This window comes from Amycolatopsis sp. NPDC043887, from assembly GCF_056435665.1.
The window spans coordinates 198188-311473 of sequence record NZ_JBWKEB010000009.1 but is presented as its reverse complement, the minus strand read 5'-3'; the positions used below and the strand labels follow the sequence as shown (position 1 = coordinate 311473).

Below are 113286 nucleotides of genomic sequence, written 5' to 3'. Positions count from 1 at the left end.
AGGCCGGTTGGGCAGCCGGGAAGGAAGGTCGGATGCCGGACACGAACGGCAGGCCCGGGAGCGCCGCACAGGCGCCGGCGGGCAAGGGAGGCGCCGTTACGGAGGCTCGTACCGACGAGCGACGGTTCCGCGTCTACACCTTCGCGGTACTCACCATGGGCATCGCCGCCGCGGCCGCGGTCAGCCTCTGGCTGGACTTCGAGGCTTCGGACGACCTGTTGTGGATCGGGCCGATCCTCGCGCTCGCGTTCCTCCTCGCCGAACAGCTCGGCATCAACGTCGACGTCCGCAGCGGTATCTCGTGGACGATCTCGTTCACCGAGATCCCGCTGGTCATCGGCTTCTTCGTCGCTCCCTTCGAAGTCGTGCTCGCCGCCCACCTCGCGGCGGGCATCGGGACATTGCTGGCCCGCAAGGTCGCGGGCCGCGTGCTCTACAACGCCGGCGCCTTCCTGCTGGAGATCACCGGCGCGTTCGCCGTGGCAGGGCTGGTGAAACAGGCCTCCGGCGCCCACGACATGACCTGGATCGCCGCGCTGGCGGGCACTCTGACCGCGCCGCTGGTCAGCACGCTGCTCGCGCTCGCCGCCGTCCGCGTGCTGCGCCGCCGCATGCGGGTCAGCACCGCGATCCGCTTGACCGGCCGCATCCTCGTCGTCGGCTTCGTCAACGCTTCGGTCGGCCTTTCCGGATATTTGGTCATTTCCGGGACGCCGAAGGCCTGGCCGCTCGTGCTGGCGGTGTTCCTCGGGCTCACCGCTTTGTACTGGGCGTACTCCGACCTGCTCCGCGAGCAGCGCGACATGGAAGCGCTGTCCGACGTCAGCCTGATGGTCGCGCGATCCGGTCAACAGGCCGCCGCGCGGCCCGCCGGGCGAGCCGACGAACTCGTCGGCGGTGTCGACGTCCGCGAATGGGCGACCATCGCCGAACGCATCAAGGACCAGCTCGCCGCCGGCCGGGTCGTGCTCAGGCTCCGGCTGGAACCGAAGGACACCATGCGGATGGTCGTCGCGGGCGACGAACTGCCGCCCGTCGACCCGGCCGCCGACGACCCGCTGCTGCGCCTGCCCGGCGCGCACGTCCGGCACTTCCGGATCACCGAAGCCAATCCCGACGTCCGCTCCGCGTTGCTCGACCGTGGCGCGCAGGAGGCGCTGGTCGTCCCGTTGCGCAGCGCGAACCAGCTCCTCGGCGTCGTCGAAGCGCACGACAGGCTGTCCCGCTGGCGCGGGTTCGGCAAGTACGACGTCCAGCTGCTCGGCACGATGGCCAGCCACCTCGCGACGTCGCTGGACAACCGGCGCCTGCTCGCGACCCTGCGCCACGACGCCTACCACGATCCGCTGACCGGCTTGCTCAACCGGCCGGGCTTCCGCCAGGTCGCCAAGGAACCGTTGCGGGAACAGGCCAACGCGGTCGTGCTCCGGATCGACCTCGACGTCTTCTCCACCGTCAGCGACGCCCTCGGCTACGTCTGGGCCGACCGGATGGTCATCGCCGCGGGCCGCCGGATCCGCGACGCGCTCGGCCCCGACGTCCCGCTCGCCAGGCTCGAAGGCGCGTCCTTCGCGGCGCTCCTTGTCGGCTGCGCGCCGGAACGCGCCCAGGCCTCCGCGGAACTGCTGCGCGCGGAACTCGTCGCCCCGTATCCGGTGGACCGGCTTTCCGTCGAAGCCAACGCGATGATCGGCTACGCCACTTCGTCGGCGGAAGACGACGAACAGGTCGACGTCGACGGGCTCCTGCAACGCGCCGACGTCGCCGTCCGCGCGACCAAGGGCGGCGAAGAGGTCCGTGGCTACATGGCCAGCATGGGCCAGATCTTCATGCGCCGGTTCCAAATGGTCACGCAGTTCCGGCAGTCGCTGGAAGAAGGCCAGCTGAGCGTCCACTACCAGCCGAAGATCACCTTGCCGAACCGGCAGATCCAAGGCGTCGAGGCGCTCGTGCGCTGGGTGCATCCGGAGTTCGGCAGGCTCGGCCCCGACGAGTTCGTCCCGGCGATCGAAGCGGCCGGCCTCATCGGCGTCCTGACGTCGTTCGTGCTCGAAGAGTCGTTGAAGCGCGTGCGCAAGTGGCTCGACGAAGGTCTGCGCATCTCCGCCGCGGTGAACCTGTCGGTCCGGAACCTGGCCGACGAGGACTTCCCGACGAAGGTCGCGCGCGAACTCGACCGTTTCGGCATCCCGCCCGAGCTGCTCACCTTCGAGCTGACCGAGTCCGGTGTGATGTCCGACCCGCAGAAGGCACTGCCGATCCTGCGGGAGCTGCACTCCCTGGGCATCGTGCTCGCCGTCGACGACTTCGGCACCGGCTACTCGTCCCTGGCGTACCTGCGGCAGCTCCCGGTCGACCAGGTCAAGATCGACAAGAGCTTCGTCCTCGGCATGGGCACCGACCTCGGCGACCTCGCCGTCGTGCGCTCCATCGTCGAACTGGGCCATTCGCTCGGCCTCACGGTCGTGGCGGAGGGTGTCGAGGAAGACGTCGCGCGGGATCAGCTCGAGGCGATGGGGTGTGACGTGGCGCAGGGCTACCTCATCTCGCGGCCGCTGCCGGAGGACCGCCTGGAGGCGTGGCTGCAGGCCCGCACGGCACGCTCGCCGGGGCGGCACTCCGAGACCGTCCTGACCCTGCTGACCTGAGGTTTTGCGGTAAGGGGACCCCCCTGAAATCGGGGTCCTCCGAAGTTGGTAATCTTTCCAAGTCCTCGCGAGAGGCAAGGCCCCTTTAGCTCAGTCGGCAGAGCGTCTCCATGGTAAGGAGAAGGTCTACGGTTCGATTCCGTAAAGGGGCTCGCGACCTCAGCCGCGTCACGTAAGCGTGTCGCGGCCAGGTTCATGTAAGGCGGTGTAGCTCAGCTGGCAGAGCAAGCGGCTCATAATCGCTGTGTCGCCGGTTCAAGTCCGGCCACCGCTACGCGGTAATCCTGGGTATCCCAGGCCTAGTAGAGAAGGAAATGCTGTGGCTGCCACTGACGTGCGACCGAAGATCACGCTCGCGTGTGAGGAGTGCAAGCACCGCAACTACATCACCAAGAAGAACCGGCGCAACAACCCGGATCGCCTGGAGATGAAGAAGTTCTGCCCGAACTGCGGTACGCACCGGACTCACAAAGAGACCCGCTGAGCGTCTAGCGGTTCTACCTGTCTTACCCGAAGCCGTCCTGGTCACCAGGGCGGCTTCGGGTATTTTTCGGGTTCGGTAGCCTGCTCGGGTGGCCTTGGACCAGTCGTTCACCGGGCGGGTGTACCCGCCGACCAGTACCTATGAAGTGAGTCGCGAGAAGATCCGGGAGTTCGCCGACGCGCTCGGCGACGCGAACCCGCTCTACCGCGACACCGAAGCGGCGAAGGCGGCCGGCTACCCCGACGTCATCGCCCCGCCGACGTTCCTGACGATCATCAACCTCGCCTCGATCAACGCGATCGTCTCGGACCCCGAGCTGGGGCTCGACTATTCGCGAATGGTCCACGGCGACCAGCGGTTCACCTACACGCGGCCGGTGCACGCGGGCGACGTCCTGTCGCTCACCACGTACATCGACAACATCATGACCCGCGCCGGGAACGACTTCATCAACCTGCGCGCCGAGATCTCCGGCGCCGACGGTGGCCCGATCGCCACCACGAACGCCCAGCTCGTGGTCCGGGGGGAGGACGCGTGAGCACGTTCACCGTCGGGGAAGAACTGACACCGCTGACGATCGACGTCACCCGGGAGCAGCTGGTGCGCTACGCCGGCGCGTCGCTGGACTTCAACCCCATCCACTGGAACGAGGCCTTCGCCAAGGAGGTCGGCCTGCCCGACGTCATCGCGCACGGGATGCTCACCATGGCGCTCGGGGCGCGGCTCGTCACCGACTGGCTCGGCGACCCCGGCCGCCTCGTCGACTACTTCGCGCGCTTCACGCGGCCCGTGGTCGTGCCGAACGACGGCGCGGCGACGATCGAGTTCACCGGGAAGGTCGCCGTGGTCAACGACGACGGCACCGCCCGCGTCGACATCACCGCCAAGTTCGAGGGCAAGGCCGTTCTGGGCAAGGCCCAAGCGGTCGTCCGCGCCTGACCTCAAGTGGAGCAAGGGACCTTTGCTATCACTCGCTTAGCGTGCCTAAGTAAGTGATAGCAAAGGTCCCTTGCTCTCTTTCCGCAGGTCAGCGAGTCGGAGTCGGCCGCGTAGGAGCTTCGCGAGCCTACGAAAGGTCGCTTCGCAGCTTAAGCCGCGGAAGGGCGCATGACCGGACCAATGAGGTCCACTGTGTGGATTTTGGGACGTTGGATGACCCGAAATCCACACAGTCCCGCATGAAAGGTCCGGTCATACAGCTCGGCATCCCGAGGCCTCGCCAGTCCGGAGAAACCCCTACGCGAGCTTGAGCAGCTTCTCGATGACCTCCGCCATCCCTTCCGCGCCCCGCGCGTTCGGGTGCAGCGGCGCCGCGGGCACGGAGGGAGCAGGGCCTTCGACCCAGCGCCGGTTCGCGGCGCTGCACATGTCCCGCCCCTTGCTTGCTGTCGACATGTCGGCGAAGCCCGCTTCGTGCTCCTTCGCGGTCTCCTGCAGCGCCGTGTTCAGTCGTTTCAGCGAGTCGCGGAAGTAGGCGACGTCCCCCGCGCCGACGGGCAGGACCGGCCAGCAACCGGCGTCGTCGTCCGGAAGCACCGTCGGATACCCCACGACCACGATGCGCGCCGAAGGGGCTTTCGCGCGGATCTGGTCCAGGATTCCGCCGAGCCGCCCCGCCGCTGCGGCGATCCGCTCGGCCAGCTGGTCACGTCCACCCGCGGTCAGCTGGGCCCTACAAGGCGAAGCGGTCTGCACCTGCGTCGTGCACTGGCTCGCGAAGCCGACGAAGCCGACGTCGTTGCCGCCGATCCCGATGGTCACCAGGGTCGTGTCGCCGTCGATGGCGTCGAGTTGCGGAGCGTTCGTGCCGTCCCGGGTCTTCTGCTCACCGGTGAGGTGTTCGGTCGTGGCGCCACCGCAGCTGGCGTCGACGAACTCGGCCGGGCGCAGCTTCGCGGCGAGCAGGCTCGGGTAGTTGTTGTCCGAGCGGTCGCAGCCCGGGGGCGCACCCACAGGTCGACCGGTGCCCGGCGACGCCGTGTACGAATCGCCCAGCGCCACGTACTGGCCCGCGCCGTCCGAAACGGTGACTCCCGCAGGTGTCACCGACGTCCCACGCTCCCACAGGTGGTAAGCGATCCCCAGGACGGACAGCACGATCACCAGGAAGAGGCAGCCTCCGCCCGTTCTCCGCTGCGTCACCCGTTCGTTGTACGCGACCTGGGTCACATTTGTCATCGGTCCGCTCGTCGGTGGACGACGCGTGAACGGGTGATCTCCGGTTGCCTGAGACATGGATCACGTTCAGGGTGATGCCGTACCTGCCCCGAGGAAAGGCGAAAACCGTGAGCCTGAACTTGACCAAGCTGGTCGACAAGGCATGGGAGGACAAAGGGATCAGCGAGTTGCTGGACGCGCCCCCCGTCCGCTCTCGAAGGCCTGACCAAGAAGCACGACGAACTCCTCGCCGAGCTCAAGATCAAGACCATCCGCGACCTCGGCAACTGGAAGTACGCCGCGAAGGCACACGCGCTCGTTCAGCTCGCCGACGGCGAATCCTGAGCCGCTGAAGGCCCTTCCCGGCGAACGGGGAGGGCCTTCAGTCGCGGGGGACGAGGTCGCGCAGCTCGGCGGCGAGATCGAGGGCGTGGCCGACGTCCCGCGCGAGGTAGTGCGGGTCGACGAAGGCTTCGGCGATCCCGGTTTCGGCAGCCACCTTCAGCTGCGAGGCGACGTCTTGGAGATCGGTTCCGGGCTTCGGGTTGATCCGCAGGACCCGCCGCAGCGTGCCGGGATCGCGACCCGCCTTCTCGGCCGCGCTCACCACGGTCTCCCAGAGCTTCGCCAGATACGGCGCGGGTAGTCCCGCGGGAAGCCAGCCGTCCGCGCGGCGGCCGACGCGATCCAGCGCCACCGGCGACAGCCCGCCCAGCAACACCGGCGGATGCGGGCTCTGCGCGGGTCGCAAGCCGACCTTCGACGCCGGGATCCGCCAGCGTTCGCCTTCGTGCTCGACAGGGTCTCCGGTCCAGAACTTCCCGAGGACGTCGAGAAGCTCCTCCAGTTGCCCGCCACGGCCCTTCCAGGGCGTGCCCGTCGCCGTGTACTCGTCGCGAAGCCAGCCGATGCCCAAGCCGACGTCCAGGCGGCCGCCGCTCACCTGATCCAGTGAAGTGAGCATCCGGGCGAGCACGACGGCCGGATACACCGTTCCGGTGAGTGTGCTGGTGCCCAGCCGGACCTTGTTCGTGACGCTCGCGGCGACGGTCAGCAGGATGAGCGGATCGGCGAAGGTGACGAACTCGGGCGGGTACGGCCGTTCCGGCGTGCCGCCGGGGTAGAAGTCCGACGGCGACACCGGGGCCAGCACACGATCCCCGACCCACAAGGACTCGTACCCGAGCTCCTCGGCGGCCGCGGCGAAACCGGTGACGGCGTCCATCGACGCGAGGGGACCGTATTGCGGAAGGGCGATTCCCAGGCGCATCACGGTCACCGTGCTTCCGCGAGCAGGCGGCCCATCCTGGAGATCCCTTCGGCGAGATCACTTTCGTTCAGCGCATAGGAAATCCGGAAGTAGCCAGGGGTCCCGAACGCCTCGCCGGGCACCACGGCGACCTCGGCCTCGCGCAGGATCAGATCGGCCAGTGCCACCGTGTCGGCCGGGCGCGCGCCGCGAATTTCCTTACCCAGCAAGGCTTTCACCGACGGGTACACGTAGAAGGCGCCGAGCGGCACCGGAGTCTCGACGCCAGGGATCTCGGACAGCAGGGAAAGTGCCTTCTGGCGCCGGGAGTCGAAGGCTTCGCGCATCGCGAAAACGGCGTCGAGCGGGCCGCTCACCGCGGCCAGCGCGGCTCGTTGCGCCACGTTCGAAACGTTGCCGCACAAGTGCGACTGGTACGCCGTCGCCGCCTTGACCACGTCTTGCGGACCGAGCAGCCAGCCCACCCGCCAGCCGGTCATCGAGTACGTCTTCGCGACACCGTTGAGGACGATCGTCCGGTCGGCGAGCTCCGGGACCAGGACGGGCATCGAGGGCGCTTCGGCGCCGTCGTAGACCAGGTGCTCGTAGATCTCGTCGGTGATGACCCAGAGGCCGTTTTCGTACGCCCAGCGCCCGATCGCCTCGACCTGTTCGCGCGGGTACACCGCGCCGGTCGGGTTCGACGGCGACACGAAAAGCAGCACCTTCGTGCGCGGAGTCCTGGCGGCTTCGAGCTGCTCGACGGTGACGAGATAGCCCGTCGTCTCGTCCGCGGTGACCTGCACTCCGACGCCGCCGGCGAGGGCGATCGACTCCGGGTAGGTCGTCCAGTAAGGCGCGGGCAGCAGCACCTCGTCGCCGGGGTCGAGCAGCGTCGCGAACGCCGAGTAGACCGCCTGCTTGCCGCCGTTGGTCACCAGGACGCGGCCGGGGTCGACCTCGAACCCGGAGTCGCGGACGGTCTTCGCCGCGATCGCCTCGCGCAGCTCCGGCAACCCGCCCGCGGCCGTGTAGCCGTGATTGACCTTGTCCCGGACGGCCGCTTCGGCGGCTTCGAGCACGTTGGCCGGGGTGGGGAAGTCCGGCTGCCCGGCGCCGAACCCGATCACCGGGCGACCCTGTGCCTTGAGCTCCCGGGCCTTCGCGTCGACGGCCAGCGTGGCCGAGGGCGTGATGCCGCCGATGCGGGCCGAGACGCGGGTTGCCGTCGAAGGCGAGGGTGCGGGAGCGCTCATGGCGACATCGTGGCACGATCATGGGGTCGGCCGTGGGGGAGTTTTCCCGCGGAAGGCTGCTCCGCGCCGCTTTGAGGGGCGCGGTTGCGAAGCTGTTCGGGGGTTGCCGTAGACTTCTGGTCTTGGAACGCACTACGGTCATCCCCGCCACGGCGGTGGGGACGATGGAATGCGTCCTCGGGAGCTCCGGAGCATCGGGGCTCCAAAGGGGTGTAGCTCAATTGGCAGAGCAGCGGTCTCCAAAACCGCAGGTTGCAGGTTCAAGTCCTGTCACCCCTGCGTTAGCGAACTGGTGAAGGCGGAGGAGTGGTCGTGAGCGACAGCGACGCCAGCGGTGAGAAGGCGCAGGACGGCGCCGGGCAGAAGCCCGACGAGCAGTCCCGCCCGGTGACCGCCGCTGCCCGGCGTGAGCGCCGTGCGTCCGCGCGCCCGTCCGGTAAGGCCGACGCCAAGTCGGACGACAAGACCCGCCCCGCCGGCAAGGCGAAGGCCGGGGACAAGACCGAGAAGTCCAAGGACGCCAAAGGCACGGCGACCCCGAAGCGCGACCGCAAGCCGAAGCAGGCGTCGATCTTCGCCCGGCTCATGCGCTTCATCCGTGAGGTCTGGGCCGAGCTGCGCAAGGTCATCTGGCCGAACCGCAAGCAGATGGTCACCTACACCGCGGTGGTGCTGGTCTTCGTGGTGTTCATGGTGGCGCTGGTGAGCGGCCTCGACCTGGCCTTCAAAGAGGTCGTCGGTGCCGTCTTCGGCAGCTGAGGCAGCCGGCCGCGGTGCCTGAGGGCGCCGCACGGTGGCCTGCGCCACGGCAACCGATCAACTGAGAGGACGGAACGTGACCTCCGACAACGGCACAGCAGCCGGTCATGAGCTGACCGAGCTTTCCGACGAGCAGGTGCACGCGGCACTCGGCGACGAGCAGTCCGAGCACCTGGACTCCGTCGAGGTGCCCGCCGCAGGCGACGAGGTCGACGAAGCCGGAGATGTCGCGGATGCCGAAGAGGCGCCCGTCGAGACCGACGACACCGCCGCCGAGTCCGGCGAGGACGTCGACCCGGTCGCCAAGCTGCGCGCGGAACTCAACGCCGCTCCCGGTGAGTGGTACGTCGTCCACTCGTACGCGGGTTACGAGAACAAGGTGAAGACCAACCTCGAGACCCGCACCCAGACGCTGGACGTCGAGGACTACATCTTCCAGATCGAGGTCCCGACCGAAGAGGTCACCGAGATCAAGAACGGCCAGCGCAAGCAGGTGCAGCGCAAGGTGCTGCCCGGCTACATCCTGGTCCGCATGGACCTGAACGACGCCTCGTGGAGCGCGGTGCGCAACACGCCGGGTGTCACCGGGTTCGTCGGTGCCACGTCGCGTCCGTCGCCGCTGACCGTGGACGAGGTGCTCAAGTTCCTCGCGCCCAAGGTCGAGACGGCCGCCCCCGCCAAGCCCGGCAAGGGCGAGGCCGCTTCCGCCGAGTCGCAGCTGGGTGCCCCCGCGGTCGAGGTGGACTTCGAGGTCGGCGAGTCGGTCACCGTCATGGACGGCCCGTTCGCGACGCTGCCCGCGACGATCTCCGAGGTCAACGTGGACGGACAGAAGCTGAAGGTCCTGGTGTCGATCTTCGGCCGGGAGACCCCGGTCGAGCTGTCGTTCAACCAGGTCTCCAAGATCTGACGGCCGCCAGACGGCCGGCAGTCCCCGCGTACTGGCAGGTGTGCGGGGGACTCAAGTCAGTAAGAAGGAACAAACGAAATGCCACCCAAGAAGAAGAAGCTTGCGGCGATCATCAAGCTGCAGATCAAGGCGGGTGCGGCCAACCCCGCGCCGCCGGTCGGCCCCGCGCTGGGTCAGCACGGCGTCAACATCATGGAGTTCTGCAAGGCCTACAACGCCGCGACCGAGTCGCAGCGCGGGGACGTCGTCCCGGTCGAGATCTCCGTGTACGAAGACCGCACGTTCGACTTCAAGCTCAAGACGCCGCCGGCCGCGAAGCTGCTGCTGAAGGCCGCGGGCGTGGAGAAGGGTTCCGGCGAGCCGCACAAGACCAAGGTCGCCAAGGTCACCTGGGACCAGGTCCGCGACATCGCGAAGACCAAGGAATCCGACCTGAACGCGCACGACATCGACCAGGCCGCGAAGATCATCGCCGGCACCGCCCGCTCGATGGGCATCACGGTCGTCGACTGAGCTCCACCCAGCACCACCGTGGGAGAGCCAAGTGCTGGCTCCAACACCACACTGATCCGTTGAAGAGTTAAGGACAGAAGCAATGCCCAAGCACAGCAAGGCCTACCGCAAGGCTCTTGAGCTGGTGGACCGCGAGCGGCTCTACGCCCCGCTCGAGGCCGCGAAGCTGGCCAAGGAGACTTCCTCCGCGAAGATGGACGCCACCGTCGAGGTCGCCATGCGCCTCGGTGTCGACCCTCGCAAGGCCGACCAGATGGTCCGCGGCACCGTGAACCTGCCGCACGGCACCGGTAAGACCGCCCGCGTCATTGTCTTCGCCGTTGGTGACAAGGCCGCCGAGGCCGAGGCCGCCGGCGCGGACGTGGTCGGCACCGACGAACTGATCGAGCGCATCCAGGGTGGCTGGCTCGAGTTCGACGCCGCGATCGCGACGCCGGACCAGATGGCGAAGGTCGGCCGTATCGCCCGCATCCTCGGCCCGCGTGGCCTGATGCCGAACCCGAAGACCGGCACCGTGACCCCCGCGGTCGCGAAGGCCGTGACGGACATCAAGGGCGGTAAGATCAACTTCCGCGTGGACAAGCAGGCCAACCTGCACTTCGTCATCGGCAAGGCCTCGTTCGACACCGAGAAGCTGGTGGAGAACTACGCGGCCGCGCTGGACGAGATTCTCCGCGCCAAGCCGTCGTCGGCGAAGGGGCGCTACCTGAAGAAGGTCACGATCTCCACGACGATGGGCCCGGGTGTCCCGGTCGACCCGGCCCGGACCCGCAACCTCCTCTCCGAGGACGCGTGAGTCTGAGTTAGACATCACTGAGAAGGGGGCGGTCCCGCTACGGCGGGGCCGCCCCTTTTTCGTGTTTGCTTGAGGGCATGCCTACCTTCGCGTCGTTCGACGGGCTTCAGCTGAGCTACACCGTTTGGGAAGGCCGAGGGCGTCCGGTACTGCTGCAACACGGTTTCGCCGCCGACACGAACGCCAACTGGATCGCGCCGGGCGTCGTCGACACCCTCCAGGACGCGGGGCTGACCGTGATCAGCCTGGACGCGCGCGGCCACGGGCGGTCGGCGAAACCGCACGACGAGGCGAGCTACGGCGACGACGCGATGGTCCGCGACGTGTCGGCGCTGCTCGACACGCTGAACCTCGACGAGGTGTCGATGGTCGGCTACTCGATGGGCGCGATGATCGCGCTCGGCGCCGTGGCCGCCGACCCGCGGATCCGGTGTCTCGCGATCGGCGGGGTCGGTTCGGGGATCGTCGACTTCGGCGGCGTGGACACCCGCGTCGTCACGCCGGAGGCGATCAGCGATGCTCTCCTGGCGGAGGACCCTTCGACGCTTCCGCCGTCTTCGGCGCCGTTTCGTATGCTGGCCGACGCTCTGCGGGCGGACCGGATCGCGCTGGCGGCCGTCGCGCGCGGGACGGCGAACCCGAAACTGGACCTGACGGCGATCGCGGTGCCGACCCTGATCCTGGCCGGGGACACCGACCCGCTGGCCGCGGAACCCGAACGCCTGGCCGCCGCCATCGCCGGCGCCCGCCTGGTCCGCGTGCCCGGCGATCACATGGCCGCCGTCATGCACCCCGCCTTCGGCTCCGCGCTGACCGGCTTCCTGACTTCGCACGACCTCTGACCTGCGTTTAGCCCCCTAATCGCGATCCGGCGCGCACCTGCGTTTAGCCCCCTAATCGCGATCTGGGGTGGAAACGCCCAGGTCAGTTGCCCGTGGGCGGGGCGGGGCAGGGGTTGGGGGAGTTCGCGTGCCCGGTGATCAGCCATTGGCCCATCTCGACTTCCTGCAGGGTGAAGCTGCCCAGCAGGGGGCCACCGCGGATGGTGTACCAGCACGAGTGGATCGTCAGGTTCTGCCGTGGGACCACACTCGACATCGGGCGCACCGCGTAAATGTAGGGCGTGATGTCGGTGACCTTCGCGTTCAGGGCCGGGACGGCGGTCGCGCAGTCCGGGTAGCCGAGGTCGCGGGCGAACTGGGCCTGCGCCTGCTCGCTCATCGACAGGCAGACCTTTTCGACGCGGGTGGCAGGCGGGTACGGCTTGCCGATCGTGTCGTAGATGGCCCGCACCGCCTCCCACGGGTTGGTCGAAAGCACCTGGTTGGTGCGGTGCTTGCCCCCGCCGCCCTGGACGAACGTCGCCGTGTCCTCCCCCGCGTCGCTGGGGAAGATCTGCCGGTAGGCGATGGTCGCGCCGATGCAGATCAGCAGGATCACGATCACCCAGGCGAGGAGCTTCCCGCCCAGACGGCGCAGCCAGCGCGGCGCACGCGGCCGAGGGGCCTTGACGAGTTCACCGGGAGGAGGCCCCGGAGGTACCGGGGGCTGTCCTCCGTAGTGCTGGGTCATGGGCTGCGCGGGCTGCGACGGCACGAGGCCCTGCTGCTGCGCCTCGGTAAACTTCAGATAGTCCTGGAACTGCTGAAACTGCTGGAACTGGCGCAGTTGTTCCTCGTCCAGCCGGGGCGCGGGCTGACCTCCCGCCTTGGGCTCGATGTCCGTGCCGGGCTCGTTGTCCGGCTTTCCGTCATCACGCTGCTCCGCCACGTCACCATGATGCCTCGCGAGCCCTCCCGCGCACTCCGCCGGTCGCGTTTAGCGGGCTAAACGCGATTTGGCAGGGGGTGCCGCCGGGGACGAAACAGGGTCACGTATTCTTGTCAAGGTTCTACCGAAGACCGCTGGTCTTCTCCCGGTCATCTGGCCTGGAGAACGAAGGCCCCGCTAGGGCGGGCGACCCGCGCAGGAGGAACGAGGCTCGTCCATGACGCATGTCGTCGTGTGCTCTGACGCCCCGCGCCTGTCTGCGCTGGGGCGTTTCGTCGTTTCAGGGCTCTCAAGGCCAGTGGACCACTAGCCAAGAGAGGAGGCGACCATGGCGAAGCCCGACAAGGAGGCGGCCGTCGCCGAGATCGCGGAGAGCTTCCGCAGCAGCTCGGCCACAGTCGTTACCCAGTACACCGGCCTCTCCGTGTCCCAGCTGTCCCAGCTGCGCCGCGCTCTCGGCACCAATGCCAAGTACCGGGTCGCGAAGAACACCCTCGTCAAGCGTGCCGCCACGGACGCCGGAATCGAGGGTCTCGAGGACCTGTTCGTCGGCCCGACCGCGATCGCCTTCGTCGAAGGTGAAGCTGTTGACGCCGCGAAGGCGCTTCGCGACTTCGCGAAGGACAACAACGCGCTTGTGATCAAGGGCGGCTACATGGACGGCAAGACGCTGTCCGTGGACGAGATCACCAAGATCGCCGATCTCGACAGCCGTGAGGTCCTGCTCGCCAAGGCGGCGGGCGCGTTCAAGGCGAAGCTGTCCCAGGCCGCCGCGCTGTTCCAGGCGCCGGCGTCCCAGGTCGCCCGCCTGGCTGCCGCGCTGGAGGAGAAGCAGCGCAACGCCGGTACCGAAGCAGCCGAAGCACCCGCCGAGAGCTGAACACCCCCACCCCCGAACTTTTAGTTCGTTTCAGAGAGGAAAGCCACCATGGCGAAGCTGAGCACCGCCGAGCTGATCGACGCCTTCAAGGAGCTCACCCTTCTTGAGCTGTCCGAGTTCGTGAAGGAATTCGAGACCACCTTCGACGTGACCGCGGCCGCCCCGGCTGCCGTCGTCGCCGCCGCCCCGGGTGCCGCCCCCGCCGCGGCCGCCGAGGAGCAGGACGAGTTCGACGTCGTCCTCGAGTCCGCCGGTGACAAGAAGATCCAGGTCATCAAGGTCGTCCGTGAGGTCGTCTCCGGTCTGGGCCTGAAGGAGGCCAAGGAGCTGGTCGAGGCCGCTCCCAAGGCCCTCCTGGAGAAGGTCGACAAGGAGGCCGCCGAGGCCGCCAAGGAGAAGCTCGAGGCCGCGGGCGCCAAGATCACCATCAAGTGATCCCGGGCGCGTCAGCGCCTAACGCAGCACCGCCGAAGGGGCGGGCATCCACACGGATGCCCGCCCCTTCGCTGTCTCCGGCTCCTCCCGCCCCGACCTGCGTTTAGCCCCCTGATCGCGACGCGTAGCCACGCTAAGCATCTGGGCGCGCCCAGGGCATCGGATCGCGTTTAGCCCGCTAAACGCGATCCGCGCGGCGCGGAGGACGGCAGGGGCCCTGACCTGCGTTTAGCCCCCTAATCGCGATCCGGCCTGGGCAGTGCCGCTGTGGATCTGCGCGCGGGAGTGACGTGCACTACGGTGCTGCAAGCGGTGCACGGGCAGGCGGCGGGCTGCGCGAAAAGTTACCCGCGGGTCTGGCCAGAAAAGAAAACTGGTGAGTAACCTGTTCGCACTCAGCTCGTTGCACCTGGTTGACGCGGGTATCGCTGCGCGAACGCATGCGTCCTCCCGGGCCAGTGGCACGGGAAGGCAGTGCGCGACGACGCGGAACAGCTCCTGGAGGTGCGATGGGTGCCGAGGTGGTCATCGAAGGTCTTTCCAAGTCCTTCGGTAAGCAGGCCATCTGGCGGGACGTCACGCTGACCCTGCCTCCGGGCGAGGTTTCGGCGATGCTCGGTCCGTCCGGAACCGGTAAGTCCGTCTTCTTGAAGTCGATGATCGGTCTGCTCAAGCCGGACCGTGGCCGTTGCATGATCAACGGCGTCGACATCGTGACGTGCTCCGAACACCAGCTCTACGAGGTGCGCAAGCTCTTCGGCGTCCTTTTCCAGGACGGCGCGCTCTTCGGCTCGATGAACCTCTACGACAACGTGGCGTTCCCCCTGCGCGAGCACACGAAGAAGTCGGAGACCGAGGTCCGCCGGATCGTGCTCGAGAAGCTCGAGATGACCGGTCTCAACGGCGCCGACAAGAAGCTGCCCGGCGAGATCTCCGGCGGTATGCGCAAGCGCGCCGGGCTCGCCCGCGCCCTGGTGCTCGACCCGCAGATCATCCTGGTCGACGAGCCGGACTCCGGTCTCGACCCGGTCCGCACCACCTACATCTCCCAGCTCTTCCTCGACGTCAACGCGCAGATCGACGCGACGTTCCTGATCGTCACGCACAACATCAACCTCGCCCGCACCGTCCCGGACAACCTGGGCATGCTCTTCCGCAAGGAACTGGTCATGTTCGGCCCGCGCGAGGTGCTGCTGACCAGCGAGGAGCCGGTAGTCAAGCAGTTCCTCAACGGCAAGATGGACGGCCCCATCGGCATGAGCGAGGAGAAGGACTCGGCCCAGCTCGCCGCGGAGCGCGCGATGTTCGAGGCCGGTCACCACGCGGGCGGTGTCGAGGACGTCAGCGGGGTGCCGCCGCAGATGCAGCCGACGCCCGGCGTGCCGACCCGGATGGGCGCGGTCCGCCGCAAGGACCGCGTCATGCAGATCCTGCACGGCCTGCCGCCCGAGGCGCAGCAGAGCATCATCGAGTCGCTTTCCCCGGAGGAGCAGCAGCGCTACGGTGTCCGCCCGCAGCGCCTCGCGACCGCCGGCCACCGGTCGTCGCCCGCCGAGACCTCGATCCCGAACCACCACCAGGGCCAGCTGCCCGACGACCAGGTCGCCCACATCCCGCATCCCGGGAGAGCGGGCAACCACCGCTTGCGGCCACAAGATCCGGGGTCAGGTGGCGCGTGAGCTCTTCCGCTTCATCGGCGAAGATCCCCGGGATCGGCATGGTGCGCGAGACCGGGAACCTGTTCGCTCTCGGCCTCGACATCGTTCGTGGCATTTTCCAGCGCCCGTTCCAGCTGCGGGAGTTCATCCAGCAGGCCTGGTTCATCGCGAGCGTCACGATTCTGCCGACGGCGCTCGTCGCGATCCCGTTCGGCGCGGTCATCTCGCTGCAGTTCGGTTCGCTCGCCCGCCAGCTCGGCGCCCAGTCCTACACGGGCGCCGGGTCGGTGCTCGCCACCGTGCAGCAGGCCAGTCCGCTGGTCACGGCGCTGCTGGTCGCGGGCGCCGGCGGTAGCGCGGTCTGCGCGGACATCGGCGCGCGGACGATCCGCGAAGAGATCGACGCCATGGAGGTGCTCGGCGTCTCCGCGGTGCAGCGCCTGATCGTGCCGCGTGTGCTCGCGATGATGCTGGTGGCGCTCCTGCTGAACGGCATGGTCAGCGTCATCGGCGTGCTCGGCGGGTACTTCTTCAACGTCGTCCTCCAGGGCGGGACGCCGGGCGCGTACCTGGCGAGCTTCTCCGCGCTGGCCCAGCTGCCGGACCTCTGGGTCGGCGAGCTGAAGGCGCTGATCTTCGGCTTCATCGCCGCGGTCGTCGCCTCCTACCGGGGACTGAACCCGTCCGGCGGCCCGAAGGGCGTCGGTGACGCGGTGAACCAGTCGGTCGTCATCACGTTCCTCATGCTGTTCGTGGTGAACTTCGTGATCACGCTGATCTACCTGCAGATCGTGCCCGGAAAGCTGGACTGACGCATGACCTTCCTCCAGGGCGCCAAGCGGGTCGCCAACCGTCCTTTGCAGACTCTGGACAACCTCGGTGACCAGATGTCGTTCTACGGCCGCGCGTTGCTGTGGACGCCGAGGACGCTTCGCCGCTACATGAAAGAAGTTCTACGGCTGCTCGCCGAGGTGAGCTTCGGTTCCGGCTCGCTCGCGGTCATCGGCGGCACGGTCGGCGTGATGGTCGGCCTGACCCTGTTCACCGGTGTCCTCGTCGGTCTTCAGGGTTACTCGGCGCTGAACTCGATCGGCACCTCGGCCTTCACCGGCTTCCTGACCGCCTTCTTCAACACCCGCGAGATCGCCCCGCTGGTCGCCGGGCTCGCGCTTTCGGCGACGGTCGGCGCCGGGTTCACCGCCCAGCTGGGCGCGATGCGTATCTCGGAGGAGATCGACGCGCTCGAGGTCATGGGCGTGCCGAGCCTGCCGTACCTGGTGACCACGCGGATCATCGCCGGTTTCGTCGCGGTCATCCCGCTGTACGTCATCGGCCTGCTGAGTTCGTATCTCGCGTCGCGGTTGGTCGTTATCTACATCTACAACCAGTCAGCGGGTACCTACGACCATTACTTCGACCTGTTCCTACCGCCACAGGATGTGTTGTATTCCTTCATCAAGGTGCTGTTGTTCAGCGTCTTGATCATCCTGTCCCATTGCTATTTCGGATACCGGGCCTCCGGTGGCCCCGCCGGTGTCGGCGTGGCCGTCGGTAAAGCGGTCCGGCTGAGCATCGTCACGGTGTCCATCATGAACTTCTTCATCGGTTTCGCGATCTGGGGAACCGACGTCACGGTGAGGATCGCAGGATGATCGCGACAATCCGGCGCAGGCTGCTGGGCCTGCTTCTGGTCGCCGTGCTCATCGGCGGAGTGGCGCTGAGCATCGCGCTGTACCAAAGGGCGTTCACGCCCGTCGTCAGCGTGAAGCTCCAGTCGGGCAACATCGGGAACCAGTTGCTGAAGCAGTCCGACGTGAAGGTCCGCGGTCTGATCGTCGGTTCGGTGAAGGACATCGCCGCGACGCCGGACGGCGCCGAACTCACGCTCGCGCTGAATCCGGAGTCGGCGAAACTGATCCCCCAGAACGTTTCGGCGCGATTCCTGCCGAAGACCTTGTTCGGTGAGCGCTTCGTTTCCCTCGAAATCCCGGACGTGCCTTCGGAGAAGACGATCGCCGAGGGCGACGTGATCACCCAGGACCGTACGTCCGGCGCGGTCGAGCTGGAGCAGGCCTTCGCCCACCTGATGCCGGTCTTGCAGGCCGTCCAGCCGCAGAAGCTGTCGAGCACGCTTTCGGCGATCTCGACCGCGCTCAACGGCCGCGGCGACCAACTCGGCGACACCCTCGCGCAGCTCGGCAATTACGTCGGCGAACTGAACCCGCACGAGCCCAAGCTCCAGCAGAACCTCAAGGAGCTCGCGAAGTTCTCGGACAACCTCGACGCCGTCGCCCCGGATCTGGTGCAGACCCTGGACAACCTGAGCGCCACCACCCGCACCGTGGTTGACCAGAAGATGAACCTGGCGAACCTCTACGGCAGCGTCACCCAGGCTTCGGTCGATCTGCAGACGTTCCTGCGGAACAACGCGGACAACCTGATCCGGCTCGCCGACACCGCCCGCCCGACGGCGGAGCTGCTGGCGAAGTACTCGCCGGAGTACCCGTGCGTGATCGGGCAGATGGCGGCCAACCTGCCGAAGATCGACAAGGCCCTCGGCAAGGGCACCGACCGGCCCGGTCTGCACGCGACCATCGAGGTCACCGTCAACCGCGGGCCGTACCTGCCGGGCAAGGACGAGCCGAGGTTCGAGGACAAACGCGGTCCGCGCTGCTACGACCTGAAGCAGTTCCCGGACCCGTTCCCGCAGTACCCGCCGGACGGCCCGATCAAGGACGGCAGCACGGTCAAACCCCCGGCACGCTCGGCGAACGACGGTCTCTCGCCTTCGAACGGCTTCGCGAACTACGGCGGCTACAACGGCGGGGGAGCGCCCGGCGGTAGCCCGTCCTACAGCGCGTCCGAATCGGACTTCCTCGCGCAGCTGGTCGCCCCGCAAGTCGGCATGGCCGCGTCGGACGTGCCCGGCTGGGGCTCGCTGCTCGTCGGCCCGCTCTATCGAGGAGCGGAGGTGCACGTCAAATGAGGGGTCTGCTCGCTCCGCTGATCAAACTCGGCGCCTTCATCGTCGTCACCGTGCTGTTCACGACCATCCTCGGGATCAGCATCGCCAACGTGAACACCACCAGCACCAACGCCTACAAGGCGCGGTTCAGCGACGCGACCCTCGTGCTGCCCAACGACGACGTCCGCATCGCCGGTGTCCGGGTCGGGCAGGTCAAGGAGGTCCGCATCGTCGACCGGCGTCAGGCCGAGATCGAGTTCGAAGTGGACGCCGGCCGCAAACTGCCCGCCGGGGTGACCGCGCAGATCAAGTTCCGGAACCTGGTCGGCCAGCGCTACCTCTCGCTCGGGCAGGGCACCGACACCTCCGGCAAGACACTGGAGCCCGGCGGGAACATCCCGCTGGAGCGGACCACGCCCGCGCTCGACCTGACGCAGTTGTTCAACGGGTTCAAGCCGCTGTTCACCGCGCTCAACCCGGACGACATCAACAAGCTGTCCTACGAGGTCATCCAGGTCCTTCAGGGCGAGGGCGGCACGGTCGAAAGCCTGTTGAAGCACACCGCGTCGCTGGCCACCACGATCGCCGACAAGGACAAGGTGATCGGCGAGGTCATCGACAACCTGAACTCGGTGCTCGACACGGTCAACGCGCATACGCCGCAGCTGAACGACCTGATCGTCAAGCTGCAGCAGCTGGTCTCCGGGCTGGCCGCGGACCGCGAGCCGATCGGCGACGCCATCGACTCGCTCGGCACCCTCGCCCAGACGACCTCCGGTCTCCTCGGCGAGGCCCGCGAGCCGCTCAAGCAGGACATCGCCGCGCTCGGCACGCTGTCGAAGAACCTCAACGACAGCCAGCCGATCGTCGAGCACTTCATCCAGTTCCTGCCGCAGAAGGTGACGGCGCTGACCCGCACCGCCGACTACGGCTCCTGGTTCAACTTCTTCGCCTGTGAGATGACGGGAGCCGTCGCCCTGCCTCCGCTGATCAACGAGCCGATCAACCTGCCGCTGCTGCCGGTGAACCGGGCGAGGTGCACGGCATGAAGTCGTTCCAGAAACGCAATCCGATCCCGATCGCGCTCGTCGGCATCTCGGTGCTGCTGCTCGGTTTCCTCGCCGCGCTCAACTCGGAGGACCTGCCGGTCATCGGCGGCGGGACGACGTACTCCGCGGACTTCAGCGAGGCTTCGGGCCTGCAGGAGGACAACGACGTCCGGGTCGCCGGCGTGAAGGTCGGCAAGGTCTCCGAGATCAAGCTCGACGGCGACAAGGTCCGGATCTCCTTCAAGGTCAAGGATGCCTGGCTGGGTGACAAGACCAGCGCGGCCATCAAGATCAAGACCGTGCTCGGTCAGAAGTACCTGGCGCTCGACCCGCAGGGGCAGCGCACGCTCGACCCGAGCGCGACGATCCCGCGTGAGCGCACGATGTCGCCGTTCGACGTCCTCGACGCCTTCCGCGGGCTTTCGCAGACCGTCGACGACATCGACACGACGCAGCTGGCGAAGAGCTTCGACGTCATCACGGACACGTTCGCGGACACCCCGGCCGACGTGAAGGGCGCCCTGAACGGCCTTTCCCGGCTTTCGGACACCATCGCCAAGCGTGACTCGCAGCTGTCGAGCCTGCTCGCGAACACGCGGCAGGTCTCGCAGACGCTCGTCGACCGCGACGCCGAGTTCCAGAAGCTGCTCGCCGACGGCAACAAGCTGCTCGGCGAGGTGTCCCGCCGCAAGGACGCGATCTCCGCGCTGCTGGACGGCTCGCGCAACCTCGCCACCCAGCTCAAGGGCCTGGTCGACGACAACGACGCGCAGCTCGACCCGGTGCTCACCCAGCTCGACCAGCTGACCTCGATGCTCCAGCGCAACCAGGACGCCCTCGGCCAGGGCATCGCGCGGTTCGCGCCGTTCATCCGGGTGTTCACGAACACGATCGGCAACGGCCGCTGGTTCGACAACTACATCTGCGGACTGGTCCTGCCGTCGTTCGGGCCGATCAACGAGAAGGGGTGCTACGAGAAATGAGTACCCGTCTCGGAGCCGGACTGGCTCGCGGCTTCACCATCGCGATCGTGCTCGCGCTGGTCGTCGCCGGCGCGCTGTGGTGGACGCTCAAGGACGCCGGCCGCAACCACGTGACCGCGTACTTCGCCGGCACCGTCGGCCTCTACGAGGGCAACAGTGTCCGCATGCTCGGCGTCGACATGGGCACGGTCACCAAGATCCAGCCGATGGGCAACCAGGTCCGCGTCGAACTCGAGTACGACCGTTCGGTGGCCGTGCCCGCGGACGCGAAGGCGATCATCGTGTCGCCGTCCCTGGTCAGCGACCGCTATGTGCAGCTCGCCCCGGCCTACAAGGGCGGTCCGCGGATCGCCGACGGCGCGGTCATCGGGCTCGACCGCACCGAGGTGCCCCTGGAAGTCGACGAACTCGCCGCCAGCCTCTCCCGGGTCAGCAAGTCGCTCGGGCCCAACGGCGCCAACAAGAACGGTTCGCTGTCGAACCTGCTCGACACCGCCGCGAAGAACTTCGACGGCAACGGGCAGGCGCTGCACGACACGATCACGAAACTCGGCCAGGCGGCGGGCACGTTGTCCGGGAACAAGGACGATCTGTTCAAGACCGTCGAGAACCTCGGCTCCTTCTCGCAGACGCTGGTGAACAGCGACAAGCAGGTCCGCGACTTCGAGCGGCAGCTCGCCGACGTCAGCGGATTCCTCGCGGGGGAGCGGGAGAACCTCTCGGCCACGGTGAAGCAGCTGTCCGACACGCTCACCGCGGTGCAGGCGTTCATCGAGAAGAACCGCGACCGGCTCAAGTCCAATGTGGACAAGCTGGCCAGTGTGACCAAGGTGCTCGTGGATCAGCGCGGCGCGCTCGCCGAGATCCTCGACGTCGCCCCGGTCGGCCTCGGGAACCTGGTCAACACCTACAACGCCTCGTCGGGCACGCTCGACGCGCGGGCCAACCTCAACGAGCTCACCCAGCCGCCGCTGGTGATGGTGTGCAACCTGCTCAAGCAGACCCCGGACGCGCTCGACGCGCTGGGCGACGCGTGCAAGGGGGTCGCCGGACTGGTCGACGGGCTGGTGCCGCTGCCGTCGATCGCGCAGGTGATCCAGTCTTCGCAGGCGGGCCAGTTGCCGCCGCTTCCGCTCCCGATCGCCGGTGAGCTCTACGGTTCGGGGGCGAAGTGATGAAGAAGATCGCTCTTATCGCCTCCGGGACGGTCGCGGCGCTGACGTTGAGCGGCTGCGGGTTCAGCGGGATCTACGACGTCCCGCTGCCCGGTGGCGCCGAACTCGGCGACCACCCGTACACGGTCAAGGTGCAGTTCCGGGACGTGCTCGACCTGACCCCGCAGGCCGGGGTGAAGGTCAACGAGGTCGCCATCGGCCGTGTCGAAGCGATCGGGCTGACCCAGGACGGCTGGAACGCCGAGGTCACCCTCCGGGTCAACGGCGACGTGAAGCTGCCGGCGAACGCGCTCGCCAACGTCAAGCAGTCCAGCCTCCTCGGTGAGAAGTACGTCGAGCTGGCGGCGCCCGCCGACGGGCAGGGCAAGCTCGCCGACAACGCCGTGATCCCGCTGGCCCGCACGAACCGCAGCGTCGAGGTCGAAGAACTGCTCGGCGCGCTTTCGCTGCTGCTCAACGGTGGCGGGGTCGAACAGCTCAACACCATCACCAAGGAACTCAACAACGCCACCACCGGCCGCTCGCCGGAGCTCAAGGCGCTGCTGAACAACACCAACGAGCTGGTCACGAACCTGGACAAGCAGTCCGCGAACATCACGCGGGCGCTCGACGGGCTGAACCGGCTCTCGCTCACCCTGAACGGCCAGAAGGACAAGCTGGTCGGCGCGGTCGACAACCTCGGCCCCGGTCTCGGCGTGCTGGAGCAGCAGCGCGGTCAGCTGGTGACCATGCTGAACGCGCTCAACCACCTCTCCGGGGTCGCCGTCGACACGGTGAACAAGAGCAAGGAAGACCTCGTCGCCGACCTCAAGGCGCTGCAGCCGACGCTGCAGAAGCTCGGCGAGGCGGGCTCGGATCTGCCGAAGGCGCTGGAGATCCTGCTGACCTTCCCGTTCAGCGACGCCGCCTACGACGGCGTCAAGGGCGACTACTTCAACCTGTTCGCGAAGATCGACCTGAACCTGAACGAGATCCTCAAGAACCTCGGCCGCAGCCGGGAGAACCCGCTCAAGGACGCCATCCCGGTCCCGGGGCTGACCGGCGGCACCGAAGGGCCGGGCGCGAACCCGCCGCTGCCGATCCCGGACAGCGTCGGCGGTGTCGCCGGCGGCCAGGCGAGCGCGCCGCAGGGCGGCGGACAGCCGCAACAGACCGGACCCGCCGGTATCTTCGGCGTGCTGTCGGGAGGTGCCGGCTGATGCTGGTCCGTAGGACGAAGATCCAGCTGGTCGCGTTCGCGATCATCTCCGTGGTCGCCATCGTGTACGCGCTGATCCGGTTCGCCGGGCTCGGCCAGGTCTTCGGCGACGAGGGCTACACGGTGAAACTGCAGCTCAAGCAGTCGGGCGGCATCTTCCAGAACGCCGAGGTCACGTACCGGGGCTTCAACATCGGCCGGGTCGGCGAACTGCGCCTGACCAAGACCGGGCTGGAGGCGGACCTCAACATCTCGCCGGACGCCCCGCGGGTGCCCGCCGATCTCGATGCCGTCGTCGCGAACCGGTCGGCGGTCGGTGAACAGTTCGTCGACCTGCGGCCGAAGAGCGAGAACGGGCCGTTCCTGAACTCGGGTTCGGTCATCCCGGCCGACAAGGTCAAGACGCCCGTGCCCACCGAGCAGCTCATCGGTGACCTCGACAGCCTCGCGGCCTCGGTACCGACCGACTCGCTGCGCAAGGTCGTCGACGAGTCGTACAACGCCTTCAACGGCACCGGCCCGGACCTGCAGCGGCTGCTCGACACCGCGCGGAGCTTCACCGCGACCGCGCAGGAGTATCTGCCGCAGACCGTCCAGCTGCTGGAAAAGGGCGGGCAGGTCCTCGAAACGCAGAACGACATGGCGAGCTCGATGAAGTCGTTCAGCGCGGACCTCAACAAGCTCTCCGGCACACTGAAGAACTCCGACGCCGACATCCGGAAGCTGATCGGCATCACCCCGCAGGTGGCGAACCAGATCAGCGAGGTGCTCGCCGAATCCGGACCGGGGCTGGGCGCGCTGACGGCGAACCTGCTCACGACGTCGAACCTGCTGGTGACCCGGCTCGACGGGCTCGAGCAGGGCCTGGTGACGTACCCGATGCTGGCCGCGGGCGCGAACAGCGTCGCCAACGACGGCACCGCGCACCTGGGCCTCGCGCTCAACCTGTTCAACCCGCCTTCGTGTACCAAGGGTTACATCGGCCTCGACAAGTACCGCGAAGGCACCGACACGACGCCTCGCGCGCCGAAGGACGACGCGTACTGCGCCGAGCCGAAGGGCAGCCCGATCAACGTGCGCGGTTCGCAGAACGTGCCGTACAACGGGGTCCCGCAGATCCCGTCGGAAGGCGACGTCGCGGCGAACGCCGGCCGCTCGGCCGAGGAACTGGCCAGCCTGCGCGCGGCACAGGGCATGCCGAGCGTCCTGCAGAGCCCCGGGGTCAGCCTGCCCACCCTCGGCACGCTGCTGGGCCTGCCCGGCTGAGGCCGAGACCGTATATCTAACCTGGAGTGTCATGAGTTCTTCTCGATCGCGGACCCTGGTCCTCGGGGCGGCGGCGTTCGCGCTCGCCGCCTTCGTCGCCGCGGCGATCTTCGGTGTCATGTGGGCCGTGGCCGCGTCGGACGACAACGCCGACCTGGCGCGCTCGCGGGACGAAGTGGTCAGGGCGGGCGGCACCGCGATCAAGGCGTACACCGAGGTCGACTTCGAGAAACTCGACGAGTTCTTCGCCAAGCAGAAGGCCGTCTCCGACGACAAGATGAGCCAGCAACTGGCCCAGCTGGAGCCGACCTACCGCAAGGCGCTCGGCGATGCGAAGACCAAGGTCGTGACCACCATCCAGGACATCGCGGTCGAGGAGCTCGACGACCACGAGGGCAAGGCGAGCTTCCTCGCCGCCATCTCCACCCAGGTCACCCAGGGCGACAAGGCGAGCTCGAAGGCGCTGCGCCTGGAGGTCTCGATGACCAGGGTCGGCGATGAGTGGAAGCTGTCCGGGATCGACAACGTGCCCCTCGTCGCGGCCGGTCAGTAAGAGCGTCACCTAGAACGGAGCCACGTAGTGCCCCCCTCCCGTCGCCAGCCCCCTCGCAGCACTCCGCCGGTGCGCCGCCCCCGGGTGGCCGGCCTGCGACGGCCCGGTGCGTCTCCTGCTCCCGCCTCTCCCGAAGTCCCAGCTTCAGAGGTCGAGGTCGACGAAACGCCGGCGCCGGTTCGCCGCCCGTCGCCGCGACCGGCTCCGCGTCCTGCCCCTGAACCCGAGCCTGAGGCCGTTGAGACGGCTGAGCCCGTTGAGGCTGAGGCTGAGCCTGAGGTGGCCGCTGTCGAGGTCCCCGAAGAGCCCTCCGAAGACGAGGTTGTCGCGAAGCCGAGCCCGCGTGCGAAGGTCCGCGCGGCTGCCGAAGAGAAGCCGGACGACCTCGAAGAAGCCGAAGCCGAGGTCGCTTCCGATGAGGATTCAGACTCTTCGGAGACCAAGAAGCCGGGTTCCAGGCAGCTGATCCTGGCGGGTGCGCTGGTCGTCGTCGGACTGCTGCTGGCCGCGACCGCGGTGCTCTTCAAGATCCAGGCCGACGAGGTGTCCAGCTCGACGGACAACACCGCGCTGCTGGACGTCGCGAAGACCGCGCAGGTCAAGGACCAGGTCGCGAAGGCGACCGAGGCGCTGTTCTCGTACGACTACAACAACATCGCGAAGACCGAGACCGCGGCGGGTGACCTGCTGGTCAACGACGAGGTGCGGGCGAAGTACAACCTGCTGATGGGCGAGGTCAAGCGGCTGGCCCCGCAGCAGAAGATGGTCGTGACCTGCAAGGTCACCCGCAGCGCCGTCATCCGGCTGGAAGGCGACCGGGCCGACGTGATGGTGTTCGTCGACCAGAGCTCGACGCGGGCCGACACGAACAAGACCACCGCCGGGAGCGCGCAGCTGCACTTGAACGCGGAGCTGCAGGGCGACAAGTGGAAGATCACGGCGATGAACACCTACGCCGCTCCGCCCAACCCGGCCGCTTCCTCGGCCCCCGCCGCACCCCCGGCCCCCTCGAAGTGACCCCGCCCGGACCGCGTTTAGCCCGCTGAACGCGATCCGCCATGGTGAGCCGCCCAAGACGTCAACGGTCCACAAGGGACACTAGCTCTCGTCAGGGCGCTTGCGCGGGTCGTGAGTGGGGTTTCGGGTTCTAACCCGAAACCCCACTCACGACCACCTGCGCCGACCATGCCACGTTTGCCTTACCCCTCAATAACCGTCCTTATCACTCACGACAGACATGAACCGGACGCTCAACTGGTGCGGCATGTCACTTGTGGACACTTCCTGGGAGGTCGGCTCGGTTCAGAAACCGCGCAGATAGGTGTCAATCAGACGTTTCACCGTCAAAGAGGGATCCCTCGCGGACAGCTACGGCCGGTTCTGTCGTCTTGGGCTCGCCCCGCCCGAATGCCCAACGGCATCATCAGACGTCGCGCGCTGTGGCATTCGCGACACACACCGAGACCATGGACCTCGCTCAGCGCCACGTCGGAGCGCAGCGAAGGGGCCCTTCCCCGTATTCGAGGAGGCCTTCGCGATACCCCGGGTACTGACCGCCGTGCATCGCCGATCACGCCAGCCTCACGATTCACGTGCCGACCCGAACCGTCACTCACGCCCCCGGCACCCGCTGACGTTCCGGCCGGATCGCGTTTAGCGGGCTAAACGCGATCCGGCCCTGAGCAGAGTGCTTCAGCGGCGCAGCGCGTACCGCGCCTCCTTGGCCTGTTTCGCGATCTTCCGGTCTGGGTGGTCCTCGGCGATCACGTCGAGCAGTTCCAGCCTGGCCGGGTGGGCGGCCGACGCGAGAACCTCGATGACACTCGCCTGGTCATCCATTGAGCGCAGCTCATCGAGGAAGCCGCCCAACTCGTGCAACGCCGCGAAATGGTCGGCGAACCCGAGGGCCATTTCCTCAGGGGCGATCGTCTCCGGGGTGACCGCGCCTCGCTCGACCAACCAGACCGCCGCCGCCGCTCCGGCGACTCCGCCCTCGGATCGGACGCGGGCGCCGGCGGTCAAACCAGGGTCTCCGGCTTCGGTCAGGGTCAGGAAGGCGAGGAGTCGCTCGGATGGGCTTTCGGTCCGGCGAAGGAACTCCGCGGCCTCATGAGCGGCGTCGCCCGGAGAACGGTGGTTCACCCATGCCCTGATCTCGGCTTCCATCACCTCGGGTGAGGACAGCGAGAGACGGGCGAAAATCTCGTCGAGACCCACACCGGCCAGCTCGCCCACTACCGGCGCGTCGATCCCCGACTCACGGAGCATCCGATTGGTCGCCCACAGCCCGATCGGCGTCAGTCCGACGAGCGTCGGGTCGGGGGCCGCCTTGCCGGTCAGTTCGGCCAGCTTGGCCAGCTCCGCCGGGTCGGTCGTCGTGCTCCGTTCGACCGCGCCGAGCCGTTCCATCAGATCCAGCGTGAGCATGAGGCCGTGCCGCCACTCGGGATCGGGTTCGACGCCAAGGTCGAGTCCGGCGAGCAGCGACGGCATTTCATCGGCGAGTTCATAGACGAGTTCAAGGGGGATCAGGCTGTCGGCCGCCGAATACAGCGTCATCCGGAGCGCGGCCAGGAACTGGGGGAATACGAGGCCGAAGGAAAACGGTACCGGGTGTTCCTCGGCGACGAAGCCGTAACCGGCTTCCTCCATCGCCCGGTAGGCCCGCTCCCAGAGCTCTAGCGGTTGTTTGAGCAACTTCGCGTTTTTCTTCATCGGCACGTGGGCGCCCTTGTGGATCCGGACCAGGCCGCACGCTTCAGCCCAGCGAGGAATCACGGTCATTCTCGGCTCGCCTGTGCCGCTCAGTTCCGCGACGTAGCGTCGTAGCTCCCGCAAAGCGGCGCTGCGTTCCGCCGCATCCAGAAGTTCGGCCGCGGAAGGCAGTAACACGGGCGCCTCGGCTGGCATCTCATCGTCTTCCAAGTCCAGATCAAGCTCGCACGCTCGGCACATCACCCCAGTTTCCCAATCCGCGTCCAGCATCCGCTCTTGGCCCCCGGATCGCGTTTAGGGGGCTAAACGCGATCCGGGGCCTCTTTCCTGTGCGTCGCACCAGCCGGCTCACCGGTCACAGCCGCCACACGCCCCGGAGCGCCCCGAGGACCTGCCAGGGCACCCCGCCTTAGGCCCGGTGAACTCTCCGAGTCGACCTCCACGGGATCGCGTTTAGCCCGCTAAACGCAGGTCGGCGCCCCAACGCCGTCACCTGCGGGTACCGGGCGGTAACCAGGATGATCGTCCTGTGAAGCACGCCGGGCGGAGCTTCTTCGACGCTGCGCCAACCGGCGGGACCACCGCGCGGCATCTTGACTCAGAGCCCCTGTGGGGTCACGCTTACTGGCAACGGTGAGAACCGGCGGTGCCCTTGCGGGAGGGTCGGTCCGGGGAGGCCGAGGAGAGGCATACCTGAAGACGTTGCGATGCAGGCTGGGCCCCATCGGGAGCGCCCCCTGGACAGACCGCGACGTTCGGGCTAGACTGCTTCTTTGCGCTGCCCTCTTTCAGGCTGCCCGGAGCCGGTAGTTAGGATAGTGGGCACACGGCACCCTTGACAGATCGCATCAGCTGTTGCTGACGCGGCTGCTCACCGCTCATTGTCCCCGGAAGGACGCATCTTGGCAGTCTCTCCCGCGAACCAGGCCACTGCTGCGACCACCTCGGCTGTATCTCGCTCGGAGTCCACGGGAATCCCGGGAGCCCCCAAGCGGGTCTCCTTCGCAAAGATTCGCGAGCCGCTCAGCACCCCGAACCTGCTCGACGTGCAGATCAGGTCCTTTGAATGGTTCACCGGCGACGAGGCGTGGTTCGAACGCCGCGTCGAAGAAGGTGAAGAAAACCCGGTCGGCGGCCTGGAAGAGGTCCTCAACGAGATCTCGCCGATCGAAGACTTCTCCGGATCCATGTCGCTGTCCTTCTCCGACCCGCGCTTCGACGAGGTCAAGGCCTCCGTCGAGGAGTGCAAGGACAAGGACATGACGTACGCGGCCCCGCTGTTCGTGACCGCCGAGTTCGTGAACAACAACACCGGCGAGATCAAGAGCCAGACGGTCTTCATGGGCGACTTCCCGGTGATGACCGACAAGGGCACCTTCGTCATCAACGGCACCGAGCGTGTCGTCGTGTCCCAGCTGGTCCGTTCGCCGGGTGTGTACTTCGACACCAGCGTCGACAAGACCACCGACAAGGACGTCTTCAACGTCCGCGTCATCCCGAGCCGGGGTGCCTGGCTCGAGTTCGACGTCGACAAGCGCGACACCGTCGGCGTCCGCATCGACCGCAAGCGCCGCCAGCCGGTCACCGTGCTGCTGAAGGCGCTCGGCTGGACCACCGAGGCGATCCGCGAGCGCTTCTCCTTCTCCGAGACGCTGCTCGCCACCCTCGAGAAGGACCACACCGCCGGCACCGACGAGGCGCTGCTCGACATCTACCGCAAGCTGCGCCCGGGCGAACCGCCCACGAAGGAGAGCGCGCAGACGCTGCTGGAGAACCTGTTCTTCAAGCCGAAGCGCTACGACCTGGCCAAGGTCGGCCGGTACAAGCTGAACAAGAAGCTCGGCCTGACCACGCCGTACGACACCGGGACGCTGACCGAAGAGGACATCGTCTCGACGATCGAGTACCTGGTCCGCCTGCACGCGGGCGAGGACAAGGCGACCGTCGGCGACCAGACCATCCCGGTCGAGACCGACGACATCGACCACTTCGGCAACCGTCGTCTCCGCACCGTCGGCGAGCTCATCCAGAACCAGATCCGCGTGGGTCTGTCCCGGATGGAGCGCGTCGTCCGCGAGCGGATGACCACCCAGGACGTCGAGGCGATCACGCCGCAGACCCTGATCAACATCCGTCCCGTCGTGGCGGCGATCAAGGAGTTCTTCGGTACTTCGCAGCTGTCGCAGTTCATGGACCAGAACAACCCGCTGTCGGGGCTGACGCACAAGCGTCGTCTGTCCGCCCTCGGCCCGGGTGGTCTGTCGCGTGAGCGCGCCGGCATGGAGGTCCGGGACGTCCACCCTTCGCACTACGGCCGCATGTGCCCGATCGAGACGCCGGAAGGCCCGAACATCGGCCTGATCGGTTCGCTCTGCTCGTACGCGCGGGTCAACCCGTTCGGTTTCATCGAGACCCCGTACCGCAAGGTCGTCGAGGGCCGCGTCACCGACCAGGTCGACTACCTCACCGCGGACGAGGAAGACCGATACGTGAAGGCGCAGGCCAACGCGCCGATCTCGGACGATGGCACCTTCGTCGAAGACCGCGTCCTGGTCCGTAAGAAGGGCGGCGAGGTCGAGCTGATCAACCCGCTGGACGTGGACTACATGGACGTCTCGCCGCGGCAGATGGTCTCGGTCGCGACGGCGATGATCCCGTTCCTCGAGCACGACGACGCGAACCGCGCCCTGATGGGTGCGAACATGCAGCGCCAGGCCGTGCCGCTGCTCCGCAACCAGGCGCCGTACGTCGGCACCGGGGTGGAGCTGCGTGCCGCGGTCGACGCCGGTGACGTGCTCGTCGCCGAGCAGTCCGGTGTCGTCGAGGAGCTCTCGGCCGACCTGATCACGATCATGCACGACGACGGCACCCGGAAGAGCTACGGACTGTACAAGTTCCGTCGCTCGAACCACGGCACCTGCTTCAACCACCGCCCGATCGTCAACGAGGGCGACCGGGTCGAGCAGGGGCAGGTCATCGCCGACGGCCCGTCCACCGAGAACGGTGAGATGGCGCTCGGCAAGAACCTGCTCGTCGCGGTCATGCCGTGGGAGGGCCACAACTACGAGGACGCGATCATCCTCTCCGAGCGCCTGGTGCAGGACGACGTGCTCACGTCGATCCACATCGAGGAGCACGAGATCGACGCCCGCGACACCAAGCTGGGCGCCGAGGAGATCACCCGGGACATCCCGAACGTCTCCGAGGAGGTCCTGGCCGACCTCGACGAGCGCGGCATCATCCGCATCGGTGCCGAGGTCCGCGACGGCGACATCCTGGTCGGCAAGGTCACGCCCAAGGGTGAGACCGAGCTGACCCCGGAGGAGCGCCTGCTCCGCGCGATCTTCGGCGAGAAGGCCCGTGAGGTCCGCGACACCTCGCTGAAGGTGCCGCACGGTGAGACCGGCAAGGTCATCGGCATCCGCGTGTTCTCGCGCGAGGACGACGACGAGCTGCCCCCGGGCGTCAACGAACTGGTCCGCGTCTACGTGGCCCAGAAGCGGAAGATCCAGCCGGGCGACAAGCTCGCCGGCCGCCACGGGAACAAGGGTGTCATCGGCAAGATCCTCCCCGCCGAGGACATGCCGTTCATGGAGGACGGCACGCCCGTCGACATCATCCTGAACACCCACGGTGTCCCGCGGCGTATGAACATCGGCCAGGTCCTGGAGCTTCACCTGGGCTGGCTGGCGTCGCAGGGGTGGAAGATCGAGGGCAACCCGGACTGGGCGAAGAACCTCAACGAGGAGCTCTACGACGTCGACCCCGGCACGAACACCGCGACCCCGGTGTTCGACGGCGCGAAGGAAGAGGAGCTCACCGGGCTGCTCGGCGCGACCAAGCCGAACCGCGACGGCGAGCGCATGGTCAAGCAGAACGGCAAGGCCACGCTGCTGGACGGCCGCTCCGGCGAGCCGTTCCCGTACCCGGTCTCGGTCGGCTACATGTACATCCTGAAGCTGCACCACCTGGTCGACGACAAGATCCACGCCCGGTCCACCGGTCCGTACTCGATGATCACGCAGCAGCCGCTGGGTGGTAAGGCGCAGTTCGGTGGCCAGCGGTTCGGCGAGATGGAGTGCTGGGCGATGCAGGCGTACGGCGCCGCATACACCCTGCAGGAGCTCCTGACGATCAAGTCGGACGACGTGGTCGGCCGCGTCAAGGTGTACGAGGCCATCGTCAAGGGGGAGAACATCCCCGAGCCGGGTATCCCGGAGTCGTTCAAGGTGCTCCTGAAGGAGCTCCAGTCGCTCTGCCTCAACGTCGAGGTGCTGTCCAGCGACGGCGCCGCGATCGAGATGCGCGACTCCGACGACGAGGACCTCGAGCGTGCCGCGGCCAACCTCGGCATCAACCTGTCCCGCAACGAGTCGCCCTCGGTGGACGACGTCGTGCACTGACCCGCGATGAGGCGGGAGTCCCTCGGGCTCCCGCCTCCGCTCGCCAACTCCTCTAGTCGCATCAACCCCAAGGGGATGTAAAGACGTGCTGGACGTCAACTTCTTCGATGAGCTCCGCATCGGCCTCGCCACCGCCGACGACATTCGTCAGTGGTCCTTCGGCGAGGTGAAGAAGCCGGAGACCATCAACTACCGGACGCTCAAGCCCGAGAAGGACGGCCTCTTCTGCGAGAAGATCTTCGGCCCGACCCGGGACTGGGAGTGCTACTGCGGTAAGTACAAGCGGGTCCGCTTCAAGGGCATCATCTGCGAGCGCTGTGGCGTCGAGGTCACCCGCGCCAAGGTGCGTCGTGAGCGGATGGGCCACATCGAGCTGGCAGCTCCCGTCACCCATATCTGGTACTTCAAGGGTGTTCCCTCCCGCCTGGGCTACTTGCTCGACCTGGCGCCGAAGGACCTCGAGAAGATCATCTACTTCGCGGCCTACGTGATCACCGGTGTGAACACCGAGCTGCGGCATAACGACCTGCCGACCCTCGAGAACGAGATCGGTGTCGAGCGCAAGAACCTCGAGACCAAGCGCGACGCGGACATCGAGGCACGGGCGCAGAAGCTGGAAGCCGACCTGGCCGAGCTGGAGGCGGAGGGCGCCAAGTCCGACGTCCGCCGCAAGGTCAAGGAAGGCGGCGAGCGCGAGATGCGTCAGCTGCGTGACCGCGCCGGTCGCGAGCTGGACCGTCTCGAGGAGGTCTGGACGACCTTCACGAAGCTCGACACCCGTCAGCTGATCGCCGACGAGCTGCTCTACCGCGAGCTCGTCGACCGCTACGGCGAGTACTTCACCGGCGGCATGGGCGCGGAGGCCATCCAGAAGCTGGCCACCGAGTTCGACGTCGCCGCGGAGGCCGAGAGCCTGCGCGACACCATCCGCAACGGCAAGGGGCAGAAGAAGCTCCGCGCGCTGAAGCGGCTCAAGGTCGTCGCGGCCTTCCAGGCCACCGGCAACGATCCGCGCGGCATGGTGCTCGACGCCGTCCCGGTGATCCCGCCGGACCTGCGCCCGATGGTCCAGCTCGACGGTGGCCGGTTCGCCACCTCCGACCTGAACGACCTCTACCGCCGGGTCATCAACCGGAACAACCGGTTGAAGCGGCTGATCGACCTCGGCGCGCCCGAGATCATCGTCAACAACGAGAAGCGGATGCTGCAGGAGGCCGTCGACGCGCTGTTCGACAACGGCCGCCGCGGCCGCCCGGTCACCGGTCCTGGTAACCGCCCGCTGAAGTCGCTGTCCGACCTGCTCAAGGGCAAGCAGGGCCGGTTCCGCCAGAACCTGCTCGGCAAGCGTGTCGACTACTCGGGCCGTTCGGTCATCATCGTCGGTCCGCAGCTGAAGCTGCACCAGTGCGGTCTGCCGAAGGACATGGCGCTCGAGCTGTTCAAGCCGTTCGTCATGAAGCGGCTGGTCGACCTGAACCACGCGCAGAACATCAAGTCCGCCAAGCGGATGGTGGAGCGGTCGCGTCCGCAGGTGTGGGACGTGCTCGAAGAGGTCATCACCGGCCACCCGGTGATGCTGAACCGTGCGCCGACCCTGCACCGCCTCGGTATCCAGGCCTTCGAGCCGCAGCTGGTCGAAGGCAAGGCCATCCAGCTGCACCCGCTGGTCTGTGAAGCGTTCAACGCGGACTTCGACGGTGACCAGATGGCCGTGCACCTCCCGCTGTCCGCGGAGGCGCAGGCCGAGGCCCGCATCCTGATGCTGTCGGCGAACAACATCCTTTCGCCGGCGTCGGGTCGTCCGCTCGCCATGCCGCGTCTGGACATGGTGACCGGTCTGTTCCACCTGACCCGCCTGAACGAGAACGCCGACGGCGCGGGCAACGCGTACTCGTCGCCCGCCGAGGCGATCATGGCGTTCGACCGCAAGGCGCTGAGCCTGCACGCCCCGATCAAGATCCGCATCACCGACCGTCAGCCCGCCAAGGCGGACGAAGCGGCGCTGGCGGAGAAGGGCTGGGAGCCGGGCAAGGCGTGGCTGGCCGAGACCACCCTGGGCCGTGTGCTGTTCAACGAGCTGCTGCCGGCGGACTACCCGTTCATCAACGAGCCGATGCCGAAGAAGCGTCAGGCCGCGATCGTGAACGACCTCGCCGAGCGCTACTCGATGACCCAGGTCGCGCAGACCCTGGACCGCCTGAAGGACGCCGGTTTCTACTGGGCGACCCGTTCGGGTGTCACGGTCGCGATCTCCGACGTGCTCGTCCCGGCAGGCAAGAAGGCCATTCTGGACGAGTACGAAGGCAAGGCCGACCAGGTCGAGAAGCGGTACCAGCGTGGTCAGCTGTCGCACGCCGAGCGCAACAACGAGCTCGTCAAGGTGTGGACGCAGGCCACCGAAGAGGTCCACAAGATCATGGAGACGGCGCTGCCGGACGACAACCCGATCGCGATGATCGTGAAGTCGGGCGCGGCGGGCAACATGACGCAGGTCCGGTCGCTGGCCGGTATGCGTGGTCTGGTGTCGAACCCGAAGGGTGAGTACATCCCGCGTCCGATCAAGGCCAACTTCCGTGAAGGCCTGTCGGTGGCGGAGTACTTCATCGCGACGCACGGTGCCCGTAAGGGTCTGGCGGACACGGCGCTCCGTACCGCCGACTCGGGTTACCTGACCCGTCGTTTGGTGGACGTGTCGCAGGACGTCATCGTCCGCGAGATCGACTGTGGCACCACCCGCGGCATCAACATGCCGATCGGTGAGGACATCGGCGACGGCAAGGTCCTGCGCGACCAGCACGTCGAGACCAGCGTGTACGCGCGGAACCTGGCGACCGACGCGGTCGACGCCAAGGGCAACGTCGTGCTCAACGCCGGTGACGACATCGGTGACCCGGCGATCGACAAGCTCATCTCGAGCGGGATCTCCAAGGTCAAGGTGCGCTCGGTGCTGACCTGCGAGTCGGCCGTCGGTATCTGCGCCACCTGCTACGGCCGGTCCATGGCGACCGGTCAGCTCGTCGACGTCGGCGAGGCCGTGGGTATCGTCGCGGCCCAGTCGATCGGTGAGCCGGGTACGCAGCTGACGATGCGTACGTTCCACCAGGGTGGTGTCGCCGGTGACGACATCACGACCGGTCTGCCCCGTGTCCAGGAGCTGTTCGAGGCCCGGGTCCCGAAGGGCAAGGCGCCGATCGCCGACGTCGATGGCCGTGTGCGCATCGAGGAGAGCGAGCGGTTCTGGAAGATCACGCTGATCCCGGACGACGGCAGCGAAGAGATCGTCTTCGACAAGCTGTCCAAGCGTCAGCGGCTCGCGAACACCCCGAACGGCCCGCTGGGCGACGGTGACCGCGTCAACGTCGGTCAGCAGCTGCTCGAAGGCACGCCGGACCCGCACGAGGTCCTGCGCGTCATGGGACCGCGCGAGGCGCAGATGCACCTGGTGGACGAGGTCCAGAAGGTGTACCGGGCGCAGGGTGTGTCGATCCACGACAAGCACATCGAGGTCATCGTCCGGCAGATGCTGCGCCGGGTGACGATCATCGACTCCGGTGCCACGGACTTCCTGCCGGGCGAGCTGCCCGAGCGGACCAAGTTCGAGGCGAAGAACCGGGCGTCGGTCGCCGAGGGCGGCGAGCCCGCCTCGGGTCGTCCGGTGCTGATGGGGATCACGAAGGCCTCGCTGACCACGGACTCGTGGCTGTCGGCGGCCTCGTTCCAGGAGACCACGCGTGTCCTGACCGACGCGGCCATCAACGGCCGCTCGGACAAGCTCGTGGGCCTCAAGGAGAACGTGATCATCGGTAAGCTGATCCCGGCCGGTACCGGGATCAACAAGTACCGCAACATCCAGGTGCAGCCGACCGAGGAGGCGCGGGTCGCCGCTTACGCGATCCCGTCCTACGACGACGGCTACTACACCCCGGATGTGTTCGGCTCCACGCCGGGCGCCGCGGTGCCGCTGGACGACTACGACTTCGGCCGCGACTTCCGCTGACCGAAGCGAAATCCACGAGAAGGGCCCCCGCCGATCCGGCGGGGGCCCTTCCCGTTTCCCGGAATGTTCCATTTTGAGTCCACCTCACCCGAAACGGGTACGAACCCTTCACCAAACTCGCTAGGGTGATCGGGTTCTACGCGGTTCGGGGGCTTTGCGCATTTCCAACGGGTATTCAGGGGTGACTCTGCGTGAACAAATCACCTGGGGTGAGATCCATCGTGCGTACCGCGGGGGTCTATCTCGCGACGATCGCCGCCGGCGCGGCCCTGACCGGTGTGTTCGCCGCGCCCGCCCTGGCGGATCCGGAGCCTTCGGCCCCGCCCTCCAGCGCGCCGACGACGTCCGAAGCGCCGAGTAGCACTCCGGCCCCGACGCCCAGCGCGCCACCGGCCGAGAGTTCTTCACCCGCGGCGCCGAAGCCGCAGGCCGAGCGAGCGAAGGTCGAAGCTTCGGTCACGTTCGAAAAACCGTCGTACAAGGTCGGCGAAGACGTCCGTTTCACCTTCAAGGTCAAGAACGTCGGCGAAACCCGCGCGGTCGGACTTCAGGTCCACCAATTCTTCAGTGAGCCGGGAGCCCTGTCGATTCCCTACGAGCCGGGCTGGGGAGAGTGGGGACGTGCACCGGGGGTGAGCCTCGAGCCCGACGAGACCAAAGAGCTGACCGTCACCGGGCAGATCGGGGACCTCGACAAGGACATCGCGGTCGTCCGGGGCTTTGTCGCCGACGAGACCGGGTTCAGCGCCGGTGAGTTCAACGGCACTGTCTCCGTCGAGAAGGTCACCGGCCGCGTGGCGGGTGTCGTGTTCGGCGACAAGAACGGCAACGGCAAGCTCGATGACGGCGAACAGCTGGCCGATATCCCGCTCACCTTGCGGTACACCATCGGTTCCAAGGAGTACAAGGCCACGAGCGACGCCGACGGGAAAATCGATTTCGGGGACGTCCCGGCCGTCGAATATCTTCTCAGCGGCGGCAGCGACTCGATCAAGGGCTGGTTGTTCCCCCTCAAGGTCATTCGGGCCGGCGCGGACACCACGGACTTGCCCATCCGTGGGGTGCAGCCGTTGAACGGTGCACTCAAAGCGTCGGTGTCCTTCACCAAGGACACCTACAAAGTCGGCGAGCTCGCCCACGTCACCGTGACACTGACGAACTCGGGAACCATTCCGCTCGTCGGCATCGTGGCCGGGTGCAATCGCGCCGGAGCGGACTTCGCGCTGAAGAGCAATGGTCCAGGTTGGGGAGAGCTTTCCTACCTCGCGGGTGGGGCGACCATCGCTCCCGGCCAGACCCGCACCTTCGACGTGACCGAGAAGGTCCCGGACGCCGCGCTGCACCATGGCCGCGTCGCGGTGGGTTGTGACTTCGGCTATGCCGACGTCGGTATCGACGGCAACCCGGTCGCGAACGACGAAGCCTCGGTGCCGGGTGGGATCGCCTCCCTCGCGGGTCAGGTGGTCCACAACACGGACCCGGGCAAACTCGAGGCGGGGCTCGCCGGGGTCAAGGTCGTACTCGCCTCCGACGGTGACTGCCCGACCATCGTCGAGACGACGACCGACGCGGAGGGGCACTTCAAGATCGCCAACTTGGTGCCGGGGCCGAAGTACCGCCTGTTCTTCGCCCCGCCGCAGGGTTGGCGGATCATGCATGACAACCCGAAGTCGATCTACGTCGTCGGTCCGGCGGACAACCCTGCCCGGCTTCGCGTCGAAGCCACGAAGGGCGAGGAACCGCCGCTCACCTTGCCCACCCGGCGTCCTGGCTGTGACGCGTCCGGAACCACCACACCCGCCCCCGGCGCGCCAGGTAACCAGGCTTCCGGCGGCGGAACGGGTCTGGCCCGCACCGGTGCCGACGTCCTCGGCCTCGGCGCTCTCGCCCTGGCCACCCTGGTACTCGGTGCGGGTCTGGTCTTCACCTCGCGCCGCCGTCACCGCCAGGCTGACTGACCTGCGTTTAGCCCCCTAATCGCGATCTGCCACCTGCCCGCGCCCGATGCCACCGGATCGCGTTTAGCCCGCTAAACGCGATCCGGTGGCACTTGCGTTTAGCGGGCTAATCGCGATCTGCCCACACGCCGCCCGACGCCTCGCCCGACCTGCGTTTAGCCCCCTAATCGCGATCCGGCGGGCGGGGCCGCAGGTCAGTAGGTGTTCGGAAGGGTGCCACCATGCCTCGGCGAGTTCCGGGTTTCGGCCGCCGCGAGTCTCGCACGCCGGGGCCGGCGGGTCGGTGTGCGAGAGCGTGTCCAAGCAGTCGTGCCCGGTGCCCATGTCGACCGTGTTGTCCGGGCCGTCCGGTATCGGATCGCCTGCGCCGAGAGGGAGATTTTCGACGTGTGCCGCCTCGTGGGTCCGCGAAGTGGCAGAGTTCCCGGAAAGCATAACGAAACCATAACGGCCGCGGTCGTGCCGGACGCGGGTTACTGGTCCGTTGTGACCTGCGGCAGTGTCGCCAGGTGGCCTAATTCCCAATGCCCGGAAAACCGCTACCTGTTCGGCACAATGACCCCATCCGCATCGTGGGAAATTCACCTGCCGTGGCATGTCCCATTCTTTGATCGCGAGATTGACACTCCAGCGGCTTCGCACGAGTATTTCGCCCATGCAATCCCCCGTCGCCTTGGTGTGGCGCCGGCACGTTGACTTGCGGCAGCAGGCAAGCGCGCTGTGTACGGATTCCTGACCTATTCCGGGCTGGTCGCGTCGTAGGCGAATCCGCGTATCCGAAACGGATGCGCCTGATCTTTGCGTGCTGACGCTTTCCGCTGTGCCGCAACGGTTCCCCGCTGGAACCGGCGGTTGATTGCTTTCCCTTTGATCCGTGCCGGTGACGCCTGTGCGAAAAGGGAGAGGCGTGCCAATTGTCTGGCGCTTCGGTAGCGAAAACAGCGAGAAAGAATGCTATCCAACTCGCCAAAGTGGCGAAAAGTGGTGATCGGCGCCTTGGCGGCGGCGCTCGCCGTGGGCACGGTGACCTATACCGGCTCCACGACGAGCGCCTACGCCGACGTCCAGGTCGTCAAGGACGCGAAGAAGGCGGCCGACGGCAAGGAGTGCTGGGTCCAGAACCACCTGGTGTCCAAGGATGTCGCGGCGTCCCGGAGCGCGGACGGCAAGCGCCAGAAGTGGCTGCTGGTCTGGGCCGGTGACGAGAACATCGCCGACACCCTGGTCAAGGACATCAAGAACCTGCCGGGTTCGCTCGGTGGCGGCCTGAACAAGATCAAAAACGCGTTGCCCGGTCCGGACTTCCTCGCCGTGATCGACGCGACGCAGGGTTCCCCGACGTACGGCAAGGTCGTCAACACCGCCACCGTCGGGCCGCTCGTCGAGAACGAGCCGCACCACATGCAGTACGTGTGGCACAAGGGAGACACGATCTACGTCGGCGCGCTGTTCGCCGCCGCGACGTACGCCTTCGACGTCTCCGCGTTGCCGCAACTGAAGCTCAAGGGCGTCAGTCTCCCGACGCAGACCCTCGGCGGCTCAGTCCCGGACGCGTACTGGGTGCTCAAGGACGGCACTGCCTACGGCACCTACATGGGCGGCCCGGTCGTGCCCGGCCCGCACACCTACGCCAACGGTTCCACCGTGGTGGGCAACGGTTTCGCCGGTAGCCCCGGCGAGGTCGTCCGCTTCGACCAGAACGCGCAGGTGCTGTCGGAGTCCCCGGCGGCCACGCCGCAGGGTGACAACAAGAAGCTGTGCGACAACTTCCCGCAACTGGACAAGCCGACCTGCGCCAACCCGCACGGCATCCAGGCCCGTGAGGACCTCAACACCCTGGTCACCAGTGACTACGCCGAGCCGCGCAACATCATCCTCGACCCGGTGAAGCAGCCGTCGCCGTATCTGCGGCGGCCGACCGTCCGCATGTGGGACATCTCCGACCGCAACAAGCCGAAGCTCAAGGCGGTCTCGTACCTGCCGGACGGCCCTCGCGCCGATCCCGCGGACCCGCTGCACGCGGAAAGCCGCGCGGTCATGGAGACCACGGTGACCAACCTGCCCGGCCACAAGGGCGCCTTCGCCCAGACCATGCAGGGCGGCGCGGTGTTCTACACACCGGACATCACCGCCGAGGAACCGCACTGGATCCAGGTGTTCGACGACGGCGCCGCCAACAAGGCGATCCACCCGGACAACGACTCCAACGGCGGTGGCTCCAACGGCGGCTGGATCCAGACCAGCCCCGACGACAAGTACCTCTACCGCGCGATCACCGGACGCTCCAAGGGCGCGCTCGGCCCGCACGACCCCGGCACCACCGGCGGCGTGTACGTCCTCGACATCCAGAAGCTGGTCGCCGCGGGCGACAAGGTCGAGAACATCAAAGGCCGGATCGACACGAAGGAGAAGTCCCAGCAGGGCGGTGGCGGCGATCTGCCGACCGTCGTCGGCGCGGCGCCGATCAACCCGGGCACGCCCGGCGGCGGCCCGCACTGGGGCACGTACGACAACTTCGTGCTCGGCGACGACGGCTACTACCACGAAACCGACAAGCCGCAGCACCTCGCGGTGTCGAACTACTTCGTCGCACGGTCCGGTTTGGACGGTGACCACAAGGTCAACCTGCTGAACCTCGGCGAGGACGGGAAGGTCGCGGTCGACCAGAACTTCCGGGACGAGTTCACCGGACAGGTCGGGATCAACTTCAACCGGAAGACCTGGCCGCACGGGTCCTTCGGCAACGCCAAGCCGCACTCCGAACTGTTCGTCGTGGCGGACGCGGATCTCAAGTAACCCTGCTCGGCGCGGAAGGTCATGGGTGGCGGGCGCGCCCCGCCACCCACGGCTCCGCCGATCTGTTCGGAGAAGGTCCCATGGATCACCACGCCATCCCGGCGAGTTCGGGTTCGGCCGGAGTCGGCATCGCCCTCGTCCTGCTCCGGCTCGGACTTCTGCTGGCGACCGCTTTCCTTGCCGGCACGGGGATCCTGCGCCCGCTGGCGGGTGAGCTGCCCCGACGGCTTCGGCTCGCCATCGCCGTACTCGGCGGGCTTTCCGCCGCGCTCGCCGCGGTTTCCGCCTTCGCGACCGACGTCAACGTCATCGCGCTGATCGTGCATCTCGTGCTCGCGCTGGCCATTCCCGTCCTGATCCGCCGTCCGCCGGCGGGCCGCTGGGCGGCCCTCGTGCTCGCCGCATTGGTGGTGCTCGAAACCTCGCTCGGGCGGACAGGCGTCGAATTCGCCATAGACACCGTCTACGTCGCGGCCGCGGCCTTGTGGTTCGGCGTCACCGTTCTTTCCGTCTGGGTGCCCGCGGAGCAATGGCGCCAGACGAACTTCCGGCTCGGCCCGCTTTCCCTGACACTGGGCGGACTTCTCGTCGTCGCGGGCGCTGTCCAGCTGTTCTCCTCCGGCTTGGGATTCGACCGCAGAATCTACGGCACGCTCTTCGGTGTCACGGTGCTGGTGATCGCCTTGCTGCCGGTCATCGCCACGGTGGTCGCGGGATTCTTCTTCACTGGTACCGAATCCACGCGTGCTTATCGGTTCGGCGCGGTCGCCGTGGCTGCCGGTGCTCGCCGACGCCGCGCTTGGTGAACAGCGCTTCCCCGTGCTGGTGAGCCCGCAGCGGCCCGGCAAGAACCTCGTCCATTTCCCCGCGAGCGCGGGAGGAGACCTGTCCGCCGGAATCGAAGGCGGCCTGATCGGCAAGGCCATCGTGCGGCCCGGCGCCGAGGGCACCTGGGCCGAGGTCGACCTGCCGAAGGGGCGCAGCGACCTGGTCATCAGCCGCGGTGAGGAGAAGACGAAGATCGAGGTCGACGCGGGGGAGGAGCCAGGCTTCGTCATCGAGGACGTGGACGCGCCCGAGTGTGCTTCGGCGGCGCTGGGCGGTCTGATCGCCGACCGCCGTGACGTCCTCGCCTCATGCCCGGCGGACGCGCTTTCGGGTGAGGGCAGCGGTTCTCTCGTCAAACTCGTCGAATTCCTCGCCGGGCGCAAGCCTTCCGCGCTCACTCTTGTCGAGGACACCTTGCCGCGCAGTGTGGCCGCCGCGAAGCTGGTCCGCGAGACCGCCGCGCGTTCCGGTCTTCCGGTGCAGACCGAAGCGGGTCCGAACACCGCGCTGGTCGTCGTGTCCGGCTGGGCGGGCGGCTACACGGCGATGACCCGCGCGGCCGAGTCCCAGCGGCTCAAGCCGACCCATCAATACGGCCTGTACCTGGCGCCCTGGCTGCTGAACGGGCCGATCGTCAACGCCGTCGCGAGTTCTTCGGTGCCGCTGAGGTTCGACCCGCGCGAGCAGGTCGCCGTGAGTTTCGCCGTCGCGACGGGCAACGCCTTCGGCGGCGAAAGTCCCACGCTCGGCGGTTTCCGGAGCTGGCTGGGCGACCAGTGGAGGTCGATCAACGGCGACGTCCAGATCTTCGCGGCGGCCCAGGTCAACGCGATGCCGATGTACCCGGGCGAACCGCACGCCGTCGGGATGATCGCCGACCGGAACTACGCGGGGCAATGGATCCCTGACGGAACGATCGTGCCGGTCAGCTCGGTACTGCGGTGAAGGATTCCGCTCGATTCCAGCAGCGGTAAGGAAAAAGGGAGAAGAGATGAAGCGAATCGCGGCCCGTGTGCTGCTGCCGCTCGCCGTCGCGGGCGCGCTGCCCGGACTCGCCGGCGGGGTCGCCTCGGCCGACCCGCTGCCGGGTCTGCCCACCGGCGGCGGCGACCCCGCGGTCTGGCTGATCCCCGGCCTCGACCTCGGCGGACTGCTCGGACCGGCCGTCCCCGTGCCCACCGACCTCCTCGCCCCGATCTACGGGATCATCACGCCGATTTCGTAAAACCGTTACCAGCAAAGGAGAATCTCATGAAGAAGACCTTCGTCCGCGCGGTCACCGGCGCCGCGCTCGCCGGTCTCGTCGTGCTCGGCTCGGCGGCTCCCGCGCTCGCCGCGCAGGACGCCCCGAACGATGTCGTGGTCGTCGACGAACCCGACACGAGTGACCTCCACAACATCTGGACGTTCGCGCCGCTCGGCGTCCCGGTGCTGGGCCTCGTCCAGTCCCTCAACGGCGTCCCCGGCCGGCTACTGCCGTCCTGACTTCCGCGGCGGCGCGGCTCCCGGGGCCGCGCCGCCGCTTTCGGTGAGGAGACCGATGACCGACAGACACCTGATCGGGCGCATCGCCATCGCGGGGATCGTGGTGGCCGCGCTCGCGACGTGTGTGGTGCTGCTCAACGGCGGTGAGGAACCGCAGGCCGAGACCGTGGCCGTGGTCGGCGAGCCGACCGAGGCCGAACCGTCGCGGGGGCCGGATCGCACGATCACGCGGACGCCCAGTCAGGCGCAGCCGGTGTCGAACGACTGGCGGGTCGCGTACGAGCTGGCCGGGACGGGGACCGCGACCGTGGTCCACGACTCGAACGGGCTGGGGCTCGTGCACCAGGAGCTGCAGGTGTCGCCGCCGTGGCGCAAGGAGCTCACGTGGAAGAACACCGGCACGCCGCCGACCGTCCAGCTGATGGGGCAGGGCGAGGGCGCCGTCGAATGCCGGGTGGCCGTGGGCGGCACCGTCGTCACCTCGGAGAAGTCGGCCCCCGGAGAGGTCGCCACCTGCGCCGGCCGCCTCGCCCCGCCTGACCTGCGTTTAGCCCCCTAATCGCGATCCGGCGCGCAGCGAAAACCGGTGGCCACGATGGGCAGAATGTAGCCATGACCTGGAGCTTCGAAGTCACCCCCGTCGATCACCCGGACGCCGCCCAGCTGCTGCGCGAGTACTTGGACGAGATCGCGTCGCGCTACTACGAGCGCCAGGTCACCGAAGAGGAGCTCGACGTCTTGCTCGAGGAGAACCACAGCCGCGACATGGTCCCGCCGACGGGTGCCTTCCTCCTCGCGCGACGGGACGGGGTGCTGGCCGGCTGTGCCGGTCTCCGGGTCGTCGCGCCCGACACCACCGAACTCAAACGCGTCTTCCTGCGGAGGTCCGAGCGCGGCAAGGGCGGCGCGGCGCTGCTCGTGGCCGCCGCCGAGGACGTCGCCCGCGGCCTCGGGGCCACGCTGATCCGCCTCGACACCCGAGACGACCTCGTCGAGGCGAGGGCTCTGTACGCACGCCTCGGCTACGAGACGGTCGAGCCTTTCAACGACGACCCCTACGCGCACCACTACTTCGCGAAGTCCCTGGCCCCGGCGGTGCCGGATCGCGTTTAGCCCGCTAAACGCGACGCGGGCGCGGGGCGAAGGTCGCCTTGGCGAGGAGGGCACCGGCGAGGACGGGCGCCAGCCCGATCAGCAGCAGGAAGACGCCGGTGTCCTTGCCCTCGATCAGCGGATGCCACCACAGCGGCGTCACGGCGATGTCGACGACGTCACCCCGCTCCGGGAACGTTCCGAAGGACATCCACCGCAGGTCCTTCACCTCGTGCGTCTCGCCGTCGAGTTCGTAGGTGCCGTCCACCAGGTTGCCGTTGCCGCAGCTGGTGCAGCTCGAAGTGCTCGCCTCCGCCCGCAGCGTCGCGGTCACGGTGAGCCGCGCCTCGGGGGCGAGCCCGGTCAGCGCGGTCAGCGCGTTCACCGCGAGCGCCAGCCCAGGCAGCACCAGGGCGAGCGCGACGACCGTGCGCGCCACCAGCGACAGCGTCGACAGCGGCTGTCGTCCGGCCGTTTCCCGGCGCCGGTTGAGCGGACCGCGGAGTCCGGCGAGCGGGCCTCGCCGTCCGCCGAGCCAGCCGGCGTCGCTGGTGTCGGACGCGGCCGCCACCGAACGAAAGTCCGCGTCTTCCCAGTCCACTTCGGACGCCAGGACGGCCAGACGGCGCGAGTCGGCGAACATCATCTCTTCGGTCAGCGTCCCGGCTTCGGAGGTCCACAGTGAACCGCCGTGGAAGGCGACTTCGCGGACCCGGAACCATGGATCGCCTTCGAACAGCGCGCGGACGCCGGGGGAGAGAAGAGCCTCGGCGAACTCCGGATCGGACGTCGTCACGGTGAACCGGCGGTCGAACTCCGTGCCGGTCTCGAACCGCTGCAGCAGGGCATCCGGCTTCGGCGCCCCGACGGTGTTCCGCGTGATGCGGGCGTCCTCCAGCGGCGTGAACCGCTCCGGCTCGAAAGCACCCGTCGCGGGGGTGATGACGACCGACGGCACGACCGGCGTCCGAAGCTGGATCAGGGCGTACGTCCCATCGGTCAGGTCAGCTGTCCTGGCCAGCTCCGGGAAGTCCGCCGAGCCGCCGAGCCGGTACTCGACTCCGAGCAGGCGGTGCCCGTTGTGGTCGAACTCGACCGCGGTCGCCACCGACTCGGGCGACGCGTGGGTGACGGCGATCCCCCGCGAGGGGAGTACGCCGAAGCTAGGCTCACCGGATCCGTCGAGCCTGCCGATCCACGTCTTCTGCCGATACCCCCGCCAGGCCGCCAGAGCCGCGATGACCAGGGGGAACGCGAACCACAGCCAGCCGGGCACCGCGCTGCCGGACCCCGTCGAGAGCCAGTACAGCGACGTCTCGGAGACGAGGATCCCGCAGAGCGCGTAGCTGACGGCGGCCGCGGTGGGCCGCCGTCCGTCGAATCGCCCGCCGAACAGCAACAGCGCCAGGGCCAGGGTGTATCCACCGGCGATGAGCCACGGCCCGGCCAGCTGATCGTCCATCGGGCGACCCTACTGGTCCATGTCGAGGTTCTCGCGCGTCTCCTCTTCGCTGTGGCGACCGCCGGTCCGGCCGTACTCCTGCCCGGCGGTGACGTTCTTCGTGTTGTCGATGACCTTGTTCGCGACGTCGAAGGCCGCCTTGCCCTGGTACGCCGAACCCTTCGACAGATCGCTGGGGTTGACCCCGACCACCTGCTTGATCGCCTGGTTCGGCACACCCTTGAGGACGTCCTTCGCGGCGTCGCCGAAGGTGCCCAGCTGAGTCCCGGAGCCCTTCGCGAACGCGCCGACGATCGCCTTCTCCTGGCCGGGGGTCATCCCGACCTTGCCGGCCTTCGTCAGCTTCGAACCCTGTTTCACCAGGTCGTCGGTCCACTTGAGCATGAAGCCCATGAACTTGTCGAGCAGCTTGCCGAGTTTGCCGAGGTGCTTGGTGATCTTGCCCATCGCGCTCGCGGCCTTGGCGATCGTCGCGGTCATCGCGGCGGCCACCGACGAGCCGAGGCTCACCACCGAAGCGGCCAGCGCGGGCAGCCAGATGTAGATGGCCCAGGTGACCAGCTCGGAGATGATCGATTTGACGACCTCTTCGATGACGGTCATCACCATCGACCACATCTGCAGCGTCTCGGCCACCGTCCCGGCGCTGTTGCCGATGCCCTTGATGCCGACGGCGAAGTCGCCGAGCGCGTTCCTGGCGGCGTCGCCCGCGTCGCCCACCCAGTCCTTCAGGGACTCGTCGCCGGTCTTGACGAAGTCGTCGGCCAGCGTGACGAAGCCCTTGGCGATGTTGCCGAAGTTGCCCGCCGCGGTCTTGAGCGCCGGGCCGTCACCCGTGACGAAGTGCAGCGCGTCCTGCAGTGGCTGGATCAGCTCGATCAGGATGTTGAGGCCGTTGCTGACCAGCCAGCCGACCGGGTCGAGCACGAAGCTCGCGAGATCCGCGCCGGCCCCCGCGATGAACCCGGCGCCGTCCTGTACCAGCTGCCCCCCGGCGGCCACCAGGTCGCCGGGGCCCTGCGCGGTGCTGAACTTCTCGTAGGCGTTGGCGACGGTGGTGACGCCCTTGCCCGCGATCGGCACCTTCTTCGCCGCGTCGAGCGCGTTCTTGCCGAAGCTGTCGTCACCCGTGATCTTGACGCCGGCGGCGATGCTCGCCTTCTCGTCGGTCATTCCGTCCCCCAGCTCACTTCGGTCCGTCGATCTTGGCTTCGTACTTCCCCAGGGTGATCGTCGCGTCGTTTTCGAAGCCGTTGTAGATCGACGCCGCCTGGGTCATCTTCCCGGAGAACGAGTCGACCCCGGTCTTCATCAGCTCGAGCAGCTCACGCAGGTCGGCGAGTTTGCCGGTGTAGGTCTGCTTCACCGCGAGCCCGATCAGGCCCCACGACTTGTCCGTGACGTCCGCCTGGTCGACGAGATCGCCGAATTTGCCGGCCTCGTCCTTGTAATAGCCGAGCTTGTTGGCGTAGTCGGTCAAGGCCTGCGTCTTGACCGCGTGCCCGCCTGGTCCGGTCATCGGTGATCCTCCTCGTCGAACAGGTTCTTGAGGAACTGGTCACCGGCCGAGTTCCCGCCGGACGGCGCCGGCCCGGGAGTCGGTTCGTCCGACCGCCGGAGCACCGTCTCCTCGCTGAAGTCGTCTTCGTTCCGAGGGCGGCGCGCGGTGTTCTGTGGTGGCTCCTCCGACATCTGAGACCGCAGATCGTCCGCCGTGGTTCCCAGCGCTTCCGCTTGGGCTTCGAGGACCTGTTCTTCGACGTTCAGATGGAAGGCTCCGCCGAACTGCGCGTCGACGATCCCCGCCTGCTTCCGTGCCGCGTCGGCCACCGCGGTGTGCAAAGTGGACAGAATGGCGGCGGCGAGCTGTTGTGGCTGCTGCCGAAGGGCTTCCGGGCTGAGACGAATGTCCTTCACGGACCCGCCGGGCCCCGCGACGACGGTGACCGAGCGGTCCGGCGACGTCGCCACCGACTCCAGTTCCGCCAGTTCGCCCTGCATCTCGCCGACCTTCGCGAACTGCGTCTCGGCCTGTTTGATCTTGGATTGGAATTTCTCGAACTCGGCGACCAGCTGTTCGAACTCGGCCGACATGGAGCCTCCCCGTGCAAGTGCGTGTGACCGCTATCACCGCGGCCATCGTGACCTATTCACGGGTCTGACGCGATGGCGTGCTTTCCGGATCCATCCGGCTCACCCGATAGGGGAATAGGTAGCGTGGTCCGCCGAGCAGGGCGGTATCAGTACGGACGAGGGGAGGCGTCGTGGACGCCGAGCAGAAGGAAAGCAGCGAAGAACCCAGGCGGGGGAGTCACGCGGCGCCGGAGGGGGCACCCGTGCATCCGTTGATCGATCTCTCCCGGGACCCGCATCCGGGCCGGGCGGACCACGCCAAGCCCGACGAGGAATGAAGGCCGGGCGCGCAGCGCGTCCGGTGAGGGCGATGGCGGGGCCGGGATGGAGAACCGGCCCGAAACGCCGTTCCATCAGGGTCGCCGCGGCATGACGCCCGGCACGATATAGTTATCGACCCCCCGATTTGGCCGGTCCGGAAGTGGCCGGGTATCTTTGGAGACCGTGCCCGGCAGGCGTCGGGCCGTCCCGTGTGCCGTGCGGCATGGACGGGGTGCTCAGGCATCCGGTCCAAAGGCTTCGCCCACGCGGGATCCGACGGAAAATCCCTACGGGAAGTTACCGGTCGCGAGACCGTGACGCGGGCCGACACGCCCGACCGCGGGGGCCGGAGACAACACGTAGTAGCAAGATCGCGAACAGAAAGCTGGTCCATTGCCCACGATCCAGCAGCTGGTCCGTAAGGGCCGCCAGGACAAGGCTGCCAAGCAGAAGACCGCGGCCCTCAAGGGGAGCCCGCAGCGGCGTGGCGTGTGCACTCGCGTGTACACCACAACCCCCAAGAAGCCGAACTCGGCGCTTCGCAAGGTCGCTCGTGTGAAGCTGACCAGCGGCATCGAGGTCACCGCCTACATTCCCGGTGAAGGCCACAACCTGCAGGAGCACTCGATGGTGCTCGTGCGCGGTGGTCGTGTGAAGGACCTGCCGGGTGTCCGTTACAAGATCATCCGCGGTTCGCTCGACACCCAGGGTGTCAAGAACCGTAAGCAGGCGCGCAGCCGGTATGGCGCGAAGAAGGAGAAGAGCTAATGCCCCGCAAGGGTCCGGCCCCGAAGCGGCCGCTGATCTCTGACCCCGTCTACGCATCCCCGCTGGTCACCCAGCTGGTGAACAAGGTGCTGAAGGACGGCAAGCGGTCCCTGGCCGAGCGCATCGTCTACGGCGCCCTCGAAGGTGCTCGCGAGAAGACCGGCACCGACCCGGTCGTCACGCTGAAGCGCGCCCTCGACAACGTGAAGCCCACCATCGAGGTGAAGAGCCGCCGCGTCGGTGGTGCCACCTACCAGGTGCCGATCGAGGTCAAGCCGGGCCGCTCGACGACCCTCGCGCTTCGCTGGCTGGTCTCCTTCTCGCAGGCCCGTCGCGAGAAGACCATGATCGAGCGTCTGCAGAACGAACTCCTCGACGCGAGCAACGGCCTCGGCGCCAGCGTGAAGCGGCGCGAGGACACGCACAAGATGGCCGAGTCCAACAAGGCCTTCGCGCACTACCGCTGGTGATGACCGCCCGGCTGCCGATCCAAGCCTTGCCGGGCCCCAATTTTGAGACAGGGGAACACTCTCGTGGCACGTGAAGTGCTGACCGACCTGAACAAGGTCCGCAACATCGGCATCATGGCCCACATCGACGCCGGTAAGACCACCACCACCGAGCGGATCCTGTTCTACACCGGGGTCAACTACAAGATCGGTGAAGTCCACGATGGCGCCGCCACCATGGACTGGATGGAGGAGGAGCAGAAGCGGGGTATCACCATCACCTCGGCTGCCACCACCACTTTCTGGGCCGATCACCAGATCAACATCATCGACACCCCGGGCCACGTCGACTTCACCGTCGAGGTGGAGCGTTCGCTCCGCGTGCTCGATGGTGCCGTCGCCGTCTTCGACGGCAAGGAGGGTGTCGAGCCGCAGTCCGAGCAGGTCTGGCGTCAGGCGGACAAGTACGAGGTTCCTCGTATCTGCTTCGTCAACAAGATGGACAAGCTCGGCGCGGACTTCTACTTCACCGTCCGCACCATCGAGGAGCGCCTCGGCGCCCGCCCGCTGGTCATCCAGCTGCCGATCGGCGCCGAGAACGAGTTCGAAGGCGTCGTCGACCTGGTCCGCATGAAGGCGCTGACCTGGCGCGGCGAGGTCCAGAAGGGCGAGGACTACGCCGTCGAGGAGATCCCGGCCGAGCTCGCCGACAAGGCGGCCGAGTACCGGGAGAAGCTGGTCGAGGCCATCGCCGAGACCGACGACTCCCTGATGGAGAAGTTCCTCGAGGGCGAGGAGCTGACCGAGGCCGAGATCAAGGCCGGTATCCGGAAGCTCACCGTGAACCGCGAGGCGTACCCGGTGCTCACCGGTTCCGCGTTCAAGAACAAGGGCGTCCAGCCCATGCTCGACGCGGTCATCGACTACCTTCCGTCGCCGCTGGACGTGCCGGCCGTCGAGGGCACGCTGCCCGACGGCGAGACCGTCGTGTCGCGCAAGCCGTCGACCGAGGAGCCCTTCTCCGCTCTGGCGTTCAAGATCGCCGCGCACCCGTTCTTCGGCAAGCTGACCTACATCCGGGTGTACTCGGGCAAGGTCGCCTCCGGCGCGCAGCTGATCAACGCCACCAAGGAGCGCAAGGAGCGCATCGGGAAGCTCTTCCAGATGCACTCCAACAAGGAGAACCCGGTGGACGAGGCCCAGGCGGGCCACATCTACGCGGTCATCGGCCTGAAGGACACCACCACCGGTGACACCCTCGCCGACCCGCAGAACCCGGTCGTCCTCGAGTCGATGACGTTCCCGGCGCCGGTCATCCGCGTCGCGATCGAGCCGAAGACCAAGGCCGACCAGGAGAAGCTGTCCCTGGCGATCCAGAAGCTGGCCGAAGAGGACCCGACGTTCCAGGTCAACCTGGACGAGGACACCGGCCAGACGATCATCGCAGGTATGGGCGAGCTGCACCTCGAGGTGCTGGTCAACCGCATGAAGTCCGACTACAAGGTCGAGGCGAACATCGGTAAGCCGCAGGTCGCCTACCGCGAGACGGTGCGCAAGACGGTCGAGAAGCTCGACTACGTGCACAAGAAGCAGACCGGTGGTTCCGGTCAGTTCGCGAAGGTCATCGTCAAGCTCGAGCCGCTCGAGTCCACCGACGGTGCCCTCTACGAGTTCGACAACAAGGTCACCGGTGGCCGCGTGCCGCGGGAGTACATCCCGTCGGTCGACGCGGGCGCACAGGACGCCATGCAGTACGGCGTACTGGCCGGCTACCCGCTCGTCGGGTTGAAGTTCACCTTGTTGGACGGCGCGTACCACGAGGTCGACTCTTCGGAAATGGCCTTCAAGATCGCCGGCTCCATGGCGATGAAGGAAGCCGCGAAGAAGGCCGGTCCGGTCATCCTCGAGCCGCTGATGGCCGTCGAGGTCACCACGCCCGAGGACTACATGGGCGATGTGATCGGCGACCTCAACTCCCGCCGTGGCCAGATCCAGGCCATGGAGGAGCGCGCCGGTACCCGTGTCGTCAAGGCACTGGTCCCGCTGTCGGAGATGTTCGGTTACGTCGGCGACCTGCGTTCGCGTACGCAGGGACGTGCCAACTACTCCATGGTGTTCGACTCCTACGCCGAGGTTCCCGCGAACGTCGCGAAGGAAATCATCGCGAAGGCGACGGGGGAGTAGTTCCCGTCCGCTCGCGGGCATAAGGAACACTCCTGAACGTCCGCAGCATCCGTCAAGAAACGAATCCCCGTCCGACAGCCACGTTGGCCGGTGAGTAAGCAAAACAGTCCAGGAGGACATTCCAGTGGCGAAGGCGAAATTCGAGCGGACCAAGCCGCACGTCAACATCGGGACCATCGGTCACGTCGACCACGGTAAGACCACTCTGACCGCGGCGATCACCAAGGTTCTGCACGACAAGTACCCCGAGCTGAACACCGCTTCGGCGTTCGACCAGATCGACAACGCGCCGGAAGAGAAGCAGCGCGGTATCACGATCAACATCTCGCACGTCGAGTACCAGACCGAGAAGCGTCACTACGCCCACGTGGACGCCCCCGGTCACGCGGACTACATCAAGAACATGATCACCGGTGCGGCGCAGATGGACGGCGCGATCCTCGTGGTCGCGGCGACCGACGGCCCGATGCCGCAGACCCGTGAGCACGTGCTGCTCGCGAAGCAGGTCGGCGTGCCCTACATCGTGGTCGCGCTGAACAAGGCCGACATGGTCGACGACGAGGAGATCCTGGAGCTCGTCGAGCTCGAGGTCCGCGAGCTGCTGTCCTCCCAGGACTTCCCGGGTGACGACGCTCCGGTCATCAAGGTCTCCGGCCTGAAGGCCCTCGAGGGCGACGCCAAGTGGGGCGAGAGCGTTCTCGAGCTGATGGAAGCCGTCGACGAGAACGTGCCGGACCCGGTGCGCGAGCTCGACAAGCCGTTCCTGATGCCGATCGAAGACGTCTTCACGATCACCGGCCGTGGCACGGTCGTGACCGGCCGTATCGAGCGTGGCCGCGTCAACGTGAACGAAGAGGTCGAGATCGTCGGCATCAAGGAGAAGTCGACCAAGACCACCGTCACCGGTGTCGAGATGTTCCGCAAGCTGCTCGACCAGGGTGAGGCCGGCGACAACGTCGGTCTGCTGGTCCGCGGTATCAAGCGCGAGGACGTCGAGCGCGGCCAGGTCGTCGTGAAGCCGGGCACCACCACCCCGCACACGGAGTTCGAGGGCTCGGTCTACATCCTGTCGAAGGACGAGGGTGGCCGTCACACCCCGTTCTTCAACAACTACCGCCCGCAGTTCTACTTCCGTACCACGGACGTGACCGGCGTCGTCACCCTCAAGGAAGGTGTCGAGATGGTCATGCCGGGCGACAACACGGACATCAGCGTTGTGCTGATCCAGCCGGTCGCCATGGACGAGGGTCTGCGTTTCGCCATCCGTGAGGGTGGACGGACCGTGGGCGCCGGCCAGGTCACCAAGATCATCAAGTGATTTAACGCCGACCCGGGGGTCTGATACACCCCCGGGTTCAAGGCGTCAAATCACGTGTGCGACACTATTCAGGTTGCTCGTCCTGGGGCGGCCGAACTCGTACTTCTTCGGAAAACGGGTTCCGGCCGCCCTGGTATGAGCGGCCACGGTCCGCGGAGCACTTCCTTCGGGTGAGGCTAGCGGGCAAGGGCGTTTGAGACGGCGATCAAGCATTTCCGCCGGCTCGATGCCTCCTCACGTTGAGGAAGACCAGGCAAGACGAAGATCCCGCGGGATCCGTCTGTGCGTCGGGCTCGACACGCCCGACCGCGTGGACCGGGGACAGGGCCGTTGAACTGGGAAAACCTCAGTCAGACTGAGGTTTGAAAAGACAAAAGCGGCACGAGACGACAAGGAACGAGCAGCCACCATGGCGGGACAGAAGATCCGCATCCGGCTCAAGGCCTACGACCACGAGGCGATCGACACCTCGGCGCGCAAGATCGTCGAGACGGTCACGCGCACCGGCGCCCGTGTTGTCGGGCCGGTGCCGCTGCCCACCGAGAAGAACGTTTACTGCGTCATCCGCTCGCCGCACAAGTACAAGGACTCGCGCGAGCACTTCGAGATGCGCACGCACAAGCGTCTGATCGACATCCTCGACCCGACGCCGAAGACGGTCGACGCGCTCATGCGCATCGACCTGCCGGCGAGCGTCGACGTCAACATCCAGTAGCAGCGGCTGGCGAGCGGCGGAGAGTAAGAGACTCATGTCTGACAGGCAAGTGAAGGGCATCCTGGGCACCAAGCTCGGCATGACCCAGGTCTTCGACGAGAACAACCGGGTCGTCCCGGTGACCGTCGTCCAGGCCGGGCCGAACGTGGTCACCCAGGTTCGGACCCAGGAGAACGACGGCTACAGGGCCGTGCAGCTGGCTTTCGGCGCGGTCGACCCGCGCCGGGTGAACAAGCCGCGCACCGGCCACTTCGACAAGGCGAGCGTGACCCCGCGTCGTTACCTTGCGGAGCTGCGTACCACCGACGCCGAGACCTACGAGGTCGGCCAGGAGATCACCGCCGAGGTGTTCGAGGCCGGTATCGAGGTCGACGTGACCGGTACCAGCAAGGGCAAGGGCTACGCCGGTGTCATGAAGCGTCACGGCTTCAAGGGCCAGGGCGCGAGCCACGGTGCCCAGGCCGTGCACCGCAAGCCCGGCTCGATCGGTGGCTGCGCCACCCCGGGCCGTGTCTTCAAGGGCCTGCGCATGGCGGGCCGGATGGGCAACGACCGGGTCACCACGCAGAACCTGACCGTGCACGCGGTGCGTGCCGAGGACGGCCTGCTGCTGATCAAGGGCGCCGTGCCCGGTCCCAAGGGCGGCCTGCTGTTCGTTCGCAGCGCCGCGAAGGGTGGTAACTGAACATGACCAGCGTCGAGCTGAAGACCCCGGCCGGTAAAGCCGACGGCACGGTCGAGCTCCCCTCGGAGATCTTCGACGTGCAGGCCAACGTGCCCCTCATGCACCAGGTCGTGGTGGCCCAGCTGGCCGCCGCCCGCCAGGGCACGCATGACACCAAGACCCGCGGTGAAGTCCGCGGTGGTGGCAAGAAGCCGTACCGCCAGAAGGGCACCGGCCGCGCCCGCCAGGGTTCGACCCGTGCGCCGCAGTTCGTCGGCGGTGGTGTCGTCCACGGCCCCACGCCGCGCGACTACACCCAGCGGACCCCGAAGAAGATGAAGGCCGCCGCTCTGCGTGGCGCCCTCTCCGACCGGGCCCGTGCCGGACAGTTGCACGTCATCACCGAACTGGTGACCGGCGAGAAGCCGTCCACCAAGTCCGCCAAGGCCGCCATCGCCGCGGTGACCCAGGCCAAGCGCGTTCTCGTGGTGCTGCACCGCGACGACGAGCTGGGCTGGAACTCCGTGCGCAACCTGGCCGAGGTCCACATCATCACGCCCGACCAGCTCAACACCTACGACGTGTTGGTCAACGACGACGTGGTGTTCACCAAGGCCGCTTACGACGTGTTCGTCGCCGGCCCCGTCCGGGGCAAGGGCGCGAAGGCTTCGGCTCGGTCGAGCGAGGTTGAAGGGAGTGACGAGCAGTGAGTGCGATCGCCATCCCCGATCCCCGCGACATCTTGCTCGCGCCGGTGATCTCCGAGAAGTCCTACGGGCTGCTCGAGGACCACAAGTACACGTTCATCGTCCGCCCGGACGCCAACAAGACCCAGATCAAGATCGCGGTCGAGAAGGTGTTCGGCGTCAAGGTGGTCAGCGTCAACACGGCCAACCGCCAGGGCAAGCGTAAGCGGACTCGCGCCGGCTTCGGCAAGCGCAAGGACACCAAGCGCGCCATCGTGACTCTTTCGGCTGAGAGCAAGCCGATCGAGATCTTCGGCGGACCCACCGCGTAAAGGACTGAGCTGACACATGGGCATCCGCAAGTACAAGCCGACGACCCCGGGTCGTCGCGGTTCCAGCGTCTCCGACTTCGCCGAGATCACTCGGTCCACCCCGGAGAAGTCGCTGCTGCGTCCGCTGAGCAAGTCCGGCGGCCGTAACTCCAGCGGCAAGATCACCACCCGGCACAAGGGTGGTGGCCACAAGCGTGCGTACCGGCTGATCGACTTCCGCCGGAACGACAAGGACGGCGTTCCCGCCAAGGTCGCGCACATCGAGTACGACCCCAACCGGTCCGCTCGTATCGCGCTGCTGCACTACGCCGACGGCGAGAAGCGCTACATCATCGCCCCGGAGAAGCTCAAGCAGGGTGACACGGTCGAGAACGGCCCCCGTGCCGACATCAAGCCGGGTAACAACCTGCCGCTGCGCAACATCCCGGTCGGCACCGTGATCCACGCGATCGAGCTCCGCCCCGGTGGCGGCGCGAAGATGGCGCGGTCCGCCGGTGCCAAGGTGCAGCTGGTGGCGAAGGACGGGCCGTACGCCCAGCTTCGTCTCCCGTCGGGCGAGATCCGCAACGTCGACGTGCGCAACCGCGCCACCATCGGCGAGGTCGGCAACTCCGAGCACTCCAACATCAACTGGGGCAAGGCGGGCCGTAACCGCTGGCGCGGCAAGCGCCCCACCGTCCGTGGTGTCGTCATGAACCCGGTCGACCACCCGCACGGTGGTGGTGAGGGTAAGACCTCCGGTGGCCGCCACCCGGTGAACCCGAACGGAAAGCCCGAAGGCCGCACCCGCCGCCGCAAGGCCTCCGACGCCATGATCGTCCGCCGCCGGCGTACCGGCAAGAAGCGCTGAGCAGGGAGGTAGAAGAACATGCCACGTAGCCTCAAAAAGGGCCCCTTCGTGGACGACCACCTGCTCAAGAAGGTGGACGCTCTCAACGAGTCGGGCAAGAAGACCGTGATCAAGACGTGGTCGCGTCGCTCCACGATCATCCCGGATTTCCTGGGTCACACGATCGCTGTGCACGACGGCCGCAAGCACGTCCCGGTGTTCGTCACCGAGGCGATGGTGGGTCACAAGTTGGGCGAATTCGCGCCGACTCGGACCTTCAAGGGCCACATCAAGGACGACCGCAAGTCGCGCCGCCGCTGAGCGGGCACGAGAGAACAAGGAAGCTAGCGATGAACGCCCAGAACGACGTGGCCGAGGCTCTGCCGACGGCTTACGCGCGGGCTCGCTTCGTCCGGGACTCGCCTACCAAGGTGCGCCGGGTGATCGAGCTGATCAAGGGACGTAGCGCCGCCGACGCCTTGGCCGTGCTCCAGTTCGCCCCGCAGGCGGCAAGCGAGCCGGTCGCGAAGGTGCTCGCCAGCGCCGTGGCCAACGCCGAAAACAACCTCGATCTCGACCCGGACACCCTCTGGGTCAAGAACGCCTACGCCGACGAGGGCCCGACCCTCAAGCGCATCCGTCCGCGGGCCCAGGGCCGCGCGTACCGGATCCGCAAGCGGACCAGCCACATCACCGTCGAGGTGGAGTCGCGTCCGAAGGCCGAGGCCAAGAAGGCACAGGGCAAGAAGAAGGCAGGTGGCCGGTAGTGGGCCAGAAGATCAACCCGCACGGCTTCCGCCTGGGTATCACCACGGACTGGAAGTCGCGTTGGTACGCCGACAAGCAGTACGCGGAGTACGTGGCCGAGGACGTCAAGATCCGGAAGCTGCTGTCCACGGGCATGGAGCGCGCCGGGATCTCCAAGGTCGAGATCGAGCGCACCCGTGACCGGGTCCGCGTCGACATCCACACCGCCCGGCCGGGCATCGTCATCGGCCGTCGCGGCGCGGAGGCCGACCGCATCCGCGGCGCGCTGGAGAAGCTGACCGCCAAGCAGGTCCAGCTGAACATCCTCGAGGTCAAGAACCCCGAGGCCGACGCCCAGCTCGTCGCTCAGGGTGTCGCGGAGCAGCTGAGCAACCGTGTGGCGTTCCGCCGCGCGATGCGCAAGGCGATCCAGACCTCCATGCGTTCGCCGCAGGTCAAGGGCATCCGCGTGCAGTGCGGCGGTCGTCTCGGCGGTGCCGAGATGTCCCGCTCCGAGCACTACCGCGATGGCCGCGTCCCGCTGCACACGCTGCGTGCCGACATCGACTACGGCTTCTTCGAGGCCAAGACGACGTTCGGTCGCATCGGCGTGAAGGTGTGGATCTACAAGGGCGAGCTCGTGGGTGGCCTCAAGGCCAAGGAGGCGCGTGACGCCGCCGCGGCCGCCGAGCGTGCCCCGCGCCGTGACCGTGGTGACCGTCCGTCCCGACCGCGCCGTTCCGGCTCGTCGGGCACGACGCCGACCTCGACCGAAGCCGGTCGGGCTGCCGCCGCCGCCAAGAGCGACGACGCCGCCCCCGCGGCCACCGAGGCCCCGGCTGCTGAGACTGCAGAAAAGACGGAGGGCTGACACGTGCTCATCCCGCGCAGGGTCAAGCACCGGAAGCAGCACTCCCCGAAGCGCCACGGTGCCGCCAAGGGCGGTACGAAGGTGAACTTCGGCGAGTACGGCATCCAGGCGCTTGAGCACAGCTACGTGACCAACCGGCAGATCGAGTCCGCTCGTATCGCCATGACGCGTCACATCAAGCGTGGCGGCAAGGTGTGGACGACCATCTACCCGGACCGCCCGCTGACCAAGAAGCCGGCGGAAACCCGCATGGGTTCCGGTAAGGGTTCGCCCGAGTGGTGGATCGCCAACGTGAAGCCGGGCCGCGTGATGTTCGAGATCTCGTTCCCGAACGAGGAGACCGCCCGCGAGGCGCTCCGTCGCGCGATCCACAAGCTGCCCATGAAGTGCCGCATCGTGACCCGTGAAGGTGGTGAGTTCTGATGGCGAAGGCAGGTGCCGCCCAGGCATCGGAGCTGCGTGAGCTCACCGCGGAAGAGCTCGTTCTGCGTCTGAAGGAATACAAGGAGGAGCTCTTCAACCTCCGCTTCCAGATGGCGACCGGACAGCTCGACAACAACCGCCGTCTGCGCACCGTCCGTACGGACATCGCGCGGATCTACACGGTCATGCGCGAGCGTGAACTCGGCCTGTCCGTTTCCCCTGACGCCGAGAGTGAAGGTGCCGCATGAGCGAGCAGCCCAACGCTGAGGCGGCCCCCCGCAACGACCGCAAGGTCCGTGAGGGTTACGTCGTCTCGGACAAGATGAACAAGACGATCGTGGTCGAGCTCGAAGACCGCAAGAAGCACCGTCGTTACGCCAAGGTTCTCCGCAGCACCAGCAAGGTCAAGGTGCACGACGAGAACAACGAGGCGGGCGTGGGCGACCGGGTCACCCTGATGGAGACCCGCCCGCTGTCGGCGACCAAGCGCTGGCGTCTGGTGCAGATCGTGGAGAAGGCCAAGTAAGTAGGGCTCTCTGAGTCCCTTAGTTCCGCAAGGCTCGCGGCTGAAACATCGAAAGATGAACGCGAGAACCAGCGCGACATACAGGAGTAGACGTGATCCAGCAGGAGTCGCGGCTTCGGGTTGCCGACAACACGGGCGCGAAGGAAATCCTTTGCATCCGCGTTCTCGGTGGCTCGGGGCGGCGCTACGCGGGCATCGGCGACATCATCGTCGCCACCGTGAAGGACGCCATGCCGGCCGCCGGCGTGAAGAAGGGTGACGTCGTCAAGGCGGTCATCGTTCGCACGCGCAAGGAGCGCCGTCGTCCGGACGGTTCTTACATCCGCTTCGACGAGAACGCTGCTGTGCTCATCAAGAACGACAATGAGCCCCGCGGCACCCGCATCTTCGGGCCGGTCGGCCGCGAGCTGCGCGACCGAAAGTTCATGAAGATCATTTCGCTCGCGCCGGAGGTGTTGTAGAGCATGAAGGTGAAGAAGGGCGACACGGTCGTCGTCATCGCCGGCAAGGACAAGGGTGCCAAGGGCAAGGTCATCCAGGCCTACCCCGAGCGCGAGCGCGTGCTGGTCGAGGGCGTGAACCGGATCAAGAAGCACACGCGGATCTCCCAGACCCAGCGCGGCGCGCAGTCCGGCGGCATCGTCACGCAGGAAGCGCCCATCCACGTCTCGAACGTGATGGTCGTCGACTCCGACGGCAAGCCGACCCGGGTGGGCTACCGCATCGGCGAGGACGGCAAGAAGGTCCGGGTCTCGCGCCGGAACGGTAAGGACATCTGATCATGACCACCGCAGAGAAGATCGCCCCGCGCCTCAAGGTGCGGTACCGCGAGGAGATCAAGGGGCAGCTCCAGCAGGAGTTCTCCTTCGAGAACGTCCACCAGATCCCGGGCGTCGTCAAGGTCGTCGTGAACATGGGTGTCGGTGACGCCGCCCGTGACAGCAAGCTGATCGAAGGCGCCATCCGCGACCTGGCCGCGATCACCGGGCAGAAGCCCGAGGTTCGCAAGGCTCGTAAGTCCATCGCGCAGTTCAAGCTGCGTGAGGGCCAGCCGATCGGTGCGCGCGTCACGCTGCGCGGCGACCGGATGTGGGAGTTCCTCGACCGGCTGCTGACCATCGCGCTGCCGCGTATCCGTGACTTCCGCGGGCTTTCGCCGAAGCAGTTCGACGGCAACGGCAACTACACGTTCGGTCTCAACGAGCAGTCCATGTTCCACGAGATCGACCCGGACGCCATCGACCGCCCGCGCGGTATGGACGTCACTGTCGTCACCACCGCCAACACCGACGACGAGGGCCGCGCGCTGCTTCGCAAGCTCGGCTTCCCGTTCAAGGAGAACTGAGTCGATGGCCAAGAAAGCACTGGTCCACAAGGCCGCGAAGACGCCGAAGTTCAAGGTTCGCGGTTACACGCGTTGCCAGCGGTGCGGTCGCCCGCACTCGGTGTTCCGCAAGTTCGGGCTCTGCCGGATCTGCCTTCGCGAGATGGCACACGCGGGCGAGCTGCCCGGCGTCCGCAAGTCCAGCTGGTAAGAGTCTTTTTTTAACTCCCACTTCGCCACAGGCCCTGCACGTACCGCAGGGAACCAGGGCGAGAAAGGTTGACAGGTCACCATGACGATGACCGACCCCATCGCAGACTTCTTGACCCGTCTGCGTAACGCGAACTCGGCGTACCACGACGAGGTCGTGCTTCCCCACTCGAAGATCAAGGCGAACATCGCCGAGATCCTCAAGCGCGAGGGTTACATCTCGGGCTACCGCGATGAGCCGGGCGAGAAGCACAAGAACCTCGTCGTGGAGCTGAAGTACGGCCCCAACCGTGAGCGCAGCATCGCCGGCCTCCGCCGCGTGTCCAAGCCCGGCCTGCGGGTCTACGCAAAATCGACCGAACTGCCGTCGGTTCTCGGTGGCCTCGGCGTCGCGATCATCTCGACGTCGTCCGGCCTCCAGACCGACCGTCAGGCCAAGCGAAACAGCGTGGGCGGCGAAGTCCTCGCCTACGTCTGGTAAGGAAGGGGGCAAAGACATGTCACGCATTGGAAAGCTGCCGGTCGCCGTCCCCTCCGGGGTCGAGGTGACCATCGAAGGTCAGCAGATCAAGGTCAAGGGGCCCAAGGGCACCCTTGAGCACACCATCGCCGAGCCGATCACCGTCGAGAAGGCCGAGAACGGCACGCTCGAGGTGAAGCGTCCCGACGAGGAGCGCACCAGCCGTGCCCTGCACGGTCTCACCCGGACGCTGGTCAACAACCTCGTCGTCGGTGTGACCGAGGGCTACGAGAAGAAGCTCGAGATCCACGGTGTCGGTTACCGCGTGCAGGCCAAGGGCTCGGACCTCGAGTTCGCCCTCGGCTACAGCCACCCGGTGAAGATCGAGGCCCCGGAAGGCATCACCTTCAAGGTCGAGACCCCCACCCGGTTCTCGGTCTCGGGCATCGACAAGCAGAAGGTCGGCCAGATCGCCGCGGTCATCCGCAAGCTGCGCCGCCCGGACCCGTACAAGGGCAAGGGCCTGCGCTACGAGGGTGAGAAGATCCGCCGCAAGGTCGGAAAGACGGGTAAGTGATCATGAGCGACACGACTACGAAGCGCAAGCCGGTCGGCAAGGACATCTCGACCCGCCGCCGCGTCGCGAAGGCCCGTCGGCACTTCCGCCTTCGCAAGAAGATCAACGGCACGGACCAGCGTCCGCGCCTGGTCGTCAAGCGTTCGTCGCGGCACATCGCCGTGCAGCTGATCGACGACCTCGCCGGCAAGACCCTGGCGTCGGCGTCCACCCTCGAGGCGGACGTCCGCGCGCTGGAAGGCGACAAGAAGGCCAAGGCCGCCAAGGTCGGGGAACTCGTCGCCGCCCGCGCCAAGAACGCCGGTGTCTCGACCGTGGTGTTCGACCGTGGTGGCAACGCCTACCACGGCCGCATCGCGGCGCTCGCCGACGCCGCGCGTGAGGCGGGGTTGGAGTTCTGATGCAGCAGATGCTCGTGAATGGAAGGAAAGCCTGATGCCGGGACGTACACGGCAATTCGGCGGTGGCCAGGGTGGACCCGGCGGGCAGGGCGGCAACGACCGCAATGACCGTCGCGACCGCCGTGACCGGCGCGACAGCGGCCGTGGCGGGGCCGGCCAGGAAAAGACCCCGCACCTCGAGAAGGTCGTGACGATCAACCGCGTCGCCAAGGTCGTCAAGGGTGGTCGTCGCTTCAGCTTCACCGCCCTGGTGGTCGTCGGTGACGGCGACGGTCAGGTCGGCGTCGGCTACGGCAAGGCCAAGGAAGTTCCCGCGGCCATCGCCAAGGGCGTCGAGGAAGCGAAGAAGAACTTCTTCCGCGTTCCCCGCGTCGCCGGCACCATCCCCCACCCGATCCAGGGTGAGGAAGCCGCCGGTGTCGTGCTGCTCCGTCCGGCTTCGGCCGGTACCGGTGTCATCGCCGGTGGCCCGGTGCGCGCGGTGCTGGAGTGCGCGGGTGTCCACGACGTGCTGTCGAAGTCGCTCGGCTCCGACAACGCGATCAACATCGTGCACGCGACCGTGGCGGCCCTGAAGGGGCTGCAGCGTCCCGAAGAGGTCGCGGCCCGCCGCGGTCTCCCGCTCGAGGACGTCGCGCCGGCTCGGATGCTGCGCCAGCGCGCGGGCCAGGGGGTCTGACATGACTCAGCTCAAGGTGACCCAGGTCAAGAGCAAGATCGGCACGAAGCACGCTCACCGCGAGTCGCTGCGCACCCTCGGGCTGCGCAAGATCCGCCAGAGCGTCGTGCGTGATGACACTCCCGAGGTGCGCGGCCTTATCCACACCGTCCGCCACCTGGTGGAGGTCGAGGAGGTCAAGGCATGACTGCCATCAAGATCCACCACCTTCGTCCGGCTCCGGGCGCGAAGCGCGACAAGATCCGCGTCGGCCGTGGTGAGGGCTCGAAGGGCAAGACCGCCGGTCGCGGTACCAAGGGCACCAAGGCCCGGAAGAACGTGCCCGCCGGTTTCGAGGGTGGGCAGATGCCCATCCACATGCGGCTGCCGAAGCTGCGCGGCTTCAAGAACCGGTTCCGCACCGAGTACCAGCCGGTGAACGTGGGCGACATCGCCCGCGTCTTCCCGGAGGGTGGCAAGGTCGGCGCCGAGGAGCTCGTCGCGAACGGTCTGGTCCGCAAGGGCAAGCTCGTGAAGGTGCTCGGCAACGGCGACGTGAACGGCGTCAAGCTGGACGTCACCGCCGACGCTTTCTCCGGCTCCGCCAAGGAGAAGCTCTCCGCCGCCGGTGGCTCCGCCACCACGCTCTGAGCTTTCTTCGCTCGCTTCACCGAAAGGCCCGCCCGGCTCCGCCCGGCGGGCCTTTCGCTTGCGCTCGGCCGACCTGCGTTTCGCGGGCTAATCGCGATCTGGCCCGTTCCGCCCCGCCCTCCCACCGACCTGCGTTTAGCCCCCTGATCGCGATCCGGGCGGCGGGCACCTGGGCGACCGCCAGATCGCGATTAGGGGGCTAAACGCAGGTCGGCCACTGCGGCCGCGAGCGTGGCGGAGGGGTGCCTGAGCTGGAAGGATCGTGAGGTGGCCGTACCTCCCGGGCAGGACCCGCAGCTCTTCCAGCAGCCGGACGCCCCGCCGATCGTCGTGTCGGTTTCCGGCTCCATGGATCCCTTAGTGGAGCCGGCGCGATCTGGCAGGCTCGAGCCCCGCAGACTGGTCGCGGCGGGCTTGGCCGCTCTGGCTCTGGTCCTGACCCTCGTAGGCTGCCTCTTCCCGCTCTTCAAGACCGAGCATCGGTTCGCCTTCGACGCCAGCGAACAGCTCCTGATCGTGTTCGTGCAGAGCGCGTGGGACACGACGGCGACACAGACCAACGAACCTGCTTTCACCACGTCGACGTCCCCTCTCGGTATCCCGCTCCTGGTCGCCGCAGTGCTCCTTCTGGCGGCCACGATCGTCAGTACGCGGGCAGCCGGGCGTCTACGCCCGGGTGCAATGGACAGGTGGGTCACCACCATCGCGGCAGTGTTCCTCGCCGGCGTCGTCAGCAGCATCGCCACGCTGAGCGGCGGGCGCCAGCTGGGAGAAGACGTCAAGGTGACCCTGACACTCGAAGCGGGTATGTGGGCCCTCTTCGCCGCGGTCGTCGCCGCAGTGAGTGCGGCGGTCATGAGCCACCGCGTCCAGGACGAAGACGTCCCGATGAGTGGCGACTCGGCTCTCACGGAAATGCCCACACCGAAGGACGGCATCTCCATGACGGTGCTCCCACCGGAGCCTCCGGACTATTCAGCCTTCGCGCCGCCGCCGGACCCCGGCGCGAAAGAGCGCGATTAGCCCGCTAAACGCGCTCGCGGTCGCCGATACGGTAGGGGAGGAGGTGGCCGATGACTTGGGCGGTGGTCTTTTTCGGAGCGGGCGGTCCTCGTGGCTTTTACGCCAGGGGCGAACAATCTGCTCGGCATGCACCACGGCATGACACAGGGGGCCTGGAAAGGGCTCGCCGGACTGTTAGGCCGATTGGCCGCATTCACGGTGCTGATCACGGCCGTCGCCGCCGGACTTGGACGGCTCCTCGCGGCTTCGGAGCTTGCACTCACAGTGATCAAATGGGCTGGCGTCGCCTATCTGGTCTGGATCGGCGGGCGCCTGCTGTGGTCGACGTTCCGTGCCGGCGGCACCGCGCTGGTCCAGGCGCCGCGAGGCACTGAATCCGTACCCGCGCTCCGGATCGCGAGGAAGGAATTCGTCGTCGCGATCACGAATCCGAAGGCGATCCTCATCTTCACGGCGTTCGTACCTCAGTTCATCGACGCAGCTCACGGCTCCTTTCCTGCCCAGATCGCGATTCTCGGCGGCGTCTACCTGCTCGCCGAGTTCGTGGCGGGCGCGACCTACGTCTGTGCGGGCGCGCTCGTGAAGTCGCTCCGGTTGTCCCGCCGGGCGACTCGGAACGTCGACCGCGGCACCGGCGTCGTGCTCCTCGGCATGGCGGGCGCGCTCGCCACTTCGGGCTCCTGATCACGGTGCGTTCAGCGGGCTAAGTGCGATCCGGCGGCCGGAAAAGTGAGGGACGGCAGGGCGATCTGTCAAGGTTCCGGAGCGAGAAGCGGCAGTCGATCAACCCCGCGGACCAACCTTCGTCCGGAAAACCCACACGCACTGCGGACACGCCCCGTGAAGCTGTTAGAGTCGGCGACGCGCTTCGGGACGAGTGTGCCCCGAAGCGTTCCTGGCTTGTGCCAGAAAGCTGTGTGTTCCCGCCGGCCCCAGGCCGGCCAAGCCGATCGTCGGTAAGACAGCCGACGACGCCGAGGAGGTTCCCCGCGTGCTCAGCGCCTTCCGCTCGGCTCTAGCGACGCCGGATCTACGTAAGAAGATCCTGTTCACGCTAGCCATCGTCGCGGTCTACCGAATCGGTGCCACCATCCCGGCCCCGGGCATCTCGTATTCCGCCGTGCAGCAATGCACGGAGACCGGGTCGCAGGAGGGCGTCTATCAGCTGCTGAACCTGTTCAGTGGCGGTGCGCTGCTGCAGCTGTCGCTGTTCTCGACCGGCATCATGCCGTACATCACGGCGAGCATCATCGTCCAGCTCCTCACCGTGGTCATCCCGCGGTTCGAGGAACTGAAGAAAGAAGGCCAAGCCGGCCAGGGCAAGCTGACCCAGTACACCCGGTACCTGACGATCGCCCTCGCGATCCTGCAGGCGACCGGTGTGGTGGCACTCGCCGACCGCAAGCAGCTCTTCCCGCAGTGCGACACCGCGATCATCCCGGACAACAGCGTCTACACGCTGGCCATCATCGTCATCACGATGACCGCCGGTACCGCCGTCATGATGTGGCTGGGTGAGCTGATCACCGAGCGCGGCGTCGGCAACGGCATGTCCGTCCTCATCTTCCTGAACATCGCGGCCCGCATTCCGATCGAGGGTGGCAACATCCTCAGCAGCGCCGGCCCGGTGGTCTTCACCCTGATCTGTGTGTTCGGCCTGGTGATCATCGCCAGCGTCATCTTCGTCGAGCAGGGCCAGCGCCGGATCCCGGTGCAGTACGCCAAGCGCATGATCGGCCGCCGCATGTACGGCGGGACCTCGACCTACCTGCCGATCAAGGTGAACCAGGCCGGTGTCATCCCGGTCATCTTCGCCTCGTCGCTGCTCTACCTGCCGGACCTGATCAGCCGCCTCGTCGGCGACGCCAACAGCAACGCGGGCTGGCAGGTCTTCATCCAGAACTACATCGTCAACCAGTCCAGCTGGGCGCACGTCCTGCTGTACTTCGCGTTGATCATCTTCTTCACGTACTTCTACATCACGATCACGTTCAACGTGGACGAGCGTGCGGAAGAAATGAAGAAGTTCGGTGGCTTCATCCCGGGTATCCGCCCGGGCCGACCCACCGCGGAGTACCTCAGCTACGTCCTCGGCCGGATCACCCTGCCGGGCTCGCTGTACCTGGGCATCATCGCGATCCTTCCGAACTTCTTCCTGTCCGTCACCGGCAGCGGGAACAACCAGAACTTCCCGTTCGGCGGCACGGCTGTGCTGATCATGGTCGGTGTCGGTCTCGACACCGTGAAGCAGATCGAAAGCCAGCTGATGCAACGTAACTACGAAGGGTTCTTGAAGTGACGCGCCTGGTTCTCGTTGGCCCTCCTGGCGCGGGCAAAGGTACTCAGGCGGTAGCACTGTCGGAGAAGCTCCGGATCCCGCACATCTCGACCGGCGATCTGTTCCGCGCCCACGTGGGCGAGCAGACGCCGCTGGGCCAGGAAGCCAAGCGCTACCTGGATTCCGGCGAACTCGTGCCCGACTCGGTCACGAACGAGATGGTGCGCGAGCGCCTCGCCGAACCCGACGCCAAGGTCGGTTTCCTGCTCGACGGGTTCCCCCGGAACACGAAGCAGGCCGACGTCCTCGGTGAGATCCTCGGCGAGGTCGACGCCAAGCTCAACGCGGTCATCCAGCTCCAGGTCTCGGAAGACGTCGTCGTCGATCGGCTGCTGTCCCGCGGCCGTTCGGACGACACCGAAGAGGTCATCCGCCGCCGTCAGCAGATCTACGTGTCCGAGACCGCTCCGTTGCTCGAGTACTACTCGGACATCCTGGTCAGGGTCGACGGCGTCGGCTCGGTCGACGAGATCTCCGCCCGCGTGCTGGAAGCGCTGCGCGACCGCACGTGAATCTCGGAGGACTGCGTGTACTGCAACGGCTTCGTCGTGGGCGCATGATCGAAATCAAGACCCCTGGCGAGCTTCAGGCGATGCGGGCCGCCGGCCTGGTCGTCTGGCGCACCCTCACCGCAGTGCGTGAGCTCGCCAAGCCGGGGGTGACCACGGCCGATCTCGACGAACTCGCCGAGCAGACGATCCGTGACGCGGGCGCGGTACCCTCGTTCAAGGGGTACCACGGCTTCCCGGCGTCGATCTGCGCTTCGGTGAACGAGCAGATCGTGCACGGCATCCCGTCGAAGACCCAGGTCTTGAACGACGGTGACATCATCTCGGTGGACTGCGGCGCCATCCTCGACGGCTGGCATGGCGACTCCGCGGTCACCCTCGCGATCGGCGAGGTGTCGAAGGCGGATCTCGCGCTCTCGGCCGCCACCGAGGCGGCGATGTGGGCAGGGATCGCCGCGGTGTCGTCCGGTGGAAGGCTCACGGACATCTCGCACGCGGTGCAGACCGCGGCCGAGAAGGCCGGCCGGGAAGACGGCGTCGAGTACGGGATGATCGTCGAGTACGGCGGCCACGGCATCGGGCGCCAGATGCATATGGACCCGTTCCTGCCGAACCTGGGCAAACCGGGCAAGGGGCCGCGGCTCAAGGCCGGCATGGCGCTCGCGATCGAACCCATGCTGACCGGTGGTGGCGGGGAGACCGTCGAGCTCGAGGACGGCTGGACCGTCGTGACCGCAGACGGCTCGCGGGCCTCGCACTGGGAGCACACCGTCGCGATCACCGACGACGGCCCGTGGGTGCTGACCGCCCCCGAAGACGCCTGACCTCCCCCTTCACTCTCCAGATCGCGTTTAGCCCGCTAAACGCAAGTGCGCCCCCGGATCGCAGTTAGGCCGCTAAACGCAAGTGCGTCCGCTGGCCGGCGGAGCGCCCGGGCCTTCCGCCGAGGCGTCCGCGCGCTGGCACCATCGGGTGCACCTCGCCCGCCGAATGCCGCAGGTCACGGACCCGCCGGATCGCGTTTAGCCCGCTAAACGCAGGTCGGCGAGGGCGTACGATGGGGAAGGCCGCATCAGGCGGGCTCAAGGGGTCACCTAACACAGTCACCCCCGTTTGGGGCTCGCGACACGGGTTGCGTACACTGTCAAGTCGGTGTACTCATCGCGCCCGGATCCTGCGCGCTCGTGAATTCTCGCGAACGGACATTGGACCCGGGCAGGAGTGTGCCGATGCACCACCCAGCCAAGCACTCAAGCTTTGACTGATCACACAGTGTAGCGACAGGAAATGCGGAGGACATGGGCAAGAAAGACGGGGCCATCGAGGTCGAAGGCCGCGTAGTCGAGCCGCTCCCCAACGCGATGTTCCGCGTCGAGTTGGAGAACGGCCACAAGGTCCTTGCACACATCAGCGGCAAGATGCGGCAGCACTACATCCGCATCCTGCCCGAGGACAGGGTTGTCGTGGAGCTCTCGCCCTACGACTTGTCACGTGGTCGCATCGTCTACCGCTACAAGTGATCACGACGAGTTAGCACAAGCAGGAGAGCAGGAGACGTGAAGGTCCAGCCGAGCGTCAAGAAGATCTGCGACAAGTGCAAGGTGATCCGCCGTCACGGCCGGATCATGGTGATCTGCGAAAACCTGCGGCACAAGCAGCGGCAGGGCTGATCACTCGCACTCGTACAGAGTGGATTGACGGCTACACAATCTCCCCGCACCTGCCGGGCCGTGCGAACGGCCCGGTTCACCCCCGGACTTCAGGCCGGGGCCGGGACACCCGAAGCGCAAGCCGAGGGCACGACAGGCGAGTCGGTCCCGGGACCGGACGGGGAGCAGACCTGAAGATGAATTCTATGAAGGAGCATCAACGCCAATGGCACGACTCGCTGGCGTAGACCTCCCCCGCGAAAAGCGGTTGGAGATCGCGCTGACCTACATCTACGGCATCGGCCGTACCCGCTCGAAGCAGCTCATCGCGGCTGCCGAGCTCAACGCGGACACTCGCGTCAAGGATCTGAGCGATGACGACCTCGCCAAGCTGCGGGTCTACATCGAGGAGAACTTCAAGGTCGAGGGTGACCTTCGCCGCGAGGTGAACGCCGACATCCGTCGGAAGATCGAGATCGGGTGCTACGAGGGCCTTCGCTGGCGCCGCGGACTTCCCGTCCGTGGTCAGCGCACCAAGACGAACGCCCGCACCCGTAAGGGTCCGAAGAAGACGGTCGCCGGCAAGAAGAAGGCTGGCAAGAAGTGAGCGTCCAGGGCAAGAAGGTCGTGCAGATGGGCGGCGTCCGCCGTCGTGGCTCGGCTTGTGTCTCGCCCAAGGCGCTCTACGCCCGCCCGATGGCGCTCCGCAACCTGTACACCGACGCCGGTTCGATCATCCGGCGCGGACAGGCCGAAGCGGTCGCCGCTCACCAAGAGAACGCGCGCTAACAGGAGAACCCTCAAAACATGCCACCGAAGTCTCGTACTGCGGCGGGGGCCAAGAAGGTCCGCCGTAAGGAAAAGAAGAATGTCGCGCACGGTCACGCGCACATCAAGAGCACCTTCAACAACACCATCGTCTCGATCACGGACCCGACCGGTGCCGTGATCGCGTGGGCGTCGAGTGGTCACGTGGGCTTCAAGGGCTCGCGTAAGTCCACCCCGTTCGCCGCGCAGATGGCCGCCGAGAACGCCGCCCGCAAGGCTGCCGAGCACGGCATGAAGAAGGTCGACGTTTTCGTGAAGGGCCCGGGTTCGGGCCGCGAGACGGCGATCCGCTCGCTGCAGGCGGCCGGCCTCGAGGTCGGCACCATCCAGGACGTGACCCCGCAGCCTCACAACGGCTGCCGCCCGCCCAAGCGGCGCCGGGTCTGAGGAACGGGGAGGAGTAAGAAGAAATGGCTCGTTACACCGGCCCCGCGACGCGTATTTCGCGTCGCCTCAAGGTTGACCTCATCGGCGGCGACCAGGCTTTCGAGCGTCGCCCCTACCCGCCGGGCCAGCACGGCCGCGGGCGCATCAAGGAGTCCGAGTACCTCCTGCAGTCGCAGGAGAAGCAGAAGGCTCGCTACACCTACGGCGTTCTCGAGCGTCAGTTCGTCCGGTACTACAAGGAAGCCGTCCGGCGTCCGGGTAAGACCGGTGAGAACCTGCTGCAGATCCTCGAGTCCCGGCTGGACAACGTGATCTACCGCGCCGGCATCGCCCGCACCCGCCGTCAGGCGCGTCAGCTGGTGAGCCACGGCCACTTCCTGGTCAACGGCGTCAAGGTCAACGTCCCGTCCTACCAGGTCACGAAGTGGGACATCATCGACGTGCGGCCGAAGTCGTTCGCGATGCTGCCCTTCGTCGCGGCCAAGGAGTCTTTCGGCGAGCGTCCCGTTCCCGCGTGGCTCCAGGTCGTTCCGTCCAACCTCCGTGTGCTGGTCCACCAGCTCCCGGAGCGCGCTCAGATCGATGTTCCGGTCCAGGAACAGCTGATCGTCGAGCTCTACTCGAAGTGATCCACATCGGGCCGGGGTTTCCCCGGCCCGATGTGGGCACGGGCGGCGGCGCCCGGAGTGCGCCGCCGCTTCGCCATCCCTTTCGGTGTCATATGGCGGGCGCCGTTTGGAAAGGAATTAGGAAAGATGCTGATTTCCCAGCGACCGGCTCTCGGCGAAGAGACGGTCAACGAGACCCGCTCCCGGTTCACCATCGAACCGCTGGAGCCCGGCTTCGGCTACACGCTCGGCAACTCGCTGCGGCGCACGCTGCTGTCGTCCATTCCTGGCGCGGCCGTGACGAGCATCCGCATCGACGGCGTGCTGCACGAGTTCACCACCGTTCCCGGGGTGAAGGAAGACGTCACCGACATCATCCTGAACCTCAAGGAGCTCGTGGTCTCCTCGGAAGAGGACGAGCCGGTCACCATGTACCTGCGCAAGCAGGGCCCCGGTGAGGTCACCGCCGCCGACATCGTGCCCCCGGCCGGTGTCACCGTGCACAACCCGGATCTGCACATCGCGTCGCTGAACGGCAAGGGCAAGCTCGAGATCGAGCTCGTCGTCGAGCGCGGCCGCGGTTACGTTCCGGCCCTGCAGAACAAGCAGGCGGGCGCGGAGATCGGCCGGATCCCGGTCGACTCCATCTACTCCCCGGTGCTGAAGGTGACCTACAAGGTCGAGGCGACCCGTGTCGAGCAGCGCACCGACTTCGACAAGCTGATCCTGGACGTGGAGACGAAGCCGTCGATCACGCCGCGGGACGCTGTCGCGTCGGCCGGTAAGACGCTGGTGGAGCTGTTCGGTCTCGCGCGCGAGCTGAACGTCGACGCCGAAGGCATCGAGATCGGCCCGTCGCCGCAGGAGGCGGACACCATCGCCGCCTACGCGATGCCGATCGAGGACCTGGACCTCACCGTCCGGTCGTACAACTGCCTCAAGCGCGAGGGCATCCACACCGTCGGCGAACTGGTCTCGCGCAGCGAGGCCGACCTGCTGGACATCCGCAACTTCGGTGCGAAGTCGATCGACGAGGTCAAGCTCAAGCTCGTCGGTCTCGGCCTCGCGCTGAAGGACAGCCCGCCCGGGTTCGACCCCACCGCGGCCGCGGCCAGCTACGACGGTGAAGGCTGGTCCGAGGGCGTCGACAGCATCACGGACGGAATTTCGGACAACGGCCACGACGATGGCCAGGACTACGCAGAGACGGAGCAGCTGTAAGGCCAGCTTCGGCTCCCTCACCGGTAGGGGTGGGGGAGCCCCGGCCTCCAGCTGTGAGCTGAACGAGGAGAACCGATGCCCACCCCCACAAAGGGACCCCGTCTCGGCGGGTCGCCCGCGCACGAACGGCTGATCCTGGCCAACCTGGCCACCCAGCTGTTCGAGCACGGCAAGATCACGACGACCGAGGCGAAGGCCCGGCGGGTGCGCCCGCTGGCCGAGAAGCTGATCACGAAGGCGAAGCGGGGCGACCTGCACAACCGTCGTCAGATCCAGCGCATCGTGCGCGACAAGGACGTCGTGCACAAGCTGATCGCCGAGATCGGTCCGTTCTTCGCGGAGCGTCCGGGTGGCTACACCCGGATCACCAAGACGATGGCGCGCAAGGGCGACAACGCCCCCATGGCCGTCATCGAGCTGGTGGCCGAGAAGACCGTCACCGCCGAGGCCGAGGCCGCGCGCAAGACGAAGTTCGCCAAGGACGAGCCGAAGGCTTCCGCCCCGGCCGCCGAGGAGACCACCGAGGCCACTGAGGCTGCCGACACGGCCGCCACCGAGGTTCCGGAGGCCACCGAGGCTCCCACCGCCGACGAGGCCGCTGAGGCCCCCGTCGCGGACGCGGACAGCAAGAAGGACTGACGTCCTGACGGCACCGAACACCCCGGACGAGCCCGCCACTCCCACCGCGGAGGGCGGGCTCGTTCGTCTGCGTCTGGACATCGCCTACGACGGCACCGATTTCTCGGGCTGGGCGCGGCAGCCCGGGCGGCGGACGGTGCAAGGAGTCCTTGAAGAGGCGCTCGCGAAGCAGCCTCCAGGAGCCTCGGTCCCGAAGTCCGTCGTCGTTGCCGGCCGCACCGATGCCGGTGTGCACGCGGCCGGCCAGGTGGTCCACGTCGACGTGTCGCCTTTAGGGGGCAAAACGCGATCCGGTCGCCTGGAAGTGGACGAGCAGGGCATTCCTGAGCTGGGCCGGATGCGTCACCGCTGGAATCGGTATCTGCCGGGCGACGTGCGGGTGCTGGATGCCCGGGTCGCGGCGCCTGGGTTCGACGCGCGGTTCTCGGCCGTGCGGCGGCATTACCTATACCGCGTTTCGGACGCGCCGTGGGGCGTGGATCCGTTGCGACGTCACGACACTCTGGCCTGGGGCCGTCCGCTCTCGATCGAAGCGATGAACGAGGCGTCGGCGGCTCTCATAGGGCTTCAGGACTTTGCGGCCTTCTGCAAGCAGCGTGAGGGCGGGACGACCATCCGCGAGCTGCAGCGGCTCGAATGGCGGCGAACCGGACCGCACGCGGTCGAGGTCGCGGTCTCCGCAGACGCTTTCTGTCATTCGATGGTGCGCAGTCTGGTGGGGGCGCTGCTCTTGGTCGGTGACGGCCGCCGTCCACTGGGCTGGCCCGGTGACGTCCTGGAGAGCCGGACGCGCGACAGCGCCGTGGCTCCCGCGCACGGCCTGACGTTGATGGCGGTCGACTACCCGCCGGACGCCGACCTCGCCTCGCGTGCCGATCAAACGCGCGCCATGCGCACTCCCTCCTGACCCGGGCGCGGCGCGGTTAGCGGGCTAAACGCGCCGCGGCGGCGGGCTCGCCAGACGGCCTCGACGATGCCTTTGAAGTCGTTCGCCAGGTCTTCCGCGGTGACGATGACGAAACGCCAGCCTTCGGCCTCCACGCGTCTTCGGCGTTTGCGATCGTGGGCTCGTTGTTTCGCTGTGTTGTGCCATCGGCCGTCGTATTCGACGGCGACCTTGAACTTCTCGTCCCCCAGGTCGAGGCGGGCGAGGAAATGACCGGTTCGGGCGATGACCTCGAGTTGAGGTGTCGCCGTAATGCCGCCGGCGGCCAGCACGATGCGGAGCTCCGATTCCGGAGGTGACTCCGCGCGAGGATCGGACAGTCGTAAAGCATGTCTGGCCAAGCGGATTCCCCTGTTGCGGCGGCCGTAGAACTCCCTGTTGAGATGCAGATCGGTCAGGCTCTCGGCTCTCATGAACTGATCGAGATCCGGCACGCCGATACGTAGCCGTCGCACCCAGCCGGATTTGCGGGGAGAAAGCCGAAGCAGCAGATCCAGCGCGATCCGGCTTTTCCGCGCGATGCGAATGCCGTTCCACGGCCTCGATTCTTCGGGTTTGACCTCGGTACGCCGGACCTTGATGCCGACTATCGGGCCGAAGCGGTATTTCTCCGGTACGACCATCTCGACCGGATCGCTGGGTTTGGCCAGTTCGACGCCTTGAACTGTCGCGGCAGATCGCCCGGTCAGCACCGCTTCGGGAGGCGCCAGCAACGCGGCTCCTCGGCAACGCAACTCATGCGTGACCTCGACATCTGCGCGGGTGTAGACGTCCTGGAACAGCCGCCGGACGCTCGAGCCGCGTAGCTGGCTGGCCGTGATGAGGCCCGCCTTGCGCGCCTCCGAGCCGCGGAAGACGTCGGGAAGATGAGATGAATCGAAGGGTTTGGTCATGGCGACACAGTGATCGACATGACCGACAACCCATGGCTGTGACCGTCTATTCGAGGGTGCTTTATCCACAACCCCCTGCCTATCCACAGCCGGCGCGATCACCCCTTGACGGACACACCCCACGCCCCGGATCGCGTTTAGCGGCCTAACCGTGACGCGGGCGGACGCAAAACGGGGGCACCGTCCGAAGAGGACAGTGCCCCCGCAGAGCACGATTAGCCCGCTAAAGTCGACGCGGGCGGCTTAGTCGCCGCGGCGCACAGGGCCCAGGATCTGCTGCTCTTTCGCCGTGGTGACCAGGCGAAGAGGGCGCCAGAGGTTTCGGCCCAGAGCGACGACCTGGTCGTCCTTCAACGTCGTGAGCTGCTTCATCATCTGGGGCGGGAGCCGCCAGATCCGGGCGGCCAGCTCGGCCTGTCCTGGCGGGAGCCGCTGCATCAGCACCAGGTCGGCCGCGTTCGCGGTCGCCCCGGCCTGCGGGTGCAGGTACGGCAGCACGTAGATCGTCGTCTGCCACGGCGACCGCGGCGGGAACAGGTCCTGCGGCGTCGGGCCACCATCGGTCACCACGAGCAGCGGCGCGTCCTCGGAGGGCCGCGGAAGGTCCACCGGCGACAGCCGCCGGATCTGCACCAGCGGCGAAGGCCTGCCGTTGGGCTGGTTCCCCGCGGCCTGGGGGAGCACCTGCCACGCGGCCGGTCGCCCGGTCGCCACGACGACCCACGCCCCGACCGCCATCGCCCGCAGCGCCACCTGGCGAGCCAGGTAGAGACCACCGACGAGCACGATCCGGGTCGGAGTCGAGCGCAGCGCGGAGATCGTCAGCGGCTCGCCCTTGAGCCCGGAGCCGAGGACGATCCCGCCGCGATCACCCGAAGGGCTGATCGCGTCCAGCATCGCCGGGTCGACGGTGAATTCCGGGGCGACACCGGCGCTCTGGCCTGCGTCGCGCATGCGGGTGCTCATGCCGTGCCTCCGATCGGCAAAGTCGCGGAGAACCCGGAGATCTGCAGACCGCGCAGCGGCGTCAGCGTCACACCCAGCCGGTCCGAGATGCCCTGCAGCCGCTGGTCGGCCGCGTCCAGTTCCCGCGGGTTCCGCGCGCTCAGGCGAACGATTCCCCGCAGGCCGATCTTGCCTTCGTCCGCGGACGGCGAGATCGACATCGCCACCGTCGCCGACAGCGCGCGGACACTGGTCAGCGCGTTCAAGCTGCCGCTGATCTTGCCCTTCGGCCAGCTGGTGATGGCGTAGCTCGCGTGTCCGATACCGGCAGCGGTGACGCCGGTCCAGCGTTCCTGCAGACCGACCTTCCCCTGTGAACCGGCGACCGCGGTGAGTTCCGCGGCCGAAATGCTGGACCGCAGCAGCTCGTCCGGGTCGAGCGGCCGCGTCGGCACACCCTGCGATTCCAAGGCGTTGCGCACCCGCGAGAGCGCGCCGATCAGGGCGCGATGCGCACCCACGACGCCGCCGCCACGTTCGCGGATGGCGGCGGGGCACCGGCGCGGGTCGAGCCTGATGGCGACCCACGTCGTCCGCCGCGCCGCCGCGGGAAGCGGGCCGAGCACCTCCATGTAGGAGCTGAGGGCAGGCGAGTCCGACGGAAGCGCGGCGCTGCCCGGGTAGCAGTGCCAGATCATCTGGATCGAGTCGAGGACCACACCGCGGTCTTCGAGGCACGGCGCGAGCGCGGACAGCGGCAGGCTCGGTGCGCCACCCGCCTGGGTGATCAGCGCGGGCGCGGGCTCGACGAGCAGGACGGCGGTCCACGTCCCGTCGTTCCACGCGATGCCGACCTGCTGGCGTTCGTGGTCCACGCCGTGCGCGACGACGAGATCGGGAACGGCGAGGCGAAGCAGGTTCACGCGGGCGTCGTCGGGACCGGTGACCGCGTCCTCTTCGGCCGCGAGCGACTCGATGCTGCTCGGCGGAAGCGGATTCGCCACCCGATCGTGCGAACGGAACGTGTACCGCATGGTGAGTCCAGCCCATTGGGTGAACCAGCGGCCGCCCCAGCGCAGGAACGCGATGACGATCGCGAACGCGAGCACGCCGATCGCGACGTACTTGAGCTTCATGTCGATCGCGAGCAGGACCAGGCCGATCGCGAGCCCGAGTTCGAGCACGACCAGGTTCGCCACGGGCAGCGGGCCGAGGTTGATCCCGCCGGTCCGGCGTCGAGCGGGCGCGGCGATCCGTACCGCCGGAGCAGGCGGAGGACCGGACTGCGGGCCGGGGCCGCCGGACGGAGGACCGCCCGGGCCACCTGGCCCTCCGGGCCCACCGGGACCTCCAGGTCCGCCGGGGCCCTTGGGCCCTCCTGGGCCGCCAGGACCCTGTGGTCCGCCAGGCCCTCCAGAGCCACCTGGGCCCCCGGGACCGCGAGGAACACCGGGACCTCCCGGGCCTCCGGCCGGGCCGCCCGGACCACCCGGTCTGCCGGGCCTTGGCGGTGGCCCCGGCGGACGACCAGGAGGTTGCGACCCCGGAGGGCCGGGCGGACGTGGAGGAGTGGTGACGGACATCCGCGCTTTCTCTTCCCCTCGTGCTTGCTGCGTACCCGGAAAGCCGGTCCCGAGGAACCTGACACTAGCTGGAGTTGGTAGAAACCCCACACCAGACGGTCCCCGTACGGCTATCCTGCGGAACCGTACCGCGACGGGGAGGACTGTAGGTCGAGAATGCCATCAACACCGACTACTAAGTCTCAAGTTCAGGCTTATCAGTTCGTTCTGCGACGGATGCAATCCGCGCTGGTCCGTCGCGACGCCGTCATGCTCCACGACCCGATGCGCACGCACACGCGGGCCACCATCGTGGGTGTCGTGCTGGCCGCGCTGGGCGTCCTGGTCTTCGTCATCTGGGGCCTGCTGAGCCCGAAGCCGTCCGTGCCCGAAGCGGGCAACATCGTCATCGGCGAGCAGTCCGGAACGGTCTACGTCGTGGCCGGGAACCCGAAGAAACTGATCCCGACCTTCAACCTCGCCTCCGCGCGGCTGCTGATCATCGCGCAGTCGAAGCAGGGGGCGCAGCAGGCGGGCGCCAAGCCTTCCGGGCCTGCGCAGGCCTCCGAAGTGAAGAACCCCACAGTCGTCTCGGACGAACAGCTGAAGAACATCCCCCGCGGCCAGCTCATGGGTATTCCGAACGGCCCGCAGCTGATGCCGACGGAAACCCAGCGGGTCTCCCCGGACTGGGGTGTGTGCGACGAGGTCATGTACGACCCGTCGGTGCCCCAGCCGGACCTCACGAAGACGGAGACGACCGTCTACGCGGGTGTGAAGCAACTCGGAAGCCGTGAACTCGGGCAGAACGAAGCCTTGCTGGCCAAGGGCGCCAACGGCCGGGAGTACCTGATCTACCGGCAGAAGCCCGACCCGAACCTCCGGAACGCGAACGCCGTCAAGGCCGAGATCAAGCCTGACGCCGACGCCGTCCGTTCCGCGCTGAAGCTGCCCAATCAGCCCCGTGGTATCTCGCAGGGCCTGTTGGACGCGATCCCCGAGGTGCCGGAGCTGAAGCTCCCGGACGTTCCTGGCACGGGTGAGAACCCGAACTACGAAATCGAAGGCATGAGGGTCGGCGGCGTGTTCTCCACGGAGCAGGCCGAAGGGCGGAAGGACTTCTACCTCATCACGAGGGACGGTATCCAGGCCATCTCGCCCGCCGTCGCGGACATCGTGCAGACCGGGAAGAACGACGGGAGCACCTCGGTCAAGTCCGTGCCGCTCGGCGCGATCCGCAACCTCACGCGGGTTTCCCAGGTCGTCGAGCTCGACGCGTACCCCCAGACCGTGCCGACGGTACTCAACGCGACCCAGGGTTCCCGGGTCTCCTGCCTGAGCTGGTCCATCACCGGCGAGGGCGCTTCGCGGGACCCGCACACGGCCGTGTTCGTCGACGACAAGCTGCCCAAGGGCAGGAACGCCGACGGGTCCGCCCCCGGCGTCAAGATCGGTACCCCCGGCCCGGTCGGCGCGCCGATCAACAGCTTCTACATGGAGCCGGGTTTCGCGGCGGTCGTCCAGTCGGCGACCGGCAAGGAGACCTTCGACAAGGGGCCGATCCAGCTGATCTCCGATCGCGGGATCCGGTACGGCGTCCCCGACGCCGTCACGGCGGATTCGATCGGGCTCAACAAGCGGGTGCCCGCGCCCGAGTCCATCGTCAGAATCCTGCCCACCGGCGCTTCGCTGAACACGCAGGACGTGCTCAGGACGTTCGACACGGTGCCGATCGACGACAGGGCCGGTTCGGTCGCCACGCAGTCGCAGCAGGCTCCGGCGGGTAACTGATCACGGGAACCCCCCGGACGGCGCGAGCGTCTCAACGCCCGAGCGGAATCGGGTGAGTGGAGGGTGCAGTGGCCGGCCTGAAGATCGACGGCGACGTCGTCGGTGACTACGCGAAAAGGGTGGACGCGGCCGCCGGAGAGCTCGACCTGGCGGCGGCGGAAGTGACGGGCGCGGGCGTCACCGTCGAGTCACACGGCACGCTGGGCGAGGAACTGGGCCTTGGCGCGTCCTACGGGCGTGCGACCGAGGCCATCCGGCGTCAGCTGGTGGAAGGCGCGGCCGCACTGAGGTCGGCGTCCGAGGCCCTGCACACGGTGACCGCGCGGCACGCCGGGCACGACGACGAGGCCGCGCAGACGATCAAGCGCGCAGTGGAGCTCTGAACCGCATGATCGCCGAATCGGAGAACCCGACGGATTCCATCCCGCACCCGATGGCGGCCGCACGCCCTGCCGCTCCCGAGGCGCCCCCGATCGCGTTTAGCCCGCTAAACGCGACGGGGTCGGGCGGCGAGGAGCTGATCGAGGCCGCGGCACCGCATCTCGCCTTCGTCTCGGAGCTGTCCGGGCATCTGGGGCTGATCGATCCGGTCGAGACCTACCTGACCCCGCTGGCGGGGCGCTGGGAGGACTTGAAGAACGAGGCGGACCTGCTCCGGAAAGCGGCGAAGACCGCGGGCAACGTCTCGAAAGAACTGTCGGAGGACCTCGGACGTCTCGACGCCGGGTGGTCCGGCAAGGACGCTGACGCCTTCGTCGCGTACATCGTGGACATCAACGCCGCAGGCTCCGACGTCGAAGACGCCCTCACCACGCTGGCGAGCTCGCTCGACGAACTGGTGCTATCGATCCGCCGCATCCTGACCGACCTCGTCGAGGTCCTGGTCGACACGGCGGAACTGACCTCCGAGACCGCGATGCTGCCGGTCGGCGGCGTCCGGCGGGCGCGGACCCAGCTGGAGGAGGCGCAGGAGTCGGCCAAGGCGCTCTACGAAGCCGCACGCAATGTCCTCGAAGGCTTCGTGCGGTTTTGCGACGGCGTCGACGATCCTGACGCCGGCTCGCGGAGCATTTCGATCGCGCACCGGTACCCACAGGACGAATTCAAGCTTCACGACGATTCCGAGGCGCAGGGTGCGCCGGTGCCTGAGAAGGCTTCCGCTGAGGTGGGTTCCGGCGCGGCGGCTGAAGAGCAGTCGACGTCGCCGTCCGCGGCCGACGGCAGGCAGACCGGGTCACAGGAGCCGCTGATCGAGCAGGGGCAGGCACTGGTCCCGGAGGTCGCGCCCGTTCAGGCCGCTCCGGCTCATGGGCAGGGGGTCGCCGGGGCCGGATCGGCGATGATGCCGATGGGGATGGCGCCGATGATGGGGATGGGCGGCATGGGCGGAGGCCAGACGGCTCACCAGTCCAAGACGCGGCCCGCCTCGAAGCCGTCCGATGTGGTCGGTGAGCCCGGCCAGGTCGTCCCGCCCGTGATCGGTGAGGACGAGAAGCCGGCGAAGCCCAAGCCCGCCACGTAGGTACCCCAGGCAGAGCGACTTTCGCGGGCTAAGTGCGATCTGGGCAGCTCGGAGGCGAGTCCGCGTCGATCGCACTTAGCCCGCGAAACGCAGGTCCTACGGGGTCTTGCGGCCCGGTGAGGCGGTCGGCCGGTTGCGGCGGACCGAGTGCACGACGAACAGCGTGACGAGCAGCGCCACCAGGCCCCCGCCGGTTCCGGCGAGCGCGACGATCATCGGGGCCGGGTCGCGGTCGTTCGACGGCGGCAGGTTCGCGGGCAGCTGGACCGGCTTGGCCTTGTCCGCCTCCGACGGCACGATCGCCGTCAGTGCCGCGATCGGGTCGATGACGCCGAAGCCGACGAAGTTGTCCCGTCCGCCCGGCGCCGCGGGATGCTGAGCCGTCTCCTTGATCCGGGTCATCACTTCGCGGGCATTCAGCTCTGGGAACTTCTGGCGCACAAGTGCGGCCACACCTGCGACGTACGGGGCGGCGAAGCTGGTCCCCTGGATCTCACCGGGCTGCCCGTTGCCTTCGATGGTCAGGTTGGCCAGGCTGCTGGAGCCCTCCGCCGGGTCCAGAGAGATGATCTTGGTGCCCGGCGCGGCGACGCTGACCCACGGCCCGTGGACGCTGAATTCCGCGACGCTCCCGGTGTCGTCGATCGCCGCGACCGACAGCACGTCGTCGGCGAACCACGGCGGTGTGACGATCGTCTTGGGGGTCCTGGGGTCCGGTTGATCGTTCTGCGGGCATTTGTCGCCGACGTTGCCCGCCGCCGCCACGACGACCACGTCCTGCTCGACAGCGTAGTTCACGGCTGCTTGCAGCTGCTGCTCTTTCGGGGTGATGCCGCCACTGGCCGGGCGACAGTTGTCGACCGACATGTTGATCACCTTGGCGCCTTGGACCACGGCTCGGACCACGGCCTGCGCGAGCGTCTCCAGCGTCCCCGCGGTCTTGCCCTGTTCCTGCTGCCGCCCGCCCCTGTCTTGCCCTGGGGACGTTCCCTCCGCCGCACCACCGACCGCGCCGTTTCCCTGCGAGGACGGCGGAAGCTCAGAACCCGGATTGTTCGACGAAGGCGGCGGAGCAGAATTGGACGCGGGTGGCGGCTCGGCCTTCTTCTCCGCTTCCTCGTAGTTCTGGCTGGACTGGCGGATCGACAGGATCGTCGCGTCCGGCGCCACCCCTCGGAACCCGATGCTCGCGTCGGGCGGGTTCGCGGCGATGATGCCCGCCACCTCGGTGCCGTGGCCGTCACAGTCCTCGAGCCCGGGTGCCTTGCCTCCGCCGGGCGTCGCGACGTAGTCGCCACCCGATTCGACACGACCCCCGAAGTACGGGTGCGCGGAGACACCGGTGTCGATCACGGCGACCTTGATGCCGCCGCCGACCGACTTCTCGGCGCCGCGCATCAGCTGGTGGACCTTTTCGATCTGCAGGTACTCCTGGCCCCAAGGCCGGTTCTTGATGTCGACCTGGTCGCCGCCGAGCTTGCTGCGCTGGACGCACTCGGTCTTCTTCTCGTAAGTCTTGTCCGGCTTGCCCGAGTCGACCGGCTTCTTGGACGTGTCCACCGGAGGCGGGGTCGCGTAGTAGCCGCCGGCGTCCGGCGCGACGCTGCTTTGCTGCGCCCACGCGGGAAGAGCCACCGACGCCGGCGAGAGAACACCGATACCGGCCGCCAGCAGCACCGTTCCGGTACGTCCGGCGAGGCCGAGGTGGCGGACGCGCGTCCCCCTGGACTTCCGCGCTACGGCCATCAGAACATCATCCGATCGGGTCGTCACTTGAAGTTGAGGTGGCGCAGCGTCGTGTAGAGATCCATGACGCCGAGCGCCAGCGGGAGCACGGTCGCGATGAAGACGGCTTCGAAGATCTCCACCGTCCGCCGCAGCGGTGGCGAGAAGCGCTGGTTCGGGAAGATCACGCCGACCACGAGCGCGCCCGCGCCGATCAGCAGCAGCGCGCCGAACACGAAAAGGACGCGGTTCAGCGGGCTCGCCGACCACATCCAGCCGAGCAGGATGCCCGCGCCGGACACCATGCCGGTGGTCAGCAGGGCGATGGCCTGCGCGCCGTTCGCGTACGCCCGCGCCCTGAGGAGCAGGACCAGCGTGGCGATCACGCCGAGGATCGGCCCGAAGACCGTCGGCGAAGTCGAGGCGATGATCGCGAACAGCGCCGTGGCCGCGCCGCAGCCGGTCAGCAGACCGGTCATGTACTCGTGGGCGACCGCGGTGCGGCGTTCGATGGCACGGTAGTCCGGGAAGCCCGAGTCTTCCTTGAGCTCTTCGGCGCTGCCGGGAACGTGCGGCGTCGGAAGGGCGGCGAGCTTGATCGTCGCGCGCGGCAGGATCGAGATGCAGGCCAGCGAGAACGCGGTGGCGCCGGCGGCGATCCCGGCGATCGGGGTGTCGATGAGCGTCGCGGCCAGGAACGTCAGCGCCGAGATCGTGGCCGTCGTCGCGGCCGCGATGAAGGTGGTGATCCCGTGTCCGATGACGAGAATGCAGACCGCCGCCACGATGATCACGAGAGTACTCGCGAGCAGCAGGTTCGCCCACAGGGACAGCCCCGGCACGATGTAGAACCCGCTGACGAAAGCCAGCGGCAGACCGCCCGCGGCGGCGATCAGGACGCCGGTCGCCTCGGCCTGGTACGCCTTGGCCAGTGTCGCGCCGATCGCGACGCACGCGATCGCGCCGACACCGCCGGCGATCGCGGCGGCGAGCGCGTTACCGCCGTAGAAAGAGCCACTGGTGAAGAGCGCGAGGGCCGCGAAGAACAGCGCCAGGCCACCCGCGATGTGCCCGAAGCGGCGTGCCGTCTCCTTGGTCCACGGACGGAAGCTGTCCGGGGACGACTCGGCGATCGCGTCGACGACGTCGTCGTACAGCGGGGGCGGCGGGTTCTCGTTGCGCTTGCGCAGCTGCAGCAGCTCGCCGTCGACCACTCCGAGGGACGCGAGGGTCCGGCTCGGGTCTAGCGGTGCGTCGCCCAGCTTCGCCAGCGCCCAGCCGCCGTGGCGGGCGCCGCCGTCCGGCGTCGCCTCCTTCGCCATCTCCAACAGCATGGGCAGCAGGTCCGCCACCGCGACGTCAGCCGGCAAAGCCACGTCGATCCGGGTGCGTGGCGCGACCACCGTCACCCTGCTGAATACCGTCGTGCCCGTTGCCACTGCCTTCCCCCTGCCCTGAGAGTCTGCTCCCGGGGGAACCTATACCGAACCCGGGTGCCCACATCATCGACTGTCGGAAAAAGACCGGCAAAAGTAGGAGAGGCGACCTCCGAGCCCCTCAGATCAGCTGCCGGCGCGTCGACTTTAGCGGGCTAATCGTGACGCGCCGGAGCCCTGGGCGCTTGAGCGGGCCCCGACCGCCAGATCGCGATTAGGGGGCTAAACGCACGTCGGGCGTCTGGGCCGCCGGATCGCAGTTAGGCCGCTAAACGCATGTCGGCGGAGCCGGAGCCCTACACTCCCGACATGCGTACGGCCCCGGCCGGGGCCGTTCTCGGCGTTGTCCGGATTTCACCGGCCACGTTCGATAGGTTGTCTCGCGCACCAGTACGCGCACCAACGGTGGCCGCCATCGTCGAGTTTGAAGAGGGGTCCTTCGATGAGCACGCTGCAGTTCAAGAAGTCACCGCGTCTGGCGGCGCCGCGGCCGCCGGGCGGCGAGGTGCATCTCGAACCGCCGCCTGAGGTGCCGCGCACCATCCCGGGCAACATCGTCATGAAGCTGCTTCCCGCGGTGATGATCGTCGCCTCCATCGGGATGATGATCTTCATGTTCACCACCGGTGGACGTAATCCCATGATGATGATGATGGGCGGCATGATGGTGCTCAGCACCGTCGGCATGATGGCGGGCGGCGCGGGCAAGGGCGGCGGCGCCAAAAAGGCCGAGATGGACGAGGACCGCAAGGACTACCTGCGCTACCTCGGCCAGATGCGCGACAGGGCCCGCGAGGCCATGGTCGACCAGCGCGCCGCTCTCGAATGGGTCCACCCCGACCCGCAGACCATGTGGTCGCTGGCCGCGAGCCGCCGCATGTGGGAACGCCGCCAGAACGACCAGGACTTCCTCCACCTCCGCGTCGGCCGCAGCTCGCACCGCCTCGCGACGCGGCTGGTGCCGCCGCAGACCGGCCCGGTCGACGAGCTGGAGCCGATCGCCACGCTCGCCCTGCGCCGGTTCGTCCGCGCGCACTCGATCGTCCCGGACCTGCCGACCCAGATCACCCTCCGCGGGTTCGCCGCGGTCAGCATGCAGGGCGACCGCGGTCTGACCCGCGGCCTCACCCGCGCGATGCTGGCCCAGCTGGTCACCTTCCACAGCCCCGACGACGTCCTCATCGCGGTCGCCACGGCGGGCCGTGCCAAGGAGGAATGGGAGTGGGCGAAGTGGCTGCCGCACGCCCAGCACCCGGCGCTCGCCGACGGTATCGGCCAGCTGCGGATGATGGCGGGCTCCCTCGCGCAGATCGAGCAGTGGCTCGACGAGGAACTCCGTGACCGCCAGCGGTTCTCCCGCAACGCGACGCCCGCCCCGGACCAGCCGCACGTCGTCATCATCGTCGACGACGCCGAGGTCACCCGCGAGGAGCAGATCATCCTCGAAGAGGGTCTGGTCGGCGTCACCCTGATCGACCTTTCCGACTCCATCGGCAACCTCGCGGCCCGTCGTGGTCTGCGGCTGGTCGTCGAGGAAGACCGCCTCGGCGCGCGCAGCGCCGGCGGCGTCGAATGGTTCGGCCGTCCGGACACGCTCAGCGTGGTCGAGGCCGAAGCGCTGGCCCGGCTCCTCGCCCCGTACCGCGTCGGCACCGCCGCGCAGGACGCCGCCGAGGAAGAGCCGCTGCTGTCCAACCCCGGTCTTCTGGAGCTGCTGGGCATCCCCGGCGACCCGATGACCTTCGACGTCCAGCAGGCCTGGCGGCCGCGTCCGGTGCGAGACCGCTACCGCGTCCCGTTCGGCGTCGGCGAGTACGGCCAGCCGGTCGAGCTGGACATCAAGGAAGCCGCGATGGAGGGCATGGGCCCGCACGGCCTGTGCATCGGGGCGACCGGTTCCGGTAAGTCGGAGTTCCTCCGCACCCTGGTGCTGGGCATGCTCGCCACGCACTCGTCGAGCACGCTGAACTTCGTCCTCGTCGACTTCAAGGGTGGTGCGACGTTCCTCGGCCTGGACGCCGCCCCGCACGTCTCCGCGGTCATCACCAACCTCGCGGACGAGGTCACGCTGGTCGACCGGATGAAGGACGCGCTGGCGGGCGAGATGAACAGGCGCCAGGAGGCGCTGAAGAACGGCGGTAACTTCAAGAACGTCTGGGAGTACGAGAAGGCCCGCGAGAACGGCGCCGACCTCGACCCGCTGCCCGCGCTCTTCATCGTCTGTGACGAGTTCTCCGAGCTGCTGGCCGCCAAGCCGGACTTCATCGATCTGTTCGTCGCCATCGGCCGTCTGGGCCGGTCGCTGCAGATGCACATGCTCCTCGCGTCGCAGCGGCTGGAAGAGGGCAAGCTGCGCGGTCTCGACTCGCACCTTTCCTACCGCATCGGTCTGAAGACCTTCTCCGCCGCGGAATCCCGTGCCGCGATCGGCGTGCCCGACGCGTTCGAGCTGCCGTCCGTGCCCGGTGGCGGTTACCTCAAGTACGACACCTCGACGCTGGTGCGGTTCAAGGCCTCGTACGTCTCGGGTCCGTACCGGCCCGCGGGCATCAAGGCCGCCGGCCCGGTCGCGACCGTGGTCCGCGCGGACAAGCGCCCGCAGCTGTTCGTCCCGGACTTCGTCGAACTGCCGAAGGAACCGGAGCCGCAGCAGATCGAGGCCGCGCCGGTGGAAGAGGCCAAGTCGGAGGAGGCCGTCGAGCCCAGTGAGCTCGACGTGATCGTGTCCCGGCTGATCGGCCAGGGCCCGCCCGCGCACGAGGTCTGGCTGCCGCCGCTCAAGGAGCCGAACTCGCTCGACACCCTGCTGCCGAACCTGAACCCCACCGACGACCGCGGTCTTTCCCCGGTCGGGTTCTTCGGCAACGGACGGCTCCAGGTGCCGATGGGTATCGTCGACCGCCCGTACGAGCAGCGTCGTGACCTGCTGTGGGCCGACTTCTCCGGTGGCGCCGGGCACGGTGTGATCGTCGGCGGTCCGCAGTCGGGCAAGTCGACCATGCTCCGGACGCTGATCATGTCGATGGCGCTGACCCACACCCCCGAGGAAGCGCAGTTCTACGCGCTCGACCTCGGTGGCGGTACGTTGGCCGGTCTCCAGGGCCTGCCGCACGTCGGTGGCGTGGCCGTCGCCCGGCGCGAGCCGGACAAGGCCCGCCGGATCGTGGCCGAGCTGACCACCCTGCTCACCGAGCGGGAAGGCCGGTTCGGTGCGATGGGCATCGACTCGATGAACGAGTTCCGCAACCGCAAGCGGCGGGGCGAGATCAAGCCCGAGGAAGACGCCTTCGGTGACGCCTTCCTGATCGTCGACAACTGGAAGGCGCTGCGGGACGACTTCGACGAGCTGGAGACCTCGATCACCAAGCTCGCCACCCAGGGTCTTTCCTACGGTGTGCACGTCATCATCGCGGCGAACCGGTGGGCGGACATCCGCCCGGCGATCAAGGACATGATCGGTACCCGGTTCGAGCTCCGCCTCGGTGACCCGAGCGAGTCGGACATCGACCGCCGGGTCGCGGTGAATGTCCCGGCAGGACGCCCCGGCCGTGGTCTCACCAGGGACAAGCTCCACCTGCTGACCGGTCTTCCGCGTATCGACGGATCGAGCAACCCGGACGACGTCGCCGCCGGCGTCGCCGACGCGGTCGCGAAGATCAAGGCCGCGTGGAAGGGCCGCCCGGCGCCGCAGGTCCGCCTGCTGCCCGAGATGGTCACCTACGACGAGGTCCTCAGCATCGACACCAAGCGCAACACGAAGCTGGTGCCGATCGGCGTCAACGAGGAAGACCTCCAGCCGATCTACCTCGACTTCGCGGCCGATTCGCACTTCTACGCGTTCGCGGACGGCGAGTCGGGCAAGACGAACCTGCTGCGCCAGATCACCAGGGGCATCACCGAGCGGTACACGACGCAGGAAGCGGTCATCATCCTCGTCGACTACCGGCGCACGATGCTCGGCTTCATCGGCGGGGACCAGCTGCTCGGCTACGCGGTGTCCGCCGCGCAGCTGGAGAGCATGGTCAAGGACGTGCACGGGTCGATGACCCGGCGCCTCCCCGGTCCGGACGTCACGCAGGAACAGCTCAAGACCCGGTCCTGGTGGACCGGTCCCGAGCTGTTCGTCATCGTCGACGACTACGACCTGGTCGCCACGCAGACGAGCAACCCGCTGAAGCCGCTCGCCGAATTCCTCGCGCAGGCGAAGGACGTCGGTCTGCACATCGTCGTCGTGCGCCGCAGTGGTGGCGCGAGCCGGGCGATGTTCGACCCGATCCTCGGCAAGCTCAGGGAGATCGCGGCGCCCGGTATGGTCATGAACGGCTCGCGAGACGAGGGCAACCTGGTCGCCAACGTGAAGCCGAGCCAGATGCCGCCTGGCCGAGGCAACCTCGTGACCCGGAAGCACGGCAAGCAGCTCATGCAGGTCTCGTGGATCCAGCCGGACTGACCTCCCGCGGAACCAGGTGAGGCAAGGGCCGGGTGTGGGGTGACGACGACGATCTGCGGGAGTGGCTTGTGACAGTGCGGGTAGCGGTGGACTTCGGGACATCGAGCACCTGCGTAGTCGCTTCGATCAACGGCCGCGAGCCGCAGGTCGTCGTGGTGGACGGGCAGCCCTTGATGTCGTCGGCGGTCTACGCCGCGCCGGACGGGACGCTGTTCGTCGGCCAGGAGGCGGAGCGGCAGGCGGCGGTGGATCCGTCGCGCTACGAGCCGAATCCGAAGCGCCGGATCGACGAAGGCGACCTGCTGCTGGGCGACAACGTCCTGCGCGTGACCGACGTCGTCCACGCCGTGCTGAAGCGCGCGGTGACCGAGGCGCGCCGGCTCGCCGGCGACGCCGAGGTCGAGCTGCTCGTCCTGACCCATCCCGCCGATTGGGGCGCGACCCGCACCCGGCTGCTCCGGCAGGCGGCGGGCGGGCTCGCGCGTCAGGTCGCGCTTGTGCCGGAGCCGGTCGCCGCGGCGGTCTATCACGCGGCGACGTTCGCCCCTGCCGACCTCAATTCCGAGCGCACCGTCGAGTTCAGCGGCCGTCCCGGCGACGCGCTGGCGGTACTCGACCTCGGCGGTGGCACCGTCGACGTCTCCGTGGTGCAGCGCATGCCCGGCAGCCCTGCGGATCGCAGTTTGCCCGCTAAACGCGCCGGGTTCCAGGTGCTGGCCACCCGGGGCGATCCGAGCTTCGGGGGAGCGGATGTCGATCAGGCGCTCCTGGAGCACGTGGGTTCGCTGGTGTCGTCGGCCGATCCGCCGGAATGGCGGAAGCTCGTCGAGGGCCGCGAGCTCACGGACAGACGGCGGCGGCGCGTCCTGCGGCAGGACGTGCGCGGCGCGAAGGAGACGCTTTCCCGGCACGCGTACACCGACGTCCCCATGCCACCGCCGTTCGCCGACGCCCATGTGACCCGGGAAGACCTCGAGCGGCTCATCGCGGGCCCGCTCGGCCGCGCGGTCGAGCTGACCGTGGCCGCGATCGGCGATTCCGGGCTGCGGCCGAAGCAGCTGACGGCGATCTTCCTCGTCGGCGGGTCGAGCCGGATCCCGATGGTGTCCCGGCTGGTGCACGAGCGGACCGGTGTCGTACCGACGACCCTGGACCAGCCGGAGACCGTGGTCGCCCGCGGTGCCCTGCGTGCGGTGCTGATCGACCCGGACCGGACGGGTTCGCTCGCGGGCTCCGCGGTCTCCCGTGCCGGGGGCGGCCCCGCGCCCGTCCCCACCGACCGGCGTCCCGACGCCCCGCGGCCCCCGTTCCCGCCCGGCCCACCCCCGCAGAGCGCGTTTAGCCCGCTAAACGCGACGCGGCAGGGGCCGCCGTCGCCTCCGATGGGACAGCAGGGAATAGCGGCACCCCCGCCGCCGTGGCGGCCGGGTGAGCCCGCCCGGGAGCCCAAGGCCACCGAGGGCGGCGGGAAGAACAAGAAGCTGCCCTGGATCATCGCCGGGGCCGTGGTGGCCGTCGCGGCGGTCGTGGCAGGCGTCCTCTTCGCGGTCAACAGCGGTGAGGCCGAGCCGGAGGGCCGCACACTCGCCCAGTACGACTACCGCTTCATCGCGCCGCCGGACTGGACACAGACCGACGACCGTGTCGCCAAGCGTCAGGTGGTGATCCACCCCAGCGAATCCCTCACGGGCGACGACCTCGTGGTCGCCCAGGAGAACGTGATGGACTACGACGCGACGGCCGACAGACAGAAGCTCGTCGACGAACTCGCCGCGCTGGCGCGGCGAGAGCCGGACAAGTACAGCGGCTTCAACGGCGCCGCGCAGTACGCCGGGAAGACCGTCATCTACTACCGCGAGACCAAGCCGAGCGCGCGCGTCGACTGGTACGTCGTCGTGCAGGGAAAGACTCGCGTCCACATCGGGTGCCAGTACGGCACCGGCTCGCCACTCGAACAACGCGTGAGCGCGGCCTGCGAGCAGGTCGTCAAGACGATGGTGGTCATCAACTGAAGGGGGAGGCACATGCCACCCGAACCCGAGACCGCCGCCGAACACTTCGCGCGTACAGGGCGCGACGCGGTCACTTATGCGCGGCAGGTCGCCCGCATGGCCAAGGCGCGCTACGAACGCCGCCGGGGTGAGAACGCCGAACTGGCGAAGCAATTCGGCAAGGGACGGCTCGCGGGCGGCGAGACCGCGCCGACTCCCGCCGTCGTCCGGAACGCGGCGAAACGGTTCCGTGTGGGCGCCGGTCTTCCGGTCCCCGCTTTGCCCTCGGCGGCGGACTTGGTTCCCCTTCGGCCAGAACCGGCGCCCAGACGGCCACGTGTGGGTGACGACGACGAGGACTTTTCGCAGTCGCGAATCATGAGCCGTGGCGATTGAACGGCCTGTGTGCATTCGCTAAATCGCATGGTGAAGGCCATTTTCCCCGCGCGAAACGCAGCGTGCGCGCCGAGTTCCCGCGTCCGGTTCCCGCCGGGAGCGTTAACGCAAGCAACTACTTGAAACCAACGAGCGACAAGAGGGAACCAGACGTGGCAGTGTCTCCGTCGTAGGTCCGTACCGAACGAACTTCACCAAGTACGGATAACCACGAACGAAGGGGGTAGCTCCCATGGCTGGCGGTTTTCAGGGGAATGTCGAGCAGTTCACCCAGGCTGAGAAGCGGGTGACCGAGGTTCGCGTTTCGATGGACCAGAACCTGAGCAAGCTTCGCGACAACATCGAGGCCACCCGCGCCGGCTGGACCGGCGACGCCTCGATCGCGTTCAACAACGTGATGAAGCGCTTCGACGAGGCGGGCCGTGGGCTCAACCAGGCCCTCCAGAACATCGGTGACCTGCTCGAGCAGGCCGGCTCGAAGTACAACGCTTCCGAGCAGCAGCAGCAGGAACTCATCAACTCGGTCAACAAGGGCTTCGGCGTCCTCGGCTGATCTGGCTCCACCCCGCAAAAATCCAAGACTTTTCTTAATCACTGGAGGAATTCATGGGCGAGATGAAGGTCGATTACGCCACGATCCACGCGGCGGCCGACGACTGCAAGAACACCGGCGGCGAGCTGGAGTCCCTCTTCGGACAGCTGAAGAGCGACCTCGCTCCGCTGGTCAACACCTGGCAGGGTGACGCGCAGACCGCGTACATCGCCGCGCAGACCGAGTGGGACAACAAGTTCGAGGAGCTCAAGCAGCTGCTCGCGCAGGTCGCCGGCGTGCTGCCGCAGCTGGCCGACGGTTACCAGGCCACGGAACAGGGCGTCACCGGCCTGTTCTGAGTCTTCCGGCTCCGAACGAGCAACGGCGGGCAGGCATCTTCGGATGCCGAGCCCGCCGTTTCGTTCGTGTCAAAGGAAAAGCCGCGACGGGGACCGTCGCGGCTTTCTTGTCCGGCAGCGGGATCAGTGCGGCGAGCCGACCTCGAATTCCGGGGTGGTGTTCAGCACCCGGACGGTGACTTTCTTCTGCTGCCCCGAAAGATCGATCGAGCAGTCGAACGTGGTGCCGTTCTCCACCGGCTGGCCGGAAGGACAGGACACGTTCTTCACGTCCGGCTCCCCGTAGTGCTCGTTGAGCACCCGGACGACACCGTCCTGGACCGACTTCTGGTCGAGCGTGTCACCCGCGAACGCGCCGAGCAGCCAAGCGCCGACGCCACCCGCGATCACGACGGCCGCCGCGATCCCGCCGATCAGCAAGGTCTTCTTGGAAGCCTTGGGCTTCTTCGCCGGCTCTGCCCCGAAAGCGCCGAGCCCGCCGTACTGAGAAGACTGTGTCTGCTGGGCGGGCTGGAACCCTCCGCCGTACTGTCCCTGCGGGGGCGTGCCCGGAACCTGTTGCTGTGCCTGCCAATCCTGCTGCTGCGGCGCGGGCTGCTGCTGTGGTTGCTGCCACGCCGTCCCCGGTGCTGGGGTGCCGCTTTGCTGCCAGGGCCCGGAAAAGGAGCCGGTGACGCCGGGCTGCTGCTGCCACTGTCCCGTGTAGGAACCAGTGGTCGCCGCGTTCGGGTCGTTCTGCTGCCACTGCCCGGCATGCGGTCCGGTGGCCTGGCCTTCCTGCTGCCAGCCCTGCTGCTGGTTCGCGGGATTCGCGGGCGGCTGCCACCACTGCTGCGGCTGCTGTTCGGGGGGCTGGCTCATCGGTGGTCACCTCGGGACTTCGGGAACTTCACGGCGTCGGGACGGAAGGGGGCCATGCCTCAGACGCCCTTCAACTCGCTGAAGCGGCGGTTGAAGTCGTCCTTGGCCGCCTTGTCCGGCAGCACGGTGATCTGCGAGGCGTCGGGCAGCCGTGGCAGGTCCTGCGCACTCGCCTTGCCGGTGAAGCGGAAGTCGTAGCGCAGCTCGATCTTGTGCCCGCCGCCCTCGATCTTGGCGTCCATGACGATCTGGTTCAGCGTCCCGTCCGAGTTGAGGGAGACGGTGGTGCGCACCGGCGCCTTCTTCATCTCGGCCGTGACCGCCCCGCTGATCGACGGCGGCAGGATCTCCACCCGCCGTTCCATGAACTTCCCGAACGGGATGTCGGCGGTCAGCTCGATCCGGTTCTCCGGAAGGCTTTTGGCGCCCTTCACGATCTTCTTGTCCGCGTTGTAGGACACGGCGATCGCGTCGGCCATCTTGCAGGCGGTGATGATCCCGACCCAGGCGCACGGGATCGCCAGCCCGGCCTCCGACTTCGGCATCGAGACCCACGGTGTCGGGGCGAGGCTCTTGTAGACGGGGCCGAGGTACACGTACTCGACGGTCCCGTCGGCGGGCGTGTACCAGTCGATGCTGTCGTCCGGGTTCTTCTGCGAGCGCTGACGGCTGACCCGGCCTTCCGGCGAACCGGTGCGGGCCGAGGAGATCGTGCTGCGGATGTACTTCTCGTCGAACCGGAAGTAGGCGCCCGACTCGCTGGTGACGTCGCGCTGCTGGCCGATGGTGTCCTGGAGCTTGTTCATCGCCGTTTCGAACTTCGTGCCGACGTAGGACGCCGCGTCGTCACCCTTCGGCACGGCGGTGCCCGCCCGCCCCTGGCCGCAGGCGGTGGTGAGCGCCAGCACGGCGCTCAGCACGCACAAGATGGTCGTTGGACGTTTGTTCATCGCCGTTCCCCTGATCGAGTCCCCCGCGCGCGGTGCGCGTCCGGATCGTCTCATCCTCTCCCGCGAAGGACGATGCCGTGGGCGGTTCCGCCACACCGGCGAGGTACAGTTGCGGGGCGCCCGCCGGGCGCCGGTCCTAGTATGGGACCCCGGACCGACCCCCGCTTCGCAGTAGGGTCGGGCGTGGGGGTATCTTCATATGTCGTTGTGCGCTGCGGCGCGTAAGCGCTAGGCCCGCACAGAACCCACACGCAATGTTGACGACGAGGTAGACCCTTGCCCACGTACAGCCCCAAGCCCGGCGACGTCACTCGTGCCTGGCACGTGATCGACGCCGAGGATGTCGTGCTCGGCCGGCTCGCGACCGAGGTCGCCACGCTGCTGCGCGGCAAGCACAAGCCGACCTACGCCCCGCACGTGGACACCGGTGACTTCGTCATCATCGTCAACGCCGAGAAGGTGGCGCTCACCGGTAACAAGCGCGAGCAGAAGTTCGCGTACCGGCACAGCGGTTACCCCGGTGGTCTGCGTAAGCGCTCCTTCGGCGAACTGCTCGACACCAAGCCCGAGCACCTGCTCGAGAAGGTCGTCAAGGGCATGCTCCCGAAGAACAAGCTCGGCCGCGCCCAGGCGAAGAAGCTCAAGGTCTACGCCGGTGCCGAGCACCCGCACGCCGCGCAGCAGCCGCAGGCGCGCGAGATCACCAAGATCGCGCAGGTCGCGCAGTGAGTGAGGAACAGTCTGTGACCAGCACCGAGACCGAGGCCGTCGAGGCTGTCGCGACCACGGAGACCGCTCCGGTCGGCGACGCCGTCGCGACCAGCGAGACCCCCGCCGCCCCGCGCCCGTCGCGTGCCGCCGGTGGCAACGCCCAGACCGTCGGCCGTCGCAAGGAAGCCGTCGTCCGGGTGCGCGTCGTTCCCGGTACCGGTGAGTTCAAGCTCAACGGCCGCACGCTCGAAGAGTACTTCCCGAACAAGGTGCACCAGCAGCTCATCCGTGAGCCGCTGGTGACGGTCGACAAGCCCGACTCGTTCGACATCTTCGCCAACCTGCACGGTGGCGGGATCTCGGGCCAGGCCGGCGCGCTCCGTCTCGCGATCGCCCGTGCGCTCGTCGAGGTCGACGCCGACGACCGCCCGGCCCTGAAGAAGGCCGGCTTCCTGACTCGTGACGCTCGCGCCACGGAGCGGAAGAAGTACGGCCTCAAGAAGGCCCGTAAGGCTCCGCAGTACAGCAAGCGCTGATCGCGCCTCTGGCGCAACCCGCGGAAGCGCCCATCCGTCTCTCGGATGGGCGCTTCCGTGTTTCCGGGGTCCCTCGGTCCCCGCTCGCCCCCAGTCCCACTCGCCCCATGCGCCCCACCCGTGTCACGTTTAGCCCGCTAAAGTCGCGCGCGTCGCGTTTAGCCCGCTAAAGGCGAGACGGGGGTGCGGGTGGGCAGGCAGGGGGACTGGCTAGGTTGTCGTGGTGGTTTTTCAAGGAGGTCGACAGATGGCTCGTCTATTCGGTACCGACGGCGTACGTGGCCTCGCCAACGAGGAGCTGACCCCGGAGCTGGCGCTCTCGCTCGCCGCCAGCGCCGCCCGCGTCCTGGCCGCCCACGACCGTTCGCACCGCCCGGTCGCGGTCGTCGGCCGTGACCCGCGCGCCAGTGGCGAGATGCTCGAGGCCGCCGTCGTGGCGGGCCTCACGTCCGCGGGTGCCGACGTGCTCCGTCTCGGCGTCCTCCCGACGCCCGCCGTCGCGTACCTGGTCGGCGCGCTCGAAGCGGATCTCGGCGTGATGATCTCCGCCTCCCACAACCCCATGCCCGACAACGGCATCAAGCTCTTCGCGGCGGGTGGTCACAAACTGCCCGACGGGATCGAGGACGAGATCGAAGCCGGTCTCGCCGCTCCCGTCACCCGCCCGACCGGCATCGGCGTCGGCCGGGTGAAGGACGTCCCCGACGCGGGTGACCGCTACATCCAGCACCTGCTGTCGGCCACCCCGCACCCGCTCGCGGGCCTGCGCGTCGTCGTCGACTGCGCGAACGGCGCGTCCTCCTTCGCCGCTCCCGAGGTGTACCGCAAGGCCGGTGCCGAGGTCATCGCGATCCACGCCGACCCGGACGGCGTGAACATCAACGAGCACTGTGGGTCGAATCACCCGGAAGCGTTGCGTGCCGCCGTCGTCGAGCATGGCGCCGACCTCGGGATCGCGCACGACGGTGACGCCGACCGCTGTGTCGCGGTCGACGCCTCGGGCGAACTCGTCGACGGCGACCAGATCATGGCCGTCCTCGCGCTCGCCCTCGCCGAGACCGGCGAGCTGACCAAGAACACCCTGGTCGCCACCGTGATGAGCAATCTCGGCCTGCACCTGGCGATGCGCGCGCACGACATCAACCTCGTCACCACCGCCGTCGGCGACCGCTACGTCCTCGAGGAGCTCCGCGCGAGCGGGTTCGCGCTCGGCGGCGAGCAGTCGGGCCACGTCGTCCTTCCCGCCTACGCGACCACCGGCGACGGCCTCCTCACCGCGCTGCGGGTGATGAGCCGCATGGCGTCCACCGGCAAGTCGCTCGCCGACCTCGCCGCCGTCATGAACCGCCTGCCGCAGGTGCTGGTGAACGTCCCGGTGGCGGACAAGGCGGCGGTCGCCGTCTCGGCCGCGGTCCGTGACGCCGTCGGCGCCGTCGAAGCCGAACTCGGCGAAGAAGGCCGTGTCCTGCTGCGCCCGTCGGGCACCGAGCAACTGGTCCGCGTCATGGTCGAGGCCCCCGCGCACGACACCGCACAGGCGGCCGCCGACCGGCTCGCCGGAGTCGTCTCCTCCGCCTCGTAACCCCTCTCACGATCTCTCCAAGTCGCTGCGCTGGGGTTACCGGCCCGGTACATTCCGTGTGCGGATACCTAGGGGAGGGTGACGGTGGCCGGTCAAGGGCACAAGGTCGATCCAGCGCAGCTGAACGAGGCAGCCAAGGTCCTGCAGGACCTGCCCAAGCAGGCTTGCGAAGGGCCGATCGGAGCGGTCGAGCAGATCAACCTGAGCGCCGCGAGTTTCGGCCCGGCGCACGGGGATTGCTTCAGCGGGTACTCCGCGAGCATCCAGCGCCTGGCGAAGTGCGCGCGCAGCTATCTCGCGGCTTCGGACGAGTTCGGCCGCAAACTCGCGGCGTCCAAGGACCTCTACCAGTCCAATGAGGACTCCAACGCCGCCGAGATGAGGAAGCACTGATGCCTCTCGCGGACGTCGGTGGCGACACCGGACACGACATTCCCAGCCGGGCCGAAGTGGAGAAGATCCTCAACGACCCGAACATCGATCGCGACACCAAACGCGAGCTCGCCCTCAACTACATCGACTACATCGAGGACGAGACGCCGGAAAGCTGCGGGTTCGCCAGCGAAGCCGAGCGGAACGGCTTCCGGGACTACATCAAATCGATGAACGGTGACTGGATCACCGAGGGCGACCTCAACTTCAATGACGGTTCCCTGGAAGAGGTCCAGGCGGCTTACAAGACCGCGCACGAGAAGTACGACGCGAACCAGGCCGCGGGGCGACAGGGTGATCGCGACGGCCTGAACCGGGACGCGGCGAAGACCCAGGAGATCGCCGGACGCGCCACCGAGACCGACCCGGGCTGCGCCAATTCGAACGACATCATGGTCCCCGGCCTGTCGGGCTTCAAGGTCTACGAGGTCTTCCATCCGCTCTACGTCCGCGCCGTGAGCCTGTCCAAGGCCGGTGGCGCTGTCGTGGCGATCGAGACCCTGCGAACGGCTTACCACGAGCAGGACAACATCCCGTTCAACCTCTTCAAGGCGAGCGCGGATGAGCTGACCGCGGTCAGCACGGCCATCGCCGGTTCGGCGCAGGACGTCTCCGGAAAGCTGGGTAATTCGCTCGGCACCTGGGAAGGCGCCGCGGCCGAGCAGGCAAGGGCCTACCAGAAGGCCTATTCGGACAAGACCGGTCTGGTCGCCGAGGCGTTCAAAGCCGCGGGTGACGGACTTCTGCGGACCAACGCCTCGGTGGGCAAGTTCTGCCGCGAGAAGGTCGAGTGGCTGCAGAAGTGGTACACCGACAACATTGACGGCGCCACGGCGCAGGACATCGAGCGGATCATCCGCATCGCCGACGGTTCGTGCAGCCAGAACGACATCATCCACTGCATCAAATTCCTGAGCATCGAAGCCAAGGACGCGTTCAACGACGACGCCGGCGACATCGACCAGAGCACCATCGACGAGGTCCTCAAACCTCAAGCGGTGGAATGGCTCGGAAAGGTCTTCGTCGGCTGGTTCGGCAAGCACATCGAGAACTTCCAGCTGGTGTGCAAGAACACGCGTGACGCGATCAACGGCGCGTGGAAGGCGTACTTCGATTCGCTGGGCCAGGTGGTCGAGAATCCGTTCGCGGATCTGGGCAAGACCCCGGAAACGGGCGGCGAGAAACCGGTCGAAAAACCTGTCGAAAAGGGCGGTGGCGGCCCGCCCGCCAGCGGTGGCGGTGGCCCATCGTCCGGTGCTGGTGGCGGCGCTGGGCACATGACGCCGAGCAACACCGTACTCCCGGAACCGGAAAAGCCCGAAGTTCCGGGCCAGGAGAAGAACCCGGTCACGGACAAGCCGCTCGACATCGATCCGGCCACCGGCGAGCCGTATCCGATCGACCCCCGTACGGGTGAGGCGATCAAGACCGGCACCGACGGCGCGCGGCCTGAAACGGTGACGGTCGAACAGGGCGACCGCAAGATCTCCATGGCCGAGCCCGGTGTCGACGGGAAGATGGGCATCTCCGTCCAGGACGGCACCGGCCAGGCCAAGGACTACGACCTCGACTTCGGTGACGGCAAGGCCACGCCGGACGCGGCGGGCGGCCCCGCGCACCGGGACGGGGCCGAGCAGCCTGCCTCGCGTCCACCGGCGACTCCGGGCCCCGATGGCAAGATCCATATCGAAGACGGCGGCCTGAAGATCACCGCGGAACGGCCGAACGGTCCCGACGGGCCGACGCTGGTGACCGTTGACGACGGTTCGGGACAGCCGTCGAAATACACCTTGGGCGAGGACGAATCCGCGGGTGGCCGTCACGCGAGCCCGGACGCCACGCCGCAGGCGGCCGGAAGACACGCCGCGGCGCAGCCTGTCGAAGAGGCGGCTGTTCGCTCGCACGACGGCACGTCCGGTGGGGCCGGCGGCGGAGCACCCGTGCCTGGTCAGCAGGCCGAACCGGTGGAGGCGGCAGGGGACGGCGATTCCGAATCGACGACGGCCCAGTCGCTGAGCGACCCGTTCGAGGGCGGGGACAACGGTCTCGGTGACACGTCGGATCCGGCCGGAACCGGCGGCGGCGCGGCCGCTCCCTCGACGTCGTCCGGGCTCGGTTCCGCTCCGGGAGGGGGCACCCAGGATCCGGCCGCGGCCGGTGCGGGGATGATGGGTGGCATGGGCATGATGGGCGGCGCGGCCGGAGGCGGGCAAGGGGCCGGTGAAGACCAGCAGCGCACGTCCAGCGGATACCGGGTCGACGGCGGCCTGTTCGACACCGCGACGACGACGGGCAGCCGGATCAGCGGTTCGCTCGACGACGACGGCGTCATCGGCTTCCGCTAGGGGAGGGGTCAGTGAATCCTGAGGAGGATCTCGCCAGACTCCGGCACAAGCTGGCCGGGCTGGAGCGCGAGAACGGCGACCGGATGTACCTGGTCGACAACCGGGTGACCAAGGCGATCGAAGACAGCCGGACCGCGGGCGACCAGCTCAAGCAGGAGACCGGCGCGGCACTTGCGGCCCGAAGCGAGCAGAAGCGGCGCGCGGAGGCCGCGGGTGGCTGGGCGACCGAGTCGACGCTCAGCGAGAAGGTCGAGGACGACGGCGACTTCGGGTTCGAGGAGGACGAGACCGAGAACGAGCGCCGCGCCGGGTATCGGACGGCCGAGGAGCCGCCGATCGCGTACCGGCCGCCTGCTCCGGCCGTTCCCGCGCCGCCGCAGCCCCCGCCACCTCCAGCGCCTGTGGCGGAGGAGCGTCCGGCCGGGCGGCACCGGCGGGCGGCCGCCGCGCGGGGCGACGACGACGACTTCGCCAACACCGACTGGCTGGCGACCTGAGCGGTCAGGTTCGCAGCGCCACGATGGCCCGCTCGACGCCGTGGAAGACGGCGTGCGTCTTGTACCGCACCTCCTCGGCGACGTGGTCGGGAGTCAGGATCTCGGCAAGGGCGCGAAGCGCGACTTCGCCCTCGGCGACCGCGACTCGCGAGCCGGGGCAGGTGTGCCTGCCGAGGCCGAAGGCGAGCTCGGCGTCGGGGCCCAGCGGGATGGCCAGTTTGTCCCCGGCCGCGAAGTCCTTGCCCTTCAAGGAGAACGGCGCGGTCACGCGGCGGGCGGCGAAGCGGGTCGGGGCGATTTCGTGGATCAGGCCGCGTACGTCGTCGAGGACGTCCGGGCGGCGTAGGAGTTCGAGACCGGCGAGGGCGAGGAAGTTCATGGAGTTCTCGTACGCCGCGTGGGCGAGCATCACCGGCGTGATCATCAGCTCGTCTTCGGTGATCCGGCCTGCTTCGTGCGCTTCGCGGAGCAGCGCCAGCCCGCCGCCTTCGACAGCCGTCGCTTTGAGGAAGAACATCGCGACCCTGAGCGCGGCGGTGTCGGCCCCGGCGGGCTCGCCCGCCCAGACGTCCAGATTCGCGGCGGTCTCCGAAAGGTTCGTCAGCAGCTTCTCGCCGAGTGGCTCGGCCGTGCCCAGCACCGCCTCCGTCACCCTGGCCGCCACCGGCCTGGCGAAATCGGCGACCAGGTCGAACCGCGCACTCGACTTTAGCGGGCTAATCGTGACGCGGAGGTCTGTGAGCAGGGCATTCGGGAGGGGCTCTACGAGGGCGATGACCTCCTTGACGACCGCGCGGAGCCGCCGGTGGCCGGCGCCGTCCATCAGCAGGAGGTTCGGCGTCTCGGCCGCGGCACCGCCCGGGTTCGAGCTGAGCTCGCGGTCGCGCAGGGCCTTGACGCGGTCCGCCGGATCGTCCAGCACGAAGAAGTCGTCCACGTTCGTATGATGCCCATGCCGCGGCCGGAGGATGTGCCAGTGTCACCAGAAGTGCCCGACGAAGTGTTGCGGACCCCGCTCGTGCGCCGCCTGCTCGAACGCGCCGACGTCGATCGTCCGGCGTACACGCACCTCGACTGCTCGAACCGGCACGAGCCCGTCGAGGACACGCTGACCTGGGCCGAACTGCTCGTCCACGTCCGCGCTGTCGCGGCGAAGCTGCGTGAGGTGATCCAGCCGGGAGACCGCGTGGCGATCACGGCGCGGCAAGACCTCTCTTACGTCGTCGCCTTCTTCGGCGCGCTGTACGCCGGGGCTGTCGCGGTGCCACTGTCCGCACCGGACGTCCGCGCTCACCGCGAGCGGCTCGTCGGGGTCCTCAACGATTGCGACGCCGACATCTGGCTCACGTCGGAGTCCTTGGTCGAGCGGTTGACCGAGTTCGCCAGGGCCGAGGCGGTTCCGGCGCCCCGCGAGATCATCGCCGTCGACACCCTGCCGCTGGATCCGGCCGAACAGTCGCCGCCGTCGCCGGTCTCCCCCGAAGACCCCGCCTACCTGCAGTACACCTCCGGCACGACGCGATCACCCGCCGGCGTGATCATCACGCATCGGGCGTTGTCGGCCGCCTGCTGGCAGATCTGCGACGCCTACGACGTCGACGAGCGCACCACATGCGTCGGCTGGATCCCGTTCTTCCACGACATGGGGCTGGCGCAGTTGCTCGCGGGGACGATGCACTGCGGCGGCCGGACGGTGTTCATCGCGCCGCTGGAGTTCATCCGGCGCCCGGAGCGCTGGCTGCTGCTGATGTCGTCGTATCCGAACACGCTCACCGCGGCCCCGAACTTCGCGTACGACCTGGTGACCGAGGCCGTGCCCGAGCCGAAGCGCGCCGAGTACGACCTCTCGACGGTGTCGATCGCGCTCAGCGGCAGTGAACCGGTCCGGGCGGCGACCGTCCGGGAGTTCCTCGCCGCTTATGAACCCCATGGCTTTCCGAGGGGCGCGTTCCGGCCGTCCTACGGTCTGGCCGAAGCCACGGTCTACGTCGCCAGCGGCGATTCCGGCGGCCCGGTGGTGACCGAGGTGGACGGCCGCGAAATCGTCGAGATCGGCTGGCCCAGGGGGCAGCGGGTCCGCGTCGTGCCCCCGCCGGATCGCGTTTTGCCCGCTAAAGTCGACATGGGCGAGATCTGGGTCAAGGGGCCCAACGTGGCCGCCGGGTATTGGCGCCGTCCGGAGTTGACCGCCGAGGTGTTCGGCGCCGAACTCGACGGGGAAGGCGGCTGGCTCCGCACCGGCGACCTGGGCATGATCCGCGACGGCAGGCTGTCGGTGACCGGCCGGATCAAGGACCTGATCATCATCGACGGCCGCAATCACAGCCCCCACGACATCGAGGAGACGGTCGCCGCCGCGCATCCTCTTCTCGCGCCCGAACGAGTCGCCGCGTTCTCGGTCGACGGTGATGAAGGCGAGGGTGTCGTCGTCGCCGCCGAGCGCGCTCGGAAGGCCCCGGACTTCGACGAAGCCGAGATCGCGCGGGCCGCCACCCGTGCCGTCGCCGAGCGGCACGACGTGCGGCTTCGTGCTTTCTTCCTGGTCAAACCCGGCGGACTGCCGAGGACCTCCAGCGGCAAGGTCGCGCGTTCCGCGGCCAGAACGCGGTACTGGACCGCGGATGGGACAGAATCCCCCCATGGCAGCTGACGGGAGCGAGTACGTCGACGAGATCAAGGCTCTCGTCTGCGAGACCTTCGACGTCGATCCGGACACCATCGACGAGAACACACCCTTCGCCGAGATGGGCGTCGACTCCCGGCGCCGCGTCCGGCTCCTGGCGACGGTCGAGGTGGAGTTCGGCATCGACATCGACCTCGACGAGCTGGATCGCCTGGTCGACATCCGTGGCGCGGCCACCGTGCTCGCCGAGGCGGTCGAGGCGGGTGCGAAACCCCGGAAACGCGGTCTACCAGGCTTCTTGCGCCGAAATCGTTTGAGTTAGCAAAGGTGTGAATGTCCCTGCGGCCCGGATGACCGGTGGGTACATTCTGTGTGCATATGCGATGGCACCTGATGCCGCCGGCGTGCGTCGTAGGTAGGACAACGAGGCGGATACAGCGGGACGAAGGGGGCACCGGTCATGCCGGACGGGGGCTACAAAGCCGATTCAGAGGCGATGCTCACGGCGTCGACGTCGTTGGAGCGCGCAGCTGAGAACACGACGTCCGAGGCGGGGAAGGTGGGGCCGACGCAGGTTCAGCCCGCGGACTTCGGCCGGGTCCACAAGGATTACCAAAAGGGCTACGCCACCGGGATCCTCGCCATTTCCGACGCGATGAAGGGGTACGCGGGCCAGCTCACCCAGCTCGCCGGCGGAGTCAGCACCGCGTCGACCCGCTACACCTCATCCGACCAGGCGAACGCCGCGGCTGCCAACAAGGCGGGAGCCCAGTAATGAGTGAACCGACGCCCGCCCAGGTACGGGAAATCCTGAACGACCCCTACATCACGCAGGGCACCAAAGACGCTTTGCTGAACCCGTTCGTCAACAGGGAAGAGGCTTACAAGAAGGCCGTCGCCGAACGCGACTCGAACGCCGCCGGGGACAAGAAGCAGGCGGCCGCCACGAAACAGGCCGACAAGGATCTCGACTCCATGTCCCGGCCGGCCGCGGGTGGTTCCACCACCAAGTCCGACCAGGTGCTCGACCTCGGAAAGCCGGCGCTGGACTTCTTTTCCGACTGGGCTGAGCAGGTCTGGAACAAGATGCCGGAGAAGTCGTACGAGATCAGCTACAAGACCGACATCTGGGACCGGTTCCACGAGAACCGTGAGATCAATTTCCAGAAGATGTTCGACGAGGTCGAAGATCTCGGCGACGCGAAGAAGGCCGTCGAGCAGACCCAGAAGGACGCGACGGCGGCGCTGACCACGCTCTTCCACGACTGGAAGGGCGAGGGTGCGACAGCCGCGAAGGTCAAGTACGAGCAGCGAATCCAGCCCGACGCGAAGGAACTCATCGCGCAGATGGACGGCGCCATCAAACTGGTGCCGTCGACCATCGACAAGATCTACAGCGCGCTCAAGCTGAAGGTCGACGAAACGCTGAAGCTCCGAGTCGACAAGGTCGCCACGGCGCCGCTGTACATCGCGAAGCAGGTCGTCGAGATCGCGAACGGCAAGGTCGATTCCAAAGAGAAGCTCATGGACGTCGCGTACTGGCTCGACTCCGCGTGCCCGGGCAACAACCTCGCCGAACGGCTGCGTCACGACGATTGCGATCTGAACGACGAGAACAAGGACTATGCGATCGGGGCCGCGAAGCAGTGGCTGAAGGGCTCGTTCGCCACCGAGTTCGGTGAGCGTTTCGAGAACTTCAAGAAGCTCTGCAAGAACGCGACCGAGACGATCAACACGCAGTATCACGAGCTGTCGCGGTTCATGGAGGACTACACGAACCCGTTCCCCGCGCCCGGATCCGAAAAGCCGCCCGCCGACGACGGCAAGGGCAACGACAACGGCGGCGGGAACACCGGCGGCGGTACTGGCGGTGGAAGCGGTACTGGCGGCGGAAGCGGGAGTGGCGGTGGCGCCGGCACGCCGCCCGCCGCGTCGGTTCCCGAAACGCCGAAGCCGGAGGACAAGCCCGCCGAGGGCATGAACCCGGTCACCGGCAAGCCGCTCGAGCTGGACCCCGAGACCGGCAAGCCGTACCCGATCGACCCGGCGACGGGTGAGGCGATCAAGGACGGCATCGACGGTCAGGACACCATGACCGTCCAAAAGGGTGACAACAAGATCGAGATGACCGAGCCGGATAAAGACGGCAAAATGGACATCAAGGTCGACGACGGCAAGGGCAACGAGAAGGACTACAAGCTCGACTTCGACGACCCGAAGGGCGAAGAGGGCAAGGACGGCAAGCCCGGCGAAGAGGGCAAGGACGGCGAGTTCGGGCCGAAGGGCACGGTCAAGGAGGGCGAGCCCGGCCCCGACGGCGTCTACCGGCCCGGCCCGGACGGCAAGATCCACATCCAGGACGGCAACCTCAAGATCACCGCCGAGCAGCCGGACGGCCCGAACGGCCCGACCGTGGTGACCGTCGACGACGGCAAGGGCGAGCCGACCACCTACACCCTCGACGAAAAGGGTGAGAAGAAGGAACTCAAGACCGGCGACGTCCTCGAGACCGACGACATCAAGAACGGCCTCGACGACCGGAACCCCGGCAACCCGCAGCCCGGCAAGGTCGAAGACGTTCGTCCCATGCCCGCCCCCGCCGACGGCGGGATGGCGCCCGGTGGCGGCGGCGGTAGTGGCTTCAGCGCTCCAGGCGGAGTCGAGGTTGGCGTCGGCGCCGAAGGGACCGCTTCGGTGTCCGCGGGGGCCGAAGCGGCCGCGGGCGGCGCGTCGGCTTCCGGCGGCGATGGCACCGTGCCGACCGCGGGAGGCGGCGGCAGCTTCGAAGGCGCGATCGGCAGCCCCCTCGAAGGTGCTTCGTCGGGGTCGCTGAACGAAGCCGGTTCGCTGGAAGCGGGCATGCAGTCCGGAGGCGGCGCGCAGCCGGCCGGGGCCGAGGGCGGTCTCGGGATGGCTCCGGGCGGGATGGACCCGGCGCCCGCGAACGCCGGTGCCGCGAGCTCGCCCGCCGGAATGGGCGGCATGATGGGTGGCATGGGCGCCATGGGCGGCGCGGCCGGTGGTGGCGGGGGTGACACGCAGCGCGGGTCGAGCCAGTACCGCGTCGAAGGCGGCATTTTCGAGACCAGTGGCGCGGGCGGCCGGATCAGCGGCTCGCTCGACGACGAGGGTGGCGACCGTTCGATCAGTTACGAGCGATGATCGGTAGCCGGGGAACGAGGGAGGACCGATGAGCGCTGTTGACCGGCTGGCGGCCGCCATGTCCAGGCAGGACGCCGCCATCACGGAGCAGTTGGAGCAGCGCGGGCTGCGGGAGCGGCATCTCGCCGACGCCAAGGCCCAGGCGGTGGAGACCATGCAGAAGGACGCCGCCGTCCACGACAAGTACGCCGCGCACATGCAGGAGCTGGGGAAGCGGAGCAAGGAGGCGGGCGGCTGGCTGACCGGCAAGACGACCGCCGACCGCAGCCACACGATCGGCTTCGACATCGAGGACGACGACAAGCCGGACGCCCGGTTCGCCGAGTTCGGTGCCCGTCCTGACGCGTCGCGGCCGGTAGCGCCTCCTCCGCCGCCGCCCCCGCTCCCGGTCGCGCCGGGGGTGCCCGGAATGCCGGCGACGGTGGACGTCCCGCCCGCGGCGCCGACGCCCGCTCCCAGCGCCGCGGCGCCCGAAGCGCCTGGCACGCCCGCGCGTCGCCGCGGTCGTCACGCCCGTGACGACAAGGGATTCGACGACGACGACTTCTCGAACAACTCGTGGATGGTCGACTGACCGGCTTCACCCCCGGATCGCGTTTAGCCCGCTAAACGCGATCCGGGCGGGTCAGGCGGCGGGTTCGTCCTGGAGTTCGATGGGGGCGCGTTTGACGTCGGCGTCCAGCAGGGGCTGGTACTTCGCCGTCCCCGTCAGGTGGGTGAGGAAGAACGCGGTGAACAGCGCCCGCGTCAGCTGCTGGGTCCCGCGGTGCGGCTTCCCGTGCAGCAGCAGCTGGCTCCAGTGCCTGCCCTCGGTGACACCGAGGTGCGACGATTTCCCGAGCTTCCGGAGCTGCACCGGCCCGCCCCACGCGTCCGCGATCGCCTCGGCATGTCCGACGGGCGGCGCGACCAGGTCTTCGCCCGCCGCGAGGTGCAGGCCGGGCGCGGTCACCGACCGGGCCGACACCGTCGCCGGCGGCAGCGTCTGCGCGGGGGTGATGGTCGCGACCGCGCGGATCTCGGGTCGCTCGTCGTTCTCGGCGGCCTGCGCGGCGGCCAGCACCGCCGAACCGCCGCCGGTCGAATGCCCGGCCAGGCCGAGTTTCGCCGGGTCGACGCTGATGCCGTCCGGTCCGAGGCGGACGGTCGTGATCAGGTCGAGCGTCGTGAGCAGATCGCCTGCCAGCAGCCGGTGCGAAGGCAGCGGGCCGCGCTGGGTGGCCGGGGCCGCCGCGACGATGCCCCAGCTCGCGAGGTGCCGGAGCAGATGCCGGTAGCTCCCGGTCGGCTGCAACCAGCCGTGCCCGAACGCGATCGCGGGCAGACCGAGTCCCGAACGGGGGGTGAACACGACGCCGGGCAGTCCGACCAGGGCGAGGTTGCCGCGCAGAACCTCGTGCGGACCTGGGTGGGACAGCTCCGCGAGCAGCTGCTTGGGCTTGCTGGCCATGCTCGTGACCTTACTGCCCGCGCTCCCGTCCGGCCCGCGCGCCGCCCCGGCGTTCGCCTTTCGCGGGCTAACTGCGCTGCTTAGCGTGCCTAAGCGTCGCGTTTAGCCCGCTGAACGCAGGTGCGGGCGCCCGGGCGAAGGGGCCGAATTTCCGTCGTTAGGCTGGTGGCCGTGTGTGGAATCGTGGGATACGTCGGACACCGCCCGGCTCTGGACGTCGTCATCGGCGGGCTTCGCCGGATGGAGTACCGCGGCTATGACTCGGCGGGCGTCGCCGTCCTCGACGGCGTCGGTGCGCTGAACGTCGAGCGCAAAGCGGGCCGCCTGGCCAACCTGGAGACCCAGCTCGACACCGTCGGCAGGGACGCCTTCACCGGTACCGCCGGGATGGGTCACACCCGCTGGGCCACCCACGGTGCCCCGGTCGACCGCAACTCGCACCCGCACCGCGACGCCTCCCAGCGCGTCGCCGTCGTGCACAACGGCATCATCGAGAACTTCGCCGCCCTGCGCGCCGAGCTCGAGGCCGAAGGCGTCGAGATGGCGAGCGACACCGACTCCGAGACCGCCGCGCACCTGATCGCCCGCGCGTACACCGAGGGCGACACGAAGGGCGACTTCCCGGCCAGCGTCGCCGCGGTCTGTCGTCGGCTCGAAGGAGCGTTCACCCTGGTCGTGAGCATCGCCGACCAGCCGGACACCATCGTCGCCGCTCGTCGTTCGTCGCCGCTGGTCGTCGGTGTCGGCGAGCGCGAGCACTTCGTCGCCTCCGACGTCGCCGCGTTCATCGAACACACCCGTGAGGCGGTCGAGCTCGGTCAGGACCAGCTCGTCGTGATCACCCGCGACGGTTACGAGGTCACCGACTTCCACGGCGACGCCGCCCAGGCCAAGCCGTTCACCGTCGACTGGGACCTCTCGGCCGCGGAAAAGGGCGGCCACGAGTACTTCATGCTCAAGGAGATCGAGGAGCAGCCGGAGGCGCTGGCGAACACGCTGCGCGGCCACTTCGACGGCGGCCGGATCATCCTCGACGAGCAGCGCATCTCCGACCAGGACCTGCGTGACGTCGACAAGGTCTTCGTCGTCGCCTGTGGTTCCGCGTACCACTCTGGCCTCGTCGCCAAGTACGCCATCGAGCACTGGTGCCGCCTGCCGGTCGAGGTCGAGCTGGCCAGCGAGTTCCGCTACCGCGACCCGGTGCTGGACCGCGCGACGCTGGTCGTCGCCGTATCCCAGTCGGGAGAGACCGCGGACACCCTCGAAGCCGTCCGCCACGCGCGCGAGCAGAAGGCCCGCGTCCTGGCCGTCTGCAACACCAACGGCGCGCAGATCCCGCGTGAGTCCGACGCCGTCCTCTACACGCACGCCGGTCCGGAGATCGGTGTCGCGTCGACGAAGGCCTTCCTCGCGCAGATCGCGGCCAACTACCTGGTCGGCCTGGCGCTCGCGCAGGCCCGCGGCACCAAGTACCCGGACGAGGTCGCCCGTGAGTTCGCCGAACTCGAGGCCATGCCCGCCGCGGTACAGAAGGTCCTGTCCACTGTGGACCAGGTCCGCGATCTCGGCCGCCGGATCGCCGACTCGAAGGCCGTGCTGTTCCTCGGCCGTCACGTCGGTTTCCCGGTCGCCCTCGAAGGCGCGCTGAAGCTCAAGGAACTGGCATACATGCACGCCGAGGGCTTCGCCGCGGGCGAGCTCAAGCACGGCCCGATCGCGCTGATCGAAGAAGGCCTGCCCGTCGTCGTGGTGATGCCCTCGCCCAAGGGACGGGCGGTGCTGCACTCGAAGCTGGTGTCGAACATCAGCGAGATCCAGGCTCGCGGCGCCCGCACGATCGTGATCGCGGAGGAGGGAGACGAGACCGTCCGCCCGTTCGCCGACGAACTGATCGAGATCCCGGCCGTGCCGACGCTGCTGCAGCCGCTGGTCTCCACGGTGCCGCTGCAGGTGCTGGCCGCCGAGATCGCCCGCACGCGCGGGTACGACGTCGACAAGCCGCGTAACCTGGCGAAGTCGGTCACCGTCGAGTAACAGACCGGAGGCGTCGTGCAGGGAATCTGGACCACGGAACGGATTCGCGCGGCGGAGGACCGGCTGCTCGCCGTCACTCCGGACGGCGAGCTCATGCGGCGCGCGGCTTTCGGTCTCGCGGTGCACGCCGCCGACATGCTGGCCGGGCACACAGGTTCGGTGTCCGGGCGTCGCGTGACGCTGCTCGTCGGGTCGGGCAACAACGGCGGTGACGCCTTGTGGGCGGGTGCGTTCCTGCGCCGCCGCAATGTGGCCGTATCGGCGATCCTGCTGAAGCCCGAACGCGCGCACGGCCCGGGTTTGGCCGCTCTGAAGCGATCCGGCGGCAAGGTCGTGTCCCTTGAGGACGGTCCACAGTGGATTCGGCGGGCCGACCTCGTCGTGGATGGGATCGTCGGTATTTCGGCGCGCGGGCCGCTGCGGCCGGATGCCGCGGCGTTGCTGGAGCACGTGAGGTCGCCGGTGCTCGCGGTCGATCTGCCGAGTGGGGTGGACCCGGACACAGGCGCCGTCGACGGCCCGGCGGTCGTGGCGGATCGGACCGTCACCTTCGGCGCGCTCAAGCCGGTGCACGCCCTCGCACCCGCTTCCTGCGGCGAGGTCTCGCTGGTGGAAATCGGACTGCGGCTAACCGATCCCGATCTGCAGCGACTCGATACGGCGGACGTCGCCGCCGCGTGGCCGATGCCCGGTCCGGCCGACGACAAGTACAGCCAGGGCGTGGTCGGGGTGGCCGCCGGATCGGCGACGTATCCGGGGGCGGCCGTGCTCGCGGCCGGTGCGGCGGTGCGGGCTACTTCCGGGCTGGTGCGGTACGCCGGCCATGCCGCGGACGTGGTGCGCGGGCAGTGGCCCGAGATCATCGCGACGGGTTCGGTGACCGACGCGGGCCGGGTCCAGGCGTGGGTCGTCGGGCCGGGTATCGGCACGGGGAACGAGGGGCGGGACGTGCTGCGGTTCGTGCTCGGCCGCGGCGTGCCGGTGTGCGCGGACGCCGACGCGACGACGATCATCGCGCGTTCGCCCGACGTGCTGGACGCGCGCGATCCGGACACGCCGCTCGTGCTGACCCCGCACGCGGGGGAGTTCGAACGGCTGATGGGGGCGCCGCCGGGGGCGGACCGGGTCGCGGCGGCGCGTTCGGCCGCGCGGAAGTACGACGCCGTCGTGCTCTTGAAGGGGCATTGCACGGTGGTCGCGGCGCCGGACGGGCGTGCGCTGGTGAACACGCCGCGGGGGTCGTGGCTCGCGACGGCCGGTTCGGGGGACGTGCTGTCCGGTCTGGTCGGCGCGTTGCTCGCTTCGGGGCTCGACCCGTGGCTGGCGGCCGGCGCGGCCGCGCACGTGCATTCCCTCGCCGGATCCCTCGCCGCCGACGGCGCTCCCACCTCGGCTTCCGGCATCCTCGCGGCGGTCCCGGACGCCATCCGTCGGTCCGCTCGCTGACCTCCTGACCAGAGCCCCGACCTGCGTTTAGCCCCCTAATCGCGCTCTGAGGGCGGGTGCCCTCAGAGCGCGATTAGGGGGCTAAACGCAGGTCCGTGGGCCGGAGGGGAAGGTGGCAAGAAATGCGAGAGTTATCGAGTTACGTGTTAACTCCGGGCGAATAATCTGGTAAGAAGCAGGTGTGAGCGCCGACACCCACCCCGCCGAGACCGCGATGGTCCGGGTCGTGAACGGTGTCGCCCATGTCTAAGACCAGGCCATCGGACGCCGCGGTCGAGCAACGACGCCAGGAGATCCTCGACCACGTCATCGCCACCGGCGAGGTCCGCATCGACGACCTCACCGCCCGCTTCGGCGTCAGCCTGATGACGATGCACCGCGACCTCGACGACCTCGCCGAGCGCCGCCTCCTCCGCAAACTCCGCGGCAAGGTCGAGGCCTACCCCGCGACGACCATGGAGTCCGCAGCCCGCTTCCGCGACACCTTTAACCAGGCCACGAAGGACGCGCTGGGCGAAGCCGCCGCGGCGTACGTCCACTCCGGTCAGACGGTCTTCGTCGACGACTCGACGACGCTCTTCCCGCTCGTCCGCCGTCTCGGCCAGGTCGAAGACCTCACCGTCCTCACCAACTCGCTCGAAGCCGCCCGCATCCTCGGCCCGGCCAAGAGCGTCGAGGTCGTACTGGCGGGCGGCCGCTACCACCACGAGTTCGACTCGTGCGCCGGCCCGGACGTCGTCGCGTTCCTCGACCGCACGCACGCCGACATCGCGTTCGTCTCGGTCGCCGCGGTCGCGGTCGGCCGCCTGTTCCACCCTGTCCAGGACTACGCCGAGCTCAAGAAGGCCGCGCTGCGCACCGCCGACCGCAACGTCCTGGTCGTCGACAACTCCAAGTTCGGCCGCACCGCCACCTACGCGTACGGCGACATCGGTGACTACGACCTCCTGATCACCGACGAAGAGGCGCCGACCGAGGAGATCGAGGCGGCGCTGACCGCGGGAACCGCCATCGAGCAGGTCGAGTGCGCACCGGAGGGCCCGGAATATGAGTTCTGAACTGGTCGCCGGAATCGACTCGTCGACCCAGTCGACGAAGGTCGTCGTCTGCGACGCGAACACCGGTGAGATCGTCCGCACCGGCCGCGCCTCGCATCCCGACGGCACGGAGGTCGCCCCCGCCGCCTGGTGGGACGCGTTCCGCGAGGCCACGGACGGCCTGCTCGACGGCGTCGGCGCCATCGGCATCGGCGGTCAGCAGCACGGCATGGTCACCCTCGACGAGGCGGGCGAGGTCGTCCGGCCCGCGTTGCTGTGGAACGACACCCGGTCCGCGAAGGCGGCCGAAGACCTCAGCGGCGAGCTCGGTCCGGAGAGCTGGGCGAAGTCCGTCGGCTCGGTGCCGGTCGCCAGCTTCACCGTCACGAAGCTGCGCTGGATGGCGGAGAACGAGCCGGCGCTGGCCGATCGCGTCGCCCGCGTTCTGCTCCCGCACGACTGGCTGACCTGGCGGTTGCTGGGCTCCGGCGCCGAGCCGGTCACCGATCGCGGCGACGCTTCCGGCACCGGTTACTTCTCGCCCGCCACCGGCGAATACCGCCAAGACCTCCTCGCGCACGCCTTCGGCGGCCGCACGCCCGAACTGCCCAAGGTCATCGGTCCCGCCGAAGCCGCGGGTCGCACTCCGGACGGGATCCTGGTCTCGGCCGGAACCGGCGACAACATGGCCGCCGCCTTCGGTCTCGAACTCGTCCCCGGCGACGTCGTCGTCTCGCTGGGCACCAGCGGCACCGTCTTCGGCGTCTCCGAAACCGCGAGCGCCGACCCCTCCGGCATCGTCGCGGGATTCGCCGACGCCACCGGTCGCTTCCTCCCGCTGGCCTGCACCCTCAACGCGGCCCGCGTGCTCACGGCCACGTCCGCGATGCTCGGCGTCGAACTCGCGGAGTTCGACAAGCTGGCGCTGACGGCCGGGCCCGGTTCCGGTGGCCTCACCTTCCTGCCGTACCTCGACGGTGAGCGGACGCCGAACCTCCCGGACGCCAACGGCACGCTGTTCGGCCTGACTCGCGCGAACATGACGCCCGAGAACCTCGCCCGCGCCGCCGTCGAAGGCATGCTGTGCGGTCTCGCCGCCGGTCTCGACGCCCTGCGCGAGCAGGGACTCGAAGTCCGCCGCGTGCTCCTGATCGGTGGTGGCGCGCAGTCGGCCGCCGTCCGCGCGGTCGCGCCGATCGTGTTCGGCGTGCCCGTCGTCATCCCCGAAGTCGCCGAGTACGTCGCGGTCGGTGCCGCACGGCAGGCGGCGTGGGCCCTCGCTTCCAGCACGGAACCTCCCCGCTGGCAGGAACAGCACGGCTACACCCCACTCGAGCCGACCGAGGCGGACAGCGCCGAGGGGCGCCGGATCCGGCGACGGCATCTCGAAGCCCGCGAACTCGGGCACGGCATTTCCGCGAAACCGAAAGAGGACTGAACCGATGGCCACGATCACCTACGACAAGGCGACCCGGCGCTACGCGGGCTCCGAGCGGCCCGCCGTGGACGCACTCGACCTCGAGATCGCCGACGGCGAGTTCCTCGTGCTGGTCGGGCCTTCCGGCTGTGGCAAGTCCACCAGCCTGCGGATGCTCGCCGGCCTCGAGGACATCGACGAAGGCGCCGTGTGGATCGGCGACCGCGACGTCACGCAGCTGCCGCCGCGCGCCCGCGACATCGCGATGGTGTTCCAGAACTACGCGCTGTACCCGCATATGACCGTGGGCCAGAACATGGGCTTCGCGCTGAAGATCGCTGGCCGTCCGGCGTCGGAGATCAAGCAGAAGGTGCTCGACGCGGCCAAGCTGCTCGACATCGAGCAGTACCTCGACCGCAAGCCGAAAGCGCTCTCCGGTGGTCAGCGCCAGCGTGTCGCGATGGGCCGCGCCATCGTGCGTGAGCCGCAGGTCTTCCTCATGGACGAGCCGCTGTCGAACCTCGACGCGAAGCTGCGTGTCTCCACCCGTACGCAGATCGCCGCGCTGCAGCGCCGCCTCGGCGTCACCACCGTGTACGTCACGCACGACCAGGTCGAGGCCATGACGATGGGTGACCGGGTCGCGGTCCTTTCGGACGGTCTCCTGCAGCAGTGCGACACCCCGCGTGCCTTGTACGACCGGCCCGCAAACGCTTTCGTCGCCGGGTTCATCGGCTCGCCCGCGATGAACCTCGTCACCGCGAAGCTCACCGAAGACGGTGCCGAGCTGGGTGGCGCGCGGGTGCCGCTGACGCGTGAGATCCTCGCCAAGGCCGACGGCGACACGGTCACCCTCGGCTTCCGCCCGGAGTCGCTCGAGGTGACCACCAGCGAGGACGGCACCGTGCCGGTCAAGGTCGACCTCGTCGAGGAACTCGGATCGGACGCGTACGTGTACGGCAAGCTGGCCGAGACCGACGCCGAAGGCACGAAGTCGAACGTCGTCACCCGTGTCGACCCGCGCAAGCCGCCGGCCATGGGTGACACCCTGCACCTGCGGATCCGTCCCGACGAGCTGCACGTGTTCTCCGCCACCGACGGGGCGCGCCTGTCCTGAGCCGGTTCGTGGGAAACTGGTGGTCGTTATGACCGCCAGTTTCCCGCGTGCCGAGGTCGTCATCGACCTGTCCGCCATCCGGCACAACGTCGCCCTGCTCGCATCCCGCGCTCCCTCGGCCCAGACCATGGCCGTGGTCAAGGCGGACGGCTACGGGCACGGAGCCCTCGAGGTCGCCCGTGCCGCCGTCGAGGGTGGGGCCACCTGGCTGGGCACCTGCTCTCTCGGCGAGGCGCTCGCGCTGCGCCGGGCGGGGATCGGTGTTCGCCTCTTCAGCTGGCTCGACACTCCCGAAGCCGACTTCGCGCCCGCGGTCGCCGAAGACATCGACGTCGCCGTCAGCTCCCTCGACGAGCTGGCCCGCGTGGCCGATGGCGCGCGCCGGGCACGCGACTTTAGCCCCCTAAACGCGATCTGCCGGGTGCACCTCAAGATCGACACCGGGCTGTCCCGAAACGGCTGCCCACCTGCGGAATGGCCGGCGCTGGTCAAGGCCGCGGCGGCCGCCAAGCCGCTCATCGACGTCGTCGCGATCTGGTCGCATCTCGCCTGCGCCGACGAGCCCGGCCACCCCTCCATCGACGCGCAGGCGAAGCGGTTCGACGAGGCCTACGACATCGCTCGCGCCGCCGGCCTGGACCCCATGCGGCATATCGCGAACTCCGCCGCCGTGCTGACCAGGCCCGACCTGCACTTCGACCTCGTGCGC

At 67.9% G+C, this 113286-nt stretch carries 115 protein-coding genes and 3 tRNA genes (1 of these 118 running past the window's edge); 100 read left to right on the top strand and 18 right to left on the bottom strand.

The features are described 5' to 3' along the window. Nucleotides 1–32 precede the first annotated feature (32 nt). From AC069H_RS25375 to AC069H_RS25350, 6 genes are all read left to right on the top strand, one after another. Nucleotides 33–2648 carry a putative bifunctional diguanylate cyclase/phosphodiesterase gene (locus AC069H_RS25375; RefSeq protein ID WP_478224942.1) on the top strand — a complete coding sequence of 872 codons (2616 nt, stop codon included), beginning with the start codon at nucleotides 33–35 and terminating at the stop codon, nucleotides 2646–2648. A gap of 79 nt (nucleotides 2649–2727) precedes the next feature. Beyond that, nucleotides 2728–2800 (top strand) — tRNA-Thr (locus AC069H_RS25370). A 49-nt stretch (nucleotides 2801–2849) separates the two neighbouring features. After that, nucleotides 2850–2922: transfer RNA gene (locus tag AC069H_RS25365), tRNA-Met, on the top strand. Between the two features lie 45 nt (nucleotides 2923–2967). Beyond that, nucleotides 2968–3132, top strand: coding sequence for a 50S ribosomal protein L33 (gene rpmG / locus AC069H_RS25360; RefSeq protein WP_005152047.1), 165 nt, complete (start codon nucleotides 2968–2970; stop codon nucleotides 3130–3132). An 88-nt stretch (nucleotides 3133–3220) separates the two neighbouring features. Next, a complete protein-coding gene (locus tag AC069H_RS25355) occupies nucleotides 3221–3670 on the top strand; it encodes a MaoC family dehydratase N-terminal domain-containing protein (protein WP_034304171.1) in 450 nt (149 codons plus the stop codon). Beyond that, a complete protein-coding gene (locus AC069H_RS25350) occupies nucleotides 3667–4071 on the top strand; it encodes a MaoC family dehydratase (RefSeq protein WP_340684782.1) in 405 nt (134 codons plus the stop codon). The genes AC069H_RS25355 and AC069H_RS25350 overlap by 4 nt, the downstream gene beginning before the upstream one ends. Before the next feature lie 297 nt (nucleotides 4072–4368). Here AC069H_RS25350 and AC069H_RS25345 read toward each other — a convergent pair whose 3' ends face one another. The 3 genes from AC069H_RS25345 to AC069H_RS25335 form a co-directional block, all read right to left on the bottom strand. After that, the gene (locus AC069H_RS25345; protein WP_478234059.1) at nucleotides 4369–5301 is read right to left on the bottom strand and encodes an SGNH/GDSL hydrolase family protein; all 933 of its coding nucleotides are present in this window, start codon (nucleotides 5299–5301) and stop codon (nucleotides 4369–4371) included. Between the two features lie 370 nt (nucleotides 5302–5671). Then, entirely contained in the window at nucleotides 5672–6568 is an 897-nt protein-coding gene (locus tag AC069H_RS25340; RefSeq protein ID WP_478234004.1) for a TIGR03619 family F420-dependent LLM class oxidoreductase, read from the bottom strand. Then, nucleotides 6565–7794 (bottom strand): pyridoxal phosphate-dependent aminotransferase, encoded by a 1230-nt coding sequence (locus AC069H_RS25335; RefSeq protein WP_478234003.1) that lies wholly within the window; start codon nucleotides 7792–7794, stop codon nucleotides 6565–6567. Before AC069H_RS25335 ends, AC069H_RS25340 begins: the two co-directional genes overlap by 4 nt. 206 nt (nucleotides 7795–8000) lie before the next feature. Between AC069H_RS25335 and AC069H_RS25330 the strand changes: the two genes are divergently transcribed. From AC069H_RS25330 to AC069H_RS25305, 6 genes are all read left to right on the top strand, one after another. Next, nucleotides 8001–8073, top strand: a tRNA-Trp gene (locus AC069H_RS25330). 27 nt (nucleotides 8074–8100) lie between these two features. Beyond that, on the top strand, nucleotides 8101–8553 hold the full coding sequence (gene secE / locus AC069H_RS25325) for a preprotein translocase subunit SecE (protein ID WP_007031001.1): 453 nt from the start codon (nucleotides 8101–8103) through the stop codon (nucleotides 8551–8553). Nucleotides 8554–8629: 76 nt separating this feature from the next. Further along, entirely contained in the window at nucleotides 8630–9463 is an 834-nt protein-coding gene (gene nusG / locus AC069H_RS25320) for a transcription termination/antitermination protein NusG (RefSeq protein WP_478224947.1), read from the top strand. A 78-nt stretch (nucleotides 9464–9541) separates the two neighbouring features. Continuing rightward, entirely contained in the window at nucleotides 9542–9976 is a 435-nt protein-coding gene (gene rplK, locus AC069H_RS25315) for a 50S ribosomal protein L11 (RefSeq protein ID WP_005152062.1), read from the top strand. An 82-nt stretch (nucleotides 9977–10058) separates the two neighbouring features. After that, complete coding sequence (gene rplA, locus AC069H_RS25310; protein ID WP_007031003.1) at nucleotides 10059–10772, top strand: 50S ribosomal protein L1; 714 nt, start codon at nucleotides 10059–10061, stop codon at nucleotides 10770–10772. A gap of 77 nt (nucleotides 10773–10849) precedes the next feature. Next, nucleotides 10850–11614, top strand: a complete 765-nt coding sequence (locus AC069H_RS25305) for an alpha/beta fold hydrolase (protein ID WP_478234002.1) — start codon at nucleotides 10850–10852, stop codon at nucleotides 11612–11614. 82 nt (nucleotides 11615–11696) lie between these two features. On the opposite strand, the gene AC069H_RS25300 is transcribed toward AC069H_RS25305, so the two are convergent. Continuing rightward, nucleotides 11697–12542, bottom strand: a complete 846-nt coding sequence (locus AC069H_RS25300; protein WP_478234001.1) for a hypothetical protein — start codon at nucleotides 12540–12542, stop codon at nucleotides 11697–11699. 328 nt (nucleotides 12543–12870) lie between these two features. Here AC069H_RS25300 and rplJ point away from each other — a divergent pair, with 328 nt between their 5' ends. From rplJ to AC069H_RS25235, 13 genes are all read left to right on the top strand, one after another. Further along, nucleotides 12871–13422 (top strand): 50S ribosomal protein L10, encoded by a 552-nt coding sequence (gene rplJ, locus AC069H_RS25295; RefSeq protein ID WP_034304192.1) that lies wholly within the window; start codon nucleotides 12871–12873, stop codon nucleotides 13420–13422. 48 nt (nucleotides 13423–13470) lie between these two features. Continuing rightward, complete coding sequence (gene rplL / locus AC069H_RS25290; RefSeq protein ID WP_034304194.1) at nucleotides 13471–13857, top strand: 50S ribosomal protein L7/L12; 387 nt, start codon at nucleotides 13471–13473, stop codon at nucleotides 13855–13857. 509 nt (nucleotides 13858–14366) lie between these two features. Further along, nucleotides 14367–15536, top strand: coding sequence for an ABC transporter ATP-binding protein (locus AC069H_RS25285; RefSeq protein WP_478224950.1), 1170 nt, complete (start codon nucleotides 14367–14369; stop codon nucleotides 15534–15536). Nucleotides 15537–15574: 38 nt separating this feature from the next. Continuing rightward, nucleotides 15575–16327 (top strand): MlaE family ABC transporter permease, encoded by a 753-nt coding sequence (locus tag AC069H_RS25280; protein WP_125732839.1) that lies wholly within the window; start codon nucleotides 15575–15577, stop codon nucleotides 16325–16327. A gap of 3 nt (nucleotides 16328–16330) precedes the next feature. Beyond that, on the top strand, nucleotides 16331–17167 hold the full coding sequence (locus AC069H_RS25275) for an MlaE family ABC transporter permease (RefSeq protein ID WP_016331063.1): 837 nt from the start codon (nucleotides 16331–16333) through the stop codon (nucleotides 17165–17167). Further along, entirely contained in the window at nucleotides 17164–18501 is a 1338-nt protein-coding gene (locus AC069H_RS25270; RefSeq protein ID WP_478234000.1) for an MCE family protein, read from the top strand. The genes AC069H_RS25275 and AC069H_RS25270 overlap by 4 nt, the downstream gene beginning before the upstream one ends. Then, the gene (locus AC069H_RS25265) at nucleotides 18498–19529 is read left to right on the top strand and encodes an MCE family protein (RefSeq protein WP_478224952.1); all 1032 of its coding nucleotides are present in this window, start codon (nucleotides 18498–18500) and stop codon (nucleotides 19527–19529) included. Before AC069H_RS25270 ends, AC069H_RS25265 begins: the two co-directional genes overlap by 4 nt. Next, the gene (locus AC069H_RS25260; protein WP_478233999.1) at nucleotides 19526–20512 is read left to right on the top strand and encodes an MCE family protein; all 987 of its coding nucleotides are present in this window, start codon (nucleotides 19526–19528) and stop codon (nucleotides 20510–20512) included. Before AC069H_RS25265 ends, AC069H_RS25260 begins: the two co-directional genes overlap by 4 nt. Next, nucleotides 20509–21687: an MCE family protein gene (locus AC069H_RS25255; protein ID WP_340684773.1), complete on the top strand. Its 1179-nt coding sequence runs from the start codon at nucleotides 20509–20511 to the stop codon at nucleotides 21685–21687. Before AC069H_RS25260 ends, AC069H_RS25255 begins: the two co-directional genes overlap by 4 nt. Then, nucleotides 21687–22886, top strand: coding sequence for an MCE family protein (locus AC069H_RS25250; RefSeq protein WP_478224954.1), 1200 nt, complete (start codon nucleotides 21687–21689; stop codon nucleotides 22884–22886). The genes AC069H_RS25255 and AC069H_RS25250 overlap by 1 nt, the downstream gene beginning before the upstream one ends. After that, the gene (locus AC069H_RS25245) at nucleotides 22886–24151 is read left to right on the top strand and encodes an MCE family protein (protein WP_478224955.1); all 1266 of its coding nucleotides are present in this window, start codon (nucleotides 22886–22888) and stop codon (nucleotides 24149–24151) included. Before AC069H_RS25250 ends, AC069H_RS25245 begins: the two co-directional genes overlap by 1 nt. 31 nt (nucleotides 24152–24182) lie before the next feature. Next, entirely contained in the window at nucleotides 24183–24704 is a 522-nt protein-coding gene (locus AC069H_RS25240; protein ID WP_478224956.1) for a hypothetical protein, read from the top strand. A gap of 84 nt (nucleotides 24705–24788) precedes the next feature. Then, nucleotides 24789–25721: a hypothetical protein gene (locus tag AC069H_RS25235; protein ID WP_478234058.1), complete on the top strand. Its 933-nt coding sequence runs from the start codon at nucleotides 24789–24791 to the stop codon at nucleotides 25719–25721. 675 nt (nucleotides 25722–26396) lie between these two features. Here AC069H_RS25235 and AC069H_RS25230 read toward each other — a convergent pair. After that, on the bottom strand, nucleotides 26397–27689 hold the full coding sequence (locus AC069H_RS25230) for a hypothetical protein (protein ID WP_478233998.1): 1293 nt from the start codon (nucleotides 27687–27689) through the stop codon (nucleotides 26397–26399). A gap of 632 nt (nucleotides 27690–28321) precedes the next feature. Here AC069H_RS25230 and rpoB point away from each other — a divergent pair. From rpoB to AC069H_RS25180, 10 genes are all read left to right on the top strand, one after another. Then, nucleotides 28322–31822: a DNA-directed RNA polymerase subunit beta gene (gene rpoB / locus AC069H_RS25225; RefSeq protein WP_478233997.1), complete on the top strand. Its 3501-nt coding sequence runs from the start codon at nucleotides 28322–28324 to the stop codon at nucleotides 31820–31822. Between the two features lie 85 nt (nucleotides 31823–31907). Then, nucleotides 31908–35819, top strand: a complete 3912-nt coding sequence (locus AC069H_RS25220) for a DNA-directed RNA polymerase subunit beta' (protein ID WP_340684770.1) — start codon at nucleotides 31908–31910, stop codon at nucleotides 35817–35819. A gap of 221 nt (nucleotides 35820–36040) precedes the next feature. Then, nucleotides 36041–37777, top strand: coding sequence for a hypothetical protein (locus AC069H_RS25215; protein ID WP_478233996.1), 1737 nt, complete (start codon nucleotides 36041–36043; stop codon nucleotides 37775–37777). 996 nt (nucleotides 37778–38773) lie between these two features. Next, nucleotides 38774–40573: a hypothetical protein gene (locus tag AC069H_RS25210; RefSeq protein ID WP_478234057.1), complete on the top strand. Its 1800-nt coding sequence runs from the start codon at nucleotides 38774–38776 to the stop codon at nucleotides 40571–40573. Nucleotides 40574–40653: 80 nt separating this feature from the next. Further along, nucleotides 40654–41379: a hypothetical protein gene (locus AC069H_RS25205; protein WP_478233995.1), complete on the top strand. Its 726-nt coding sequence runs from the start codon at nucleotides 40654–40656 to the stop codon at nucleotides 41377–41379. Beyond that, nucleotides 41318–42346: a hypothetical protein gene (locus tag AC069H_RS25200; protein WP_478233994.1), complete on the top strand. Its 1029-nt coding sequence runs from the start codon at nucleotides 41318–41320 to the stop codon at nucleotides 42344–42346. Before AC069H_RS25205 ends, AC069H_RS25200 begins: the two co-directional genes overlap by 62 nt. Before the next feature lie 46 nt (nucleotides 42347–42392). Then, a complete protein-coding gene (locus tag AC069H_RS25195; RefSeq protein WP_478233993.1) occupies nucleotides 42393–42626 on the top strand; it encodes a hypothetical protein in 234 nt (77 codons plus the stop codon). Between the two features lie 26 nt (nucleotides 42627–42652). Further along, nucleotides 42653–42886 (top strand): hypothetical protein, encoded by a 234-nt coding sequence (locus AC069H_RS25190; protein ID WP_396556856.1) that lies wholly within the window; start codon nucleotides 42653–42655, stop codon nucleotides 42884–42886. 55 nt (nucleotides 42887–42941) lie between these two features. Then, nucleotides 42942–43445: a hypothetical protein gene (locus AC069H_RS25185; protein WP_478233992.1), complete on the top strand. Its 504-nt coding sequence runs from the start codon at nucleotides 42942–42944 to the stop codon at nucleotides 43443–43445. 53 nt (nucleotides 43446–43498) lie between these two features. After that, complete coding sequence (locus AC069H_RS25180; protein ID WP_478233991.1) at nucleotides 43499–43999, top strand: GNAT family N-acetyltransferase; 501 nt, start codon at nucleotides 43499–43501, stop codon at nucleotides 43997–43999. 4 nt (nucleotides 44000–44003) lie between these two features. On the opposite strand, the gene AC069H_RS25175 is transcribed toward AC069H_RS25180, so the two are convergent. The 4 genes from AC069H_RS25175 to AC069H_RS25160 are packed head-to-tail and all read right to left on the bottom strand — an operon-like array spanning nucleotide 44004 to nucleotide 47534. Further along, nucleotides 44004–45440, bottom strand: a complete 1437-nt coding sequence (locus AC069H_RS25175; RefSeq protein WP_478233990.1) for a hypothetical protein — start codon at nucleotides 45438–45440, stop codon at nucleotides 44004–44006. Between the two features lie 9 nt (nucleotides 45441–45449). Further along, nucleotides 45450–46613: a hypothetical protein gene (locus AC069H_RS25170; RefSeq protein ID WP_478224966.1), complete on the bottom strand. Its 1164-nt coding sequence runs from the start codon at nucleotides 46611–46613 to the stop codon at nucleotides 45450–45452. 13 nt (nucleotides 46614–46626) lie between these two features. Beyond that, nucleotides 46627–46959, bottom strand: coding sequence for a hypothetical protein (locus tag AC069H_RS25165; protein WP_340684760.1), 333 nt, complete (start codon nucleotides 46957–46959; stop codon nucleotides 46627–46629). After that, nucleotides 46956–47534: a YbaB/EbfC family nucleoid-associated protein gene (locus tag AC069H_RS25160; protein WP_478224967.1), complete on the bottom strand. Its 579-nt coding sequence runs from the start codon at nucleotides 47532–47534 to the stop codon at nucleotides 46956–46958. Before AC069H_RS25160 ends, AC069H_RS25165 begins: the two co-directional genes overlap by 4 nt. 170 nt (nucleotides 47535–47704) lie before the next feature. Here AC069H_RS25160 and AC069H_RS25155 point away from each other — a divergent pair, with 170 nt between their 5' ends. The 40 genes from AC069H_RS25155 (at nucleotide 47705) to truA (ending at nucleotide 72736) form a co-directional block, all read left to right on the top strand. Then, nucleotides 47705–47851: a hypothetical protein gene (locus AC069H_RS25155; RefSeq protein ID WP_091597937.1), complete on the top strand. Its 147-nt coding sequence runs from the start codon at nucleotides 47705–47707 to the stop codon at nucleotides 47849–47851. A 376-nt stretch (nucleotides 47852–48227) separates the two neighbouring features. Further along, nucleotides 48228–48602 carry a 30S ribosomal protein S12 gene (gene rpsL / locus AC069H_RS25150; protein ID WP_003102113.1) on the top strand — a complete coding sequence of 125 codons (375 nt, stop codon included), beginning with the start codon at nucleotides 48228–48230 and terminating at the stop codon, nucleotides 48600–48602. Further along, complete coding sequence (rpsG, locus tag AC069H_RS25145) at nucleotides 48602–49072, top strand: 30S ribosomal protein S7 (protein WP_007031033.1); 471 nt, start codon at nucleotides 48602–48604, stop codon at nucleotides 49070–49072. The genes rpsL and rpsG overlap by 1 nt, the downstream gene beginning before the upstream one ends. A gap of 63 nt (nucleotides 49073–49135) precedes the next feature. Beyond that, nucleotides 49136–51235 carry an elongation factor G gene (fusA, locus tag AC069H_RS25140; RefSeq protein ID WP_034304237.1) on the top strand — a complete coding sequence of 700 codons (2100 nt, stop codon included), beginning with the start codon at nucleotides 49136–49138 and terminating at the stop codon, nucleotides 51233–51235. A gap of 124 nt (nucleotides 51236–51359) precedes the next feature. Continuing rightward, entirely contained in the window at nucleotides 51360–52553 is a 1194-nt protein-coding gene (gene tuf / locus AC069H_RS25135) for an elongation factor Tu (RefSeq protein WP_007031035.1), read from the top strand. Nucleotides 52554–52962: 409 nt separating this feature from the next. Beyond that, nucleotides 52963–53268 carry a 30S ribosomal protein S10 gene (gene rpsJ, locus AC069H_RS25130; protein WP_003102098.1) on the top strand — a complete coding sequence of 102 codons (306 nt, stop codon included), beginning with the start codon at nucleotides 52963–52965 and terminating at the stop codon, nucleotides 53266–53268. 34 nt (nucleotides 53269–53302) lie between these two features. Then, nucleotides 53303–53953 (top strand): 50S ribosomal protein L3, encoded by a 651-nt coding sequence (gene rplC / locus AC069H_RS25125; protein WP_478233989.1) that lies wholly within the window; start codon nucleotides 53303–53305, stop codon nucleotides 53951–53953. 2 nt (nucleotides 53954–53955) lie between these two features. Then, nucleotides 53956–54642 (top strand): 50S ribosomal protein L4, encoded by a 687-nt coding sequence (rplD, locus tag AC069H_RS25120; RefSeq protein ID WP_192747829.1) that lies wholly within the window; start codon nucleotides 53956–53958, stop codon nucleotides 54640–54642. Next, nucleotides 54639–54950, top strand: a complete 312-nt coding sequence (gene rplW, locus AC069H_RS25115; protein WP_005166778.1) for a 50S ribosomal protein L23 — start codon at nucleotides 54639–54641, stop codon at nucleotides 54948–54950. Before rplD ends, rplW begins: the two co-directional genes overlap by 4 nt. Nucleotides 54951–54966: 16 nt before the next feature. Beyond that, the gene (rplB, locus tag AC069H_RS25110) at nucleotides 54967–55800 is read left to right on the top strand and encodes a 50S ribosomal protein L2 (RefSeq protein WP_005166779.1); all 834 of its coding nucleotides are present in this window, start codon (nucleotides 54967–54969) and stop codon (nucleotides 55798–55800) included. Nucleotides 55801–55818: 18 nt separating this feature from the next. Then, the gene (gene rpsS / locus AC069H_RS25105) at nucleotides 55819–56100 is read left to right on the top strand and encodes a 30S ribosomal protein S19 (RefSeq protein WP_003102083.1); all 282 of its coding nucleotides are present in this window, start codon (nucleotides 55819–55821) and stop codon (nucleotides 56098–56100) included. Between the two features lie 29 nt (nucleotides 56101–56129). Next, on the top strand, nucleotides 56130–56546 hold the full coding sequence (rplV, locus tag AC069H_RS25100) for a 50S ribosomal protein L22 (protein ID WP_005166780.1): 417 nt from the start codon (nucleotides 56130–56132) through the stop codon (nucleotides 56544–56546). After that, complete coding sequence (gene rpsC / locus AC069H_RS25095; RefSeq protein ID WP_340684758.1) at nucleotides 56546–57397, top strand: 30S ribosomal protein S3; 852 nt, start codon at nucleotides 56546–56548, stop codon at nucleotides 57395–57397. Before rplV ends, rpsC begins: the two co-directional genes overlap by 1 nt. Before the next feature lie 3 nt (nucleotides 57398–57400). After that, on the top strand, nucleotides 57401–57820 hold the full coding sequence (rplP, locus tag AC069H_RS25090; protein WP_005166782.1) for a 50S ribosomal protein L16: 420 nt from the start codon (nucleotides 57401–57403) through the stop codon (nucleotides 57818–57820). Further along, nucleotides 57820–58068 carry a 50S ribosomal protein L29 gene (gene rpmC / locus AC069H_RS25085; protein ID WP_007031040.1) on the top strand — a complete coding sequence of 83 codons (249 nt, stop codon included), beginning with the start codon at nucleotides 57820–57822 and terminating at the stop codon, nucleotides 58066–58068. Before rplP ends, rpmC begins: the two co-directional genes overlap by 1 nt. Then, nucleotides 58065–58346 carry a 30S ribosomal protein S17 gene (gene rpsQ / locus AC069H_RS25080; RefSeq protein ID WP_007031041.1) on the top strand — a complete coding sequence of 94 codons (282 nt, stop codon included), beginning with the start codon at nucleotides 58065–58067 and terminating at the stop codon, nucleotides 58344–58346. The genes rpmC and rpsQ overlap by 4 nt, the downstream gene beginning before the upstream one ends. 92 nt (nucleotides 58347–58438) lie before the next feature. Continuing rightward, nucleotides 58439–58807 carry a 50S ribosomal protein L14 gene (rplN, locus tag AC069H_RS25075; protein ID WP_005166785.1) on the top strand — a complete coding sequence of 123 codons (369 nt, stop codon included), beginning with the start codon at nucleotides 58439–58441 and terminating at the stop codon, nucleotides 58805–58807. A 3-nt stretch (nucleotides 58808–58810) separates the two neighbouring features. After that, nucleotides 58811–59125, top strand: coding sequence for a 50S ribosomal protein L24 (rplX, locus tag AC069H_RS25070; protein ID WP_005166786.1), 315 nt, complete (start codon nucleotides 58811–58813; stop codon nucleotides 59123–59125). A gap of 2 nt (nucleotides 59126–59127) precedes the next feature. Continuing rightward, nucleotides 59128–59691, top strand: a complete 564-nt coding sequence (gene rplE / locus AC069H_RS25065) for a 50S ribosomal protein L5 (RefSeq protein ID WP_007031042.1) — start codon at nucleotides 59128–59130, stop codon at nucleotides 59689–59691. 4 nt (nucleotides 59692–59695) lie between these two features. Continuing rightward, nucleotides 59696–59881, top strand: coding sequence for a type Z 30S ribosomal protein S14 (locus AC069H_RS25060; RefSeq protein WP_005166789.1), 186 nt, complete (start codon nucleotides 59696–59698; stop codon nucleotides 59879–59881). A gap of 81 nt (nucleotides 59882–59962) precedes the next feature. Next, complete coding sequence (rpsH, locus tag AC069H_RS25055) at nucleotides 59963–60361, top strand: 30S ribosomal protein S8 (RefSeq protein ID WP_007031043.1); 399 nt, start codon at nucleotides 59963–59965, stop codon at nucleotides 60359–60361. 16 nt (nucleotides 60362–60377) lie between these two features. Then, complete coding sequence (rplF, locus tag AC069H_RS25050; protein ID WP_034304256.1) at nucleotides 60378–60917, top strand: 50S ribosomal protein L6; 540 nt, start codon at nucleotides 60378–60380, stop codon at nucleotides 60915–60917. Nucleotides 60918–60919: 2 nt separating this feature from the next. Continuing rightward, entirely contained in the window at nucleotides 60920–61318 is a 399-nt protein-coding gene (gene rplR / locus AC069H_RS25045; RefSeq protein WP_007031045.1) for a 50S ribosomal protein L18, read from the top strand. Between the two features lie 34 nt (nucleotides 61319–61352). Continuing rightward, the gene (gene rpsE / locus AC069H_RS25040; RefSeq protein ID WP_007031046.1) at nucleotides 61353–61997 is read left to right on the top strand and encodes a 30S ribosomal protein S5; all 645 of its coding nucleotides are present in this window, start codon (nucleotides 61353–61355) and stop codon (nucleotides 61995–61997) included. 1 nt (nucleotide 61998) lies between these two features. Then, a complete protein-coding gene (gene rpmD, locus AC069H_RS25035) occupies nucleotides 61999–62184 on the top strand; it encodes a 50S ribosomal protein L30 (RefSeq protein ID WP_007031047.1) in 186 nt (61 codons plus the stop codon). Next, nucleotides 62181–62627 (top strand): 50S ribosomal protein L15, encoded by a 447-nt coding sequence (gene rplO, locus AC069H_RS25030; RefSeq protein ID WP_034304258.1) that lies wholly within the window; start codon nucleotides 62181–62183, stop codon nucleotides 62625–62627. The genes rpmD and rplO overlap by 4 nt, the downstream gene beginning before the upstream one ends. Nucleotides 62628–62894: 267 nt before the next feature. Continuing rightward, entirely contained in the window at nucleotides 62895–63650 is a 756-nt protein-coding gene (locus AC069H_RS25025; protein WP_478233988.1) for a hypothetical protein, read from the top strand. Between the two features lie 126 nt (nucleotides 63651–63776). Beyond that, nucleotides 63777–64334 (top strand): LysE family translocator, encoded by a 558-nt coding sequence (locus AC069H_RS25020; RefSeq protein WP_478234056.1) that lies wholly within the window; start codon nucleotides 63777–63779, stop codon nucleotides 64332–64334. 307 nt (nucleotides 64335–64641) lie between these two features. Then, nucleotides 64642–65949 (top strand): preprotein translocase subunit SecY, encoded by a 1308-nt coding sequence (gene secY / locus AC069H_RS25015; RefSeq protein ID WP_034304262.1) that lies wholly within the window; start codon nucleotides 64642–64644, stop codon nucleotides 65947–65949. After that, complete coding sequence (locus AC069H_RS25010; RefSeq protein WP_034304263.1) at nucleotides 65946–66500, top strand: adenylate kinase; 555 nt, start codon at nucleotides 65946–65948, stop codon at nucleotides 66498–66500. Before secY ends, AC069H_RS25010 begins: the two co-directional genes overlap by 4 nt. A 44-nt stretch (nucleotides 66501–66544) precedes the next feature. Then, nucleotides 66545–67321: a type I methionyl aminopeptidase gene (gene map / locus AC069H_RS25005; protein ID WP_478233987.1), complete on the top strand. Its 777-nt coding sequence runs from the start codon at nucleotides 66545–66547 to the stop codon at nucleotides 67319–67321. Between the two features lie 474 nt (nucleotides 67322–67795). Then, on the top strand, nucleotides 67796–68017 hold the full coding sequence (gene infA, locus AC069H_RS25000) for a translation initiation factor IF-1 (protein ID WP_005166804.1): 222 nt from the start codon (nucleotides 67796–67798) through the stop codon (nucleotides 68015–68017). A 36-nt stretch (nucleotides 68018–68053) separates the two neighbouring features. Continuing rightward, a complete protein-coding gene (gene rpmJ / locus AC069H_RS24995) occupies nucleotides 68054–68167 on the top strand; it encodes a 50S ribosomal protein L36 (protein WP_004558882.1) in 114 nt (37 codons plus the stop codon). A gap of 205 nt (nucleotides 68168–68372) precedes the next feature. Beyond that, nucleotides 68373–68753 carry a 30S ribosomal protein S13 gene (rpsM, locus tag AC069H_RS24990; protein WP_005166805.1) on the top strand — a complete coding sequence of 127 codons (381 nt, stop codon included), beginning with the start codon at nucleotides 68373–68375 and terminating at the stop codon, nucleotides 68751–68753. Further along, a complete protein-coding gene (locus AC069H_RS24985; protein WP_034304268.1) occupies nucleotides 68750–68935 on the top strand; it encodes a hypothetical protein in 186 nt (61 codons plus the stop codon). The genes rpsM and AC069H_RS24985 overlap by 4 nt, the downstream gene beginning before the upstream one ends. An 18-nt stretch (nucleotides 68936–68953) precedes the next feature. Then, entirely contained in the window at nucleotides 68954–69361 is a 408-nt protein-coding gene (gene rpsK, locus AC069H_RS24980) for a 30S ribosomal protein S11 (RefSeq protein ID WP_004558885.1), read from the top strand. A 23-nt stretch (nucleotides 69362–69384) separates the two neighbouring features. After that, nucleotides 69385–69990 (top strand): 30S ribosomal protein S4, encoded by a 606-nt coding sequence (gene rpsD / locus AC069H_RS24975; RefSeq protein WP_007031054.1) that lies wholly within the window; start codon nucleotides 69385–69387, stop codon nucleotides 69988–69990. A gap of 126 nt (nucleotides 69991–70116) precedes the next feature. Further along, nucleotides 70117–71190, top strand: coding sequence for a DNA-directed RNA polymerase subunit alpha (locus tag AC069H_RS24970; protein WP_005166811.1), 1074 nt, complete (start codon nucleotides 70117–70119; stop codon nucleotides 71188–71190). 75 nt (nucleotides 71191–71265) lie between these two features. Further along, the gene (gene rplQ / locus AC069H_RS24965; protein WP_478233986.1) at nucleotides 71266–71829 is read left to right on the top strand and encodes a 50S ribosomal protein L17; all 564 of its coding nucleotides are present in this window, start codon (nucleotides 71266–71268) and stop codon (nucleotides 71827–71829) included. A gap of 73 nt (nucleotides 71830–71902) precedes the next feature. Continuing rightward, nucleotides 71903–72736, top strand: a complete 834-nt coding sequence (gene truA / locus AC069H_RS24960) for a tRNA pseudouridine(38-40) synthase TruA (RefSeq protein ID WP_478234055.1) — start codon at nucleotides 71903–71905, stop codon at nucleotides 72734–72736. On the opposite strand, the gene AC069H_RS24955 is transcribed toward truA, so the two are convergent. The 3 genes from AC069H_RS24955 to eccE all read right to left on the bottom strand — a co-directional run bounded on the left by AC069H_RS24955 (nucleotide 72706) and on the right by eccE (nucleotide 75812). Further along, entirely contained in the window at nucleotides 72706–73668 is a 963-nt protein-coding gene (locus AC069H_RS24955) for an endonuclease domain-containing protein (protein ID WP_478233985.1), read from the bottom strand. The genes truA and AC069H_RS24955 overlap by 31 nt on opposite strands. Before the next feature lie 243 nt (nucleotides 73669–73911). Next, nucleotides 73912–74634, bottom strand: a complete 723-nt coding sequence (locus AC069H_RS24950; protein ID WP_034304279.1) for a hypothetical protein — start codon at nucleotides 74632–74634, stop codon at nucleotides 73912–73914. After that, nucleotides 74631–75812 (bottom strand): type VII secretion protein EccE, encoded by a 1182-nt coding sequence (gene eccE, locus AC069H_RS24945; protein WP_478224972.1) that lies wholly within the window; start codon nucleotides 75810–75812, stop codon nucleotides 74631–74633. Before eccE ends, AC069H_RS24950 begins: the two co-directional genes overlap by 4 nt. A gap of 540 nt (nucleotides 75813–76352) precedes the next feature. Here eccE and eccB point away from each other — a divergent pair. The 3 genes from eccB (at nucleotide 76353) to AC069H_RS24930 (ending at nucleotide 79488) form a co-directional block, all read left to right on the top strand. Next, nucleotides 76353–77966 (top strand): type VII secretion protein EccB, encoded by a 1614-nt coding sequence (eccB, locus tag AC069H_RS24940; protein ID WP_478224973.1) that lies wholly within the window; start codon nucleotides 76353–76355, stop codon nucleotides 77964–77966. A 68-nt stretch (nucleotides 77967–78034) separates the two neighbouring features. Next, nucleotides 78035–78349, top strand: coding sequence for a hypothetical protein (locus AC069H_RS24935; protein WP_478233984.1), 315 nt, complete (start codon nucleotides 78035–78037; stop codon nucleotides 78347–78349). Between the two features lie 5 nt (nucleotides 78350–78354). Beyond that, entirely contained in the window at nucleotides 78355–79488 is a 1134-nt protein-coding gene (locus tag AC069H_RS24930) for a WXG100 family type VII secretion target (RefSeq protein ID WP_478233983.1), read from the top strand. 96 nt (nucleotides 79489–79584) lie between these two features. On the opposite strand, the gene mycP is transcribed toward AC069H_RS24930, so the two are convergent. Next, nucleotides 79585–81234 carry a type VII secretion-associated serine protease mycosin gene (gene mycP, locus AC069H_RS24925; protein ID WP_478233982.1) on the bottom strand — a complete coding sequence of 550 codons (1650 nt, stop codon included), beginning with the start codon at nucleotides 81232–81234 and terminating at the stop codon, nucleotides 79585–79587. Between the two features lie 23 nt (nucleotides 81235–81257). Continuing rightward, nucleotides 81258–82622, bottom strand: a complete 1365-nt coding sequence (eccD, locus tag AC069H_RS24920) for a type VII secretion integral membrane protein EccD (protein ID WP_340688809.1) — start codon at nucleotides 82620–82622, stop codon at nucleotides 81258–81260. A 469-nt stretch (nucleotides 82623–83091) separates the two neighbouring features. Here eccD and eccCa point away from each other — a divergent pair, with 469 nt between their 5' ends. The 5 genes from eccCa (at nucleotide 83092) to AC069H_RS24895 (ending at nucleotide 90377) form a co-directional block, all read left to right on the top strand. After that, the gene (gene eccCa / locus AC069H_RS24915; RefSeq protein ID WP_478224978.1) at nucleotides 83092–87099 is read left to right on the top strand and encodes a type VII secretion protein EccCa; all 4008 of its coding nucleotides are present in this window, start codon (nucleotides 83092–83094) and stop codon (nucleotides 87097–87099) included. Nucleotides 87100–87167: 68 nt separating this feature from the next. Continuing rightward, nucleotides 87168–89111: a type VII secretion-associated protein gene (locus AC069H_RS24910; RefSeq protein WP_478233981.1), complete on the top strand. Its 1944-nt coding sequence runs from the start codon at nucleotides 87168–87170 to the stop codon at nucleotides 89109–89111. A gap of 12 nt (nucleotides 89112–89123) precedes the next feature. Further along, nucleotides 89124–89486 (top strand): hypothetical protein, encoded by a 363-nt coding sequence (locus tag AC069H_RS24905; RefSeq protein WP_478224980.1) that lies wholly within the window; start codon nucleotides 89124–89126, stop codon nucleotides 89484–89486. A 232-nt stretch (nucleotides 89487–89718) separates the two neighbouring features. Beyond that, complete coding sequence (locus AC069H_RS24900) at nucleotides 89719–90039, top strand: WXG100 family type VII secretion target (protein ID WP_091597926.1); 321 nt, start codon at nucleotides 89719–89721, stop codon at nucleotides 90037–90039. 53 nt (nucleotides 90040–90092) lie between these two features. Further along, nucleotides 90093–90377 carry a WXG100 family type VII secretion target gene (locus tag AC069H_RS24895; RefSeq protein WP_219146111.1) on the top strand — a complete coding sequence of 95 codons (285 nt, stop codon included), beginning with the start codon at nucleotides 90093–90095 and terminating at the stop codon, nucleotides 90375–90377. Nucleotides 90378–90500: 123 nt separating this feature from the next. On the opposite strand, the gene AC069H_RS24890 is transcribed toward AC069H_RS24895, so the two are convergent. Together AC069H_RS24890 and AC069H_RS24885 are read right to left on the bottom strand one after the other, a co-directional pair. Further along, nucleotides 90501–91238 carry a DUF4333 domain-containing protein gene (locus tag AC069H_RS24890; RefSeq protein WP_478233980.1) on the bottom strand — a complete coding sequence of 246 codons (738 nt, stop codon included), beginning with the start codon at nucleotides 91236–91238 and terminating at the stop codon, nucleotides 90501–90503. 59 nt (nucleotides 91239–91297) lie between these two features. Continuing rightward, entirely contained in the window at nucleotides 91298–92188 is an 891-nt protein-coding gene (locus AC069H_RS24885; RefSeq protein WP_465428999.1) for a hypothetical protein, read from the bottom strand. Between the two features lie 276 nt (nucleotides 92189–92464). Here AC069H_RS24885 and rplM point away from each other — a divergent pair, with 276 nt between their 5' ends. The 6 genes from rplM to AC069H_RS24855 all read left to right on the top strand — a co-directional run bounded on the left by rplM (nucleotide 92465) and on the right by AC069H_RS24855 (nucleotide 98291). Next, entirely contained in the window at nucleotides 92465–92917 is a 453-nt protein-coding gene (gene rplM, locus AC069H_RS24880) for a 50S ribosomal protein L13 (RefSeq protein WP_005166833.1), read from the top strand. 14 nt (nucleotides 92918–92931) lie between these two features. Further along, nucleotides 92932–93435, top strand: coding sequence for a 30S ribosomal protein S9 (gene rpsI, locus AC069H_RS24875; protein ID WP_034304312.1), 504 nt, complete (start codon nucleotides 92932–92934; stop codon nucleotides 93433–93435). A 247-nt stretch (nucleotides 93436–93682) separates the two neighbouring features. Further along, a complete protein-coding gene (gene glmM, locus AC069H_RS24870) occupies nucleotides 93683–95017 on the top strand; it encodes a phosphoglucosamine mutase (protein WP_340684742.1) in 1335 nt (444 codons plus the stop codon). A 78-nt stretch (nucleotides 95018–95095) separates the two neighbouring features. After that, nucleotides 95096–95410 (top strand): type VII secretion target, encoded by a 315-nt coding sequence (locus AC069H_RS24865; RefSeq protein ID WP_233621676.1) that lies wholly within the window; start codon nucleotides 95096–95098, stop codon nucleotides 95408–95410. Beyond that, a complete protein-coding gene (locus tag AC069H_RS24860; RefSeq protein ID WP_478233979.1) occupies nucleotides 95410–97794 on the top strand; it encodes a hypothetical protein in 2385 nt (794 codons plus the stop codon). The genes AC069H_RS24865 and AC069H_RS24860 overlap by 1 nt, the downstream gene beginning before the upstream one ends. An 11-nt stretch (nucleotides 97795–97805) precedes the next feature. Continuing rightward, nucleotides 97806–98291 (top strand): hypothetical protein, encoded by a 486-nt coding sequence (locus tag AC069H_RS24855; protein ID WP_478233978.1) that lies wholly within the window; start codon nucleotides 97806–97808, stop codon nucleotides 98289–98291. 4 nt (nucleotides 98292–98295) lie between these two features. Here AC069H_RS24855 and AC069H_RS24850 read toward each other — a convergent pair whose 3' ends face one another. After that, complete coding sequence (locus tag AC069H_RS24850) at nucleotides 98296–99228, bottom strand: cytochrome P450 family protein (protein ID WP_478233977.1); 933 nt, start codon at nucleotides 99226–99228, stop codon at nucleotides 98296–98298. A 15-nt stretch (nucleotides 99229–99243) separates the two neighbouring features. Between AC069H_RS24850 and AC069H_RS24845 the strand changes: the two genes are divergently transcribed. The 5 genes from AC069H_RS24845 (at nucleotide 99244) to AC069H_RS24825 (ending at nucleotide 104650) form a co-directional block, all read left to right on the top strand. Next, nucleotides 99244–100941, top strand: coding sequence for a fatty acyl-AMP ligase (locus AC069H_RS24845; protein WP_478233976.1), 1698 nt, complete (start codon nucleotides 99244–99246; stop codon nucleotides 100939–100941). Then, nucleotides 100931–101236: an acyl carrier protein gene (locus tag AC069H_RS24840; protein WP_020633351.1), complete on the top strand. Its 306-nt coding sequence runs from the start codon at nucleotides 100931–100933 to the stop codon at nucleotides 101234–101236. The genes AC069H_RS24845 and AC069H_RS24840 overlap by 11 nt, the downstream gene beginning before the upstream one ends. Nucleotides 101237–101374: 138 nt before the next feature. Next, nucleotides 101375–101689, top strand: a complete 315-nt coding sequence (locus AC069H_RS24835; RefSeq protein WP_276366451.1) for a hypothetical protein — start codon at nucleotides 101375–101377, stop codon at nucleotides 101687–101689. Then, nucleotides 101689–104076 (top strand): hypothetical protein, encoded by a 2388-nt coding sequence (locus tag AC069H_RS24830; protein WP_478233975.1) that lies wholly within the window; start codon nucleotides 101689–101691, stop codon nucleotides 104074–104076. Before AC069H_RS24835 ends, AC069H_RS24830 begins: the two co-directional genes overlap by 1 nt. Nucleotides 104077–104104: 28 nt before the next feature. After that, on the top strand, nucleotides 104105–104650 hold the full coding sequence (locus AC069H_RS24825) for a hypothetical protein (RefSeq protein ID WP_478224988.1): 546 nt from the start codon (nucleotides 104105–104107) through the stop codon (nucleotides 104648–104650). Nucleotides 104651–104701: 51 nt separating this feature from the next. Here AC069H_RS24825 and AC069H_RS24820 read toward each other — a convergent pair whose 3' ends face one another. Then, a complete protein-coding gene (locus AC069H_RS24820) occupies nucleotides 104702–105526 on the bottom strand; it encodes a dienelactone hydrolase family protein (RefSeq protein WP_478224989.1) in 825 nt (274 codons plus the stop codon). A 171-nt stretch (nucleotides 105527–105697) separates the two neighbouring features. On the opposite strand from AC069H_RS24820, the gene glmS reads away from it, so the two are divergent. The 6 genes from glmS to alr all read left to right on the top strand — a co-directional run. Further along, nucleotides 105698–107560, top strand: coding sequence for a glutamine--fructose-6-phosphate transaminase (isomerizing) (glmS, locus tag AC069H_RS24815; protein ID WP_478233974.1), 1863 nt, complete (start codon nucleotides 105698–105700; stop codon nucleotides 107558–107560). 15 nt (nucleotides 107561–107575) lie between these two features. Beyond that, a complete protein-coding gene (locus tag AC069H_RS24810; RefSeq protein WP_478233973.1) occupies nucleotides 107576–109006 on the top strand; it encodes an NAD(P)H-hydrate dehydratase in 1431 nt (476 codons plus the stop codon). A 242-nt stretch (nucleotides 109007–109248) separates the two neighbouring features. Next, a complete protein-coding gene (locus AC069H_RS24805; protein WP_478233972.1) occupies nucleotides 109249–110064 on the top strand; it encodes a DeoR/GlpR family DNA-binding transcription regulator in 816 nt (271 codons plus the stop codon). Next, nucleotides 110054–111481 carry a xylulokinase gene (gene xylB, locus AC069H_RS24800; RefSeq protein ID WP_478233971.1) on the top strand — a complete coding sequence of 476 codons (1428 nt, stop codon included), beginning with the start codon at nucleotides 110054–110056 and terminating at the stop codon, nucleotides 111479–111481. Before AC069H_RS24805 ends, xylB begins: the two co-directional genes overlap by 11 nt. Nucleotides 111482–111485: 4 nt before the next feature. Next, entirely contained in the window at nucleotides 111486–112577 is a 1092-nt protein-coding gene (locus AC069H_RS24795; RefSeq protein WP_034304347.1) for an ABC transporter ATP-binding protein, read from the top strand. Between the two features lie 28 nt (nucleotides 112578–112605). After that, a protein-coding gene (alr, locus tag AC069H_RS24790; protein WP_478233970.1) for an alanine racemase crosses the window boundary here: on the top strand, nucleotides 112606–113286 show its 5' portion. Its footprint extends 459 nt past the window's final position; 681 of the gene's 1140 nt are visible here — the first part of the coding sequence; the start codon lies at nucleotides 112606–112608; its stop codon lies beyond the right edge, outside the window.

Bases quoted from the DNA above. Each gene is read 5' to 3' on its own strand.
- rplC (WP_478233989.1), top strand. From the start codon at position 53,303: ATGTCTGACAGGCAAGTGAAGGGCATCCTGGGCACCAAGCTCGGCATG.
- rpsM (WP_005166805.1), top strand. From the start codon at position 68,373: ATGGCACGACTCGCTGGCGTAGACCTCCCCCGCGAAAAGCGGTTGGAG.
- AC069H_RS25375 (WP_478224942.1), top strand. From the start codon at position 33: ATGCCGGACACGAACGGCAGGCCCGGGAGCGCCGCACAGGCGCCGGCG.
- AC069H_RS24820 (WP_478224989.1), bottom strand. From the start codon at position 105,526: ATGGCCAGCAAGCCCAAGCAGCTGCTCGCGGAGCTGTCCCACCCAGGT.
- AC069H_RS24905 (WP_478224980.1), top strand. From the start codon at position 89,124: ATGCCACCCGAACCCGAGACCGCCGCCGAACACTTCGCGCGTACAGGG.
- map (WP_478233987.1), top strand. From the start codon at position 66,545: ATGATCGAAATCAAGACCCCTGGCGAGCTTCAGGCGATGCGGGCCGCC.
- rplD (WP_192747829.1), top strand. From the start codon at position 53,956: ATGACCAGCGTCGAGCTGAAGACCCCGGCCGGTAAAGCCGACGGCACG.
- AC069H_RS25335 (WP_478234003.1), bottom strand. From the start codon at position 7,794: ATGAGCGCTCCCGCACCCTCGCCTTCGACGGCAACCCGCGTCTCGGCC.
- AC069H_RS24840 (WP_020633351.1), top strand. From the start codon at position 100,931: ATGGCAGCTGACGGGAGCGAGTACGTCGACGAGATCAAGGCTCTCGTC.
- rpsQ (WP_007031041.1), top strand. From the start codon at position 58,065: ATGAGCGAGCAGCCCAACGCTGAGGCGGCCCCCCGCAACGACCGCAAG.
- AC069H_RS24830 (WP_478233975.1), top strand. From the start codon at position 101,689: ATGAGTGAACCGACGCCCGCCCAGGTACGGGAAATCCTGAACGACCCC.
- AC069H_RS24835 (WP_276366451.1), top strand. From the start codon at position 101,375: ATGCCGGACGGGGGCTACAAAGCCGATTCAGAGGCGATGCTCACGGCG.
- AC069H_RS25265 (WP_478224952.1), top strand. From the start codon at position 18,498: ATGAGGGGTCTGCTCGCTCCGCTGATCAAACTCGGCGCCTTCATCGTC.
- rplE (WP_007031042.1), top strand. From the start codon at position 59,128: ATGACCACCGCAGAGAAGATCGCCCCGCGCCTCAAGGTGCGGTACCGC.
- AC069H_RS25230 (WP_478233998.1), bottom strand. From the start codon at position 27,689: ATGCTGGACGCGGATTGGGAAACTGGGGTGATGTGCCGAGCGTGCGAG.
- rplQ (WP_478233986.1), top strand. From the start codon at position 71,266: ATGCCCACCCCCACAAAGGGACCCCGTCTCGGCGGGTCGCCCGCGCAC.
- AC069H_RS25270 (WP_478234000.1), top strand. From the start codon at position 17,164: ATGATCGCGACAATCCGGCGCAGGCTGCTGGGCCTGCTTCTGGTCGCC.
- AC069H_RS24955 (WP_478233985.1), bottom strand. From the start codon at position 73,668: ATGACCAAACCCTTCGATTCATCTCATCTTCCCGACGTCTTCCGCGGC.
- AC069H_RS25280 (WP_125732839.1), top strand. From the start codon at position 15,575: ATGGTGCGCGAGACCGGGAACCTGTTCGCTCTCGGCCTCGACATCGTT.
- infA (WP_005166804.1), top strand. From the start codon at position 67,796: ATGGGCAAGAAAGACGGGGCCATCGAGGTCGAAGGCCGCGTAGTCGAG.
- rpsS (WP_003102083.1), top strand. From the start codon at position 55,819: ATGCCACGTAGCCTCAAAAAGGGCCCCTTCGTGGACGACCACCTGCTC.
- AC069H_RS25175 (WP_478233990.1), bottom strand. From the start codon at position 45,440: ATGGACGATCAGCTGGCCGGGCCGTGGCTCATCGCCGGTGGATACACC.
- AC069H_RS25180 (WP_478233991.1), top strand. From the start codon at position 43,499: ATGACCTGGAGCTTCGAAGTCACCCCCGTCGATCACCCGGACGCCGCC.
- rpsG (WP_007031033.1), top strand. From the start codon at position 48,602: ATGCCCCGCAAGGGTCCGGCCCCGAAGCGGCCGCTGATCTCTGACCCC.
- AC069H_RS25205 (WP_478233995.1), top strand. From the start codon at position 40,654: ATGGATCACCACGCCATCCCGGCGAGTTCGGGTTCGGCCGGAGTCGGC.
- eccCa (WP_478224978.1), top strand. From the start codon at position 83,092: ATGAGCACGCTGCAGTTCAAGAAGTCACCGCGTCTGGCGGCGCCGCGG.
- rplR (WP_007031045.1), top strand. From the start codon at position 60,920: ATGAGCGACACGACTACGAAGCGCAAGCCGGTCGGCAAGGACATCTCG.
- rplL (WP_034304194.1), top strand. From the start codon at position 13,471: ATGGCGAAGCTGAGCACCGCCGAGCTGATCGACGCCTTCAAGGAGCTC.
- xylB (WP_478233971.1), top strand. From the start codon at position 110,054: ATGAGTTCTGAACTGGTCGCCGGAATCGACTCGTCGACCCAGTCGACG.
- AC069H_RS24885 (WP_465428999.1), bottom strand. From the start codon at position 92,188: ATGAACAAACGTCCAACGACCATCTTGTGCGTGCTGAGCGCCGTGCTG.
- AC069H_RS24825 (WP_478224988.1), top strand. From the start codon at position 104,105: ATGAGCGCTGTTGACCGGCTGGCGGCCGCCATGTCCAGGCAGGACGCC.
- AC069H_RS25245 (WP_478224955.1), top strand. From the start codon at position 22,886: ATGCTGGTCCGTAGGACGAAGATCCAGCTGGTCGCGTTCGCGATCATC.
- AC069H_RS25185 (WP_478233992.1), top strand. From the start codon at position 42,942: ATGACCGACAGACACCTGATCGGGCGCATCGCCATCGCGGGGATCGTG.
- rpsE (WP_007031046.1), top strand. From the start codon at position 61,353: ATGCCGGGACGTACACGGCAATTCGGCGGTGGCCAGGGTGGACCCGGC.
- AC069H_RS25240 (WP_478224956.1), top strand. From the start codon at position 24,183: ATGAGTTCTTCTCGATCGCGGACCCTGGTCCTCGGGGCGGCGGCGTTC.
- AC069H_RS25260 (WP_478233999.1), top strand. From the start codon at position 19,526: ATGAAGTCGTTCCAGAAACGCAATCCGATCCCGATCGCGCTCGTCGGC.
- AC069H_RS24860 (WP_478233979.1), top strand. From the start codon at position 95,410: ATGCCTCTCGCGGACGTCGGTGGCGACACCGGACACGACATTCCCAGC.
- AC069H_RS25165 (WP_340684760.1), bottom strand. From the start codon at position 46,959: ATGACCGGACCAGGCGGGCACGCGGTCAAGACGCAGGCCTTGACCGAC.
- rpsH (WP_007031043.1), top strand. From the start codon at position 59,963: ATGACGATGACCGACCCCATCGCAGACTTCTTGACCCGTCTGCGTAAC.
- eccB (WP_478224973.1), top strand. From the start codon at position 76,353: ATGCCATCAACACCGACTACTAAGTCTCAAGTTCAGGCTTATCAGTTC.
- AC069H_RS24930 (WP_478233983.1), top strand. From the start codon at position 78,355: ATGATCGCCGAATCGGAGAACCCGACGGATTCCATCCCGCACCCGATG.
- AC069H_RS25275 (WP_016331063.1), top strand. From the start codon at position 16,331: ATGACCTTCCTCCAGGGCGCCAAGCGGGTCGCCAACCGTCCTTTGCAG.
- AC069H_RS25160 (WP_478224967.1), bottom strand. From the start codon at position 47,534: ATGTCGGCCGAGTTCGAACAGCTGGTCGCCGAGTTCGAGAAATTCCAA.
- AC069H_RS24950 (WP_034304279.1), bottom strand. From the start codon at position 74,634: ATGAGCACCCGCATGCGCGACGCAGGCCAGAGCGCCGGTGTCGCCCCG.
- rplK (WP_005152062.1), top strand. From the start codon at position 9,542: ATGCCACCCAAGAAGAAGAAGCTTGCGGCGATCATCAAGCTGCAGATC.
- AC069H_RS25170 (WP_478224966.1), bottom strand. From the start codon at position 46,613: ATGACCGACGAGAAGGCGAGCATCGCCGCCGGCGTCAAGATCACGGGT.
- rplJ (WP_034304192.1), top strand. From the start codon at position 12,871: ATGGCGAAGCCCGACAAGGAGGCGGCCGTCGCCGAGATCGCGGAGAGC.
- glmM (WP_340684742.1), top strand. From the start codon at position 93,683: ATGGCTCGTCTATTCGGTACCGACGGCGTACGTGGCCTCGCCAACGAG.
- rpmD (WP_007031047.1), top strand. From the start codon at position 61,999: ATGACTCAGCTCAAGGTGACCCAGGTCAAGAGCAAGATCGGCACGAAG.
- AC069H_RS25020 (WP_478234056.1), top strand. From the start codon at position 63,777: ATGCACCACGGCATGACACAGGGGGCCTGGAAAGGGCTCGCCGGACTG.
- AC069H_RS24795 (WP_034304347.1), top strand. From the start codon at position 111,486: ATGGCCACGATCACCTACGACAAGGCGACCCGGCGCTACGCGGGCTCC.
- AC069H_RS24900 (WP_091597926.1), top strand. From the start codon at position 89,719: ATGGCTGGCGGTTTTCAGGGGAATGTCGAGCAGTTCACCCAGGCTGAG.
- AC069H_RS25255 (WP_340684773.1), top strand. From the start codon at position 20,509: ATGAGTACCCGTCTCGGAGCCGGACTGGCTCGCGGCTTCACCATCGCG.
- AC069H_RS24845 (WP_478233976.1), top strand. From the start codon at position 99,244: ATGCCGCGGCCGGAGGATGTGCCAGTGTCACCAGAAGTGCCCGACGAA.
- rplO (WP_034304258.1), top strand. From the start codon at position 62,181: ATGACTGCCATCAAGATCCACCACCTTCGTCCGGCTCCGGGCGCGAAG.
- mycP (WP_478233982.1), bottom strand. From the start codon at position 81,234: ATGGCCGTAGCGCGGAAGTCCAGGGGGACGCGCGTCCGCCACCTCGGC.
- rplV (WP_005166780.1), top strand. From the start codon at position 56,130: ATGAACGCCCAGAACGACGTGGCCGAGGCTCTGCCGACGGCTTACGCG.
- rpsD (WP_007031054.1), top strand. From the start codon at position 69,385: ATGGCTCGTTACACCGGCCCCGCGACGCGTATTTCGCGTCGCCTCAAG.
- rpsK (WP_004558885.1), top strand. From the start codon at position 68,954: ATGCCACCGAAGTCTCGTACTGCGGCGGGGGCCAAGAAGGTCCGCCGT.
- rplA (WP_007031003.1), top strand. From the start codon at position 10,059: ATGCCCAAGCACAGCAAGGCCTACCGCAAGGCTCTTGAGCTGGTGGAC.
- rplB (WP_005166779.1), top strand. From the start codon at position 54,967: ATGGGCATCCGCAAGTACAAGCCGACGACCCCGGGTCGTCGCGGTTCC.
- AC069H_RS25285 (WP_478224950.1), top strand. From the start codon at position 14,367: ATGGGTGCCGAGGTGGTCATCGAAGGTCTTTCCAAGTCCTTCGGTAAG.
- AC069H_RS24890 (WP_478233980.1), bottom strand. From the start codon at position 91,238: ATGAGCCAGCCCCCCGAACAGCAGCCGCAGCAGTGGTGGCAGCCGCCC.
- rplX (WP_005166786.1), top strand. From the start codon at position 58,811: ATGAAGGTGAAGAAGGGCGACACGGTCGTCGTCATCGCCGGCAAGGAC.
- AC069H_RS25305 (WP_478234002.1), top strand. From the start codon at position 10,850: ATGCCTACCTTCGCGTCGTTCGACGGGCTTCAGCTGAGCTACACCGTT.
- AC069H_RS24895 (WP_219146111.1), top strand. From the start codon at position 90,093: ATGGGCGAGATGAAGGTCGATTACGCCACGATCCACGCGGCGGCCGAC.
- rplF (WP_034304256.1), top strand. From the start codon at position 60,378: ATGTCACGCATTGGAAAGCTGCCGGTCGCCGTCCCCTCCGGGGTCGAG.
- rpmC (WP_007031040.1), top strand. From the start codon at position 57,820: ATGGCGAAGGCAGGTGCCGCCCAGGCATCGGAGCTGCGTGAGCTCACC.
- AC069H_RS24970 (WP_005166811.1), top strand. From the start codon at position 70,117: ATGCTGATTTCCCAGCGACCGGCTCTCGGCGAAGAGACGGTCAACGAG.
- AC069H_RS24805 (WP_478233972.1), top strand. From the start codon at position 109,249: ATGTCTAAGACCAGGCCATCGGACGCCGCGGTCGAGCAACGACGCCAG.
- AC069H_RS25250 (WP_478224954.1), top strand. From the start codon at position 21,687: ATGAAGAAGATCGCTCTTATCGCCTCCGGGACGGTCGCGGCGCTGACG.
- AC069H_RS25195 (WP_478233993.1), top strand. From the start codon at position 42,393: ATGAAGCGAATCGCGGCCCGTGTGCTGCTGCCGCTCGCCGTCGCGGGC.
- rpsJ (WP_003102098.1), top strand. From the start codon at position 52,963: ATGGCGGGACAGAAGATCCGCATCCGGCTCAAGGCCTACGACCACGAG.
- AC069H_RS25190 (WP_396556856.1), top strand. From the start codon at position 42,653: ATGAAGAAGACCTTCGTCCGCGCGGTCACCGGCGCCGCGCTCGCCGGT.
- AC069H_RS25060 (WP_005166789.1), top strand. From the start codon at position 59,696: ATGGCCAAGAAAGCACTGGTCCACAAGGCCGCGAAGACGCCGAAGTTC.